Here is a 115,343-nt window from a genome sequence, read left to right on the forward strand (position 1 = left end):
TGCCGCGTCGCCGAAGAACTGGAGACGCTCTCCCGCTCGGTCGACATCCCGCAGATGGTAAGGCTGATGAAACAGACAGTCCCCGAGTTCATTTCCAAAAATTCCAGGTTTGAGCAGTACGACCGGGAAACCCCAAAAAATAAATAAACACTTGATATATGAACATAGCGATAGTAGGAACGGGTTACGTAGGCCTTGTTTCCGGAACCTGCTTTGCCGAAATGGGCATTGACGTGACGTGTGTCGATATCGACCGGCAGAAGATTGACCGATTGCAGAACGGTGAGATTCCCATCTATGAACCGGGCCTTGAAGATATGGTCAAACGCAACGTGGACGCGGGACGCCTGCATTTCACGACGGACTTGGCAACGTGCCTGGACAAGGTCGAAGTCGTTTTTTCGGCCGTAGGAACACCCCCGGACGAAGACGGTTCGGCAGACCTGAAATATGTGCTGGCCGTGGCGCGGACCTTCGGGCAGCATATCAAAAAGTATACGATCCTGGTCACGAAATCGACGGTTCCGGTAGGTACGGCGCAGAAGGTCAAGACGGCCATCCAGGAAGAGCTCGCCAAGCGTGGTGAAAAGATTGATTTCGATGTAGCCTCGAATCCGGAGTTTCTGAAAGAGGGTGCTGCGGTGAAAGATTTTATGACTCCGGACCGGGTTGTAGTAGGTACGGAAAGTATGCGGGCCCGTAAGATCATGACACGCCTTTACAAGCCCTTTATGTTGTCGGGCGAGCGCATGATCTTCACCGACATTCCTTCGGCCGAGATGATCAAGTATGCCGCCAACTCGATGCTGGCGACACGCATTTCGTTTATGAACGATATCGCCAACCTGTGTGAGAAGGTCGGCGCAGACGTGAACATGGTCCGCAAGGGGATCGGTTCGGACACGCGCATCGGCCGGAAATTCCTCTATGCAGGCTGTGGATACGGCGGTTCGTGCTTCCCCAAAGATGTGAAAGCGCTGATCAGGACTGCAGAGCAGAACGGCTATGAAATGAAGGTGCTGAAAGCGGTCGAAGAGGTCAACGAGAAACAGAAGTCGATTCTCTTCGAGAAGTTGCAGAAACATTATGATGGGAATCTGAAGGGCAAAACGATTGCCCTGTGGGGACTGGCGTTCAAACCCGAAACGGACGATATGCGCGAAGCTCCGGCGCTGGTGCTGATCGACAAACTGGTCACAGCCGGCTGCGCGGTGAAAGTCTACGACCCGATTTCGATGCCGGAGTGCAAACGCCGTATCGGGGATAAGGTGGTTTACTGCCGGGATATGTATGACGCTGCGGTCGATGCGGATGTGCTGCTGCTGGTAACCGAATGGAAGGAATTCCGGATGCCGAGTTTTGCGGTACTGAAGAAGACCATGGCGGACAAGATCATTATCGACGGACGCAACATCTACGACAAAGAAGAGGTCGCAGAGCACGGATTCACTTATTATAAAATCGGATAAGGGACGATGAAGATTCTGGTAACAGGCACAGCCGGGTTCATCGGATTCCATCTGGCGGAGAAACTACTGGAGCGCGGGGACGAAGTGGTCGGCATTGACTCGATAAACGATTACTACGACCCGAAATTGAAATATGCCCGTCTGGCAGAAAGCGGTATCGGAGCCGAAGCGGAAGTCTTCGGACAGGAGGTGCAGAGTACAAAGTATGCCGGTTACCGCTTTGTCCGGATGAAACTCGAAGACCGGGAGTCGCTTCAGAAACTGTTCGTCCGGGAGAAATTCGATGCGGTTGTCAACCTTGCAGCCCAGGCGGGAGTACGTTATTCGTTGGAAAACCCCTATGCTTATATCGAAAGTAATATCGTGGGTTTCCTGAACCAGCTGGAATGTGCACGCCATAACCCGGTGAACCATTTTGTCTATGCCTCGTCGAGTTCGGTTTACGGCGGGAATACCAAAACGCCGTTCTCGGAGGAAGACCGGGTGGACAATCCGGTTTCGTTGTACGCCGCGACGAAGAAATCAAATGAACTGATGGCGCACGTCTACTCGAAATTATACGGCATTCCGACGACGGGGCTCCGGTTTTTCACGGTATACGGACCCTGGGGACGGCCCGATATGGCGCCGATGCTGTTTACCAAAGCGATACTGGCCGGACTGCCCATCAAGGTATTCAACAATGGCAATTTAAGCCGTGATTTCACCTATATCGACGACATCGTCGAAGGAGTGATCCGGGTGGCGGACAAAGCGCCGGAGGTGTCCGAGAACCATCCTGTGCCGGCCGAGGTCTACAATATCGGCTGCGGGCATCCGATGCAACTGATGGATTTTATCCATACATTGGAGGAATACCTCGGCAGGAAGGCTGAAATGAAGATGATGCCAATGCAGAAAGGTGATGTGTATACCACCTATGCAGATACCTCCAAATTCGAACATAAATTCGCATACAAACCAAAAACAGAACTTGATAAAGGTATCAAGGAGTTTGTAGCGTGGTATAATCGTAGGATAATGGCTTGAATGACATAAAATTATATCAAGATGAATGAAATTTGTATCATTGGGGTTTATTTCGGCAAATTCAAAAACTATTTTAGCTTATGGCTAAAATCATGTGAATATAATTCTACGTTGGATTTCTATATTTTTACGGATGTATTGTACGAGGGGTACAGGCCAAACAATGTATATTTTGTCAATATGACCCTTACGCAACTTAAATCTGTTGCATCTAAAAAAATCGATCTTGACATATCATTAGAACGTCCATATAAGTGTTGTGATTTAAGACCATTATATGGAGTTATTTTTCAAGATTATATCAAATCCTATAAATATTGGGGACACTGTGACTTGGATTTGATATTTGGCGACATTCGATTTTTCTTGGGTAAATACAATTATTCAGAATACGATAAATTTTTGAATCTTGGGCATTTGTCGTTATACAAAAATACAGATAATGTGAATCATTATTATAAGATGTCTGGTAGTAAATGCGGAGATTACACCACTGTGTTGCTAAATGACAATAGTTATGCTTTTGATGAGAATGATGGAATCGTACAAATATATCTACAAAATGAATTACCATTATTCTATAAAAGAATTTTTGCTGATATATCACATATATATAGGCGATTTAAGTTATCGGAATATTGTTCTTTAGACGGAAAAGATAAGAATTATAAACGACAGATTTTTTATTGGGAAAAAGGAAAGGTGTATAGAGCTTATTACATTAAGCACCAGCTTTTTATTGAAGAGTATGCTTATATACACTTTAAATGTCGTCCCAATTTTAACGTAGATTTTAATATTGATGAGGTTGATTCATTTTATGTAACCCCTATTGGATTTGTACCGAAAGGTGGGGATGTAACGGAAGAGGATATAGACAAATATAATCCGTATCCATTAGTTCCATTTAAAGAATATCTTGAGTTTCTAAAATGGAAATCCGGGTTGCTTATGAGACGATTCCGTTGCCGCACGAAGCGATAACAATATGAAACATTATACGCTTTTTGACATAATAAGAGGTGTATCTGCAGTACTGATTGTTCTATATCACTACACAGCCCGTTATAATGAAAATCCTTTATTTGCCGGAGCACCAACCAATTGGGTGTTAAGTGTACCGTGGGGTTGTGCAGCTGTTACTACTTTTTTTTTATTGAGTGGTTATCTAGGTGCTAAAAATCTGGAATCAAACACGATTACACCCAGAAGAGCCCTATATAAACGCTTGTGGCGTCTGTATCCAACATTTTGGAGTGCAGTTATTCTGACTTCTGTATGGATGATCCTCTTTTTTAAGCCGGCGTTACTCAATTTTGGTGAAATATTATTGAATCTATCTATGATTCCCGCCATGCTACATGTTCGTTCGGTTGATGGAGCATATTGGACATTGCAATATGAGTTGATATTCGCATTATTCATGTTCATATTGATGTCTCTCAAAAATGCGAAATGGTGGGGATTGCTGTGGATTAGCCTTTCAATATTAGTCTCCTTTGTCGACAGAAATAATTTTGTTTTTTCGGCATTGTCAGTTTTATTAATGTCAAATTATTCGCATACATTTCTTGGGGGAATGATGCTTTATACTATACATAAAGATAGAAAAGATATATATGCATATATTATTTTGATTCTTTGTGTTGTAAATCAATTCTTATGGGGATTTTCTATAGTTCATAGTCTGTTTTTTGTTATTACTTTGGTGCTGATATGGTTAGTTGTTCCATGCGAAAAATATGTAAACCGAGAAAATTGGTTTATTCGAGTTATTATATGGATTGCCGCTATATCCTATCCTTTATATCTGATTCATCAAATGATAGGTTTTTCTATTATACATTATTTACAGTTGATCGGTTGTAATAGTGTATTATATATCACCATTCCAATAGGCATAAGTGTGTTGTTTGCATATCTTATGCACAAATATATTGAGTTGCCATTGGCTAAAAAATGATTTTGACCGGCAGCAAAGCTATTTGTGATTAGTAATGCAGAATCCTCAAGCATATTTTTGGAATCTCGTTGGGAAACTTATCCCGCAAGTTGTTTATTTGGCAACCACCATTGTCCTTGCAAGATTTCTAACCCCAGAAGATTTTGGAACAATTGGCGTTTTAGCCATATTCTTTGCAATTGCTAATACGTTGATGGAGGCTGGTTTAGGAGGAAGCCTTATTAAAGAAAAGCAGGTTGCATCAATAGATTACTCCACAATTTTTGTCTTTAATATTGTAGTTAGCCACATATTATACGTAATTATATTTGGGTGTGCGGGTTTTATCGAGAACTTTTTTGAAATAGCCAATCTTTCTAGTATCATCAAATTATTGTGTTTGGTTTTTATTATCAATGCGTGGGGACTAGTTCCGAATACGATATTATTTAAAGAGATTAAGTTTAAGGAGCTTACTATAGCTTCCATTTTAAGTGTAAGTGTGGCCGCGATTGTTGCCATAGTACTGGCTGTAATAAATTATGGGGTATATGCATTGGTTTGGTATCAATTGGTATTGGCTTTGGTGGGGGTGTTGTTGCGATATTATTACAGCCGCTATCATATTGATTTTAAATTCAGTGTCAGGAGTTTTAAAAGGCTATTTTCATTTGCATTTTTTTCAACAATATGTTCTATTATTGATACTCTCTATGAAAACATTCTGACTTTTTTGTTCGGCAAGTTTTTGAGTGTAAAGGCAGCTGGATTTCTAGATCAGGCAAAAAAACTTGAGCAATCTGCAACTCAATCTTTATCAGGACCAATAGCCAATGTCTCATTCCCGATACTTGCGAAATTGAAAGAGGATAAGACTCTATTTAATCTGGAGGCGGATTCAATTTTCAGGAATTTTACATTGATGGTATTTCCCCTGTTCTTTTTAGTTTCGGTATATTCTGAAGATATTATAAGATTAGTATATGGGACGAATTGGATTTTAGCAGCTCCGTATTTGTCGATATTAATGTTTGCTAGCGTTTTCCATATTATGGAAACTTTAAATCGGACATTCATTAAATCAATGGGGATAGTTGATCGTCTTTTATGGATAACTATATGGAAAAGGCTTGTGGGCTTGCTTATAATATTCCTAAGCTTACTTGTATCTCCCATGGCAATGATGTATGGGTATGTGGCAAGTACGCTAATCGGATTTATCTTCAATCTTTATCTGTACGGAAGTATATCGGAACAAAAATCTATGCGACTTATAAGGCAGGCTATATATGTATTGTTACCAGGAATATGTTTATATGGGATAACATTTGCGATTAACGGAGTGATAAAATGTCTTTTTTTTCAGTTATTTATTTCAGTCATATTGTTATTGATATACTATTTATTGATTCAGCCTCGATTAGGCGGAATGAATATACTTTCATTTGTTGGCCGATGGGTTAAGAGCCCTCAAAATAATAATCAATAATGCCGCTCTATCTTCTTTTTCTACTTTCCATTACTCTTCTGGGGTCAATTTTTATTGGACCTTTTTCAATTCGAGTATATATGGTTTTGCTGATGTTGGCTGTTTTAATTTTGTTCAAAACGAATCGAAGAAAATTGAAATTTGATTCATACGTCATCCAATATATTATGTTTATTATATTGATGGGCATCGCTTTGGTTTTCAATGGGGAGTTTGAACGGTTTATGTTCATAAAATACGCTTTGGCATATTATTTAGTTGCAATCATTGCCTATTGTGCAACAGGGGTATATGCTGATACGCCGGTTAAAATTAGAATGATAGAAAATACGCTCTTGATAATTATGGCGGCAACTTCAGTCATTACTATTATGCAATATTTTAATAATCCTACCGGCTGGCTTATCGGTAGTATGTTTGGAGACATCAATGAAGTGCATCAAGAATGGATAGACGAAGCGCAAAATATGGACAATTTGACAGGGCGTAGTTTGGCATATGGAATTATGAGTTTTTCATTTACCAATGCCATGTACATTTCGGCTGTCGGCATATTGGCTTTTGATGGTATTATAAATTCAAATACATTGTTCAAGAAAATATTCTATACGATATTAGCAGTATTGGGGTTGGTGGCTTGCTTTATGACACAACAACGGTCTGCTTTTTACTTTATGCTTGTAGCCTTTATCGTATTAACGTATATTCATTTCAAACATAAACTGATCTTATTTTTTGGATTGATTGTATTATTACTGATTTGTTCGCAACCGTTAGACTTGCTTTTGTCTGATGATTCTTTTATGGGAAGATTGTCTTTGCAAACAATGGGAGAGGATAACACAAGAGAGCGATTATTAAGGAATGGCCTAATCTTCATAGCTAATAATACGATGTGGGGAGGTCCATTGGCATATATGAATGCAAATGCGGACCTTCCGCCTCATAACTTTATACTAAATGCTTTGATTTATGGTGGATTGTTAGGGGGGATTCTATTAATTGTTTTGTTTATTAAAATATTTCTTAAGGCGATTCGGGTAGTATTTAATAAATACAAACGCAGTTCATCATCGTTTTTTTGTGCGATCGCTTTGATTTGTTTTCTATTGCAGGGGATGTTTCATAATGAGTCGTTGGTAACTGGGTCTACACTTCTTTTTGTGTTGTTGTCATTAATGCAAGCTTCCGATAAACTTGAGCGAAACCAGAATTCTGTTTAAGTGCTTTTGTCAGATTTGTATAAAATCACATGAATTTTTTGTTAACTCTTTATTGGAGATTTTTGGCTTCTCCTGAAAAATACGCCCGTCGTTTGGGGGTTACTATCGGTGAGAATTGTCTTATTTGTACTCGGTATTGGAGTTCCGAGCCATACCTCATTACTATTGGGAATAATGTGCAAATAACTGAAGATGTGCGTTTTTTTACACACGGGGGGGGGATATTGCACGGCGTAAATATCCCAAATTTGATACTTTCGGGAAAATAGTAATAGAGGATTGGGCATATATTGGTTCTGGATCATTGATAATGCCTGGTGTTACAATTGGTGCGGGAGCTTTAGTGGGAGCAGGATCGGTCGTAACAAAATCAGTTGCTGCCGGAACGGTAGTGGGAGGCAATCCTGCCCGCTATATTTGTTTGACAGGTGAGTATATTGAACGAAATCTTCGATATAATATTAATACCAAAGGTGTGACATCGCATGAAAAGCGTAAGATCCTGCAAGCGTTAGATTCTGATAAATTCATAAAAAAATAAGTAATAGCATTTATGCCATCTCTTTTTCAATATGATCTTTACCGCATATATGGGAGGGTAAGGGTTTCTGTGATTGACAGATTAAGATTCTCTGCAGAAATCAAGTATATCTATTATTTCCGCCAATGTCAATATTGGTATGGAAAAAGCAGATTGATTTGGGCTTATTATAGATTCCGCCTTGCCCGAAATTCCAATAAGTCTCATATTCAGATTCCTTGGATGACAAAGATTGGGCGAGGTTTCTATATCAGTCATACAGGACGGGTGATAATTAATCCCCGGGCGGTAATAGGAGAAAATTGCAACATTGCTACGGGTGTAACAATCGGGATGGAAAATCGGGGGAAGAGAAAAGGAAGTCCTATAATTGGAAATAAGGTGTGGATTGGAACCAATGCGGTGATTGTCGGGAATATAACTATCGGTGACGACGTACTTATTGCACCTAATGCATATGTTAATTTCGAAGTTCCATCTCATTCGATTGTAGTCGGGAATCCATCTCGAATTATACCTCGGAATAATGCCACGGACGGTTATATCAATCGAATTGTAGAGTAGTTGGCGATGATTATCATGTAAATGAAAAAAGTAATTTGCTTAATTGAGGATCTCAATTCGGGTGGAGCCGAACGCCAACTGACAGGTTTGGCTGTCCTGCTCAAAGAGGCTGGCTACGACGTGGAAGTATGGACTTATTACCCGGGAGATTTCTACCTTCCAACTTTGTTGGAAGCCGATGTGAAATACCGATATATTCGAGATGCCCAAAGCAAAGTAATGCGAATTCCGGTATTGTATAATGAATTGCGTAAAATATCTCCCGATACCGTTATTGCATATCTTGACACGGCTTGTTTAGTTGCCTGTGTAATTAAAGCCTTGAGGCTGAAATTCAATCTGATTGTATCGGAACGTAATACAACGCAACAATTATCTTTCAGAGAACGGATCAAATTCTTTTTATATAGATATGCAAATCATATAGTTCCGAACTCATATACGCAAGCGGAATTTATTAAAGAACATTATCCACGTTTGAGTGATAAACTCACCTGTATTACAAACTTTGTTGATATTGATAAATTCAAAACAGAGAGCGAATATATTAGTCCTGTTGGCAAGCCTTTACGTATATTGACTGTGGCTCGCGTAATGCCGCAAAAAAATGTACTCAATTATATCCATGCTATTAAGAAAGTGGTTGATAGGGGTGGCAAAATAAAGGTTGATTGGTATGGACAGGCGTTTGATGGCTCTTATTACGAACAGTGTCGTGATATGATCAAAGTATATAATATGGAGGATATTTTTCAATTCTATCCTCCGGAATCCGATATAATCACCAAATATCAAACCGCGGATCTTTTTTGTTTACCTTCATATTACGAGGGTTTTCCAAATGTTGTGTGTGAAGCGATGTGTTGTGGATTGCCGATTTTATGTAGCAATGTTTGTGATAATACCATGATTGTTTCCAATCGACAGAATGGCCTATTATGTGATCCCCATGATAGTAATGATATCGCCAATAAAATTATTGAGTTCATTGATATGGGAACGGTATCGAGACAAAAAATGAAGCTCTTAAGTCGTCAGAGAGCAGTTAAAATATTTTCTAAAGAAGCATTTGCCTGTAAATGGCGGTATATTATTTAGAGGCTAAATTCTAATGTGTCTAAAAATAAAATGTTGCGGATTGTTGAGCCCTTGATACTGGGCACATTAACCGCAAACTGAGTCATAATATAAAAATGCCTATCTGGAGAGAAGATGTTTTTGTTGATTTTTAGATTCATTATATTTTGATATCTGTATGTATTTTGGAGTGAGTAAGTTGATTCTGATCTGATATGAATAAGGTTGTTTTAATAGGTCCATGTGGAGGAGGGAAAATTCCTGCCAATGGAGCATCAGCAAAGAATTATCATCTTTTGAAATTTTTTGAACGAAAGCATTATAATGTTTGTGTTATAGATACTGAGTTTTGGAAAACGCGGCCTTGGGTGTTAATCAACTTGTTTTTTGCCATTTTATTAAATCGAAAAGCCAAGTTTGTTGTTGCTACGGATAATATGAGTGGTTACCGGGTTATGTCGGTATTCTCGTATTTTCCAAGGAAGCGATCTGTTTTATATTGGGTTATTGGCGGATCAGTAGGCAACTGGATCAAATCCGGGAAGGTAAAGGCAGAACCATATAAAATAGTTGAATGGTTCTTAGTGGAAGGCCCGAAAATGCAGCATACTCTTTCTGAATGTGGTTTTGAGAATGTCATATATGTCCCTAATTTTAAAAATATCGCTCATTTGCCTGAAAAACAGCCAAAAGTTCCCCTGCATGTTAAATTCGTATTTCTCTCAAGGATAATACCCGCCAAAGGTTGTGATTTGATTCTTGATGCTGTAAGACTTTTGAATCCCGATTATGAAAAAAAGTATTCGGTCGAATTTTATGGTCCGATAGAAGAGGCTTACCGAGAAGAGTTTTTGTCGAGAGTCAATGCGGTTGCAAATGTTTCGTATAAAGGATTTCTTGATCTAACGGATACGCGTAATTATAATATACTAGCCAAGTACGATATAATGCTTTTCCCAACTTTCTGGCATGGTGAAGGTTTCCCGGGAGTGCTTATCGATGCATATATTGCAGGACTTCCCGTGATAGCTAGTGATTGGAGCCTAAATGCAGATATTATAAAAGACGGATTTACAGGTCGTATTATTAAATCGAATGACCCCTGTTCTTTGAAAGAGGCGATGGAAATATGTCTAGCCAATCCTGAAACGATCCCAATATGGGTAAATAACTGCAGGCAAGAAGCTATGACTTATGACATCTCAAATGTTTTGACAGATACTTTGTTAAAAAAGATAGGAATATATCAGTCAATATGATTCATTTTGTAGGAGATATCAATCTGACTGATTGGGATTTCAATGTCGGATTTGGGATAGGTTCAAATATTGCAAAAGGCTTCGATCCATTTAAATACATAACAAGGTTACCTGATGACCTGTGGATTGGGAATTTTGAAGGAGTGGCGTCGTCGGTTTCGTCTAAAACCGGAATGGGTGCGAATGTATTTCGGATTGATCCTGTATTTTTAGACAAGCTTAACCATTTTGATTTTTATGGATTTGCGAACAATCATGCTATGCAACATGGAGATGATGCATATAGGGAGACTGTTAATGCTTTGGAGGGTTATGGTAGCAAAGTGTTCGGATCTGTTGAACGGAAATCCATTGTTACGGAGCATCAAGGTAAAATGGTTTCCTTGACTGGAATGTCGCTTCGTATAGATGAATTTTCTAAAAGACCTTTGTATTGGCATAATCCTGAATATGAGGGAATTATTGCGGAATTGGTGTCTTTGCCAAAAGATGCGTATAAAATATTATTCGTTCATTGGGGAAATGAGTATATCAATCGTCCGTCTTCTACCCAGAAAAAGTTTGCTCATTGGTTGATTGATTCTGGGTTTGATCTGATAATCGGAATGCATCCGCATATATTACAGGGTTATGAAATCTACAAAGACAAGCGTATCTATTATTCAGTAGGAAATTTTGTTTTTGATATGCCTTGGGTGCCCTGTAAAATCGGAGTTGTAATAGATGTGGATTTTGCGGAGGGCGAACCGATATTCCGAGAACGATATGTTAAGTTGGATTCTAAATGTTGTCCCAATTATATTCGGGAGAATGAGGTTCCGGAGAAACTTCGATTTAATTATCTGAATGCCGTTCTCTTGAAAGAAGATAATTCGGAGAAGTATCATTCTGAAATGCATACATATTACAAAATATATAGAAAGGCGAATCACAAGAATATTTTGTCGAAAATGATTTTCCATCCGTCAAATGCTTGGGGGTTAATTGTTGATTTTATAAAAAGAAGATTTAAGATTTATAATAATGTTTCATCCGACACTGAATAGATCGACGCGCATTTTATTTGCGCCGTTAATTAAATTGTGTGAATACATGGGTAATCACCATCCGGTTATCTTGTTAAAAATCCGTTATTACTATGTGTTTAGAAAAAAACTTAATCTGAGAAATCCGGTGGATTTAAATGAGAAGATTCTATGGGCTAAATTATTTTCGGATACATCGCAATGGACGGAACTTGCTGATAAATATAAAGTTCGCAAATATGTAGAGTCGCTTGGGCTAAAAGATATTCTCGTAAAACTCTATGCTGTTTGGACAAAAGTTGAAGATGTGTATTTTGATAGTCTTCCGGCGACATTCATTATAAAAGTAAATAATGGAGATGGGAAAGGAACTAATAAAATTATACGTAAAGAAGAACTTACGGAAGAGCGCAAAGCTGAACTTTTGAAAGTAATAAATGGATGGCTACGTCGAAAAAATATCGGGGCTCTTCACGCAGAACCCCAGTATAAGAAGATGGTCCCTTGTGTGATTGCCGAGGAAGTCCTTCCATTGGAACCCGGAACAACGACACTTACAGATTATAAAATTTGGTGTTTTAATGGAAAGGCATATTATGTTTGGATTTGTAATGACCGAAGTAAAGATGGGAACAGCGCTCATGTGATGACTTATGATCTGAACTGGATAGCTCATCCTGAATTTTCCGTATTCAATTCTGATTATCAGCAAGGTGAGATAATGCCAAAGCCGAAGAATTTTGAGAAAATGATTGAGATTGCAGAAAAATTATCTCAAGGATTCCCGGAACTTCGGGTCGATTTGTATAATGTGCAAGGCAAAATCTATTTTGGGGAGTTGACTTTTACGTCTCAAGGCGGATTCATGGATTATTTTACTCCTGAATTCTTGAGAGAATTAGGCGGCAAATTTCAAATCAGTAGTTTCCCCAATTAAGCAATAAAGTGTAGGTATTTGAAAATGCCAGTATATAGTTCTTTGTTTTTTTGTAAGCAGTTAGTTTTGATCTACGAGTGTTGATTTTAGGAGAATGCGATGATTTCATATGGAAGAAGACTTAGTATCTATAATTACCCCAACATATAATTGTGGTCAGTTCATAGGTGAAACGATCCGAAGTGTTAAAGCGCAATCTTATGCTAATTGGGAGTTAATTATTTATGATGATTGCTCGATGGATGCGACAGATAAGATTGTAACTTCTTTCCTCAAGGATGATCCGAGAATTAGGTATTTCCAAAACGAGAAAAATAGCGGTGCTGCTGTAACTAGAAATAATGCTCTTCGAAAAGCAAATGGTCATTGGATCGCTTTCTTGGACAGTGATGATCTTTGGACCTCCGATAAACTTGAGAAACAACTTAGATTTATGAAGGAACGAGGCTATCATTTTTCATATCATGAATATGTGGAGATAGATGAGAATTCGAAAGAACTAGGCGTTTATGTAAGTGGTATAAAGAGAGTTACTCGGTTGGATATGTATAGTTGTTGCTGGCCGGGATGTCTATCTGTGATATATGATGCGAATGAAATCGGTTTAGTTCAGATTGCAGACGTAAAGAAGAATAATGATACGGCGATATGGCTGAAAGTAGTGGAGAAGGCCGATTGTTATTTGTTAAAAGAATCTCTAGGCTTTTATAGGAGGAGGAAAGGCTCGATAACGCCACCTGGTATCAAGGCTAGAATCGGATGGCACTATATTCTCTTTCATGATGCGGCGGGAAAGAGCAGATTAGTTTCCATATTCTGGATGTGTATAAATATCTTGGGCAATATCTACAAGAAAATATTCTATGTGAAAAAATATGAAGTTAAGAGATGCGAATAGTATGAAACTGAAGTTACGCAATGTTCCATTTTCCCCGCCGGATATAACAGAGGCAGAGGTTGCTGAAGTGGGTGAATCTCTTCGTTCGGGATGGATTACGACTGGCCCACGTACCAAAGAATTCGAGCGTTTGATCGCTATGTGTTGTCAGACGGAAAAATCCGTATGTCTGAATTCGGCAACGGCTGCTATGGAATTGGTTCTTCGCGTTTTGGGCATTGGTCCTGGCGATGAGGTTATCACATCGGCATACACGTATACGGCAACAGCTAGTGTGGCATGCCATGTCGGTGCAAAAGTGGTTATGATCGATACGGCTTCGGGGTCTTTCGAGATGGATTATTCAAAACTTACGGAAGCCATTACCGAACGTACAAAAGTGGTGGTTCCGGTAGATTTAGGTGGTGTTATTTGTGATTATGATCGGATATTTTCTGCTATCGAAAGCAAAGCACATCTTTTCAGGCCCTCGAATGATATTCAAAAAGCTTTCGGTCGTGTAGTTGTAATGGCAGATGCTGCGCATGCTTTCGGAGCGCAGTGGCACGGCCGGATGTGTGGTGAAATTGCAGACTTTACTTCTTTTTCATTCCATGCTGTAAAGAATTTAACAACAGCCGAAGGTGGTGCTGTTACGTGGCGGAATATTCCGGGAATCGACAATGAATTGGTATACAGTAAATTTCAGCTTTTGTCACTGCATGGGCAGAATAAAGATGCCTTGGCCAAAACCCATTTAGGGGCATGGGAATACGATATTGTCGCACCCAATTTCAAGTGTAATATGACGGATATCATGGCGGGTATCGGGTTGGCCCAACTGAAACGTTATCCGGAGATGCTGCATCGTCGCCGTGAGATGATCGGTCGTTACGACGAAGCTTTAAAAAATTCCAATGTGCAGGTTCTTGATCATTATGGGCCCGATCATTCATCGAGCGGACATCTTTATTTGGTACGCCTGTTAGGTAGGGATGTTGCAGAACGCAACAAAGTCATTGTAAAAATGGCAGAGCGTGGGATTGCTTGCAATGTTCATTACAAGCCGCTTCCGATGATGACAGCTTACAAAGCACTCGGTTTTGATATCGTCGATTATCCGAATGCCTACGATCAATACCGCAACGAAGTGACACTTCCATTGCACACCCGCCTTACTGACGACGATGTAGAATACATCATTTCGAATTTCGTCGACATCATTTCTAAATAGCAATTTTTTGAAACGTCTTTTTGATTTAATGGCAAGTGGCTTTGGGCTACTTGTCTTAAGTCCATTATTCCTGCTGTTGGCCATCTGGATCAAATGCGATTCAAAGGGTCCTGTTTTCTACCGCCAGGTGCGTGTCGGACGCAATAACCGGGATTTCCGGTTGTATAAATTCCGCTCGATGCGTGTCGGTTCCGACAAAAAAGGCTTGATAACGATCGGAGGGCATGATCCTCGGGTTACGCGTTCCGGATATTTTATCCGCAAGTATAAGCTGGATGAACTTCCGCAGTTGATCAATGTCTTTGCGGGTGATATGAGCCTTGTCGGACCGCGGCCCGAAGTGCGTAAATATGTCGATATGTATACTCCGGAGCAGATGCATGTTCTCAATGTCCGCCCGGGCGTAACAGATATGGCGTCGATTCGTTACCGCAATGAGAATGAATTGTTGGAACAAGTAGATGATCCGGACCGTTATTATGTTGATGTGATTATGCAGGATAAATTGCGTCTGAACCTGGAATATGTGCGACGAAATTCGTTCTGGTTCGATCTCAAGCTTATTTTCGAAACATTCCGCGAAATAATCTCCAAATAGTTGGTATATTGTAAAAGAGAACCAGGGACCATTTCGGTCCCTGGTTTTTTATTATCGTCCTCCGGCAACGGGACGCAGGAGGAAGTTGAAAGCGTAGTCGCCGTAGGGCAGCAGGTATTGGGGGAGCGGAAGGCGGCCCCAACTGTTGACGCATCCCAGGCCCGACTGGACGCTTTCGATGTTGACGTGCGTACGGCCGTCGGGGACAAGGTCGCTCGGATGGCGGACATACTCCGGCGAGCCGTTGTCGAGCTGCGGGATGGAGTAGGGGATGGCCGAAGCCGAGAAGTGGCCGTCGGAGCAGATTTCGACGCCGAGGCCCGAGGCGTCGGTCAGTCGCCACCAGCGCAGGTCGCTGCGCGTTCCCGACTCCTGCGGGCTGACGTATTTCATGTGGAACTGGTCGGCAACGCGCTGTGCATAGTGTCCTACGAAGGCTGCGCTGGCGCGGTCGGCGTAGTTTTCCATCGGACCGCGGCCGTAGTATTCCACGGCGTCGAACATGCCCGGGGTTTCGAAGGCCATGCCGAAGCGCATCAGGTCGGCAACATCCTTGCGGGCGGGATCGGCGGTCATCGTTTCACTGACGCGGACCGAACCGTCGGCAGCGATCGAATACGTCAGATTCAGTTTCGCACCGACGTTCGGGAGCGTGTAGTCGGCGACGATCTTCACTTCGTTCTCGCGGGGCGTGAGGGTGAAGTTGACGAGTTCCGGCTCGGCTTTGGCCCACATGTGGCTGTCGGGGTATTTCCCGGTCTGGCGTACGCCGAGGTCGTTATCCGTGGCCGCGCGGTAGAAGTTGGGGCGGATAGGGCCTGCCAGCAGTTCCACGTTGCGGAGTTTGTAGGAGTTGATGAATCCGCTTGCCGGATCGAACGAGACTGAGAATCCTTCGCCCGAAACGGTTTTGTCCGCGACGCGGAGCGTTCCGGCGGGAGGCGTTGCGGCGAAGCGGGCCGCCGGGTCGTCCTCGCGCAGCGTCAACTGGTCGGCAGCCACTTCGTAGAGTGCGTCGAGCAGGCCCTGCTGTTCGCGAAGTTGGTAGCGGACCGTGAGCAGCAGCTCGCCGCCCAGGGCGTAGACCTGTTCGGGTTTGTAACCCAGCGTTACGGAGGCGGTAGCCTGCGGAGCTACGTCGAGGTGCTCGACGATGCCGCTCAGCACGGGGCGTCCGTCCGATGTGATCTCCCAAAGGAGTCGGTAGGGCGAAAGGTCCGTAAAGAAGTTTTCGTTATAAACGTTTACGATGCCCTTCTTCAGGTCGCGGGGCGTGGTGTGGATCGACTGGTGCTGCTGCTTCACTTCGTAGGCGTGGGGATGCCACGAACGGTCGGCGGCCAGCACGCCGTTGCAGCAGAAGGTGCTGTCCGAAGCGTCGACGGCATTGTAGTCGCCGCCGTAACGGTAGGTAAGTTTGCCTTCGGGGCTGCGCCAGGCGAGGGCCTGGTCGGCGAAGTCCCAGATAAATCCGCCCTGGTATTTGGGTTCGCGGCGGGTCATGTCCCAGTACTCCTTGAATCCACCCATCGAGTTGCCCATGGCATGGGCGTATTCGCACTGGATCAGCGGTTTCTGGGGATTCTCGGCGAGGTATTTCTCACACTGTTCGTAACTCCAGTACATCGGGCAGACGATGTCGGTGTTGTAGTCCTTGTGGTAGGAGGCCTGTTCGTATTGCACGGGGCGCGACGGGTCGAAAGCCTTGATCCAGTCGTAGCAGCGTTCGAAGTTGGGGCCGTTTCCGGCCTCGTTGCCCGTGCTCCAGACGATGATCGACGGGTGGTTGAAATCGCGGAACACCATACGCCGGTTGCGGTCGAGGTGTGCGGCGGCGAAGGCGGGATTTCCGGCGAGGTTTTTTGCCTTGTCGCGGTAGTAATAGCCGTGCGACTCGATGTTGGCCTCGTCCACGACGTAGAGTCCGTACTCGTCGCAGAGGTCGTACCACAGCGGCGTGTCGGGGTAGTGGCACGTGCGCACGGCATTCATGTTGAGGCGTTTCATCTCGCGGATGTCGCGGATCATCTCTTCGCGCGTCGTGTAGTAACCCGTGTTGGGTTCCATTTCGTGGCGGTTGACGCCTTTGATCAGGATCGGTTTGCCGTTGACGAGTAGTTGTCCGTCGCGGATTTCGACTTTGCGGAATCCGACGCGGAAAGCCGCGGCTTCGATCACGGAGCCGTCGGCGGCGAGGGCTTCGGCCGTGAGCGTGTAGAGGTTCGGGGCTTCGGCGCTCCATTGCTTCGGGGCGGCAACTTCGAACAGCGTTTCGGCGCTGTTCCGGCGGGGTTTGAGCGTGCGGGTGTCGAGCGCCTTGCCCGCATCGTCGCGCAGCGTCAGCCGTACACTGCCGACGCCCGGCGTCGTGGCGATTTCGGCGCGCAGCGTGCCGTCGCGGTAGTCGTTCTTAAGGTCGGGAGTAAGCCGTACATCGGCCAGCCGGCGTTTGTCGCGGGCGTAGAGGTAGCAGTCGCGCCCGATGCCCGAAAGACGCCAGAAATCCTGGTCTTCGAGGAACGAGCCGTCGCACCAGCGGTTGACGCGCATCACGATCAGGTTGTCGCTGCCCGGCGTCAGGAAGCGGGTGATGTCGAATTCGGCTTCGAGTTTGCTGTCTTCGCTGTAACCCACCTCGCGACCGTTGACCCAGAGTGTTACGTTCGAAGTGGCCGAGCCGATGTGGACGAATACGTCGCGGCCCTTCCAGTCGGCGGGAACAGCCACCGTGCGGCGGTAGAGTCCCGTGTAGTTCTGTTCGTAGGGAACCAGCGGGGCGCGCATTTCGAAGAACTTGTGCCACGGATAGGGTTTGTTGGTGTAGACCGGATCGCCGTAGCCGTTCACTTCCCAAATCCCCGGTACGGGCATTACGCCCCATGCCGAATCGTCGTGCCCGGTGCGGAAGAATCCTTCGGGTTCGGCTCCCGGGCGGTCTACGCGCAGGAAGGTCCATTCGCCGTTGAGCGTGCGGTAGAAAGGCGAACGGGTGTAATCGTTTTCGGGAATAGCATCGGCGGCCGTGGGAAAGGCGATGAAACTCGTGCGCATCGGGGCGCGGCCGACATCGAAGCATTCGGGGTCGAGCCAGCGTTCGGCGGGAGCTTTTGCCGAGGCCGCCGTGGCGGCGAAGAGTGCGAGCAACAGCAGTCTTTTCATTTTTCGGTTGTTTGGGGTTGGGCGAATAATGTATCGGTATCGGAGCAAAAATAATAAAAAATCGAAACTTTCGCAAGTTGCAGAACGAAACCGCCTTATTTTACCTGCAAAAAGAGGCTCCGGAGGTGTTTTGTGAAATTTTTACGGAATTTTGGTTAAAAGCGGAGGAATTTGCAGGGCGGGTCTTGAAAATCTTAAAAATTTTTACTATATTATCGCCCCGAATATAATTCGAGGGCCGGAACGTTCCGAAATTTGCCGGCCTGTTTTGAATGGTTACAACTCTTATACGATTATGCTTATGAAACAAAAGAAAATGCTTGCACTGACCCTTTCCCAGCTCGGACAGCTCTATCGCCAGGAGCTTCCCGGCCTTGCGGCTCTCGCCGACGCCAGCAGCGACGGCGGGCAGTTTCGCACGCGGCTCCGGGAGTTTCTTGAAGGACATCGGGCGGCGGATGGCGAAGCGGCGGAGCAGATTCGACTGTTGATCGATTACGATGGACGTGAGGTCCACGAATTATCCACCGACCGGCAGATGGAAGTGCAAACGCTTACGCTGTTGTGGCAGTTCCTTACAGGGAAACTCGAAGATCCCGAGATGCCCACTGATCTGTTCGTCGACCTGTATCACCTTTTCCGCCTGCTGGAAACTCCCGGGATTCCGCTCCCTTCGCCGCAGCGCGTGCGCAGCCGCACCGAACGCTGGCCCTCGGGACAGGACGAAGCGGTGCAGGCTATCCGCGCCGACAACCGCGAGCGGATGCTCCACCTGCTGATCCAGAAGATCGAGAACCGCAAGTCGAAAACTCCGTCGCGCTTCCTGTTTGCCGGCGGCATGACCTACGAAGAGAAATACCGGCAGGTTGCCGACTGGTGGGCCGATTTCCGCTTCCAACTGGCAATGGCCGTGAAAAGCCCCTCGGAGCTGAACCGCTTCCTGGGCAATTCGCTCTCGTCGGAGACGATGTACCTGCTCTCGAAAGCCCGCAAGAAGGGAATGCCCTTCTTTGCCACACCCTACTACCTTTCGCTGCTCGATGTGACGGGCGACGGCTACGACGATGCCGCCATCCGCAGCTACATCCTCTATTCGCCGCAGTTGGTCGAGACCTACGGACAGATCCGCGCCTGGGAACGCGAGGATGTCGTCGAGGCCGGAAAACCCAATGCCGCCGGGTGGCTGCTGCCCGACGGGCACAATATCCACCGCCGGTATCCGGAGGTGGCGATCCTGATTCCCGATACGATGGGCCGCGCCTGCGGCGGACTGTGCGCTTCGTGTCAGCGGATGTACGATTTCCAGAGCGAGCGCCTCAATTTCGAATTCGAGGCCCTGCGCCCGAAGGAGAGTTGGGACCACAAACTGCGCCGCCTGATGAACTATTTCGAGGAGGACACCCAGCTGCGCGACATCCTCATCACGGGAGGCGACGCCCTGATGAGCCAGAACAAAACGCTTCGCAACATCCTCGAAGCGGTTTACCGCATGGCCTGCCGCAAGCGCCGGGCCAACGCCGAACGTCCCGACGGCGAGAAATATGCCGAGTTGCAGCGCGTGAGACTCGGTTCGCGCCTGCCGGCTTACCTGCCGATGCGCGTGAACGACGAACTGGTCGAAATCCTGCGCGAGTTCCGCGAAAAGGCTTCGGCGGTCGGGGTGCAGCAGTTTATCATCCAGACCCATTTCCAGACGCCGCTCGAGGTGACCCCCGAAGCGGAGGAGGCCATCCGGAAAATCCTTTCGGCGGGGTGGCTTATCACCAATCAGTTGGTTTACACCGTGGCTGCGTCGCGCCGCGGGCACACTACGCGCCTGAGGCAGGTGCTCAATTCGCTCGGCGTTGTTTGTTATTATACCTTTTCGGTCAAGGGCTTTCAGGAGAATTACGCCGTCTTCACCCCCAACAGCCGTTCGATGCAGGAGCAGGTTGAGGAGAAAATTTACGGGCGGCTTACCCCGGAGCAGGCGGCTGAACTCGACGATCTGCTTGCCGACGGACAGGATACGGCCGGGAAAATCCGCCGCTTCATGCGCAAGCACCACCTTCCGTTCCTCGCCACGGACCGCAGCGTGCTGAACCTTCCGGCCATCGGCAAGAGCATGTCGTTCCGGCTGGTGGGCATTACGGCCGGGGGCAGGCGCCTGCTGCGTTTCGACCACGACCGGACGCGTCACCACAGCCCGATCATCGACAGTATGGGCGAGATATTCATCGTCGAGAACAAATCGCTGGCCGCCTACCTGCGCCAGTTGGACCGCATGGGCGAGGACCCGGAGGATTACGCCTCGATCTGGGCCTATACGCACGGTGAAACCGAGCCGCGTTTCGGGCTTTATGTCTACCCCGATTTCGGGTTTGCGACGACCGACCGCGTGAGCAACCTGGAGTTGGCATAGACACAATATCGGCACTGATTTTGCGTTTATTATATAGTGATTATTAAATAAATGCAATTATGAAAAAGACGATTCACAGAGCCGCGACCCGCGGGTACGCCGATCACGGCTGGCTCCGGACACACCATACCTTCAGCTTCGCCGGATATTACGATCCCGAGCGGATTCACTTCGGGGCCCTCAGGGTGCTCAACGACGATACGGTGGCCCCGGGCGAGGGCTTCGGGACGCATCCCCACGACAATATGGAGATCGTTTCGCTCGTTCTCTCGGGAGCCCTGAAGCACGGCGACAGCATGGGCAACATGCAGGTGCTCAAGCCGGGTGAGCTGCAGGTGATGAGCGCCGGTACGGGCATTACCCACAGCGAGATGAACGCCAGCCGCGAAGAACCGGTGAAGTTCCTGCAGATTTGGGTTATCACCGATGCCGAGGGCCACACGCCCCGCTACAACCAGATCGAACTCGCGCCCGCAAAGCGTAACCAGTTCCGGCTGATCGTTGCTCCGGAAGGCTGCGGCGGCGAAAACGTGGGCTGGATTCACCAGACGGCGTGGTTCCATACGCTTGACCTCGATGCCGGGCGGGAGGTACAGTACCGCATGAACCTTCACGGAAACGGGGCTTATATCTTTGTGATCGAAGGCTCGGCCGAGGTTGCCGGGGAGAAGCTCGGTCCCCGCGACGGAATGGGCGTATCGGATGCCGACGAGTTCCTGATCCGGGCTTCCGAGGACGCAAAGCTGCTGGTTATCGAAGTCCCGATGATCTGAGGTGTAACGGCCTGATACGAAAACCGCCGGAGTGCAGACTCCGGCGGTTTTTTGTGTTCTGGCGTGTGCTAAAACTCCGAGGTGAAGTGGAACCGAATCTCCTTGAAGTTGTCTTGTGCGAGAGCGAGGCCATAGCTCGTGTCGGCGAGGAAAACGTCGCGGCCGTGCTTGTCGACGGCCATATTGGTGTGTTTGCGGCGTTTGAAGTCGGTCAGTTGCGCAGCGTTGTCGCTTTCGATCCAGCAGGCTTTGTAGATCGAGATCGGCTCCCAGCGGCACGCGGCGTTGTACTCGTGCTCCAGGCGGTATTGGATGACCTCGAACTGGAGCGCGCCCACCGTGCCGATGATCTTGCGGCCGTTGAGCGAGCTTGTGAACAACTGCGCCACGCCTTCGTCCATCAATTGGTCGACGCCTTTGGCCAGCTGCTTGAATTTCAGCGGGTCGGCGTTTTCGATGTAGCGGAACTGCTCGGGAGCGAAGGAGGGGATTCCGGTGAAACGGAGTTTCTCACCTTCGGTGAAGGTGTCGCCGATCTTGAAGTTGCCCGTGTCGTGCAGGCCCACGATGTCGCCCGGGTAGGCGAAGTCGATGACCGATTTCTTCTCGGCCATGAAAGCCGTCGGCGACGAAAATTTCAACTGCTTGCCGCTGCGCACATGCAGGTAGTTCTTGTTGCGCTCGAACGTGCCGGAGCAGATTTTCAGGAACGCGATGCGGTCGCGGTGGTTGGGGTCCATGTTGGCGTGTATCTTGAAGATGAAGCCGGACATTTTCGGTTCCGCAGCCTCCACGAGCCGGGTTTCGGTCGGGGCCGGGCGCGGCGAAGGGGCGATGCGCACGAAGCAATCCAAAAGTTCGCGCACGCCGAAATTGTTCACCGCCGAGCCGAAGAAGACCGGGGCCAGTTCGCCGTTAAGGTAAGCCTCGCGGTCGAATTCGTCGTAGACGCCCTCGACCAGTTCGACATCGGAGCGCAGTTGTTCGGCGAATTTTGCACCGATGTAGCCTTCGAGCTCCTGCGACGCAAGGTCCGAAATTTCGGCCGTCGACGCGTCGGCGGTCAGTTTTTCGTCCGACGTGAAGAGCGAGAGGTTTTTCTCGTAAAGGTTGTAGACGCCCTTGAACGTGGGACCGTTCGAGATGGGGAAAGCCAGCGGCCGCACACGGATTCGGAGCTCCTTCTCCACTTCGTCCAGCAGGTCGAACGGCTCCTTCGAGGGGCGGTCCAGCTTGTTGATGAAGACGATCACCGGGGTTTTGCGCATGCGGCAGACCTCCATCAGTTTGCGCGTCTGGGCCTCGACGCCCTTGGCTCCGTCGATGACGATGATCACCGAATCGACGGCTGTCAGCGTTCGGTAGGTGTCCTCGGCGAAATCCTCGTGGCCCGGGGTGTCGAGGATGTTGATCTTGCAGCCCTGGTATTCGAATCCCATCACGGCGGTAGCGACCGAAATGCCTCGCTGGCGTTCGATCTCCATGAAGTCGGACGTGGCGCCTTTCTTGATCTTGTTGCTCTTGACGGCTCCGGCCACATGGATGGCGCCGCCGAACAGCAGCAGTTTTTCCGTAAGGGTGGTTTTACCCGCGTCGGGGTGGGCGATGACCGCAAATGTGCGGCGGCGTGTTATCTCTTCCTGTAATGTCATGTGTTATTCTTTCGGGTAATCGGCATTATAGTGGCAGCCCACGGACTCCTTGATCTCGCGCCCCTGTTTGATTACCAGGTAGGCGATGGCGATCATGTTCCTCAGTTCGCACAGTTCGCGGTTGGGCTTGGTTTTGTTGTAAAGCTCCTCGGTCTCCTGCCAGAGTATCTCCAGGCGGTGCATGGCGCGTTTGAGCGAGAGGTTCGAGCGGACGATGCCCACGTAGTTGGACATGATCGTCTGCATCTCGCGTTTCGACTGGATGATCATCAGCATCTCCTCGGTGTGCTGCGTGCCTTCGAAGTCCCAGTCGGGAATGCCTTCCTGGAAATCGGCCTTCGCCAGCAGCGACGCCGTGTGGCGTGCGGCCTGGTCGGCGTAGACCACCGCTTCGATCAGCGAGTTCGAGGCCAGCCGGTTGGCGCCGTGCAGGCCCGTGCAGGCGGTTTCGCCCAGGGCGTAGAGCCGCTTCACGGAGGTCTCGCCGTTGGTGTCGACCTTCACGCCGCCGCAGCAGTAGTGCGCCGCAGGGGTGACGGGAATCCAGTCCTTCGTGATGTCGATGCCGATCGAGAGGCACTTTTCGTAGATGTTCGGGAAATGGCTCTTCACGGCCTCGGGGTCCTTGTGCGTCACATCGAGGTAGACGAAGTCGGAACCCCGTTTGGTCATCTCGCGGTAGATGGCGCGGGCCACTACGTCGCGCGGGGCGAGCGACTTCATCGGATGGTATTTGTCCATGAATTCCTGGCCGTCGGGCAGCCGCAGGATGGCCCCGAAGCCGCGCATGGCCTCGGTTATCAGGAAATTGGGTTTCTCGCCGGGGTTGTAGAGCGTCGTGGGGTGGAACTGGATGAACTCCATGTTCTCGGTGATCGCCTTGGCGCGGTGGCACATGGCGATACCGTCGCCCGTGGCGACGTTGGGATTCGAAGTCGTGGAATAGACGTTGCCGCAGCCGCCTGTGGCAACGACGGTGAATTTCGAGAGCATGGTCTCGATTTCGTTGGTGTCGAGGTTCAGGACGTAGGCCCCGAAGCAGGCCAGTCCGCGTGTGTGGCGGGTGACGAATTCGCCCAGATGGTGCTGCGTCAGCAGGTCGATGGCGAAGTGGTGTTCCCGTACGGTGATGTTCGGATGGCTCTTTACCGACTGTACGAGCGCCCGCTCGATTTCGGCTCCGGTAAGGTCTTCGTGATGGAGGATGCGGTGTTCCGAGTGCCCGCCTTCGCGGTTGAGTTCGAACCGCCCGTCGGGAGTCTTGTCGAAGCGCGTCCCCCAGGCGATCAGGTCGGCGATGAGTTTCGGGGCCTGCCGGACGACCAGTTCCACGGCTTTCTCGTCACATTTGCCTGCGCCGCAGACCAACGTGTCGTGGATGTGTTTTTCGAACGTGTCGGGAGCATACGTTACCGAGCAGATGCCGCCTTGTGCGTAATTGGTGTTGCACTCCTCGATCTCGCCTTTGGTCACGATCGTCACGTGGCCGTGGGCTGCGGCTTTCAGCGCGAACGAAAGGCCCGCAGCGCCGGAACCGATAACCAGAAAGTCGGTTTTCATAGTTTTAACAAGGGCAGAGACGGCTTTCACGGCTTTGTGGGCCAATGGTGTTCCCGATGTGAAACCCGTCTCTGCTTTCGTTAAAAGGGGCCGTGCCCCCGGTTTCGTGTCGGGAATCCCGCTGAATCTCCCCGTTTAAAAGGGGAGATTTTGCTTTTCTTTGCAGGAAGAAGCGCCGCAAAGTTACAAAAAATAGTAACTTTGCCGCATAATTTCGGGCAAAATATGGAACGACATATCGACATCAACCGCTTCGATTACGACCTTCCCGACGAGCGGATCGCCAAATTCCCGCTCGCGGAGCGCAGCGCCTCGAAGCTGCTCGTCTGGCGGGGCGGTGAAATCGGGGAAAAGCAGTTCGCCGACATCGGCGACGTGTTGCCGGCGGGTGAACTGCTGGTTTTCAATAACACGAAGGTGATCCGGGCCCGGATCATCATGCACAAACCCTCCGGGGCGCGTATCGAGGTGTTCTGCCTCGAACCGCACGACCCGGCCGATTATGAGCGGGCGTTCGCTGTCACGGGGCAGTGCGCATGGTCGTGCATCGTGGGCAACCGCAAGAAGTGGAAGGAAGGGCACGTCGAGATCAATTTCGACTGCGAAGGCCGCGCCGAATCGCTCCGCGCGTGGCTCGTCGAGGACCACGGACGCGAGTGCGTCGTGCGTTTCGAGTGGACGGCCCCGATGACTTTCGGGCAGTTGCTGGAATATCTCGGGCGCATTCCGATTCCGCCCTACCTGAACCGCGAGAGCGAAGAGATCGACAACACGCGCTACCAGACCGTCTATTCGAAGTTCGAAGGTTCGGTGGCGGCGCCGACCGCCGGGCTGCATTTCACCCCGGAGCTGATCGAAGGGATGGAAGCCCGCGGATTCGGGTTCGAGGAGGTGACGCTCCATGTCGGAGCGGGAACGTTCCTGCCCGTGAAGGACGAGGACGCCGCGAAACACCCGATGCACACCGAGCATTTCGAGGTGCGCCGCGCGACGGCGGCCCGTCTGCTGGAACGCTGGGGACACATCACGGCCGTGGGCACGACTTCGGTACGTACGCTCGAATCGCTTGCGGCCCTTGCGTGGCGCATCCGCACGGCCGGGACGCCCGATGCCGGGCGGGTCGTGGGGCAGTGGGAGCTGTACGACATTCCCGCGGAGTTTTCGGGCCGCGAGGCGTTGGAGGTGTTGCTGCGGTATATGGATGAGCAGGGCCTCGACCGCCTGAAAGCCTCGACGCAGATCATGATCACGCCGCTGGGCTACGAGTTTCGCATCGTGCGCAATATCGTTACCAATTTCCACCAGCCCAAATCGACCCTGCTGCTGCTGGTTTCGGCTTTTGTGGGCGACGACTGGCAGCGGATTTACGACTATGCCCTCGGGCACGGTTTCCGTTTCCTGAGCTACGGCGATTCGTCGGTGCTGCTGCGTGAATAACCGTTTATGCGGAACGGAAAAGGGACGCCTCACGGGCGTCCCTTTTTTATTGGCGCAGGGCCGGATTAGAAATTGTATCCGACGCTGATCGTGAAGCAGTTGTTGCGCAGCGTGCCCTCGCCGTCGCTCTCCTTGACCAGATTCAGACAGCCGATGTCGTAACCCAGCCCGAAGTAGATGCGGTTCCAGACGACGCCTGCGCCCAGACGCACCCCCAGGTCGGAACGTTTCAGCCCGCCTTCGTCGCCGAAGATGTCAGCCTTCTCGCCGCCTGCTTTCATCTTGCCGCCGATGCCGAACCCGTAGTAAAGACCTGCGAACGGCTGGATCGTAACGATGTCCTTGATGTTGAAGTGATAGTTTACCAGCACGGGGATTTGCAGGTAGGAGGGACGGAAGCTCACGCCGTCGACCTTGCCGCCGCGGCTCGAGAAGGCGAGCCCGGTTTCGAGGTAGAAGGGCAGTTTGTTGCAGAGCAGGATCTGATCAGTCACGGCAACATGGAACGAGGCCCGCGAGTCGGTGCTGATGGACGCACCTCCGGCCGAAATCGAGTAGCTCGACAGGTTGAGGCCGGCGCGGACGCCGAGGATGTTTTTTTCGTAATTTTGCGCCGAGACCGCGCTCGCCAGCAGAACTGCCGTCAGAAGAAGGAGTGTTTTTTTCATACGTTTATAAAAAAGTGAGGTTAATTTTAGCCGTTTCTTGTCCAAAACGGTACGCTAAAGATAAAAAAAGTTTTTTGAATATACGTCCGAACCGAGCGGGTTTTCAACGAAATGTGCTATTTGTGAAACGAATCCGGCGGAATACATCGCCGAAACGAAACGAGACGGGACGCAACCCCGAAGGGTGCGTCCCGCTGTGTGGTGGCAACTTGCCGGTCAGAAATTGTAACCGATGCTTACCGTGAGGCTGTTGTTGCGGATTTCGGCGCTTTCGGGCCGGAGCGTGTAGTAGAAGAAATCCCCGCCCCGGAACTGGTCCCGGCAGCCGATGTCGTAGTTTATTCCCAGGTAGATGCGCCTTACGACGAATCCGACGCCTGCACGCACGCCGAAATCCATCCGGGAGAGAATCCCCCGGTCGCCGAACAAATCCTCGCTCCCGTATTGGGTTTTCATCATGCCCCGCACGCCCACGCCGCCGTAAACGCCTGCGAAGGGCTGGATCGTGACGAGGCCCCCGATGAGGAAATGGTAGTTGACGAGCAGGGGGACCTGGAGGTAGAACGGCCGCATGGTCATGGTCTCGATCTGGTCGTATATCGGGGCTGCGGCCCGGCTGCCGAGGCTCGAAAAACCGACGCCCGTTTCGATGTAGAGCGGCAGGCTGCGGTGGAGCAGGACCTGGTCCGTTACGGCGAAGTTGAATCCCGCGCGCGAACCGGTGCTGATCTGCATGTCTTCGGCCGAGATGTCGTATTTCGACACGTTGACGCCGGCGCGGATACCCAGGATATTTTTTTCGTATTTCTGCGCCCGGACGGCTCCTGCCAGCAGGACGGCGATTAGGATCAGTGCGTATTTTTTCATGGAGGCAAAAGGTTATTCTTCGGGGGTATAGCTTCTCAGGGCCAGTTTTTTGACCCAGACGACGAATCCGCCCGTCAGGATCAGGTTCAATACGAGCGTCAGTACCGAGATGATCAGCGCCGGGCCTCCGAGGTTGTAGCCCAGAGCGATGAAGATTACGCCTGCACCCACTTCGCCGCGGGTGAACATGCCGATCGAGAGAGCGAGCCGCTCGCTCAGTTTTCGGTCGCGGTAGAAGAAGACCGGGACCAGTTTACCCAGGTTGGAGAGTATCGAGACGGCTGCGACGTGCAGGATCAGCACGCCCCACGGCATCATCGGCTGCGATGCGGTGACCGACTCGGCTGCCTGAGCGGCGTGGGCTGCCGAGTCGCCCGTTACGAGGGGCATGCTCAGCCCTACCAGCAGCATGAACAGGAATGAAATGCCCGTTGCCGTACGGCGTTCGGTCGGGGTGTCTATGCCCTTGTGTTTCATTAGCATGCCGATCACGAACGCCGGGAGCAGGACTTCGATATGGATGCTGTTTTCGGGACCGTACCAGCGGGCGGTGACGATGTAGAGCAGTTGCGTCAGGCCGCAGACCACTACCGAAAGCCCCAGGATACGTTTCCAGTCCTGCCGGACGTTCCACGTTGCCTGCCACCGCCAGCCCACGACGAGTAACACGACGACCACGCCTACGATGGCGAACATCTGCCACTTGAGGCCGATCATCAGGATTTGCAGCGGAATCATCAGCAGGATGGTATCCAGGTCGTCGAAGATTGCCAGCACCTGTATTTTGCGGTAAATCCAGCTTTTTTTAAGGCTCAGCGCCGCGAGCATCGTAAAGAGGATACCTGCCGAAGTAGGGGCGGCAAAGCGGCTCAGCAGCAGGTTCTCCTTCCAGGCCTCGGAGTCGGTCCAGAGATCGGAGGGCAGCAGCACGAAAATGTAGTAGAGGACGATCAGCAGCCACGGCAGCGCGGCTGTAGCCATGGCGATGAAGTAATCGGCGGTGTAGGAGCGCCAGCGCGATTTGTCGATCTCGAACTCCCGTCCGACGTTGATCATGATGAATCCCAGGCAGACGTAGAGCAGGGTGTCGGTCGTTGCCTTGAAGCCCGGAAACGCCGTGCCGAGGGCGCCGGGAAGCAATTGCGAGGCAACGAGGCCCAGCATCAGAAAGAGCGAGAACGAAAGGACTTTTCGCATTGATAGAATGTCGTTTACAGATTATGCGCCAGTGCCGCGGCACAAAGATAGCACATTTCTTGCAGAATCAGAAAAACACGTGCCGGAGCCGTGAAAAAAATAACAATAAACAATCCGCAATTCACAATTATTTTGTACCTTTGCGGAGCCGTTTAGGAAGTTAGTATTCAAACACCATAAAATTCAAACTATTACAACTATGCAGATTGTAGAGATTCACGCAAGGGAGATCCTCGACTCGCGAGGCAATCCGACCATCGAGGTCGAAGTTCGTACCGTATCGGGCGCATTTGGTCGCGCTGCCGTTCCGAGCGGCGCATCGACGGGCGAGAACGAGGCTCTGGAGCTTCGTGACGGCGACAAGAACCGTTACCTGGGCAAAGGCGTACTGAACGCTGTGAAGAACGTCAACGAGGTGATCGCCCCGGCCATCATCGGTATGAACGTTGCTGACCAGGTAGGTATCGACAAGGCCATGATCGCCCTCGACGGAACCGCTACCAAGTCGAAGCTCGGCGCCAACGCCATCCTCGGCGTATCGCTGGCCGTTGCACGCGCCGCTGCCGACTATTTCGGCATGCCGCTCTATCGCTATATCGGTGGTTCGAACGCTAAGACGCTGCCCGTTCCGATGATGAACATCATCAACGGCGGTTCGCACTCGGACGCTCCCATCGCATTCCAGGAGTTCATGATCCGTCCCGTAGGCGCCGCTTCGTTCAAGGAGGGTATCCGCATGGGCGCTGAGGTGTTCCACAACCTGAAAAAAGTACTCCACAACCGTAACCTCTCGACGGCCGTAGGCGACGAGGGTGGTTTCGCTCCCGCGCTCAACGGCACGGAGGACGCCATCGAGTCGATCATCGAGGCTATCAAGATGGCAGGTTACAAGCCCGGCCGCAAGTGCGAGGGCGGCGATGTGTCGATCGGTATGGACTGCGCTTCGTCGGAGTTCTTCAAGGACGGCGTTTACGACTACACGAAGTTCGAGGGCGCCAAGGGAGCCAAGCGTACGTCGAAGGAGCAGGTCGAGTTCCTGAAGGGACTCGTTGCCAAATACCCCATCGACTCGATCGAGGACGGTATGTCGGAGAACGACTGGGAAGGCTGGCAGATGCTGACCGCCGAACTGGGCGACAAGTGCCAGCTCGTAGGTGACGACCTGTTCGTTACGAACGTGGACTTCCTGAAGAAGGGTATCGAAATGGGCTGCGCCAACTCGATCCTGATCAAGGTAAACCAGATCGGTACGCTGACCGAGACGCTCGATGCTATCGAGATGGCTCACCGTGCAGGTTATACGTCGGTAACGTCGCACCGTTCGGGCGAGACCGAGGATTCGACCATTGCCGATATCGCCGTGGCTACGAACTCGGGCCAGATCAAGACTGGTTCGGCTTCGCGTTCGGACCGTATGGCCAAGTACAACCAGCTGCTCCGCATCGAGGAGGAGCTCGGCGACGAGGCTATCTATGGCTACACGAAAATCTACCGCAAGTAATTTGCAGCAGGACAAGAGAAAACCGGATGCCGCAAGGCGTCCGGTTTTTTGTCTGATATAGCCCCGGGAACCGACGGTTCCCGGGGCTATTGCGTTGTCCGTCCGGTTACTTTTCAGCCATGCGGTAGGACAGCGCTCCCGAAGGGCATTTTTCGATTTGTGCAATGAGCTGGGCCGTCGTCGCGTTTTCCGGCTTTACCCAGGGCCTCTCTTTGGGGTTGTAAACCTTGGGCAGCATCTTTACGCAGACGCCTGCGTGGACGCAGAGTTTCGGCTGCCAGATTATCACGATCTCACCGTTTGTGTACTCTTTGCGATTGTCTTCTGGTTTCATGGCAATGGACACGTTTGTATTGATTGGTAAAAAGGTTTGTCGGATAGTTATTTACAAATATAGAAAATTATATCAATAGCTGTTCTTGTAACTTTGTCTTTTCAGTTCTAAACGGTTTTATCCTCCTTCGGTAATACCTTTGTGAATTCTCATTAAGGAGTTATAACCAAAAGAGATGTTATTTGACTGTTTTTATGCAAAACCATGAATCCAAATAGCTACATATATCAATGTGATGAAAAGCAGTATCCATAAGGTAATTCGTAGAAGACGTAAAGTAGAATGATTTGTTTTGTCAAAAAGTTCATGCAACAAAATGGTCATAAAATATATAGCCCAAACGATTATGACAACATAACCAAAAAAAATTAGACCTTCAAATGCACCACCTCCGCTTCCATTATAAATAATGCGATATAATAGTAAGATGAATGCTATTGTATAAATTACATTTATACCGATTAGCGATGTTTGTGTAATTATTTTGATAAATTTGTTAGCCATACTTAATCTTTTTTATATATGTAATAATCACAAATATTATGATAAAGATATAGCCTGATGAGCATATAATGCGTTTTACAAATCATCCACATATAATATTATTGATTTGTCTAATTTTTCAATAAGATGTTTTCTATGACAAAAAAAGTTGTTGTCCTACTTCACTATCTGCATTAGAATACATGAATAAGATAGTAGCTTCATTCACATCTAAGGCTTCACCACAAAAGCAGCAAACCACATCAAGTTTATTATCAATTAGTGCCATCCATAATTTTTTCCTAATCTAGTAAGTGATTTTTGTGATATGCTCTTAAATGTTGTAATAATGCCTCGACTTCCTTCAATTACTACATCGAACCTCCCAGCCATATTTCATGTAAATATACGATTGCTCCATCCGTTTGGATTAATCGTTTCTCTGCCAATACATCCGCTCCACCTCAACTGAGCCGGCATTTCGGGTCATACATCCGGGCCCCGTAATCCGTATAGGGAACATTTACAAATGACTGCTCTTCTTTGTCGTTGTAACGATAGCGGTTGCCGGATATCTGCGAATCGGGATTGTCCCAACGAAGGCCGAAGGTGTAGTAATCGTTGTATTCGTCAACTTCGCCATTGGTATCGACCACGGCGCGGCCGCTGCCCAGATGATCGGTCAGGAAATAATGCGGCTCCATGCCGTTGTCTGTCGTCGCGAACCGGCCGCTGCTGAATGCGGCGCTCTCCAGCGAAAGGTTGCTGTCCTGTTTGCGATATACCAAAGAACCTAAATAATCCGTTGCCTTCAGCATCCGTCGCCGAGAGTTTCGTACCATCCGAAAGATAGGCATAGTTTGCCAATGTTGTTCCTTCGCGCAAAACTTTTTCGGTCAGATTCAGATAATTATAGGTCAGGTCGAGGTTGTTCGGACCGTCGTGGGTCATGCTGCCATTGCGGTCGTACGCAAGCCCCCGTTCGACAAACTGGTTGGCAGCCGCACCATTAACATATTGCTTTGTGTCGGTTAGGCGCGAAAGGTCGTCGTAGGTAGAGGAATAAGTATTCGTATTGGCGTCAGAACCGTTTCACAGTTCATACCCATGTACCACGATTAAGCACTTTAGTGACCTGCTTTCGTGTGATAGCCTTTGCTATGATCTGAAAGGAATAATCCCGCATATCGTTGATATACAGGATTATTTGCGCTGTTTTGCGGCTGTTTGCCAACAAAAAAGGTCTTCGAAAGAAGACCATTTTGGGTGGAAGATGGGGCTCGAACCCACGACCTTCGGAACCACAATCCGACGCTCTAACCGACTGAGCTACATCCACCATTTCGATACATGGTTATCGTATCGGGATGCAAATGTAATACACTTTTTCGGTCCGTGCAAAAAAAACGACTGAAAAATCGTCCGGAAATGCCGGAAATGACAAAATGGCAGTCCGCACTGCTCGTTTGTCACGCCAAATCTGCCAAAAAACGGTTGGCACACCTATTGTTGGAAAAATGGTTGCAAAAGCTAAAGAGCTAATAAAACTATTATACAGTAAAACAAAACTAAAAAAACACAAAGCTATGAATGTAAAACCATTATCGGATCGCGTGCTGGTTCTCCCGAACCCCGCGGAAGAAAAGACGGCCGGTGGATTGATTATTCCCGACACGGCAAAGGAAAAACCCCTGGCAGGTAAAGTCGTTGCGGTAGGCCCCGGTACGTCGGAGGTCAAAATGGAGGTCAAGGCGGGCGACCAGGTGCTCTACGGCAAGTATGCCGGCCAGGAAATCCAGGTCGACGGCGTGGATTACCTCATTATGAAGCAGAACGATATTTTGGCAATCATCTAATTCGATAAATAGTCATGGCAAAGGATATTAAATACAACGTAGAAGCGCGCGAACTGCTCAAGGAGGGTGTCGACGCGCTGTCGAACGCCGTTAAGGTAACGCTTGGCCCCAAAGGCCGCAATGTGATCATCGACAAGAAGTTCGGTGCTCCCCAGATCACCAAGGACGGTGTGACCGTAGCCAAGGAAGTGGAGCTGGAAGACGCTTTCGCCAACATGGGCGCCCAGATGGTTCGTGAGGTCGCTTCGAAGACCAACGACGATGCGGGCGACGGAACGACGACCGCAACGGTGCTGGCCCAGTCGATTATCAGCGTCGGCCTGAAGAACGTGACGGCCGGAGCCAATCCGATGGACCTGAAGCGCGGTATCGACAAGGCCGTTACGACGGTCGTGGAGTCGCTCAAGAAGCAGAGCCAGGAGGTAGGTTCGGATTTCGCCAAGATCGAGCAGGTGGCCACCATTTCGGCCAACAACGACGAGACGATCGGCAAGCTGATCGCCGAGGCGATGGCTAAGGTCAACAACGAGGGTGTTATCACCGTTGAGGAGGCCAAGGGTACGGAGACTCATGTCGAAGTGGTCGAGGGTATGCAGTTCGACCGCGGTTATATTTCGGCTTACTTCATCACCGACACCGAGAAGATGGAGGCGCAGCTCGAAAAGCCCTATATCCTGATCACGGATAAGAAGGTTTCGACGATGAAGGAGCTGATGGGCGTTCTGGAGCCGGTGGCCCAGAGCGGCCGTGCGCTGCTGATCATCGCCGAGGATGTCGACGGCGAGGCCCTTTCGGCGCTGGTTGTCAACAAACTCCGCGGAACGCTGAAAATCGCGGCCTGCAAGGCTCCGGGCTTCGGCGACCGCCGCAAGGAGATGCTCGAAGATATCGCCGTGCTGACGGGCGGAACCGTGATCTCGGCCGACAAGGGCATGAAGATCGAGGATACGACGCTGGACATGCTGGGCTCGGCCGACAAGGTTACGCTCAACAAGGAGAACACCACCATCGTCGACGGAGCCGGCAAGAAGGAGGAGATCTCGGCTCGTGTAGCCCAGATCCGCGCCGGTATCGACAAGGCTACGTCGGACTATGACAAGGAGAAGTTGCAGGAGCGTCTGGCCAAGCTGGCCGGCGGTGTTGCCGTGCTCTACGTCGGAGCCGCTACCGAGGTCGAGATGAAAGAGAAGAAGGACCGCGTCGACGATGCGCTGGCTGCAACCCGCGCAGCAGTCGAAGAGGGTATCGTTCCGGGCGGCGGTGTGGCTTACATCCGCGCGACGGTGGCTCTCGAAGGCCTGAAGGGTCAGAACGAGGACCAGACGACGGGTATCCAGATCGTGAAACGCGCCATCGAAGAGCCGCTTCGCCAGATCGTCGAGAACGCCGGCGGCGAGGGTTCGGTCGTTGTCAACAAGGTGAAGGAGGGCAAGGATGCCTTCGGTTACAATGCCCGCGACGACAAGTACGAGGACCTTTTGAAGGCCGGTATCATCGACCCGACGAAGGTGTCGCGCGTAGCGCTTGAGAATGCCGCTTCGATCGCTTCGATGTTCCTTACCACCGAGTGCGTGCTGGCTGAGAAGAAGTCGGACGCTCCTGCCATGCCGGCGATGCCCGGAGGCGGTATGGGCGGCATGATGTAGCCGACCGATCAATCGTAAATTCGGATGTCCTCATGGGAGGGCATCCGAATTTTTTTTGCCGTTTTTTGTTACCTTTGCGGCGGAAAACAGACATTATGAAAAAAGGTATTCTCTATGCTGTGCTGGCTTCGGTGCTGTGGGCGATTGTCAATCCGTTCATCAAGCAGGGGCTGAGTTACGACTTCTCGCCGATGAATTTCGCAGGCCTGCGCTTTACGATCGTCGGAATCATTCTTTTTGCCTACACCTGGCATCGCGGGATGTGGCGCGAGATCGTGCAGCACCGCAGGCTCTTCGGCAACCTGATCCTGATCAATATGTTCATGGGCTATACGGCCTTTTATTTCGGTGTCGATTTCGTCAGCGGGGCTATCAGTTCGATCGTCATGGGCCTCACGCCGCTGATCAACGTCCTGCTGGCCCACCTCGTGGCCAGCAACGATCGCCTGAATCGCTACAAGGCCGTGAGTCTTTTGGTCAGCCTTGCGGGGCTGCTGCTGATCGTCGGCACGGGCAGTGACGGAGAGCCGCTCGACTGGCGCGGCGTCGGGGGCATCGTCCTGCTGCTGGCCTGCATCCTGTTTCAGGGTTATTCCGCAATTTCGGTTTCGGAGGACAAAGGCAAGGTCGATCCGGTTTTCCTGAATGCCGTACAGATGTTTTTCGGCGGCCTGCTGATTTACGGTGTGGGTATTGCCGCGGAGGGCTTCCATCCTTTCTGGGACAAACCCGCCGGGTTCTACGGAAGCCTCGGCGTGCTGATTTTTATTTCGGTCTTCGCCTTCAGTTTCTGGTTCATGGCCCTGCGCACGGAAGGTACGAAGGTCAGCGATATCAATATGTGCCGCCTGATCAACCCCGTCCTGGGGGCGGTATTGAGTTGGATCATGCTGCCCGGCGAACATCCCCATTTCAGTACCGTGGCGGGCATGGCGATCATTGTCAGTTCGCTGGTCATCTATTTCAAGGGCGAGACGATCGTCCGGCGATGGCAATTGCGCCGGCATTGATGCAAAGCGGACCGCCCCTTTTTGGAACGGTCCGTTTTTTGTATACCGGAGGGTTATTTCCCTTTGCAGCAGGTGCAGTTCAGCGCTTTCCAGACGCCGGCCGACAGGGCCGCACCGACGAACGGTGCGACGATGAACAGCCACAGTTGGCTGAGGGCCGTGCCGCCGGCGAAAATCGCCGGACCGAAACTGCGGGCCGGATTCACGGAGGTTCCCGTGATCGGGATGCAGACGATGTGTACGAGCACCAGCGTCAGGCCGATGGCCAGTCCGGCGAAGTTGCCCGCGCCCTTCTCACTGTCGGTCGCACCGAGCACTACGAGTACGAAAATGAAGGTGAAGACCACCTCGGCGATCAGTGCCTGCCACATTTGGCCGTCGGCGAAACCGTTGGCGCCCGTTGCCGTGGTTGCGCCGTAGCTGCCTGTCGAGGTGAGCAGCCAGATGATTGCCGAACCGATCAGCGCGCCGACGAACTGTCCGGCCATGTAACCTGCGGCATCCTTGCCGCTCATGCGCTTCGAGAGCCATACGCCGAGCGTGATGGCCGGATTGATGTGGCAGCCCGAAATGCCGCCGATGCAGTAGGCCATCGCCACGACCGAGAGGCCGAATGCGAAAGCTACCGCCAGGATCTCGGCCGGTGCGTCGCAGCCTAAGAATACGGCACTTCCGCAGCCCATCAGGACGAGAACCATGGTTCCCACCATTTCTGCAAAATATTTCTTCATAATCACTTGAGTTTAGGGGACCGAAGTCCTGTTTTCAGAACAAATATAGCAAAAATGAAATAAAAGGGCCGCATCGTGCGGATAAAAGACACTGTGGCGCAGGGTTGTGTTGTTTTTCAGTGTTTATGGCATCCACTCCAGAATGCCGGTCACGGGGTTGGCTGCCCGCCATGCCTCGAATTCGGCGTAGGTGCGGACTCCGTCGCGGAGTACCGCCTGGTAGTATTCGATACCCATGATCTTCACCGTTCCCGGCGTGTCGTACTTGATTTGCAGGATGGCACGCCGCGTATCGTCGGTCAGTACGGCGGCGATGCGGTCGGCGACGCGTTCGAAATAACCGTCGTAAGCCGATCCCTTGGGCATGTGGATCATGTCGATTTGCCAGAGTTCATCGTCTTTGTCGGCATACCAGGCATGCCATTCGAGACACTGGTCCTGCGCATCGAGCAGGTTGCCGTATTCGATGCGGCGGATGCGGGGATTCTCCGCGAGCCGGGCCATCGCCGCAAAGCTGTCGGCTACCCGCAGGGGCGAGGAGTAGATGTGAAAGTCGATGTCGCGGTGCGTCATCAGCAGGCCCGTGCGGAGCGATCCGACGAGGTTGGGTTCGGCCCCGACCGAGCGCCAGATGGCCTCCAGGTCAGTGTCGCGGATGATATTGCGGGCGCGCTGCTGATTGGCGGCCGCAATTTCGAGGATGTCGTTCATGTTGCGTTTTTTTAGGGGTTATCGTAGCGGACGGAGCGATCGAGGCGTTCCGTCTTGTGGTAAAGCATCTTATGGCGATTATTTGCCCAGCAGGATGCGGGCCTGTGCCACGGCGGCGTCGGTGATCTCCGAACCGGAGAGCATCTTTGCGATCTCGGTCACGCGCTCCTCGTCGCCGAGGCGGGTGATGTCGGTGCGTCCGTCGCGCTTGTAGACTACGAAATGCGCTGCGCCCTTCGAGGCGACCTGCGGCAGGTGGGTGATGTCCACCACCTGCATCGAGGCCGCGAGCGACTCGATAATCTCGCCCATGGCGTCGGCGATACGGCCTGAAACGCCGGTGTCGATCTCGTCGAAAATGATCGTCGGCAGTTGCATCCGTTCGGCCAGCAGGGCTTTCAGGGCCAGCATCACGCGCGAAAGTTCACCGCCCGACGCGATTCGCTCGACAGGCTGCGGGCTCATCCGCGGATTGGCCGTGAAAAGGAACTGCACGCTGTCGCGGCCCGTGCGGCACAACTCTGCGAGCGGCGTCAGGGCGATGCGGAAGACGGTTTCGGCCATGCCCAGCTTGGTGAGGGTGGCGAGGATGTGTTTTTCGAATCCCGCTGCGGCCTTTTCGCGGGTCTTGTGCAGGCGGTCGGCCAGTGCCGCGGCCTTTTCAGCAGCCTCCGAGAGGGCCGCTTCCGCCTGGGCGATCTCTTCGTCGCTGTGGACGATGGCGGAGAGTTGCGCCACGCATCGGTCGCGCACGGCGATCAGTTCGGCTTCGTCCGCCGCACGGTGTTTCTGTTGCAGGGCGATCAGCATGTCGAGCCGCGCCGAAAGTTTCGCCAGCCGCTCGGGGTCGGCGTCCAGCCGTTCGCAGGCCGCGGCGGCCGAGCCGTTGATGTCCTTCAATTCTTCCAATACGGAGCGCAGCCGCGCGGCATACTCCCCGGCGGCGGGGTAGTGCCCGCGGATATGGTTGAGTTCGTTTTCCGAATTTTTGAGCTGTGCCAGCACCCCGGTCTCGTCGCCGTCGAAGGCGTTGCGCAGGGCGGTCAGCACTTCGCCGATGCGGTCGGCATTTTCGAGCACTGCCAACTCTTCCTCCAGTTCGGCCTGTTCGCCCGGGCGCAGGTTGGCGGCCGTGAACTCTTCGGTCTGGAAACGAAGCCACTCCTCGTCGCGGCGGCCGCTTGCGGCGGCTTCGCGCAGGGCTATGAGACGGCGGCGCAGTTCGGTCAGCCGGGCATACTGCGCGGTGTATTGTGCCAGCAGTTCCCCGTTCGCAGCTACGGTGTCGAGTGCCGAAGTCCGGAACTCCTCCGACGAGAGGATCAGGTTCTGGTGTTGCGAGTGGATGTCCAGCAGGCGCGTGCCCAGGTCGCGCAGTTGTGCCAACTGCACGGGTATGTCGTTGATGAATGCACGGCTCTTGCCCGCCGGGGTGATCATGCGCGTCAGCGTCGTCTCGGGGGCGTAGTCGAGGTCGTTTTCGTCGAAAAACGCTTCGAGGTTGCTTCCCGTGAGGTCGAAGATTCCTTCCACCGTGCAGTTCCGGGCCGCATCCTTCATTGCCGAACCGTCGTTTTTGGCTCCGAGCAGCAGGCCCAGGGCTCCGAGCAGGATGGATTTCCCGGCTCCCGTTTCACCTGTGATGATGTTCAGGTGCGGGTCCAGTTCCATTTCGAGCTTGTCGATAAGCGCGTAGTTTTCGACCGACAGACGGCGTAGCATGCGAAATCAGGAATTAGAAATTCAAAATTAAGAATTAAAAATGAGAAAACCGAGAATCGGGAGCGAGACCGCGGACTATCCGGCGAAAAACTTTTCGATCCGTTCGGCAATCCGTTCGGCGACCCGGGGTTTCGACAGCAGGGGGAGTTCCTCGCGGCCCGCACGGTCGATGAAGGTCACCTTGTTCGTGTCGCCGCGGAATCCGGCCCCGGCGTCGCGGAGCGAGTTGAGCACGATGAAGTCGAAATTCTTCTTCGCGAGTTTGGCTTCGGCGTGCGCCTGCTCGTCGTGGGTTTCCAGGGCGAAGCCCACCAGCAGGCGGCCGCCTTTGTGAGCGCCCAGTTCGGCGGCTATGTCCTGCGTACGGCGCAGGGTGATGCACATATCGCCGTCGCATTTCTTGATCTTGGTTTCCGATACCCGGTCGGGGGTGTAATCGGCTACGGCGGCGCACATCACGGCGCCGTCCGCCCTGTCGAAGGCCCGGACCGTCGCATCGTACATCTCGGCGGCCGAAAGCACGTCTATCCGCTCGACTCCCGGAGGTGTCGGCAGCGACGTGCGGCCCGTTACGAGCGTCACCTGCGCGCCCCTGTGGGCCAGTTCTCCGGCAATGGCATAGCCCATCTTGCCCGAGGAGTGGTTCGAGATGAACCGCACGGGGTCGATGGCTTCGATCGTGGCTCCTGCCGTGACGATCAGCCGTTTACCTTGCAGGCTCTTTTTTTTTTCGCGGAGGAGGCCGCCGACGAATGCGGCGATGGTTTCGGGTTCGGCCATGCGGCCTTTGCCCGTCAGTCCGCTGGCCAGTTCGCCTTCGCCCGGTTCTACGACGTGTACGCCGCGCCGGACGAGTGTCTGGAGGTTCTGCTGCGTGGCCTCGTGGGCATACATGTCCAGGTCCATGGCGGGAGCCACGGCTACCGGGCAGCGGGCCGAAAGATAGGTCGTCAGCAGCAGGTTGTCGGCGATGCCGGAGGCCATTTTGGCCAGCGTGTTGGCCGTGGCGGGGGCGATCAGGTAGCAGTCGGCCCACTCGCCGAGCGACACATGGGAGTTCCACGCGCCGTTTTCGGGGTCGAAGAACTCCACCAGGATGGGATTCTTCGAGAGCGTGGCCATCGTCAGCGGCGTGATGAACTGCTTCGCCAGGGGGGTCATCACCACGCGTACGTCGGCGCCTGCTGTCTTCAATAAACGACAAAGCACGGCAGCCTTGTAGGCTGCTATGCTACCTGTGATGCCCAATAGTATGTGGCGCCCCGCCAGCGGGGAACACGCGCTTTCGGATGCCATTGCGTGCGGATTTTAGATCTCCTTCATCACGCCGTCCTTGCCCTCCTTGAAGACCAGTTCGTGGTCGAGGAACTCCTCGGTGGCGATGATCACCGGTTTGGGCAGGCGCTCGTAGTAACGCGAAATCTCGATCTGCTCGCGGTTCTCGAAGGTCTCCTCCATGGTGTCGGTGGGCGACGAGAAATCGGCGAGCTTGCGGTTGAGTTCCGTTTTGAGTTCGGTCGAGATCTGGTTGGCGCGGCGGGCGATGATGTTGATGCTTTCGTAGACGTTGCCCGTCTCCTGGTCCAGATCCACCAGCTTGCGCGTGATGGTGTTGTTGGGAATGTTCTTCTTGATTTCCATCTTATATGTTGTTGTCTTTGTTATTGCGGTCGAGGTAGTCGCGGGCGTGCTGGGCCATGCGGTCGAGGGCCTTGACGTGCGTCGATTCGGGATACTCCTCCTTGAACGAAAGGTAGGAGTCGAGCATCGACAGGTAGCGGTCGGTCTGTTTTTCGAAGATCGAGTTGCTGGCCAGTTTGTAGCCGGAGTCGACGATCAGGTACATGATCTCTTCGCGGCGCTTGCTCTCGGGGTATTGTTTCAGTGCGTTCTTGAACGCCACGATCGCCGATTTGTACTTGCCGGTTTTATAATAGGTGTAGGCGTTCAGGTAGGCCTTCTCGTGCAGGCGTTCCGTCAGCTCGGTGTTGATCTTTTTGAAATCCTCGACGCGGTCGCTGTGCGGATAGCGTGACATGAATTCGTTGATGGCGATCAGCGCATGCCCGGTCATCGTCTGGTCGCGCGAGGGGCCCGGCGAGAGGTAGTAGAAGCAGAGTGCGTACATGCCTTCGGCGTCCTCGATGAAGGCGCTGCGGCCGAATTTGCGGCGGAAGTCGTCGAGCAGGGTCGAGGCCGTGTCGAAATCACGGTTCTTGTACTTGCAGCGGGCGTTGAAGAACGAGACGCTGTCTTCGCGCGACGTGCCCGTGTAGTAGTGCTGCACGCCCTCGAAAAGGGTCGAGGCGCGCTGCCATTTCTCTTTCTGGTAGTACTCCAGCGCCTTGCTGTAAATCAGTTCGGGCTGCCCGCTTTTCAGAAGGGCGTTCATTCCGGAGCATCCTCCGAGGATGATCGCAACCGCCACTCCGCAAAGGGCGTATAAAAAAGTCTGCTTCATTTATGAATCTTTTACGGCGCTTTATCGCGCAAAGTTACGCATAAATTAACGATTTGCAAAAAAAATTATTGCACGCCGGAGGCTCGAAGATGCGATGCGGGATGTTTTTTCCGGCCACAAGTGAAAATGCCTCCGCCGGGGCGGAGGCTCGGGGGTGAGGTCCGGTCGTTGCCATGGCAACTTTTTCATGCGGTAACGGGTTGATTTGCAGCCTGTCGTGGCGGATGGTGTTTTCTGCTCTGCATTGTCAGAAGAAAAATCCCAGGGAACCGCCGTAAACGATGTCGCGGGGAACTTTGACGCGTTGGGTCACTCCGTCGGAGGTGAAATTGTGCCAGACGCGCGAGCGCGGGTAGCCTGAAATGCGGAAGTCGATGAAGAATTTGCGGACGTTGAAGCCCAAACCGCCCATGACGCCTACGTCGCCGTTGTTGAACCGGACCTTGAGCACCTGCGGGACACTGCTTCGTTCGGAGCCTGTGACGCGGAACTGTGCGCCGCCGAACAGGCGCAGCACACCGAACTGGAAGCCGAGTTGGACGGGAATTTCGAACCGTTCGGTGCGCAGCGTGATGCGGCGGCTTCCGCTGTTTTCGGCCAGTACGTTGTAGTTTACGAAGGCGTAGTCGAGTTCCGACTGCAGGTGGAGGTGTTTCGACAGGTTGAGCCGCAGGACGAAGCCCACGTTGTAACCGGCCCGGACGGAACCGGGGGAAAAGCGGGTGTCGCCGATGCGGGTCGGGACGAACGAGTAGTCGGCGAAGCTGACGCCGCCGCGCACGCCGACCATCAGGCGCTGGGCGGAGGCCGCACCCGAGAGGACGAGGGCGAGGAGGAGGAAGAACAAGTGTTTCATAGACATTGATGTTTAGGACGGGATCACATCAGGGGTGACACGAGCCGGAGCACGTCGCCCAGTGTTCGCCGCCACAGCTGCGGACGCCACTCCGCGCGCGTGATGCGCCGGCACGAGGCGAGGTCGTCGTCGAAGGTTGCCGCCAACTGCCGGACAACCTCCCGGCCGCGGATGAAGGCCGTGACTTCGAGGTTGTCCGCCAGACTGCGGTAGTCCATGTTCGCGGTTCCGACCGACGCCAGCGTGTCGTCGACGATCACCAGTTTGGCGTGCAGGAATCCGTTGTCGTAGCGGTAGAGTTCGACCCCGGCGTCGAGCAGGTCCCCGACGTAGGAGTCGGACACGAGGTCCGAGAACGGCGAGTCGCTGCACGTCGGGATCATCACCTCGACCCGAATCCCGCCCCGTGCCGCCAGCCGCAGCGCGTCGAGGATCAGCGTCGGGGGCAGGAAGTAGGGCGAGCAGATGCGCACCCGCTCCCGGGCCCGGACGATGGCCGCTGCAAAGGCTTCGGCGATAGTCAGCCGCGAAGGGCCCTCTTCGGACCAGGCCAGCTGGATCGGCAGCCGCTGCCGGATACCGTGCGGGGCGACGTAACGGCGCGGGTCGAGACATTCGTCCGTGACACGCGCCCAGTCGGCGATGAAGAGCCGCTGCAAGTCCTTCACGGCGTCGCCCTCAATGCGAAGGTGCTCGTCGCGCCACTTGCCCATGTAATCTCCGTCGAGGTAGTATTTGGCAATATTTATGCCACCCAGAAAGGCGACGCGGCCGTCCGTAACGACTATTTTGCGGTGGTTGCGGCGCGAGACGCGCGTTGTGAACCACGGGAAGCGTACCGGTTCGAAAGCGGCTGTGCACACCCCGGCTTCGTGCATGCGGCGAAGCGTCGTGCGGCTGAGCCGCCACGAGCCTACGGCGTCGTAGATGACCCGTACTTCGAGCCCCGCGCGGGCCTTGCGGATCAGGATTTCGGCGATGGTGCGGCCGATGCGGTCGTCGCGGATGATGTAATACTCCATGTGGATCGAACGGACGGCGTGTTGCAGGGCTGCGATCAGCGCCGTGAAAGCGTTGTTGCCGTTGTGCAGCAGTTCGACGCTGTTGCGGGGCGCGGGGCGCGTCCCGCAGCCGCGGGCGACGATCTGTTCCACGGCGTCGCCCCGGTAGTCGCCCGGCTCGGGCGGCGGGGTTGCACGGCGGTATCCGGCCAGCACGTAAAGCAGCGTGCCGGCGACGGGCAGCAGGAAGACAAGTGCCAGCCATACGGCGGCTGAAGCGGGGATTCGCTGCTGGCGCGTGATGACGAGGGCTGCGCCGAGCGTCCACAGCAGATGAAGCGTAAGGGCGATGTACATAACCCCTGCGCCGGGCATGATTCGTGCCATGCGGAATGAAAAAAGATTTGGAAATATGGATTTTACTTCCTATCTTTGTCTATGCAATAGCAACAGGGTTCTGGCCTTTACGGGCCAGGATTCTTATTTTTACGATTTAAGTTTTTGGGGATTTTCTGCTTTTGACGGGAGATCCCGGAAAGTTATTGATTATGGCACAAGAGATTATTTACCTGACAGCGGAGGGCTACAAGAAAATCAAGGACGAACTCGACCACATGCGTTCCGTCGAACGTCCGGCGATTTCGGCGGCAATCGCCGAGGCGCGTGACAAGGGCGACCTTTCGGAGAACGCAGAGTATGACGCTGCCCGCGAGGCGCAGGGCCTGCTGGAAATGCGTATCGCCAAGCTGGAGGATACGATGGCCAATGCGCGCGTGATCGACGAGTCGAAGATCGACAAGAGCAAGGTGCAGATCCTGAGCAAGGTGACGCTCCTGAACCACAACAACCAGAAGCAGATGACCTACACGATCGTCGCCGAGCACGAGGCGAACCTGCGCGAGGGCAAGCTGGCGATCGGTACGCCTATCGCAAAGGCGCTGCTGGGCCGCAAGAAAGGCGACCGTGTGGACGTGGAGGTTCCGGCCGGTACGATCCATTTCGAGATTCTCGACATCAGCATCTGAGCCGCCCGGTTTTCCGGGGGCGTCCGCTTTCCCCGGGGATTGCCGGACAGGACATACATCCTCATTAATAGGTATTTTTGCAGGGACCGCTTGTCGCGGTCCCTTTTTTTCGTATCTTCGCCGCTGTGAAGAAGACGCAACAGTTCCTCAAACAATGTTATGCGGCATTTCTGCTGGCTGTCCTGCTCGCGGCCTACGCGGGCCAGAAGGTGCATATCTACCTGGAGGACCACGCTCACTTCGCGGCTTTCAGCGGCGATCTCGTCCCCGATAACGGCGCTGTCGAGCAGGTCGTCGAATTCTGTATCGTCGACGATTTCTATTTCTTCCCCTACCTGGCCGAAGTCCGGCCTCCGCATGAATTCTATTCCGAGATACTGGCCGTGCTGCTGCCCGAAGCCACGCGCTGCAAATGCGCGGCCGAGATTTTGTGTTTCTCCCTGCGGGCTCCTCCTGCGGCGTAATCTTGCTTTTTCGGTGATCCGCCTGTTTGTGTAAGTCTCTATCCGGAAGTGGCTTATGGCTGGGTCGAATTTGTAAACGCGGCTGAAGGCCGCGGCTATCCGCATGCCGGAGCGGGATTACTTACCTCATTATTCGATATTTTCATATGAAACGACATATCCTGTCGGGGCTCCTTGCGGTGTGCCTGACTGTCTCCGGCGTGATGGGCGCCGATGCGCCGCGCAAGGGCACGGACGCGAATCTTTTCGGCCACGTTGTGGACCGTGAAACCCATGAACACATTCCCTATGCCTCGGTAGCTGTCGTCGGTACGGCTTTCGGCACGACGACCGATGCCTCGGGGCACTATTTCCTGAAAAACCTTCCTGTCGGCGAACTGACGCTCGAAGTCCGTGCGTTGGGCTATGCTGCAGCGCAGATGGCCGTCACGCTGAAACAGGGCCAGACGCTGGAACTCAATTTCGAGGTGGCGCAGAGCGGCATTTCGATGGACGAAGTGGTCGTCTCGGCCAGCCGTTCGGCGACGCTGCGGCGCGAAGCTCCTGCGCTGGTAAGCGTGCTGGACGCAGGGTTGTTCGAACGGGCCAATGCCTCGTGCCTGGCGCAGGGGCTCGCCTTCCAGCCCGGCGTGCGCGTCGAGGACGACTGTCAGAACTGTGGCTTTACGCAGGTTCGCATCAACGGTCTCGACGGCCATTATTCCCAGATCCTGGTCGACTCGCACCCGGTCTTTTCGGCCCTGACGGGCGTTTACGGGCTGGAACAGATTCCGGCCAACATGATCGAGCGGGTCGAGGTGCTGCGCGGCGGCGGATCGGCGCTCTACGGTTCGTCGGCCATTGGCGGGACGATCAACATTATCACGAAGGAACCGACGCGCAGTTCGGCCCAGTTGTCGCATACGCTGACTTCGCTCGGGGGCAGCAACTCCTACGACAACAACACGATGCTCAACGCCTCGATCGTCTCCGAAAGCGGCCGTGCCGGCATCAGCGTCTTCGGCCAGAGCCGCCACCGGTCGGGCTACGACCACGACGGCGACGGATTCACCGAACTGCCTGTCATCAACAGCCAGTCGGTCGGCATGCGTTCGTTTTTCCGTACGGGGGCCTATTCGCGCATTACGGCCCAGTTTCACCACATCGACGAGTACCGCCGGGGCGGCGACCTGCTGAAGCAACCTCCCCACGAAGCCTTTGTCGCCGAGCAGACCGACCATGCGATCGATGGCGGAAGCCTCTCGTTCGACATCTCGTCGGCCGATCGCAGCAACCGCTTCAACGCCTACGCTTCGTTCCAGAATACGGCCCGCAAGAGCTACTACGGTAGTAACCAGGATCTCGACGCCTACGGCACGACGCACGATTTGACCGTCGCCGCGGGCATGCAGTATATTCGCGCTTTCCGGAAACTGCTGTTCATGCCTTCGGAGCTGACGCTCGGCACGGAGTACAGCTACGACGACCTTTCGGACCGTTCGATCGGTTACGATATCCATACCGACCAGACGGTGCACATCGTCGGGGCCTATCTCCAGAACGAATGGAAGACCAAAAAGTGGTCGCTGCTCATCGGCGGCCGTCTCGACAAGCACAACCTCGTGGACCATGCGATCTTCAGCCCCCGCGCCAATATCCGCTTCAACCCCTCGGAATCGGTGAACCTGCGCGTGAGTTACGCCGGGGGCTACCGCGCCCCGCAGGCCTTCGACGAGGATATGCACATCGCCATCGTGGGCGGCGAGCGGGTCCGCATCCGGCTGGCCGACGACCTGAAGGAGGAGCGTTCGCACAGTGTGAGCCTTTCGGCCGACCTCTACCATTCGTTCGGCAGCGTACAGACCAACCTGCTCGTCGAGGGATTTTATACGAAACTCGACGACGTGTTTGCCCTGCGCGACATCGAGGATACGGCCGACGGCGGCAAGGTCAAAGAGCGTTACAACGGCTCGGGCGCTACGGTGCGGGGGCTGAATGCCGAAGGCCGGGCGATTTTCACCCGCTGGTTCGAGTTGCAGGCCGGCGTGACGTGGCAGCGGAGCCGCTATGCCGAACCCGAATACTGGAGTGAGGACAAGACGGTCCCGCCCGTGCGCCGGATGTTCCGCACGCCCGACCTTTACGGTTATTTCACCGCATCGTTCAAGCCCCTGCGCAACTTTACGGCCGACGTGACCGGAACCTGCACGGGCGAGATGCTCGTGCAGCACATGGCCGGTTCGGGTGTGGAGCAGGACGTGGCCGTTACGACGCCCTCGTTCTGCGACGTGAACCTGCGCCTTGCATACGACCTGCGGATTTATAAAGAGATCACCCTCCAACTTTACGGCGGGGTGCAGAACCTGTTCAACGCCTACCAGAAGGATTTCGACAAGGGCGTGGACCGCGACTCGGGTTATATCTACGGTCCTTCGCTTCCGCGCAGTTGGTTTATCGGCGCAAAGGTCAGTTTCTGATACCGCGCTTCCGGGTACGAAAAAGCCGCTCCGACAATTCGGAGCGGCTTTTTGGATATATCGGGTTTCGGCGCGGCGAATGCCTTGCCCTTCCCGGCTGTGAATTAGAGCGCCTTGATCTCGTGCAGGACGTTGTTGGTCTTGCGAACGGCGTCAGCCGAAGCGGCGAACTTCTCGGCCTCTTCCTTCGTGAGGTCGATCTTCACGATCTTCTCGATGCCCTTGCGGCCGATGATCGCGGGAACGCCGATGCAGATGTCCTTCTGGCCGTATTCGCCGTCGAGGTAGCAGCAGCAGGGAACCATCTTCTTCTGGTCGTTGAGGATAGCCTCTACCATCATTGCTGCGCCGGCTCCGGGAGCATACCAGGCCGAAGTGCCGATGAGTTTGGTCAGCGTAGCGCCGCCTACCATCGTGTTGGCAACGACCTCCTCGAGTTTCTTCTTCGAAGCGAACTGCGAAACGGGAACGCCGTTTACGGTAGCCTTCGATACGAGCGGAATCATCGTCGTGTCGCCGTGGCCGCCGATGACCATGCCGTCGACGTTGTTGATGTTAGCGCCCGTAGCCTTGGCCAGGTAGCACTTGAAACGAGCCGAGTCCAGTGCGCCGCCCATGCCGATGATACGGTTCTTCGGGAGTCCCGAAGCCTTCAGGGCCAGGTAGGTCAGCGTGTCCATCGGGTTGGCGACCACGATGATGATGGCGCGGGGCGAGTATTTGATGACGTTCTCGATAACGCCCTTCATGATGCCGGCGTTCGTGCCGATCAGTTCCTCGCGGGTCATGCCCGGTTTGCGGGGAATACCCGAGGTGATGACTACAACGTCCGAATTGGCCGTCATCTTGTAATCGTTGGTTGCGCCGACGAGCTTCGTGTCGAAGTCCATCAGTGTCGAGCACTGGTACATGTCCAGCATCTTGCCTTCCGAGAGGCCTTCTTTGATGTCGATGAGGACAACTTCGCTCGCCACTTCGCGGCAAGCCATTACGTTTGCACAGGTTGCACCTACGGCGCCTGCACCTACGACAGTAACTTTTGACATAACAGTAAGTATTTGTGTTAATTGTTCGTTTCGTTTCTTCCGGGCCTGCCCGTTCGCGTTTTTCGGCCGCGTTTGCGAATCTGACCCTCCCTTGAATCCCCTCCTCGGAGGGGACTTTATCCGAAGGTTTTACAAGGTAACTCGTTGCAACGCGAAACTCCCGAATGTATAATTCGGTTCCGCCTGTCGCCCCTAAAGACCGCTTCTTAAGCGGACTATCCGATCAGCTTCTCGTAGTCGGCGGCGCTCAGCAGGGCGTCGTACTCGCTCTTGTCGGCGATTTTGACCTTGATGAGCCAGCCTTCGCCGTATGCGTCCTTGTTGACGACGGCGGGATCGGCGTCTACGGCTTCGTTGAACTCCAGGATTTCACCGCCCACGGGCAGGAATGCGTCGCTTACGGTTTTCACAGCTTCGATCGAGCCGAAAACTTCGCCTGCCGAGAGCGTCTCGCCGACGGTCGGAACGTCTACGAAGACGATGTCGCCCAACTGGCTCTGTGCAAAGTCGGTGATACCGATAACGGCTACGTCGCCCTCGATGCGACACCACTCGTGGTCGCTGGAGTATTTCAGATTTGCAGGTACGTTCATATTATTCTTAATATTTGATTTAAAATTAGCGGTTTTACGATGCAAATATAACTGTTATTTCTGTAACAGCAAAAGACTTTTACACTATTTTAGCATATATTTTTTCTGCGATATATTTTGGTTTATTGCCGGAAATTGACTAATTTTAAAATAGATATATTCCTTGGTTTAAAATCGTCATTTGCTTGCTTATGAAGAGGAGTTTTTTACTCAATGCATCCTTGCTGACCTTGGTCGTTCTGTCCGCCTTGTTTTCCTGTTCGAAAAGTCCGCAGGTTTCTGAAAAAATCCTGCCGGACAGTCCGTCGGGGTTCTCTTTTGTCGAGATAAAGCGATCGTTCGAATCGGATTATGCGGCTGTACCGCAGACTCGGGCGGATGGAGAATTCGATGAATCCGAAATCCTGTCGCCAGGCTGGATAACTCCCTTATGGGATTCCGTTTCGGTTTATTACGACGAACATCTTTTTCAGGCCGGTGTTGTGTTCGAAGCCCGGTATGGATACCGTTTGCTGCGCCGGGACGATACTGGTCTGCCGGAACTTTTTCCGATGCCGAGCCGTTTGATTGTGCTGAAAGATTCCGATACCGATGAAACGGCATCTTATCTGCGCTTCTTTATTCCGGATGCCGGTTGCGGCGAGTCGGATGCCGGGAACGGCTTTTCAGGACTGGTTCTCTATACGATGCTTTCGGGTTGTCCGGTCAGTGTCGGTAAATTCAGCGGCGGAGTTCTGTCCGAGTCGGCATCGCTTTGGGACGATTCGCGGACTATAGAGGAAAATGTCGATAAAATAATCGGACTCCTTCAGGATATATGTGTTGCAAGAGTGCGGCCGAGGTCGGTTACGCGGGGGATTGACGGCAACAATCTGATAGAAGACGTGGTAATTGTAGGCCATGCGCCGATCAATGTCTTCGACGACTTGATATCAATGGGTCCGGCGATTCCGCCGATTGAGCCTCCTTTTGGTGGTATTGACTTCGGGGGCAACAGCGGGGGCGGAGGTGGAAATTCCGATTCGGGAGGATCATCCGGTGCTTCTTATCCGAAGAATCCCAAGATAACGATGGATAAGCCGACCGTTAGAGCGGTGCTCGATTCCTTATACAACGATTGTATGGGGCAGTTGTTGATCAATGCCATCGGGAAATCGGTTACAATAACGTCCGGATACTTTGGCGGATCTCGTGTAATGCCGGTCGTCTATGATCTTCCTACCGGGCCGTTGATTACCGGTTATAACGTAGAGATAGGCTTCAGATGCGATCCCGTATCGGTTATGGAAGAACTGATGCATGTTTATCAATACCAGCGGCTGGGCATCGTTGACTTCCAGGACGCAAAGATGAACAACGAGGTCGAAGCCAAACTTGCATGGTACATGTATCTGGAGAGAGTCGGCAGTAAAGTAAAATTTGATAACGCACTTGGTGGACATGAGGGTGAAAGGCATTTCAGCAGTATGAGGAATTATGTTCTGCAAAACGATCTGGCAAGTCCTGTATTTACCGATGCCTATGAAAATGCCGTCGGAGAGTTGCGGAACATCAAGGCCTATAAGAATGAAGATCGCTATCCGTTCGATCCGGGAAAAATGAATGTGGAAAACTTATTGGAATTGTTGAAAGATTGTATAAATAAATAGAATGATGAAAAATTATATCTTGCTGTTGGCATTGACCTTTGCGACCGGAGCTTATTGCGAAAACCCGTATCAGAATGGCTCCACTGTTACTGCGGATGGAATTACCTTTAAAGTTGAGAATGATAAATTTGGCTTTGCTTTGTCGAATACAGCCAATATTTATGTTGACGAAGCCAACTGGCGTTATAAAGATGGCCGTGAATTGGAGACATTGGACGAATATGCGGTTATAGACGGCAGTATGAAGCCGGGCGTCGAAAACCTGGCGCTCCGCAAGTCTCTTCCGGATTCGGTTATTCTCTCGCTACGGTCCTATAAACATAGCCGTATGACGATCTTCTACGTGGTCGGTCCCGACGGCGATACGTTGGAGGTCACATTTATTATGAGTCCTGTTCCGGAGTTGCTGTCCCTGCCTCCGGAAACCTTTGCGCTGTTGGAGCATAATCTGAAAAAGTATGTGAAATGGGAGGTTAACAAGTACGGTCAACAACTTGAATTTATGCAAACCCGAAGTTTTGTACATTTTCAAAAAGTTCCGCTCAACAGTGAGGCTATTCAAGTAAATCCGAATATTGGCGGGGGCCTTGACAGTAACTTTGATACGGATCTTGGCGGGGATTATGAGGGCGTGAGGTGATTGTATCCCAAGAAACGACCCTGTTTGAGAAAACAGAACCGGAATCTGTCAGATTCCGGTTCTGTGCCTATTGCGTTTTTTCGATCACGAACTCGATCTCCTTGAACAGGTATTCGCGGAGCGAGCCGTCGGCGTGCCGCAAGAGGAGTTCGCCCGTGGGGCGCACCCCTTCGATGGCAGCCTCGGTCGGCGTGCCGTCGGGGTAGCGGTAGGTGTGGCGTTCGCCCAGCCGGTACATCCGTTCGCGGTAGTCGCGCTGGAGGGTTTCCCGCTCGCCCCGCTCGAGTTGCGCATAGCGGGTTTCGATGTGTTTCCCGAAGGCTTCGAGCACCTCGCTGCGGTCGAACGTGCGGCCTGCATCCACGGCCATCGAAACGGGGTTGGGAAGCGCCGGGTCGAACTCCGTCTGGTTGACGTTGATGCCGATGCCGACGATCGTACGCATGAGCATCGAGCCGGAATAGCTGTGTTCGATCAGGATGCCGACGAGTTTCCGATCCCCGGCGTAGATGTCGTTGGTCCACTTGATGCGCGTCGCGATGCCGAATTGGGCGAACGTGTCCGTCAGGGCGAGGGCCACGGCTTCATTGAGCAGGAACTGCTCGCCGGCGGGCATGAACGTCGGTTCGAGCACCAGCGAGAAGGTGAGATTCAGTCCCTCGGCGCTCAGCCACGCATGGCCCCGCTGGCCGCGTCCGGCGGTCTGCCGCTCGGCCCAGATGATGTCGCCGTGGCGGTATTTCGGCCCGCGCGCGTCGTCGTTGGTCGAGGTCGTTTCCGAAATGCGGTAAAGCATGGCTTATACCGATACGCCGAAATCGCGCAGGGCGTCGTTCAGCGAGGTTTTCTTGTCGGTGGACTCCTTGCGCTGGCCGATGATCAGGGCGCACGTGACGCTGTATTCGCCGGCCGGGAACTGTTTGCGGTAGCTGCCCGGGACGACCACCGAACGCGGCGGCACATACCCTTTGTAGGTGACGGGTTCGGGGCCTGTTACGTCGATGATGTGTGTCGAACCGGTGATTACGGTGTTCGAGCCGAGCACCGCCTCGCGGCAGATGTGTGCGCCTTCGACCACGATGCAGCGTGAGCCGATAAAACAACTGTCTTCGATAATTACGGGTGCGGCCTGCACGGGTTCCAGTACGCCGCCGATGCCTACGCCGCCCGAGAGGTGGACGTGCTTGCCGATCTGGGCGCACGAACCTACCGTGGCCCATGTGTCGACCATCGTGCCGGTGTCGACATAGGCGCCTATGTTCACGTACGAAGGCATCAGGATGGCTCCCGGGGCGATATAAGCGCCGTAGCGCGCCACGGCGTGGGGCACGACGCGCACCCCCAACTGCTCGTAGCCGTGCTTGAGTTCCATCTTGTCGTACCACTCCAGTTCGCCCGCCTCCATCTTGCGCATGGGCTGGATCGGGAAGTAGAGGATCACGGCTTTTTTGACCCACTCGTTGACTTTCCATTCGCTTTTGGCGAGGTCTACGGGTTCTGCGGTGCGGAGTTCGCCTTTGTCCACCATTTCGACGACCTGCCGCACGGCCTGCTGCGTGGCGGGGTCCTGGAGCAGTGCGCGGTTGTCCCACGCCTGCTCGATTATCGTTTTGAGTTCGTTATTCATGGTCTGTTGTTGTTTTCGAAAGCCAAAGTTACTGAAAATATCGAATTTTTCATAACTTTGCCCCGATCATCACCCAAACGGTTCAATATATGAAGTATTTATCCATCAAAACCGCCCTCCTGCTCGGTGCGGCGGCGATAGCGGCGAGTTGCGGCAATATGAAACAGATAAAACACCAGCCTTACCCCGTGGCGGAACGCGGCGAGGTGGCGGACAACTATTTCGGTACGGAGGTTCCCGACCCTTATCGTTGGCTCGAAGACGACAATTCCGAGGCCACGGCCGCATGGGTTGCCGCCGAGAATGCCGTGACGCAGGACTATCTTTCGCAAATCCCCTTCCGCGGGGCTATCCGCGAGCGGCTGACCCAATTGTGGAACTATGCCAAGGAGAGCGCCCCGCGCAAGCACGGCGACTGGTATTATTATACGTATAACGACGGTTTGCAGAACCAGGCGGTGATCTGCCGTACGAAGGAGCCGGGTGCGCCGGGCGAGGTATTCCTCGATCCCAATACACTCTCCGACGACGGTACGGTGGCCCTGGCCGCCACGTCGTTCTCGAAAGACGGACGCTATTTCGCCTATTCGGCGGCCGCCTCGGGCTCGGACTGGGTCGTAATCCGCGTGATCGACACCGAAACCGGATCGCTCGCCGCCGACCGGATCGAGTGGGTGAAGTTCTCGGGCGCACAGTGGGCTCCCGATTCGAAGGGATTTTATTACAGCGCCTACGACGCCCCCGAATCGGGCGTCTATTCGGCGCAGAACCAGTTCCAGAAGGTTTATTACCACAAACTGGGGACGCCCCAGTCGGCCGATGTGCTCGTTTACGAGGATCGGGAGCATCCGCTGCGTTACTTCTCGGCATGGCCCTCGGAGGACGGCAAATGGCTTTTCGTCGTGGGTTCGGAGGGCACGTCGGGAACCGAAGTGCTTTACAGGAAGATGTCGGAACCGAAATTCCGCACCCTGCTGCCGGGCTTCGACGCCGATTACATGCCTGTCGACTGCAAGGACGACCAGCTTTACTACGTGACCAACCGCAATGCGTCGAACTATGCGCTGATGAAGGTCGACCTGAACCGTCCGGCGGAGATCGTGACAGTGATTCCCGAAAGCGAGACGAACCTGCTCGAAGGCGTCGGAACGGCGGGCGGTTACCTGTTTGCCAGCTACCTGCAGGATGCGCAGAGCAAGGTTTGCCAGTATGACTACTCCGGCAAGCTGGTCCGCGAAGTGGCGCTTCCGGCCATCGGTTCGGTCGGCGGTTTCGACGGGAAAGAGAAAGATACGGAACTTTACTATACGCTGGTCAATTATACGGCGCCCGCGACGATCTACAAATACGACATCGCTTCGGGCGAAACGTCGCTTTACAAGGCTCCGGAGGTGAATTTCGACCCTGCGCTGTTCGTAACCGAGCAGGTATTCTACACCTCGAAGGACGGTACGAAGGTCCCGATGTTCGTTACTCATCGCAAGGACATGAAGCGCAACGGCAAGAATCCCTGCCTGCTCTATGCCTACGGCGGTTTCCAGATCAACCAGACCCCGACGTTCAAACCCTCGGAGCTGATGTTCGTCGAGCAGGGCGGCATCTACTGTGTGGCCAACCTGCGCGGTGGTTCGGAGTACGGCGAAGCGTGGCACAAGGCCGGCATGCTCGAAAACAAACAGAATGTCTTCGACGATTTCATCGCCGCCGCCGAGTACCTCGTGGCTGAAAAATACACGTCGTCGTCGAAACTGGCCATCCACGGCGGTTCGAACGGCGGCCTGCTGGTCGGCGCCTGCGAGGTGCAGCGCCCGGACCTCTACGCCGTCTGCTTCCCGGCGGTAGGTGTGCTGGATATGCTCCGCTACCACAAGTTCACCATCGGCTGGGGCTGGGCTGTGGAGTACGGCTCGTCGGACAACGAAGAGCAGTTTGCCTATATTTACAAGTATTCGCCCCTGCATAATATCAGGGAGGGTGTGAGCTATCCCGCGACGCTGGTGATGACTGCCGACCACGACGACCGCGTCGTTCCGGCCCACTCGTTCAAGTTCGCAGCCACGATGCAGCATGCCCAGGCGGGCGACGCTCCGGTGCTTATCCGCATCGACTCGAAAGCGGGGCACGGTGCAGGCAAACCCACTTCGAAACGCATCGACGAGGCGGCCGACATGTACGCATTCCTGTTCCAGAACATCGGTGTGCCGTACAAAGAAGTGAAAAAGTAGAACTATTCCGGGCGAAGTCCCGGTCGCGCTGCGACAAGCCCCTCCCGAGGGAAGAGCTTGGGGTGGGGTAGATTTGTAAACGCGGCGTTCCGCCGCGGGAGTCCGGCGGTCGGTTGCCTCTGGACGGGTAAAGAAGCTACGTTAGGTTAAAAAGAGAGATAACATGAAAGTTTACAAATTCGGAGGCGCGTCGGTGCGGAATGCCGACGGCGTAAGGAATCTGCGCAAGATCATCGACGACGAGCAGAATCTGTTCATCATCGTTTCAGCGATGGGCAAGACGACCAATGCCCTGGAAAAGGTGTTCGAAGGGCTTCAGAAAGGCGATAAACAGCTCTCCATGGAGCACGTTGAATCCCTGCGCAAGTACCATGCGGAGATCGTCGACGATTTGTGGCACGAGCCCAAACGGCTGCCGACAGTCGACACGCTGTTCGACGAACTGGAGAAAGTCGCGACTCAGACCGTCTATAAACCCGCCGATGCGGAGTTGTGGTACGATACGATCGTAGCCTTCGGGGAGTTGGTGTCGACGACGATCATCTCCGAATACCTGAACTACGCCGGGGTGTCGAACCATTGGATCGACATGCGCCGCTGTTTCCTCACCGAGCAGCGCCACAAGGATGCGGGCGTCGACATCGAAGCCTCGACGGCGCTGCTGAAAAATGCGCTGGGCAGCTGTGTCGAAAATATCTTCATCGGACAGGGATTCATCGGCGGTGCGCCCGACGGCACGACCACGACCCTCGGCCGCGAAGGATCGGACTACTCGGCGGCCGTGGTGGCCAACATCCTCGATGCGGAGTCGATGTCCGTGTGGAAGGATGTGGACGGCGTGATGAACGCCGACCCGAAGGCGTTTCCCGACGCCGTGCAGATCGCCGAACTGAACTACCTCGATACCATCGAACTGGCTTACAGCGGTGCGCAGATCATCCACCCCAAGACGATCAAACCGCTCCAGAACAAGAATATCCCGCTCTACGTGCGTCCCTTCGGCGACAAGCGCAAGCCCGGTACGGTGATCCGCGGCATGTCGGCCCCGGTCGACGTACCCATCCTGATCCTCAAGAAAGACCAGGTGCTGCTGACGATCCGTTCGCGTGACTTCTCGTTCGTACTGGAGGAGAAATTCGCCACGATCTTCTCGCTGCTGGAGCGTTTCCGCATCAAGGCCAACCTGATCCACAATTCGGCCGTGAACCTGAGCCTGTGTGTCGATAATTCGTGGCATATCGACGAGGCGATCGAGGCGCTGCGCGAAGCGGGCTTCGACGTGATGAAGGCCGAGAACATGGAACTGCTCACGGTGCGCGGCTATACCGACGAACTGTGGCGCAAATACGCCCGCGGTCCGCAGGTTTTTGTCCGGCAGGCTACGCAGTCGACCGTACGTGTGGTGCGCAAGCGCGAGTAAACGCTCTGCCGGAAAAAGAAAACGGCGGCCTCCTGCAAGGAGACTGCCGTTTTTCGTACCCGGACGCGGCGGTTACTGTTGTCCCGAGCGCAGCTTGTGGAGAATGCCGATCATCGATGTGTCCTTGATTTCGCCGCTGCGTTTCATGTTCCAGATCGTGCGGGCGATGTAACGCTCGATGTCGCGTTGCAGGCGTTTGTAAAGCGGGCATCTGGTATAGTTCTCGTTGTCGAGCAGCACGTCGCGGATCGAGCGCAGCGAGTTGGTGTAGTTCGACATTTCGTTCTTGAGCGCTACGCCCTGTTTCTTCGAGGCGGTGATCTTGGCGATCGACATGGCCCGCAGTTTTTCGCACACGGTGTTGAGCATGATCAGCACCACGTTGTCCATCAGCGTATGGCCGTGCATGAACAGGTAGGCGTTTTCGGGCGTCAGTCCGCGTTCTTTGAGTTGCTCTTCGAACTCCTTCATCGGTTCGGTCATCCGCGGATTGCGCTGGCGGAGCAGGTTTTCGCGTTTCGAGACGTTGCGCCGGAGCCACTCGATCGTCTTGGCCCCGTTGTCTTCGATGTCGAGGTAGCCGATGCGCACCGACTGTTTGAAGTCGATCAGCGGAAAGACGTTCTCCGAGGCCAGTTGCGCCGAGTAGGCGTACCAGAGGAACAGCGGATAAATCGTGCACGAATATGCGTGCATGAACTTCACGAAATCGAAGATGCGCGTGTCGTTCTTGGTGGCCTTGACGCAGACGTTGTGCAGCGAAGGGGCGTAGCAGAGGTAGTTTTCGGTGGCGTAGGCGTAGGTGTGGAACATGAAGCGGGCCCCTGCGACCTCTTTCGACTGGGGCGTGCGTCCGGCGAAGAGGTAGTCGAAGTCCGAGTCGACGCAGAGGATCATCTCCTCCGACGAACGGGGGATCATTCCCATGAGCACCTTCTTGCCTTTGGGCAGGTCGCCGCGGTCGGGAACCGAGATTTCGAAATGCAGGTAGGGATTTTGGAAGTGGTCGAAGATACCGCGCCAGAAGGCTACGTCTTCGTAGCCTTCGACATAGACCTTCACCAGGCGCTGGTCGGGGTTTGCCGGCAGCGGTTTGGGCAGCTCGTCGAGCGTCATCGGACGCGTGAAGGGGTTGAGCTTGCGCAGTTTTTCGCGGAACTTCTTAGCCATGCGTCAACAAAGATAAATATTTTACTAATTTTGCGCAATATATTACGCCGCTTTCAGCGTTTAATTTCAACCATTCGAACAACTATGGCCGACAACGATTGGAAATCGCGGCTCGGGATGGTCTACTCGACCGATCCGGGCTTCAACTACGAAACGGACGACGAATCCGAAGCCGAAACCCTGCCGCCCGGGCGGCAGAACCTGCGCGTGTGGCTCGACCGCAAGCAGCGGGCGGGCAAGGTTGTGACCCTCGTCAAGGGTTTCGTGGGCCGCGATGCCGACCTTCAGGAACTGGCGCGCCTGCTGAAATCCAAATGCGGTGTCGGCGGCTCCGCCAAGGAGGGCGAAATCATCATTCAGGGCGACCACCGCGACCGCGTGGTCGAACTGCTCACCCGCAGCGGCTACCGCTGCAAAAAAGCCGGATCGTAACGTGCGCCGGCTGCTGTTCCTCTTCGCACTTCTGTGCGCGGTGTGCGGCACGGAGCGCGCCGCCGCCCAGTATTACACCTGGGGTTCCGATCCTCCGCTGAAATGGTCGACGATCCGTACGCCCGACGTGCGGATGATCTATCCCGATACGGTCTCCGACATTGCCCGCCGCACGCTGTTCTACATCCGCACCGTGAGGCCCGACATCGGTTACGGCTTCCGCCACGGTCCGATGCGCATTCCCTTCGTCATGCACCCCGAGAATTTCCAGTCGAACGGGCTGGTGATGTATCTTCCCAAACGTGTGGAGTTCCTCACCTCGCCTGCTGTCGACAGCTATTCGATGCCGTGGTACAAACAACTCGTGGCCCACGAATACCGCCATGCCGTGCAGTACAACAACCTCGACCGGGGCGTTATCCGCGCCCTGAGCTATGTGCTCGGGCAGCAGGGTTCGACCATCGGCCTGCTGTGCATGCCGATCTGGGCCATGGAGGGCGACGCCGTGATGTCCGAGACGATGATGTCGTCGTTCGGCCGCGGCCTGCAACCTTCCTTCTCGCTGGCTTACCGCGCCATAGGGAGTGTCGGCCGCGACCGCCGCAACATCGACCGCTGGTTCTGCGGTTCCTACCGCGACTACATTCCCGACCACTACGAGCTGGGTTACCAGATCTGCTCTTATGCCTACGAACGTTACGGCGAGAACGTCTGGGACAAGGTCGCATGGTACGGCTCGCGCAATCCCTATGTGCTGGCCACGACGCGTGTCGCGTTGGGCAAGTTCTACAAGACTAACGTCATGAAACTCTTCCGCGAGACCTTCGACGAACTGGAACACTACTGGGATTCGCTGCCGAAGGTCGAAGACAGTGCGAAGACGCTCACTCCGCTTCCGGAGAAGAACTACACGACTTACCAGTGGCCCCTGCCGCTGGGCGATACGGCTGTGCTGGTGCTGAAAACCGACCTCGACCGCGTGTCGCGGTTCGTCGAGGTCGACCGTCGCACGGGCAAGGAACGCACGATCTGCCGTACGGGGCAGGTTTCGACGCGTCCGTCGCTGTCGGGCGGCCGCGTCTGGTGGACCGAGTACCGCCGCTCGGCGCTTTTCGAACAGCGCGTCAACTCGCAACTGTGCTACATGGACCTTGCCGACGGTGTGCCCCGTTCGGTTGCCCGGCAGCGACGGGTGCTCTATCCCACGGCTTCGGGGGAGGAGTTCGGATGGGTGGAATACAATCCCGATGGCCGCTATACGGTTTTCGTGCGTCACGGCGATGCTGCCCAGCGGCAGTTCGAGACGCCCGAACGCTCCGAGATTCACGGACTGGCATGGGACGACCTGACGGTGGCGTGGTATGTACTGGTCACGGACGACAGCGGCATGTGGATCGGTCGTATCGACTCCGACGGTATGCACCCGATCACCGAGGGGGCCTATATCACCCTCTCGAACCTCCGGGCCGGAGACGGCAAACTCTACTACGGTTCGATCGCTTCGGGTAAGGACGAAGCCCATTGCTACGACCTGATGGCCCGCCGCGAATACCGCATCACCACTTCGGCTTACGGCTCCTTCGCACCCGTCCCGACGGAGGACGGCGTGCTGCTGACGACCTACGACCGCCTCGGTTACCGGGTGACGGAGCAGGCGGCGGACCCTTCGGACAGTCTGCTGATTCCCGTTACGCCTTCGCAACTGCCTGTCAACCTCGTGAATCCGCCCCGCAAGCGCTGGGATGTGGTGAACCTCGATACGGTGAACTATACGCGTCTCGATTCCGTCGAACAGTGCGGCACGTTCCGCGCGAAGCGTTACCGCAAGGTTCCCAACCTGGTGAACGTCCATAGCTGGATGCCCGTGGCGTTCAATCCCTTCGCCGCGGTCGACGAACATGTAATCGACCTCAATGTGGGCCTCACGCTGATGTCGCAGAACCTGCTGTCGAACACCGAGGCGTACGCCTCCTACGGCTGGAACCGCCACGAAGGGTCGCTCGTGAACCTCGGCGTGCGCTATTTCGGGCTGGGGATGCGTTTTGACCTGGACGCCTCCTACGGCGGCAACCAGCTCTTCTACTCGCTGGCCGGGCGTGACGAGGAGGGCAATCCGGTCTACCAGACCCGCCCTGCACCCGACAAATACTACTCCGTGGGGTTGTCGACGACCCTTCCGCTCTATTTCCAGCGGGGTTACCATACGCGCCAGTTATCCGTTTCGGCGGGCTGGAACTATTCGAACGGCATGGTCGCCGACCTCGACAAGATCGAGTGGAGCAACGGCGGTATCCACAACATCCAGCGTATCGGCTTCAACAAGGGTTTGCACAAGGTTTCGTTCGGCGTCGGATTTTCCGACCAGGTGCGCATGGCCCACCGTGACATCGCACCCCGCTGGGGCTATACCCTCAGCACGAATTACACGTTCAATCCGGCAAACGCCCATTTCAGCGACCTGATGTCGTTCTACGGGCAGGCTTACCTGCCGGGATTCGCACCCCACAACTCGGTGCTCGTCGCCGCGACTTACCAGACTTCGGTCGGCGGTTACAAGTTCCCGGCGGGCTATGCGCCGCTGAGTTACAAATCCTCGCGGCTGATTCCCCGGGGCTTCACCTCGGCGGACATCGTTTCGAACAACTACACCGCCGCTGCGGTCAACTACCAGTTGCCGGTGTGGTATCCCGAAGGCGGTATCGGTTCGGTCGTCTACCTCAAACGCATCCGGCTCAACGTCGGAGGCGACTACGCGCAGTTCCGGCGTCCCGCAGGCGCAGGCATGGAGTGGCGGCGGATCTGGTCGGTGGGCGGGGACATCGTCGTCGACTTCAACGCCTTCCGGCAGCCGGCGTCGGCTACGTCGACCTTCAAACTGTCGTGTTACCATCCGTCGAACGGCGGCGTCTATGTCGCCGCATCGGTGGGGCTGCCTTTTTAAAGGATTTGCAATATATTTCGTATCTTTGTCGCAAATAGAGTCGTATGGCACAAAAGAAAAAGACGGGCGTCAGCCCGAAAACGATAAAATGGATCTGGTATGTGGCGTTCGCGCCCTTCGCGCTCCTGGCCCTGCTGTTGCTGCTCACAGCCTTCGGGGTATTCGGCCGCATGCCCTCGTTCGAAGAGTTGGAAAATCCCCGCAGCAACCTCGCCACGGAGGTTTACTCCGAGGACGGCAAGGTGATCGGAACCTTCTTCGTGCAGAACCGCTCTTACGTGCAGTACGCCGACCTCTATCCGTCGGACTCGACGCTCCACATTCGGCTGGCCGGGCACGAAGTCCCGCCCATCGTTGCGGCGCTCATTTCGACCGAAGACGCCCGTTTCCGTACCCATTCGGGTATCGACATCCCTTCGCTGGCGCGTGTGGCCGTGAAAACGCTGCTTTTGCAGAACACGTCGCAGGGCGGCGGATCGACGATTACGCAGCAGTTGGCCAAAAACCTCTTTCCGCGTGACACGGCCCGCAACCGCGGCGCCGTCGTGCGCAAAGCCAAACTCGTGACCTCGAAACTGAAGGAGTGGATCACGGCCCTTAAACTCGAATACAACTACACGAAGGAGGAGATTGCCGCCATGTACCTCAATACGGTGGAGTTCGGCTCGAATGCCTTCGGCATCAAGTCGGCTTCGCACACCTTCTTCAACAAGGAACCCGATGAACTCAACGTGCAGGAGGCTGCCGTGCTGGTGGGCGTGGTGAACGCCCCGACGCGCTATTCGCCGATCCTGAATCCCAAGAACGCCCTCGCGCGCCGCAACCTCGTGCTTTCGCGTATGGAGGAGTCCGGGGCGCTGACGCGCAAACAGCGCGATTCGCTTTCGGCGCTGCCGATCGTGACGAATTACAAGCCCGTATCCCACAACGAAGGCGCGGCGACCTATTTCCGCGAAATGCTGCGACTGGTGATGAACGCCCAGCCGCCCAAGCGCAGCCAGTTCTACAATGAGTGGGACTACGACCAGGCGCTCAAAGAGTATAACGAGAATCCGCTTTACGGCTGGTGTCACAAGAACCGCAAGGCCGACGGCACGCCCTACAACATCTACCGCGACGGACTGAAAATCTATACCACGATCAACTCCGTGATGCAGACCTACGCCGAGCAGGCCGTACAGCAGCAGATGGAGAAGGAGATTCAGCCCAAGATGGATGCGCAGTTCCGGGCGACGAAGACGCTCTTCGTCGACGCCGACAAGGAGGAGCGCGACCGCATCATGCGCCATGCCGTGCGCTATTCCGACCGTTACCGCGAGATGAAGAACGCCGGGGCGAGCGAGAAGGAGATCACCGCGGCGTTCGACAAACCCTGCAACATGCGGGTATTCACCTACAAGGGCGAGCGCGACACGCTGATGTCGCCGCGCGACTCGATCCTCCACCACAAACGCATCATGCGTGCAGCGATGGTGTCGCTCGATCCCCGTACGGGTTTCGTAAAGGCCTATGTCGGAGGACCTAACTTCCGTTACTTCAAGTACGACATGGCCAAGCAGGGCAAACGCCAGATCGGTTCGACGATCAAGCCCTTCGTCTACACGTTCGCCATCGACCACCTGGGCCTGACGCCCTGCACGATGGTCCCGAACCTGCCGACGACCATCGAGACCGCCAACGGCACGGCATGGTCGCCCAAGGAGGCCGGCAATGTCGAGTACGACGGCGTGCTGCATCCCCTGAAATGGGGCCTTGCGCGTAGCCGCAACAACTATTCGGCGTGGATCATGAAACAGGCCAAACAGCCTGCCGCCGTGGCCGACTTCATCCATAACATGGGTATCCGCAGTTACATCGATCCCGTTCCGGCGCTGGCCCTCGGCTCCTCGGAGTCGAACGTTTACGAACTGGTGAGCGCTTTTTCGACCTTCGCCAATCAGGGCGTGCACACCGATCCGATCTTTGTGACGCGGATCGAAGATCGTCAGGGCAACCTGATTGCCAGTTTCATTCCCCAGTCGCAGGACGCTGTCAGCGAACGTACGGCTTATACGATGCTTACGATGCTGCAGGATGTGGTCAACTCGGGAACGGCGGGCCGCCTGAGATGGCAGTTCGGACTGACCAACATGGAGATCGGCGGTAAGACCGGAACCTCGAACAAGAACCGCGACGCGTGGTTCATGAGCGTGGCTCCGAAACTCGTGACAGGAGCCTGGGTCGGCGGTGAGGACCAGTCGGTGCATTTCATCCGGGGCGGAGAGGGCAGTGTGATGGCCCTGCCGATCGTGGGCGCATACCTGAAAAAAATCTACGACGACGGGCGTTTCGGCATCAGCCGTTCGGACCAGTTCGTACGTCCGGCGATGATGCCCCGCTATGACTGCGAGGACGAAGCGGACTCCGAAGGCCCGAACAACGCCGAGGACGAAAACTTCTTCGATTAACCCGCCCCGAGAGCGAACCTCGGGGACGATGGCCGGGCCGTGACGTTCCCGGCTCCGGGGCTGTGTATCCGCCGGGGAGTTATTGGGGGATTATCGGACTGATTTTTTTGCAGTTCACCCTGAATTCGTTATATTTGCCACCGAACTCCTGTGTACGGTTCGTCCGAGCGGGAGCGATGATCACATTCTAATTTTATCAAAAATGAAGATTGCTATTGTGGGCGTCAGCGGTGCTGTAGGCCAAGAATTTTTGCGGATTTTGGAGGAGCGCAATCTCCCGATCGACGAACTCGTGCTGTTCGGTTCGCAGCGCAGTGCGGGCCGTACTTATAAATTCCGCGGAAAAGAGCTTACCGTCAAACTGCTGCAACACAACGACGATTTCAAGGGAATCGATTTTGCCCTGACATCGGCCGGGGCCGGTACGTCGAAGGAGTTTGCCGAGACGATCACCAGGCACGGTACGATCATGATCGACAATTCGAGCGCTTTCCGCATGGACGCCGACGTGCCCCTCGTCGTTCCGGAGGTCAATCCCGAAGACGCGAAGAACGCACCCCGCCGCATTATCGCCAATCCCAACTGCACGACTATCCAGATGGTCGTGGCGCTGAAGGCGATCGAAGACCTGTCGCACATCCGCCGCGTTCACGTGTCGACCTACCAGTCGGCCAGCGGCGCCGGGGCTGCCGGCATGATGGAATTGGAGGCGCAGCATGCCGAGTTGTGCGGCGGCAAAGAGCCTACCGTGGCGAAATTTGCTTTCCAGTTGGCTTACAATGTCATTCCGCATATCGACGTTTTCACCGACAACGACTATACGAAGGAAGAGATGAAGATGTTCCACGAGACGCGCAAGATCATGCACTCGGACATTGCCGTGTCGGCGACCTGCGTGCGCGTCCCGGTGATGCGCGCCCATTCGGAGAGCGTGTGGCTCGAAACCGAACGTCCCGTGTCGGTTCCCGAAGCCCGCGAAGCCTTCTCGAAGGCCAAGGGCGTGGTGCTGATGGACGATCCCGCCGGCAAGGTCTATCCGATGCCGCTCTTCATCGCCGGACAGGATCCCGTTTACGTGGGGCGTATCCGCAAGGATTTGACTTCGGACAACGGTCTGACCTTCTGGTGCGTGAGCGACCAGATCAAGAAGGGTGCGGCGCTCAATGCCGTGCAGATACTCGAAACGCTGATTTAGTTTCTGCGGCCTGATATGGAGATTGCCGCCCGTTGCTCGATTCGGAATATGAAAAAACTTCTTGCAGAACTCAATGCGATGCCCGGACCCGTATGGGTTTTCGGCGCTTACGGCGTTTTCCGGATGTGGTCGTGGCTGATCGGACGGGTTATCTCCGGGAGCCTGCCGGCGACGTGGTTGACCGCCTCTGTTGAACTTGGCGTATTTCTCGCTGCGTTGCTGCCGCTGCTGTTGTTTTGGCTGCTGCTGAAACGGAGCCCCTATGCTGTGCAGCAGGTCAGCCTGTACGTGGGATTGAAGGCCGCCGCACATTTCGTCGCTCTGATTCTTCCGCTCTTTAACGATTCCTGGGGACACTCGGATATCGTACGCTTGGTATTGACCAATGTGGTGACGTGTGTTTTGTGGTTCGGGGCGCTGCGTTATTTCGAACGTTCGGAGGACATTGCCCGGCTGTTTCCTGCCGAGGAACGGCGGCGTTCGTGGTGGTCCGTTGTACCGATGGTCGCATTGATTTTGATTTGCGGCGAATAGCGGCACTTTGTTGACAAATGGAGTCCGGTTCGGAAGGACCGGGCTCCGTTTGTGTTTCCGGATTCCGGCCTGGAATGAAGGTCTTACTCGGTTAAGTGGGCTGGGTATACGCGCGAAATAGAGGATAATTGCGACCTTTCGGAACAAACTTCTCTTATTATGATTACTTCCGTAAAGGTAAAATTCCGCGCATCGCGCGTATCCGGCAAGGCCGGAACCATCTGTTATCAGTTAACCCATCTTCGCCGGACCTGTTTTATTAAAACTGACATCCGGCTGCTGCCCGGCGAGTGGGACGCTTCGGCGCAGCGAACCGTTCCGTCCGCGTCGGGGCAACTTCCGGTTTGCCAGTGCCGGATAGACGGCGATGTGGGCTTGATGCACCGGATCATTCGCGACCTGATTCGCGAGGGGCGTCCGTATACGGTGGACGATGTTGCCAATCGCTTCCGTATATTGTCGCAGGGCGTTGGCATTTTGTCGTTTATGCATGAGCAGATTGCGCAGTTGACAGCCGACGGCCGGCTGGGTACGGCGCGTAACTATTCGCGGACGCTCAACAGTTTTTCGGGCTTTCTCGGGGGTGCGAATCTTCCTTTCTCGGCATTTACCGAACGGCTGGTCGAAGAGTACAATGCCTATCTGCTGCGTCGCGGAGTTGTCCGCAATACCGTGTCGTTCTACATGCGCATCCTGCGCTCGGTTTACAACAAGGCGGTCCGGAAGCACCTCGCCGAGCCGGCGACGCCTTTCGGCGGCGTTTATACGGGGGTGGACCGTACGCGCAAACGGGCCATCGACGAACGGCTCATCGCCCGTCTGAGGAATCTCGACCTGCAGGCCGAGGCCCCGTTGTCGCTGGCCCGCGACCTGTTTATCTTCAGCTATTGTACGCGCGGCATGGCCTTCGTAGACATGGCTTATCTCCGCAAACGGGATGTGAAGGACGGGGCGATCCACTACGTGCGCCGCAAAACAGGCCAGCGGATGGCTGTTCACCTGGAGGCGTGTATGCGCGAAATCATCAGCCGTTATGAACCGCGTACACGCGATACGCCCTATCTTTTTCCGGTGCTGACCGCAGTGGAACCGGCCAGGGCTTATAAGCAATATCAGGTTGCCCTGAACTATTACAACCGCCTGCTGAAAAAACTAGCTTCGATGCTGGGGCTGGATTCCGGCCTGTCGTCCTATACCTCGCGGCACAGTTGGGCGACGGCAGCCCGCAATCATAACGTTCCCTTGCCGGTCATCAGCGCAGGAATGGGGCATACATCCGAGCGCACGACCCAGATTTATCTGTCGGCGCTGGAAACATCGGTAATAGATTGTGCAAATCGGAAAATCCTGGCCTCGTTGAACCGGAGTGTTTCTTTGTAAGAGATCATATTAGTGCTAACATTTTGATATTATGATTATTATATTGACTGTTCCTGTTCTTTCATCAAACATTTTTATGATATTGCTTTTTCAAATGGCTGGTGACGTTTTTTAAGAATACTACAAAAAGGGTATTTTATTTTCCATCCGGGTTGTAATAATAAATTGCAAATAGTGTAAATACCTTATTTATAGGTGTTTTTTACGATGGGAGGGGATTTTTCGGAACGAGAAATAAACTGAAATATTTGTTTATTCAACCAATTTTCCATACTTTTGTGTAGTAAGATATGGTCTCTTACAAAGAAATCATACTTTGAGAATAGCGGAATGTTCTTGTGGATCGGATCTAATTGATTGAAAGCCTTTGTTTTATAAGGTTTTCAATGTCCCCAAGGTGTGTCGTGTTGCGAAAAAATCACCCTTTAGCTTTAAAAAATATGACCCGTCAGGAGACCGACGCCGCGTGGTATGTTCTGCGAGTGACCTATCAACGCGAACTGCCTACGAAGGAGTATCTTGACAATTTGAATATTGAGAATTTCGTGCCGTTTCGAATGGTCCGCCGCCGTCATTCCAACGGGCGGTTTTACAGGGCCCGGGAAGCGGCCGTACATAACTATATTTTTGTTCATTCGACCAAACGGGTCATCGATGATTTGAAAAAGTTCCGGCTTCCCATTTTGCGTTACGTGATGTTTCCCGATAATGGCGAAACCCGGATCATGACGGTTCCCGAAGATCAGATGCAGCACTTTATTGCGGTTGCAGGTTCGCTCGACGAGCAGGTTCTCTACCTTTCTCCTTTGGATGTCGACTTGTCGAAGGGTGACCGCGTCCGGATTACGGGCGGAGTGTTTGAAGGGGTCGAAGGGGTGTTCATGCGGGTGAAAAATGCCCGGGAAAAGCGTGTCGTCGTGAAAATCGACGGGGTGGTGGCGGTGGCCACAGCATCCGTGCCGTACATGCTGATTGAAAAGATATGACACCTGATCAACTGAAAGAATTGTTTCCCCGATTGCGGGACGAATCGTTTGCTGATGCATCGAACGGACAGTTGCTATCATGGGCGAGAATTTACATTTCGCTTTACAATCTGGTGGCATTCAACTCTCTGAATGCGGTGTACGGAGATCGTAAAATCTACCGACGGAAGATTGACACGTTGTTCCGGATGTTGCAAAACCGTTGTGGCAGCGAACACGATGCCGTGCTGCGTGCCCGTATGATACAGGCGATGTTCTCTCTTGTCTGCGGGATCGTTGATCCCGTCGATTTCAAAAAGAAAGCCGCTTACTGTACGGCTGCCGACGCACTTGTCCGGGATCATTTGCAAACCGGCAGCAGAAACCTGTTGGAAGAGACTGTTGTTTGCCAATGCATAACCGACCTGCTCTATCCGGGGCCGGATTCCGGCGATGAATATTTCCAGTATCATCAAGCTTGTATCGCAGCATGGGTGGGATCGATGGCTTCCGACGGCAGTTGGCAGGACGTGCCTGTGGACATCGCCTTGGAACGTATCGGAGCCATGAACCGGAATTCGTATATGTTTTTGGTCAAATCCTGCGACCGGCAAATCCGGCAGGCCTTCGAGTACTATCGGAAATTGTTCCCGATTCCGTCAGATCCAGGAAATTTCGATGCGAACAGCCTGCCTGTCTTAGGCAGATTGTACGATGTAGCCATGCAGGGCAATGCCTACCCGATCGACCGGGATCTGACGCTGCGAATCGTACTGTTTATGCAGGAATACGGAGCGTTGTTGCCGTGCTGTGCCGACACCTGGTATTTCTGTACTTCGTATACTGTCAAGGCTGCTTGCCAACAAATCACCGATCTACTTCAGTCCGAGATTATGCAGCATATTGCTTGATCGGCTCCTGAAGAATTGAATCCTTGTGAAATAGAATAACAAAGAAAGGTTTGTCGGTAACGGCAGACCGGTTCTTTTCCGTGCCATTTGTTGATAGGACCTCCACTCTTTAACAACAAATACACTACATGCTTATGTCTCTTCTTTACGCTGTTTTCATTCCTTTCTGCATTTCTTTGTTTTTGGTAGGTTGGATTCACCCTCGTTTGGTGAAGATCGCTCTGCTGAAAAATATCGTCGACAATCCGGATGCGCGTAAGTTGCAGCGCACCCCTGTGCCTGTATTGGGCGGTGTTGCCGTCTTTTTCGGTATCGTGATCGGTATCGCCAGTATGAGTGCTCTGGTGAATTGCTCCGGACTGCTGATCGTGATCATGTCCATGATGGCGATGCTCTATACCGGTACGATGGACGATATTCTGAATCTGAGTCCGGCGTTACGTTTCTTGATCGAAATCATCGTCGTCGTGCTGCTGATTTTCGTGGGTGACTACTGCATCAATGATTTCCACGGACTGTGGGGCGTAGGTGAGATTTCCTGCTGGTTGGCGGTTCCTCTGACAATTTTTGCCTCGGTGGGCATTATCAATGCGATTAACCTGATGGATGGTGTTAACGGGCTGTCATCGGGTTTTTGCATTATGGCCAGTATCATGTTCGGTACTTTGTTCTACTTGTCGGGGTGTATAACGATGACGATTCTGGCCGCGGTCTCGGTCGGAGCCTTAATCCCGTTCTTTTTCCACAATGTTTTCGGAAAAACCTCGAAAATGTTCATCGGTGATGGCGGTACGCTGGTGATGGGTACTATTATGTCTATTTTCGTAATCGAGGTGTTGCGCGGTGACTCTCCGTGTGTGGCGTATGTAAATCCCAATGTAGGGTTGGTTCCTTTTACGCTGGCGGTATTAGGCATTCCGGTTTTTGACACGCTGCGTGTCATGTCTACACGCATCCTGAAGGGCGTCTCTCCGTTCAATCCCGATAAAACGCATCTGCATCATATGTTTATCGAACTGGGGGCTTCGCATGTTGCTACGACACTGGCTATTTTGTCTCTCGATATGTTGGTTGTGCTCTGTTGGTGGCTGTTGGAAACACAGGGAGCATCGATCGCTGTCCAGTTGTATGTAGTCGTCGGGATGAGTCTGCTTGCGACTTTCGGCCTGTATCATTTCATGCTGTGGCATATTCGTCATGATACGAAGTTTCTGCGCTTGATTCGCCGGTTGGGATATAGAACGCATGTAAGCCGCACCGGAATTTTCTTCTGGTTGCAGAAAGTAGTGGATAAAATATAAAATAAATGCAAACAAAGGTATTAGTAACGGGCGGTGCCGGATTTATCGGCTCCAACCTGTGCGAAGCATTGCTGCAAAGGGGTGACCAGGTGGTTTGCCTGGACAATTTCGCCACAGGGCACATGGAAAATCTCATTCCGCTGATCGAAAACTACCCCGACCGTTTCAAATTGATCGTTGGGGATATCCGTAATATCGAAGATTGCCGCCAAGCAGTCGACGGAGTGGATTATGTGCTTCATGAAGCGGCTCTGGGTTCGGTCCCCCGGTCAATCAAAGATCCTGCAACAACCAACGATGTCAATATCGGCGGCTTTTTGAATATGATTATTGCGGCGCGTGATGCGAAAGTCAAACGTTTTATTTTTGCCGCCTCTTCCTCGACATACGGAGATTCGCAAAGTCTACCCAAAGTGGAGGAAGTGATCGGGAAACCGCTTTCGCCCTATGCTATAACGAAATATGTGGACGAACTTTATGCTGACGTATTCGCCCGCACATATGAAGGCTTTGAATATATCGGACTTCGTTATTTTAATGTCTTTGGTCGCCGTCAGGACCCCAACGGCGCTTACGCAGCCGTCATTCCGCTGTTCGTGAAGAAATTCATGAACCATGAAGCGCCCAACATCAATGGTGACGGGGAATATTCCCGGGATTTCACTTATGTGGATAATGTGATTCAGATGAATATCCGGGCCATGGAGGCCACAAATCCCGAAGCTGTAAATCAGATTTATAATACGGCATTCGGAGAACGCACAACGTTGAATCAGTTGGTCGGCTATCTGAAAGAGTTTCTTGCGGAATATGATCCCGCGATCGGAAAGATTGAGCCTATGCATGGTCCGAATCGTACCGGAGATATTCCGCATTCACTGGCGTCTATCGATAAAGCCCGAAGTCTGCTGGGATATGATCCGCAGTTCTCGATGCGTGAGGGGCTTAAAGAAGCGGTAAAATGGTATCGCGAAAACCTGGTAAATTAAAAATCCGACATAAAATAATGAAAGATGTAAAGATTTGCGTAATCGGTCTGGGTTACGTAGGCTTGCCGTTAGCACGACTTTTTTCCACGAAGTATAAAACCGTAGGTTTCGATATGAGCCAAAAACGTGTCGAAGCGCTGATGGCTGGTCATGACGCAACGCTGGAGGTTTCGGACGAACTGTTGCAATCGGCGATTAGAAATGGATTTATCTGTACCTCGAATATTGAAGATATCCGCGATTGCAATTTTTATGTGGTTGCGGTTCCCACGCCTGTCGACGGGAATAACAATCCGGACCTGACGCCCCTTTATGGAGCGAGCACAACGGTTGGAAAGGTTATTTCAAAAGGGGATATTGTCGTTTATGAGTCGACCGTTTATCCGGGTGTTACTGAAGACGAATGTATTCCGGTTGTAGAAAAAGTTTCAGGCTTGAAGTTCAACAAAGATTTCTTTGCCGGCTACTCTCCTGAACGTATCAACCCTGGAGATAAAGAACATACAGTTGAGAAAATCAAGAAGGTAACATCGGGTTCTACTCCCGAGATCGGCCGATTCGTAAATGAGGTTTATGCCTCGGTGATTACGGCCGGAACGCACCTGGCTCCGACAATCAAGGTTGCAGAGGCGGCGAAAGTGATTGAAAATTCACAGCGCGATATCAATATCGCTTTCGTGAACGAGTTGTCGAAGATATTCACCCGTATGGGTATCGACACGCAGGATGTACTGGAGGCGGCCTCGACGAAATGGAATTTCCTGCCTTTCAAGCCGGGACTGGTAGGCGGCCACTGTATTGGCGTAGATCCTTATTATCTGGCCCAGTGTGCACAACGCTACGGCTATAATCCGGAGATCATTTTGGCCGGACGTCGCATGAACGATGGAATGGGGGAGTATATAGCCCAACAGGTGATTAGACTGATGATCAAGAAGGGTATTCAGATTTTGGGTTCGGAAATTTTGATTTTAGGATTTACATTTAAAGAAAATTGCCCGGATGTAAGAAACACGAAGGTAATCGACATCTACAAAGCGCTCAAGGAATACAACGTAAACATTACGGTCTACGACCCGTGGGCGGATCCGCGGATCGTGAAGAAAGAATACGGGATAGAGTTGACCAACGAACTGCCGGAGGATAAAAAATTCGACACGACAATCGTCGCTGTCGCACATTCGAAGTTCTTCGATTTGGATATTCCGGATTTGCTGAAAAACAGACACATAATCTATGATGTAAAAGCTTTCTACAACAGAAATATTATTGATAGTAGATTATAAAACTGTATATTAGTTATTCTTGAATTAGTTTTAAGCGGGGTCTTTTGTTTGAATTTAATCATCATATTTTTGATGCAATTTTTATTGTCACCGATTCTTGCAATCATCCATCGGATATTTAAACAAGGGGATGCTCGATCTGTTAAAGCTCGTCGAGACTCTCTCAAAATGTTGAGAAATAAGGGCGTGAGCGTCATTTTGAGTTTTTGCTTCCTTCCGTTGTTTTTATCTTGTTTCGAGCGGGTCGAATACGGAATATGGGTCACGATTCTCTCTCTGATTAATTGGGTAGGCTTTTTTGATATCGGATTGGGACAAGGGTTAAGAAACAAGTTGGCAGAATCAATGGCCATGAAGAATTATCGACTGGCCAAAGAGTATGTCAGTACTACATATGTAGTAGTATCTTTAATCTTTTTGTCCATTATATGTTTATTTCTCATTCTATATCCGTTTCTTGATTGGTATAAGATTGTAAATGCACCGAACTATCTCAGTCAGGAAATTAATGTTGTAATTCTAATCGTATTCGTCGCTACGATATTCACGTTTATTTTGCGCTTGTTGGTATTTGTTCTGTACGGGTTACAACAACCGAATGTCGTGTCGAATATTGGACTGGTGACTCAAATTGTAACATTAGGAAGTGTCTTTATCGCGATCAAATGGTTTCAGATATCTTCTTTGGTCGTGTTTTCTTTGATCATGACGTTGATTCCGATCGTTATTTATATGATCTATACGGCATATCTTTATATCGTTCGATATCCGTTTCTGATGCCTAAGTTGAACTATGTGCGGAAAAAGCATATGCATGCGTTGGTCGGAATCGGGCTTTTTTTCTTTCTTATACAGTTAGCCAATATCATACTGACTCAAAGTAACAATCTCATAATATCGAAAGTTTTAGGGCCTGAATATGTTGGCGAATTTCATGTTGCTTTTCAGTATCTATCTGTGTTGACTATGTTTTTTTATATTGTTACAACGCCCTATTGGTCGGCCGTAACGGATGCCTACACACAAAAAAATTACGATTGGATACGAAAGTCGGTAAAAGATTTAAAGATTGTATTCAGGGTTGTATTGGTCGTTGCTGTTATTATGAATTTATTAAGCCAGTTCGTGTTTCGAATATGGATTGGCGATAAAATTCATATTCGGAATATTACTGTTATTCTTATGTCGCTTTATGTATTGTTGCAAGCTTATGGCAATATCTATATAAGTATTATTAACGGTATGAGCAAAATTCGTTTCCAGTTTTGCGTGGTATTGTTCTCTTCCATTCTGTATTTGCCGTTAGCCTTGTTTTTGACTCATAAATATGAATTGATAGGATTGTTGATCGCTATGATCATCATTGCTTTAGGTACAAATCTTTGGGCTCCGATTCAATATCGGATGTTAATAAAGGGAAAGGCGTTTGGAATATTCGACAGGTAATCACATCAATTGTTCCTATTACCATATAACTGTATATGTATATTAGACTTTTATGAAAAGCAATTATATAGAAACGATTGTATTGTTATTGTTGATTCTTTTCATCTCAGCAGCTTCAGCCCTCTGTTATAATATTTTTTTTACAATAGGGGTGTTATCGTTGTTCTCTTATATCGCCTTTTTCAAACGGAAAATAAAAGACAATGGAATAATTATAGGTGTTATTTGTTTTTTTCTTATTGTTGATTTAATTCATTCTCTTTATGCTGGAGAGTCGTTCCGAATCACCCGAATTTTTCCCTATCTGTATCCGATTATCCTCAGTTATTTATGTCTGAAGATATGCGGGCGGGATACATTCTTTAAATTGGAACGGATCATTTATTTCTTGACCGTTTTATCATTGGGACTGTTCGTATTACAGTTGTTGTTGCCTGCTTTATTTGAGCGAATGGCTGGTATTTTCAGCTCTTTTTTGGCAGAACCGTATTTGAAAAGAGATCCGACTGCTTGGTATGCCTTCATTTATCGGTATATTCCGCCCGATCGTTTTGTTACTCTAATACGTAACTCGGGATATATGTGGGAACCGGGAGCTTTTGCATGGATATCGTTGACTATGTTATTCTTTCGTTGGATGACATCGGGAATACGTCTGAAAGATAAACATGTCCTTGTATATTTATTGGCGATCGTTTCTACATTCTCTACGGCCGGTTATTTGGCGCTGCTTGGAGTCGGTATTATATATATCTTGCATTTGAAATCTTTGACTTGTAAATACATATTGCTGTCGATTTTTCTGATTGGACTTCCTGCTTTTTTTAGTCTGGATTTCATCGGAGAAAAAATCGATTCATACCTCGTGGATACCGATGAGGGTATGTATGGGTATCATGAAGAGACCGATGTGGTGGAATATAATCGATACATGTACTTTCTATATGTTTTAGCGGAAATCGGGAAGTATCCGTTAGGTTATGGTACTCATGCCATAACAGATCCGACAGGTCTTCCGCTGATCGCACCGAATGGTTTGGCGAATATTCTGTATCATTGGGGCGTGATCGGACTTTGTTTCTTCTTGTATGCGCTCAATCGCTTTTATCGAAATTTGAATAGCAATAACAAATGGTTCGATGGAATAATAGCGACTGTTGCGACCTGCATATTGCTGTTTTCCAATCCGGCTCATGCTAACCCATTAGTGTTCCTGCTGGTTTTGTATCCGTTCATGTTTAAAAACAAGACCTATGCGAATAGCGGTTCTTTGTAAATATCCTTTCCCGGAGGGACTGGCTGCGACGACTCGAATACGGGCTTATCTGAAAGGGCTTGCTGCGGCCGGTGTTGAGACGGATGTCTTCGTATATAATCCGACTACGGCATACAATGCCGATCCGAAATACCCCGATTACGGATCGACGGAAGAGGGAATTAGATACCATTATCCGAACGGACGAAAATTCAGCAGGAACAAAATTGTTCGAGTCCTGGGAGTTCGCTTTTATAACCCAATAAAGGCCTGCTATTCGATATATAAGGAGTCGAAAAGATCGAAAATCGATTTTCTGTTTATAGCGAACGATGAGTTATGGCTATTATATCTGGCAATTCCGTTTTGTCGATGGGCCCGTATCGCCCCGGTCTTTATTACCGACGAATATCCGGAACCTATTCGTATATACTTGAAAGATCGGATTCCTGTATGGAAAAAATGGGCGTATGATTTTATTCTGTCATTTGTGAAGGGAGCCATTTTCATGACGGAAAATCTGGAACGGTATTTCAATCCAAAAGGAAAAATCCGTTCTCATATAATGCCGACGATTACGGATACGTCCCGATTTATGAATTGCCGAAAACTGTCTGTCGAGCGAAAATACTTGTGTTACATGGGGAACATGGAATTGGCGAAAGACAATGTCGATAATATCATCGAGGCCTTTGCCCGAATATGCGATCGTTATCCGGACGTTGATTTACATTTGTACGGGAGCCCTGATACTGCCGATCAGACAAAACTTGAAGCGGTTATTGTGCGACATAAACTCTCAGGACGAGTTTTTTTGAAAGGCCGTGTCAATTGTTCGGAGGTTCCTCATATTCTCTATAGTGCTCACGTGCTGGTTTCGTCTCAGCCAGACACTAAACGGGCGGAGGGTGGTTTTCCGACAAAACTGGGTGAATATCTGGCTGTTGGAAAACCGGTCCTTTTGACGGATGTCGGCGAAATATCCCGGTATGTGCAGGATGGAGTTCATCTATACATCGTTCCCGCCGAAGATCCGGAAGCCTATGCTGTTGCATTGTGTCGGATATTAGACGATTATATTTCTGCGCAGGTTGTAGGAAAGACGGGCCGAGCGTATATATACGCGACGTTCGACTATCGTATCATTAGCAAAAATTTGTTGAATTTTCTAAAAGAGCTTCAACGTGAGAACTAAACGAATCGTCGTATTAGCCGGTTATCCTTTTCCGATTGGAATGGCTGCTACGACTCGCATCATTGCATACGCCTCTGGATTGCAGGCTCATGGGGTTAGTGTCGAAGTGGTGAATTTCAGCCATGTTGCGCCGGATGCCGAAGTTTATCCGGATTCCGGAACAGTGGATGGAGTCCGTTACACGTATGCTTATCATCGAATCGGGAGTAAAAATAAGTTCAAACGAAGAGTTTGTGACAACATAATCTCCGTGTATCGGTCAATTCGGCTGATTGCAAAAATGAACCGGGAGCAACCGGTCGATTATGTTTTCCTGAGTTTCGATTCTGTTCTTAATATAATGGAATTTGTCGTTCCTCTGTATTTGATGCGATTGCGTCTCGTATTTATCGGGGATGAGTATCCGATTCCGATTCGAGAACAATTGAAAGAATCGATCCCTCGGTGGAAATATCAGTTTTATCGTTTCATGTCCCGATTTTTAACAGCTCGAGTGTTGATGACGGAGAATTTGAAAAAATATTATGACGAAATCTATCCGTTGCCTACTTATTTACTATCCAATATTGTAAACGAACAGCGCTTTCCAGAGAACTCAGCCAAGAGAAAATCGTCGAGTTATCTCTGTTATATGGGGAATTTGGAACTGGCTAAAGACAACGTCGATAATATAATTCGGGCATTCGCATTGGTACAAGGGCGATTTCCGGATTTAGTTCTCCGAATATATGGTTTGCGAACTCCTAAAAACAAATCACTTACAGGTTTAGTCGAAGAATTGGATCTTCAGGATCGTGTCGAATTCATGGGGCGAATTTCCAGTGACGAAGTGCCCGCAATATTGCAGTCGGCAACTTTGTTAGTATCTTCTCAACCCTTGACGAAGCGAGCACAAGGAGGTTTCCCAACAAAATTAGGAGAGTATTTATTGTCCGGTACCCCGGCGCTTTTCGTCGATGTGGGTGAAATTTCCCAGTATGTTCGCCATGGGAAAGAGATTTGGTTGGCACAACCATGCGACCCAATCGATTTTGCTGAAAAAATGGCATACATTCTTGAGCATTATCCGGAGGCCGAAACAGTCGCTCGAAATGGCCGAGAATTCGTTTTGGCCCATTTTACAGCAGACAAGGCGACAGCAGGACTTGTTAGTTTTTTTGAATCATTTGAAACATAAATAAATTAATTAATCGAGCATGAGTATTTTTCAAGACAAAGTCCTGTTGATTACAGGTGGTACGGGGAGTTTCGGGAACGCCGTTCTTCGGAGGTTTTTGGACTCCGATATCAAGGAGATCCGGATTTTCAGCCGAGATGAGAAGAAGCAGGACGACATGCGTCATTCTCTTCAGAATCCGAAAGTGAAGTTTTACATCGGTAATGTCCGCGATAAATCGTCGGTGGATATTGCGATGCGTGGCGTAGACTATGTTTTTGCCGCTGCGGCATTGAAACAGGTTCCGTCGTGCGAGTTCTTCCCGATGGAAGCAACGCGCACGAATGTAATCGGTACGGGCAACGTTTTGGAATCAGCGATCGAACACGGGGTCAAGAACGTTGTAGTTCTTTCGACCGACAAAGCGGCTTATCCGATCAATGCTATGGGTATCTCGAAGGCCCTGATGGAAAAGGTCGCCATCGCCAAAGGGCGCGAGCTGGGCGAAGGGGCCCCGACAACGATTTGCTGCACGCGCTATGGGAACGTGATGGCAAGCCGCGGTTCGGTCATTCCGTTGTGGGTGGAACAAATGATGGAGGGTAAACCGATCACGATCACGGATCCTGCGATGACGCGTTTCATGATGACGCTGGACGACGCCGTTGATCTGGTAATCTACGCTTTCCAGCACGGGCACAACGGGGATCTTTTCGTCCAGAAAGCCCCTGCCGCCACGCTCGAAACTTTGGCTAAGGCCTTGAAAGAGACCTATGCGAAGGTGGACCCGAAATACGGGGAAACGGAAGTCAAGGTCATCGGCACGCGGCACGGTGAGAAGCTCTACGAGACGCTCGTCACGCGGGAGGAGATGTCCAAGGCGATCGACATGGGCGACTACTACCGCATTCCGTGCGACACACGTGACCTGAATTACGACAAGTTCTTTACGGAAGGCAGCGAGGATGTCTCGAAGATCGAGGATTACCATTCGCACAATACGCGGCGGCTGGATGTCGAGGGCATGAAGGAGCAGTTGCTGCGGCTTCGTTTCGTTCGCGAGGACCTGGGGTTGATCGCCCGCGCCAAACCGCGGGATATCCGCTCGGAATAGCCCCCCCCCTTCTGGGAATCCAAGCCTTGCGTCCGGGCGTAAAACGGATTGCAATCCTTACACCTCATTTTTTGCGGCTCCTCTTTCTGACGACAGCCGCCCCATACAACGATGAACATATTGGTTACGGGAGCCTCGGGCTTCGTAGGAAAGAACCTTCTTTCCCAACTGCGTAATATCCGTGACGGCAAGGCCAAGAACTATGCCGTCGGCGAAGACATTACACTTTATGAATACGATCTGGAGAGTACGCCGGAAGAACTCGATGCGTACTGCCGGGACGCAGACTTCGTCTTCAATCTCGCGGGCGTAAACCGTCCGCAGGACCCTGCGGAGTTTATGAAAGGTAACTTCGGCTTTGCTTCGACGCTGCTCAATACATTGAAAAAACATGGCAATACGTGCCCTGTGATGATCTCGTCGTCGATCCAGGCCGCACAGGACAACCCCTACGGGGAGTCGAAGCGCGCCGGTGAGCAACTGCTGTTCGACTATGCGAAGGAGACCGGAGCGAAAGTGCTGGTCTATCGTTTTCCGAACCTCTTCGGCAAGTGGTGCCGGCCGAACTACAACTCGGTCGTAGCGACGTTCTGCCACAACATCGCCAACGACCTGCCGATTACGGTGAACGATGCGTCGGTGGAGCTGCACCTGGTCTATATCGACGACGTGGTGGATGAACTGATCGGAGCACTTACGGGCGACGAACATCGGGAGGGTAATTTCTGTTACGTTCCCACATCGCACCGGATTACGCTGGGCGGCATCGTCGATCTGCTGCATTCATTCCGGCGAATGTCCGAAACGCTGGAGGTTCCCGACACGACCGGGGACGGCTTTGCGAAGAAACTCTACGCGACGTACCTGTCCTACCTCCCTGCGGACCGGTTCGCCTATGACCTGAAGATGAATACCGATCCGCGTGGGAGCTTCACGGAAATCCTCCGCACGGCCGACCGGGGACAGTTTTCGGTGAATGTTTCCAAACCGGGCATCACCAAGGGCCAGCACTGGCATCACACGAAAAACGAGAAGTTCGTGGTGGTGCATGGCCACGGACTGATCCAACTTCGGAAAGTGGGCACGGATGAAAACGGGCAACTGTATCCCGTTGTCAACTACGAGGTAAGCGGTGAAAAGATACAGGTCGTGGAGATGATTCCGGGTTATACGCACAATATCGTCAACCTCTCCCAGACGGAGGACCTGGTGACTTTTATCTGGTGTAACGAGTGCTTCGATCCGAAGAAGCCCGACACCTATTTCGAACCCGTGGAATAATAAGGAGTATATGATTTTCACATCCATAGAATTCGCAATCTTTTGTCCAATAATATTTTTGTTTTATTGGCTTGTATTTAATCGATTCAGTATCAAAATATCGAATATATTTCTCATTGTAGCAGGTTATGTATTTTATGGATGGTGGAATTGGCGTATATGTTTTCTCCTGTTCGGAGTAACCGTTGTCACATGGTTATGCGGATATGGCATGGATTATTGCAGAAGAACTAAACCGCAATGTGAAGAAGACTCCCAATGTAAGAATCCTGTATTCGGACTTAATTTACTCGCTATTCTATTTTGTATAGGGATACTCGGAGTTTTCAAATATTACGATTTTTTTACAAGTTCATTCGCCGCTTTATTTACTCTATTCGGACAAAATATTGCAGTAACAAGACTCGGATTGATCCTGCCTGTCGGCATCAGTTTTTACATATTCCAGTCATTAACATACACTATTGATATATACAAGCGCAAACTCGAACCGACAGATGACATAATAGCCTATTTTGCTTTTATGAGTTTCTTTCCGCAGTTGCTATCTGGACCTATCGGTCGGGCATCCCGACTCATTCCTCAATTTGAAACCAGGAGAAAATTTAATTACGATTATGTCGTCGGAGGGTTTCGATTGATTCTGTGGGGGTTATTTATGAAAGTATGCGTTGCAGACCGTCTGGCCATATATGTAGATACCATATATGGAAATCTGGCTATGCATAACGGAACTTCGGTGGCGCTAGCCGCAATTTTCTATTCTATCCTGATATATTGTGATTTTGCCGGATATTCTTATATGGCAATCGGGTGTGGCCGATTATTCGGTATAGGTTTGGATGAAAACTTTCATCGACCTTATTTTGCTGGTTCAGTGGGTGATTTTTGGCGCCGTTGGCACATCTCATTATCCACTTGGTTCAGGGACTACGTTTACATTCCGCTCGGCGGCAATCGCGTGAGCCGGTTGCGAAACTATTTTAATTTGTTTGTAACATTCCTTATCAGCGGATTATGGCATGGAGCCGCTTGGACATTTGTTTTTTGGGGCGGGCTGCATGGCATTTATCAAATATCGGATAAAATACGCAAAATATTTTTGCCGTCATTGGGTATTAATCAATATTTGAAACAGATATTCAGTATTCTGATAACTTTTGTTTTAGTTACTGTTGCCTGGGTCTTCTTTAGACTTCCCGATATTGATTTGGCATTTCATGCTATTGGAAAAATCGTTGCCGAAGTCGGGATGCCGTTTATCGACAAAGCCACATTAGGATTCGGTCTTCTGTCTCTGATGGGACTCGTCGTCGTTGAAATTATATCCGAATATGGATTATTCCAGCGAGCCGGTTTTGGTGTTTTCGGGGGGGGGGGGGTACAAACGTCTTATTATTAATTATATAGGCCCTATTGTGTTAATTCTGTGGATTGTGGCTGCAGGGGTATTTGACGGAGGACAATTCATTTATTTCCAGTTTTAGTTATGGATAAGGATTTTACTCGATTTGTCTTATATATTTTAGTATTGATTCTATCGCTTTTTGTTTGCGATAGAATCGTGGGTAAAGTTGAGGATATCCTTTACTCAAAAAGAAATACCAAACTTACATATGCTGCATATTCTTCCAGACAGGACGATATTGTTATTCTGGGGTCTTCCCGGGCCAGTCATCACTATATTCCAGCTATAATCAGTGATACGACAAATCTGAGTTGCGTCAACCTCGGAGTTGACGGACAAAATATATATTACCATTTTGCTCTATTAAACTTGCTTTTGGAACATAGAAAACCAAAAATGGTTATCTATGAACTCTTTGATATCGACTTTTTGCATACGACTGATAAATATTCCGTAGGGCAATTGGATCAGTTAGCCCCGATGTTTGGAGTTAATCCTAAGGTAGACAGTCTTATTGGGTTGAAAGGCCGAAAGTACATGGCTGCTATCAGGCTGTTCGACTCATACCGGTATAATTCCAAACTTTTTAGTGTTATTATAGATTCCCGTCACATAGATGACAGGAGCGGTTATATTCCAATATATGGAGAATGGACAGGGGAAAAAGAGAGTAAAGTGAATGGCACGAACAAACTTGATCCCGGGAAGTTAAGATGTCTCTATGATATGATTGATATGTGCAAAGCTCATGATATTAAGATTATTATTGTCGTTTCACCTCAGTATCTGGCTCCCTATGCAGATAGACAGGAATATCTGGAAGTTGGACGCATGTGTGCTGACCGTGGGGCTTGTTTCCTCTATTACCAGAAATTACTACAAAATGCCTCAATGTTTAAAGATATTGCGCATATGAATGACAAAGGCGCACGATGGTATTCTTCAATAATTGCGCAAGAAATCAAGCAATATATGAACGAATGAAAAACACAATAAATATATGAATATCAAATTCGACTATTCGGACGTGAAATTTGCCGACAATGGTAAGCTCAAACTGTTGATCATTGTAGGCACACGTCCGGAGATCATCCGCCTGGCGGCTGTGATTACAAAATGCCGCAAATACTTCGACTGCGTGCTGGCGCATACGGGCCAGAACTACGACTATAACCTGAATGGGGTCTTTTTCAGGGATCTGAAACTGAAAGACCCGGAAGTATATATGAATGCCGTGGGCGATGACCTGGGCGCCACGGTGGGTAATATCGTCAACTGCTCCTACAAACTGATGGCGCAGGTCAATCCCGACGCCCTGCTGATTTTGGGCGATACGAACTCATGCCTGAGTGCCATTGCTGCCAAACGGCTCCATATCCCGATCTTCCACATGGAGGCCGGGAACCGCTGCAAGGACGAATGCCTGCCGGAGGAGACCAACCGACGGATCGTGGACATCATCTCGGATGTGAACATGTGCTACTCGGAACATGCGCGACGCTATCTTGCCGAAAACGGCCTTCCGAAGGAGCGGACCTACGTGACGGGCTCCCCGATGGCGGAGGTGCTGCATGCGAATCTGAAAGAGATCGAAGCCAGCGATATTCACAAACGTCTCGGACTGGAGAAAGGAAAGTACCTGCTGCTGTCGGCACACCGGGAAGAGAATATCGACACGGAGAAGAACTTTCTGAGTCTGTTTAACGCGATCAATGCGCTGGCCGCGAAATACGATATGCCGATCCTCTACTCGTGCCACCCGCGAAGCAAAAAGCGACTGGAGCAGTCGGGTTTCGAACTGGACAGACGGGTGATTCGCCACGAGCCGCTGGGCTTCCACGACTACAACTGTTTGCAGATGAACGCAGCGGCCGTGATCTCGGATTCGGGAACGCTGCCCGAGGAGTCGTCGTTCTTCCTCTCGGTAGGACATCCCTTCCCGGCGGTCTGCATCCGGACCAGTACGGAACGTCCCGAAGCGTTGGACAAAGGTGATTTCATCCTGGCGGGCATCGACACCAGATCGCTCCTGCAGGCGGTGGAAACGGCTATCGGGATGGACAAAACGGGCGATTACGGAATCCCCGTCCCGAACTACACCGATGAAAACGTCTCGACGAAAGTCGTGAAGATCATTCAGTCCTACACCGCTGTCGTAAATAAAATGGTCTGGAGAAAAGAGGAATGCTTGGACTAAAAGAATCGAGAACTTGTTCGTGATATCTTTTCTGTCAGTCGGAAGAGGGGTTCTTTCGTTGCTGTTTAGTAATAAAGCTTCGGTGTAACCTTATAGCAACTATCGTTAAAGAGTCTATGCACGTTTATATTCTAACTTCGTACAAGTTTCCTTTGGGATTTTCTTCAGCACAACGGATTCTTTGTTATGCAAAGGGTTTGCAGGCTAATGGAGTGCCTTGTTGTGTTGTAACTACTTCCTGTTCGTCCCCGGAAAAAGAAGGATCATATGAAGGAGTGACTTACCGCTCGTTTATTCGTTCAGAATGCAATAATCCGTCTGTTTTTCGTAAATTGATTTATAAAGGATGGACGACCGTTCGATCCTACGGATATTGTTTGTCGAAAATAGGTCAAGGAGATACATTGATTCTCTATTCTTCCGATATTTTTTCTTTGTTGGTGTATCGGATGATTGCGTATGTGAAGCGTTTTCGCATATACCTCGAATTATGCGAGTATCCCTATTTCCAAAATACGTTTGCTAACCGGATTCGCAGAAAAATCACATTTTCTGTATTGTTTCCCCGATATGACGGATTTATTGCGATTTCCGAGGATCTGTATAAACTGGCAGAGTCGCATAAATCCCGGTTGGCGAAGGTGGTGAAAATTCCGATTCTGATCGATCTTTCCCGGAACAGAGAGAGAGAGACGATCCATGAAGTTTCATTTCCTTATAAATCCCTGCGCTATATTTTCTATGCCGGTGTAATCTCAGAATATAAAGATGGGGTAATTGGGAGCATAAAAGCATTTATAGAAGCTTCCCGTCGATTGAAAGATCCAGTATATTACATATTTGCAGGACCAGAGTCTGGCGACTTGCATGAAATCTATCGTTTGATGGATGCCGAAGGATTGAGAGACAAGGTTATTTATGCCGGGACTCTTTTGCCAGAAGAGGTGATGGTTTATTTTCGGCATGCGACACTTTTCATCTCTAATAAATACGACAATATACAAAACCGTAACGGATTCTCTACGAAACTGGGGGAAGCGTTGCTTGCCGGTATTCCGGTGCTCACCACAACGGTCGGCGAACCGAAGTATTATTTACAGAACAATGTTTCGGGCTATATCGTAGAGCCATGTTGTCAGGAAGCGCTTCGAGATAAAATAGTGGAGGCTTTTTCTGACGAAGATAAGCGTCTGAAAATTGCGAAAACAGGGAAAGAAGTCGCGGAAAAACAGTTTGATTGTATTTTGCAAGGGAAGAATTTGGCATTGTATTTAACAGGAAAAAATGAAGATATTGCTTATTGAAATCTGTAATTATATTGACTATCCGACAGGTGGACATTTGTCTTTTGCCCGCAATATGTTGAAGGCATTCGGAAATGATTTGGTCCTGGTCGGAAGCAGCACGGATGATACACCGGTAGGAACTTGGACCCAACGAAAAATTGACGATGTTAGGTTTGATTATTTTTCCGTGGGAAATCGGGCGAAAAGTTCGAAACAGCCCCTTATTCCGGCCAGATTGAGAAGTTTTTTTTCTGTTCGAAAATATCGTCGGCTGATTTTGCAACATGAATACGATTTTATTTTTATTCAAACGCCGGAGGTTCTATTTGCGTTGCCGAAGCGCGTTTTATCTCGGTGCATTTTGCGGATGCCGGGAGTGGAGAATCCGCTGAAGTTGTCCCGATATCGGATGATACGATTTTTTCAGGGTTGGTATGATCGGATTTTTTTTCGGGTGCTTCGAAATGTTCCTGCGATTTTGGCTACAGCCGATGAGCGAGAGATTGATTGGTTTGTTGAAAGAAGTAACGGGATGATAAGCCGGGAAAACCTAATACAATATCCTACTCGTTACGATAGCCACACATATTATGTCAGAGAGCGCGCGGAATCTAAACGAAAACTGGAAATCCCCGATTCTTTGATTGTTGTAACAACCGTAGGTCGATTGGCCCAATTTAAGGGATGGCAACTGATGCTGGATGCCTTTGAGGTCTTTCGTCGAACCCATACGAATGCTGTATTCTACTATATAGGAGACGGAGAGGAGCAATCGAAAATCGAAGAATACATATGTAAGAAAAAACTGAGCGACACGGTGCGACTGATAGGGCGTCAGTTACCTTTCACGATTTCCGATTATTTGAATGCTTCGGATTTATTTGTTATGGGGTCTTTTAAGGAAGGGTGGGCAACTACTTTAGTCGAAGCCTGTGCTTGTGGAGTACCTTGTGTCGTAACGGATTTCAGCAGTTCGGAAATGATTGTCGATGGAAAAAACGGTTACGTCGTTAAATCGCGAAACGCAGAGTTGTTTGCTCGAAAAATGGGAGATGCATTGCAGATTCCCCGGCAGGAAGTGATCGTATTCAATAAAAAATATGCAGACTTGTCAGTACAAAACATGCGACGTTCGTTGGCGGTTTGCTTTCAGCAGAAAGTGTATTGATTGAAAATTTTGTGTATGCGGACAATTCTACAAATAAACTCATATGCCAATTGGGGCTCTACCGGGAAAATAATGGAGCAAATCGGGGAAAGAATCCTCGACCATGGATGGAAGAGCTACATCTCTTACGGACGTAAACGGATGATTACGCCCAGTAAGTCTCATGCCATACGCATAGGTAATTATTTCAGCGTGCGAGTTCATGGAGGCATCTCCTTGTTTGATTGCCATGGGCTAGGCTCTGAATGGGAAACAAAGCGGTTTGTGAAGAGGATTCAAGAACTTTCTCCGGATTTGATCCATCTCCATAACATTCACGGCTATTATCTAAATTACCGCGTGTTGTTCGAATATCTGGCTCGGACGGACATTCCGGTTGTTTGGACCTTACATGACTGCTGGAGTTTTACCGGTCATTGTTCCTACTTCGCATTTGCGGAATGTGACAAATACAAGAATCGATGCGATTATTGTCCTCAAATTGGCTCCTATCCCCGAGCATTATTCTGGGATAATTCCCGAAATAATTTTCTCTTGAAAAAAGAATTATTCACTTCATTAGGGTCCAAACTTACGTTGGTGCCTGTATCTCAATGGCTGGCATCAGCCGTCCGTGAGTCTTTCTTTTCGGATACAGCTATCCAAGTTATCTATAATGGGGTTGATACAGGCGTTTTTTATCCACATGATGCCGAAGACATACGCAGAAAGTATTGTATAGAGGATAAAAAAGTGATTCTCGGAGTTGCTTCCCCATGGAGTCCCAGAAAAGGATACGATGATTTTGTCGAGCTAAGGTCGCATTTGCCCGATAATTATGTTATAGTACTTATTGGGTTGTCGCAAAAGCAAATTAAGAAACTTCCTCATGGCATGATTGGGATAACGCGATTGCAGAATCAACATCTTCTTGCTGATTTTTATGCGACAGCTGATATTGTAATGAGTTTGTCGAGAGAAGAAACTTTCGGGATGACGATTGCCGAGGGTTTTGCCTGCGGTATTCCCGCTATTGTATATAATTGTACTGCAACTCCCGAACTTGTCACTCCTTCCACGGGTTTAATCGTTGAACCTGGAGATATCAGACAATTAGTGAATGCTGTGGAGAAAATAATTTCAGATGGGAAAGATTACTATAAAAATGCATGTCTAAAACGTGCATATGACCATTTCGACAAGCATTTGTGCTTTCAAACATATATTGATTTGTATCGGAAATTATTGCACGAAGATTAGAGAAAACCGGAATGGACATAGATGGAGTGCTCTTTTTCGTGGGCTATTTCAAGTGGTACGGCTGAATAAAAGATAATAATTTATGAAGACGATATATGTTTGGGGAATAAAATTCAATCCGTTACGAAAAACGGAAATTGTTGCCCAGGTACAGCAGTGGCTGGAGGAAGGGCGAAAGGGAATTCACTTAACAGGTGTAAATGTCGCGTTGTCCGGTCGATTGGAACAATATCCGACAATTAAAACCGCCATCAATGATTCAGATATCGTCAATATCGATGGATTAGGGGTTGTTCTTGCATTGAGGTTTTATGGATATAAAGTACCTGAAAGGGCCGCTTGTCCGGACATTTTCGAACTATTATTACAAACTGCGAACAAGAAACGTCAGCGTGTTTATTTTTTGGGGGCAGAAGAAACGGTAATAACGAAAATGGTCGAAAATATTGGCCGCCAGTATCCGGGAATCGATATTTGCGGATATCATAATGGTTTTTATGAGGACGAAGCCCGAATTGTGCGAGAAATAAAAGAAATAGCTCCGACCTATCTTTTTTTGGGAATGTCTTCTCCTAAAAAGGAAGAGTTTATATTAAAGTATAAATATTTGTTGAATGTCGGGGTTTGTTATGGAGTCGGGGGTGTATTTGATATAAAAGGCGGTAAAATGTATCGGGCGCCACTCTTTATGCAGCGGCTCGGGCTTGAATGGTTTTGCCGCATTGTGCAAAATCCGGCACTCTACGGTCGCCGGGCATTAAAAAACTATCCCAAGTTCGGTCGGATATTTCTGAAAGGGCTATTCGAAAAGAAGCAGAGGATATAGCTAAATATCAAGATGATGAGAGTTCTTTTGCTGGATGGGCATACAATACAGGTGCTCCCATTTTTAGACGCTTTTGATAAGTTGAAAGTTGAAGTTACGATTTTCTGTGAAACAAGATTGTCTTACGGCTATTTTTCCAGATATAGAAAAAAAAGGGTGCTTTGTCCCGTAATGCGTGGTGACGTCCGAAGATATCATGATTTTTTGATGAATTATTTGGGGCAAAATCCGCAAGATTTGATAATTCCGTTATTTAACGATACCGCGGAGTTTGCAAGCAAATATAAGACGGAAATCGAAGCAACCGGATGTAAAGTGGAAATTCCTTCGTGGGATGTTTTCATTCGAGGGCATAACAAAGAGTCTCTGATGGAAATTTGTCGGGATTTACGGATTCCGCACCCGCATACGGCTAATCCGTCTACGGTCGGTTATGAGACGGCGATTGCATATGTCGGGTATCCTTGTTTGATAAAACCGAATTTGGGCGCAGGGGCGAAAGGAATCAAATTTGTTCGCAATAGAGAGGATTTTGTTAAGCATTACGACGAAATCGTATCTCGTTTTGGAGAATCGACGATACAGGAGTTTATTCCACAGACAGGTATCCAACTGAAAGTGCAGATTTATCGCGGGGAAAATGGGGAGATCGTTGCGTCTAGTTGTTATGAAAAATGTAGATATTATCCAGTCGATGGAGGAACAAGTACTTGCAATAAGGTCATTTCTCGGCCTGATCTAGTCGACCGGTATTCTAAAATTTTGGATGTGCTGGGTTGGGTTGGAATTGCTGATTTTGATTGTATAGAAGACCCGCGTACTGGGGAAATTTTATTGATGGAAATGAATCCGCGGGTGCCAGGTACGATTAAGGCAACTTTTCTCAGCGGGATTAATTTGGCAGAAATCATGTTGTGCCATGCTTTAAAGAAACCATTTCATAAATATGATTATAAAGAGGGATTTTATATGCGGAATCTGGCCACTGAAATAATATGGTTTTGGACATCTGAAGATCGATTTTCAAGCAAACCGTCTTGGTTCCGATTTATTGGGAAAAATACTTTTTACGTGGATGGGTCTTGGCGTGATCCGCTGCCATTTTTGGGAGGATTCTTGAATGGGCTGAATAAATTCTTGAATCCGGAATTCAGAAAGGCTAAAAAGAAATGAGTGTTATGGATAGGGCCAATCGTATCTTGACTGTATGCCACTTTGTCGTTGTAACTATTTTGTGGCGCGACCGTCTATGTGCCCGTATTTTCGTTTAAGTCGGATTTTTCTATCGTTTAAATAGGTTCCGTAATTTTTTGTAATCCAATTCTGCTTTATGTATATTCTTACGTTTGATGTAGAGGAATGGTTTCATTTGTTGGATAACGATTCAACTAAAACAGAAAAAGAATGGAGAAATTACGAAGTCCGGATATACGATAATATGGAGCGTATATTTCGAATTCTTGAAGATACGCATACGTCAGCTACTTTTTTCGTCATAGGCTGGATTGCTAAAACCTATCCCGATATAGTGAAGCGTATTGCTGAAAAATATGAGATTGGGAGTCATACGATGAATCACCAACTTGTTTGGCAGCAGAAACAAGCAGAGTTTAAAAAAGATGTCTATGCATCGGTTAATCTCTTGGAAGATATTACAGGTAAACCTGTTAAATATTTTCGAGCACCGGGCTTTTCAATAAGAGAAAGTGAGCCTTGGGCTTTTGAGACGATTCAGGAGTGTGGGATCGAATACGATTGTTCTGTATTTCCTGCGCACCATGCTCATGGGGGATTTCCTTCGTACGGGAAATCGAAACCCAGCATTCTCGTTTATGGAGGTAAAGAGATTAAAGAATTTCCGATCAATACGAAATCAATATTTGGCAAACCCGTTATTTTCTCTGGGGGCGGATATTTCAGACTGTTGCCGTATCGCATATTAAAACAATGGACACAAGAGTCGAATGATTATTTGATTAGTTATATCCATCCACGAGATTTGGATGCCGGACAGCCTATTATTCGAGATTTGCCATTGATTCGGAAATTCAAATCATACGTGGGATTACATACGGCAGAAACAAAAATGCGCCGTTGGCTTTCTGATTTCCAGTTTGTCGATTTATCAACAGCTGCGAAGGAAATCTCATGGGAATCGGTTCCTAAAATTCATTTGAAATAAATTATTGTCTTGACTGGTTTTCCAAGCCTTAAAGTTATCGAGACAGACAGTCGTTCTGGTTCAACTCAAATAGCTCCATTTTAGTCGTGCACCTTATTTATCAGCGATTTTGTTCATTATTAGCTGCATCTATCAATGCAACCGGCAGTATTTTGCCATCCCCTTTATCCGGAGGGGAATGGGAAAATATATATCGCATTTCGATCCAGCAGGGGGTGCTGGCTGTTGTATATGATGCGGTAAAACGATTACCCGGCAACCTTCAACCGGACCGGGATGTTCGGATGGCGTGGGCTTTCAACGTGGATCGCATAGAGAAGCGCTATGATATGCAGTTTTTGCGGGCCGATGAACTTGCCCGCATATATGCGCAGCACGGAATAAAGACTGTTGTATTGAAGGGCATCGGAATCGGGATGTACTATCCGGTTCCCCGACACCGGGAATGCGGCGATTTCGATTGTTTTTTATGCGGCGATTACGAACGAGGGAATGCCCTGGCTGCGAAATATGGAGCAAAAGTCTCCGATTGTGGGTACAAGCACTCTCATATTGAGTATAAGGGGCTCACGGTCGAAAATCACAGGTACTGCATTGGTATCAGAGGCAGTAAAGTATTGCAGGAAATGGAAACATACCTTCAAAGCCAGTTCTCTGCTCCGGAGAAATGCCGAATAGTCCCGGATAGCGAATTGCTGTTACCTCCGGCCGATTTCAATGCTTTGTTTTTAATTCAGCATGCTTCGCAACATTTTTTAATCGAGGGTATTACTATTCGGCATGTCTGTGACTGGGCTTTTTTCCTGAAGCATGAACAAAATTCCGTGGACTGGCCCCAATTCTATCGTCTTTGTCGAAAATGCAATCTCAAGAAATTCGCCGATGCATTAACGGCTATATGTGTCGAGAAGTTGGGCTTGGAGCTTACCAACCCGGCGATTCAAACGGATAGTTCGGTGGCGAAGAAGGTTTTTGAAAATGTCATGTATGGGCAGGAGCGGGTATATTCCAGCGGGAAAGGGCTTTGGGGAAGTCGGATAATCATTGTGAAAAACTTTTTCAACTATCGTTGGAAATATAAAGAGGTATATAATAAGAATTGGCTTTGGGAACTATTGCGCACCAGTTTTTTCACCGTGTTCAATCCGATGTAACCCGAAGCCGAACATCTCCCCGCCCTCCTAAAGTCATCCCGAAATCTAAATATATCCCCGGCTGAAAAAATTGGCCGGGGATATATCGTTGATGGGTGTAGTTATTTCACTTCCCAGTCGTCCGTACGGAACGACGAGGCCGGGATGCCGGAGCCGTTGAAAAGGGAGGCTTCCGGAGCGTTTTTGAAGGCGTAGCGGACAGCGACGGGTTCGGCAACGGCGTCGCTCGTGACGATCAGGCGGCCTCTGCCTTTTTCGATCCAGGCCGTGGCGGGATGGAATACACGGTCGGCGCCGGCGACTTCGAAGCCTGCGAGTTTGTCGCCGTAAGGGGCGAGGCCTTCGCGGCCGGCGCGGAACGTCAGGTAGGCTTTGCCGTCGGCTATTTCCATCTTTTCGTAGACCGGCGTATCGGCGTTGATGCCTTTCATGCCGTAGGTCTTCGACAGGGCCAGCCATGCGAGGCGCGTTCCGACCTGCTGTTTCTTTGCCGGGTGGATGCAGTTCGCGTTGCCGATGTCGAGCGTGACGGCCATGCCGCTCGATGGAATGTCCTCCAGATTGCGCAGTTGCGCCTCGCGCAGCAGCGCCGAACCGACTTCGTCGGGGTTCTCATAGCGATAGGGTGCGATCTGCACATAGTAGAACGGCAATTCTCCCTGTGCCCAGCGGCTGCGCAGCATCCCGACGAAGGAACTCATCAGCGCCCGGTACTGGGTGGGCCTCAGCCGGTTCGATTCGCCCTGATACCAGAGGAATCCCTTGACGGTGAAGGGTACGAGCGGCGCGATCATGCCGTTGTAAAGTCCGCAGGGCTTGTTTTCCGGGCCTTTGATTTTTGCGGAATCGTCGAGGAACGAGAGGTCGAATTCTTTGAATCCGGACATCGTTTCGCGGTCCATCCATGCTTCTACGGGCGTGCCGCCCCAGCAGGTGACGATGACACCCACGGGAACGTCCAGCACGTTTTGCAGGTATTGCGCGAAGTAATAGGCCGTGGCGCTCGTTCCGGCCACCGCCTCGGGGGTGTTTTCCTGCCATTGCGCCGTGCACTCCTCCTGCGGGCTACGCGCCGTGCTGCGGTTTACGGTGCAGAGGCGGATCGGCGTCGAGGCCTTCGCCCGGATAATCACGTCGGCTGAGCCTTCTACGGGCTGGTTGTTGAATCCGCGCATCGGCATCTCCATGTTCGACTGCCCGGAGCAGAGCCACACTTCGCCGATCAAGACGTTGCGGAGCGTCAGCCGTTCGCCGTCGCTCAGTTCGATCGTGTAGGGACCTCCGGCTTCGGGGGTCGGTACGGCGGCCTTCCAACGGCCGTCTTTGTCCGCATTGGCCGTAATGGCTTTTGTACTCCACGAGGGGTGGATCGTGACTTTCTTTCCGGGCGCGGCTTTGCCCCAGAACTGTGCTTCCGTTTGCTGTTGGAGCACCATGTTGTCGCCGAAAATACCGGGCAGGACGATTTTCGCCTGCACGCCGAGGGCCGCACCCAGGGCGGCCAGTGAGAGAAGGATTTTTTTCATGGATGTATCTCAGATTTTTTCGAGTTCTACGGTGAAGTGACGCAGGATTGGCGCCTCGAATGAAATGCGGTAGCCGGTGGTGATCTCCGAACGGCGGGCGTAGATGTTGCGGCATGCGGCGGCGATCACGCGGATGTGGTTGTCGGTGTAGACACGGCGCGGAATAGCCAGACGCAGCAGTTCGAGCGCGGGGTAGCGGTTCTCGTGCGTCTCGGGGGCGCGGTCGGCGAGTATCGAGCCGATCTCCACGCCGCGGATGCCCGCTTCGAGGTAGAGTTCGACGGCCAGCGTCTGGGCGATGAACTGCTCTTTCGGGAGGTTCGGAAGCACCTTTTTCGCATCGACGAAGATCGCATGGCCGCCTGCCGGGCGCTGGTAAGGAACGCCGTATTCGTCCAGGAGGTCGCCCAACAGTTTCACCTGTCGGATGCGGGCGTCGAGTTGCCCGAACTCCGTGTTCTCGTCCAATCCCACGGCCAGCGCATCCATGTCGCGCCCCGACATGCCGCCGTAGGTGACATAACCTTCGAAGAGGATGCTGAACGACATGGCTTGTTTATAGAGTTCTTCGCAGCGCATTGCCACGAAGCCGCCCATGTTCACTACGCCGTCCTTCTTGGCCGAGATGGTCATGATGTCGGCGTAGGTATACATTTCGCGGACGATCTGTTTGATTGTCTTCGAAGCATAGCCCTCCTCACGGGTCTTGATGAAATAGGCGTTCTCGGCGAAGCGCGCCGAGTCCATCAAAAGGGGCACGCCGTAACGGCGGCACAGTTCGGCCGTCTCGCGGATGTTGCGCATCGACACGGGCTGGCCTCCGGCCGTGTTGTTGGTGACGGTGAGCACTACGCACGGGACCTTTTCGCGGGGATTGTCGCGGAGCACCGTTTCGAGCTTGCGGAGGTCCATCTCGCCCTTGAACGGCAGTTCCAGCTGCGTGTCGGCTGCGGCGTCGATCGTGCAGTCCACGGCGTGGCAGCGGCGGAACTCGATGTGGCCCTTCGTGGTGTCGAAATGCGAGTTGCCGGGGACGATGTCGCCTTCTTTGAGCAGCACCGAGAAGATCACGTTCTCGGCGGCGCGTCCCTGGTGCGTGGGCAGCAGCCACGGCATGCCGAACAGGTCGGCGACCGTTGTTTTGAGCCGGAAGTAGGACGACGCACCGGCGTAACTCTCGTCGCCGGTCATCATCGCGGCCCATTGGCGGTCGGACATCGACCCCGTGCCCGAATCGGTCAAAAGGTCGATCGTCACCTGGTCTGCACGCAGTTTGAAGAGGTTGTAACGGGCTTCTCGAATCCACTCCTCCCGCTCGGCGCGCGAGGAGGTGCGGATGGCCTCGGTCATCTTGATTTTGTAGGGCTCGGCATATGGAAGTGTCATCGCGTATGGCAGGTTTTAGATTATGGGTTGTCTGTATTCTTAACCAAATTTACGAATTTTTTTCTATATTTGTAAAACGGGCATCCTATTTGTTCGGAGTTGTGCTGAATTTAATTCCCCGGATACGATGCGAAAATACCGCTGCACTTACTGCGAATACATCTACGATCCCGTGCTGGGCGACCCCGAACACAACGTAGGGCGGAACACACCCTTCGACGCCCTTCCCGACGATTGGGTGTGCCCCGTCTGCGGCAAGGGCAAGTGGGCGTTCGAAGCGATGGAAGACCAAAAAACCGATGATATATGATTCCGTTTATCCACTTTTTAATACCCCTGATTATGGCAACGACCGATGCCGCTCCCGGGGCGCGTTTCACGCCGCAGGACCTGCCTTATGCGTACAATGCGCTCGCACCCGCGATCTCCGAGGAGACGATGCGCTACCACCACGACAAGCACTATGTGGGCTATGTCAACAAACTCAACGAACTGATCGTCGACACGCCCTTTGCCGGGCAACCGCTCGAAGACATCATCCTTTCGGCCGACGGGGCGATCTACAACAACGCCGCGCAGGCCTGGAACCACGAGTTTCTCTTCGAGGAATTCTCGCCCAACCCCCAGGCGAAGCCTTCGGGCGAACTGCTGGAGGCCATCAACCGGGATTTCGGGTCGTTCGACGAACTGAAGGTCCAGATGAACCGCGCTGCCGCGGGCCTTTTCGGTTCGGGCTGGGTGTGGCTCGCCGAGGACCCGTCGGGACGGCTGGTTATCGTCAGCGAGCAGAACGCCGGCAACCCGATGCGCCACGGCATGAAACCGCTGTTGACTTTCGACGTGTGGGAGCATGCATACTACATCGATTACCGGAATCGCCGCGCCGATGCCGTCGATGCCCTCTGGGGTATCGTCGACTGGAAGGTCGTGGGCGACCGCTACGCTAAAAAATAGGCGGTTCCGCCGATGTTCGATGCCGTTCCCGGAAAGGAACGGCATTTTTGTATTTCGGGGGCAGGCTGCATTCGCGCTTATGTAATCAATATTCGCCATTTTGTTATCTTTTTGGTTCGCCAACGCGTTTTTCCATAATAAAAAATGTATCTTCGCAACGCAGAAAATTTCAATCGGACCAAATGCAGGGGAGAATTCAGCTTATTTTGATCCTGTCGCTCTTCGTACTGGCGGGGAGTCTGGAGGGTACGTCGTTCCGCAGCGATGCGGGAAAAGTACACCCGGCCCTGAAGGTGTCGATGCTCTCCGATTCGCACACCGCGGTCCACAATTACTTTTCCGTAGCGATCTGCCCCAGTGCAACTTCCATCGAAACATCCATAGCTCCTTCGGATCATAAAGCCGTCGTGCGGCAGTTGGCCGGCGCCCGTGCCGCCGCATCGGCCGCCTACGACGTGCATACGGTGATGCGGACCTGTTTCAGGGCCCTGCATGCCGACGCCGTGGATTACTACGTCTTTTCCCTGGGACGCATCCGGATTTAGTCCTTTTTCGTCTGTTGCCTGTCGCCTGTTTCCCGGACCTCTGTCGTCCGCGGAGTAGGTACGTGTTTCGACGTGTCGGAGTTAAAATCGTAAAACAACTATATATTATGTATTTCACGCTATTGGTGGTCGTCATCCTTACGGCCATTGCGCTGGTCGCAGTCGCGCTGGGTATCGCCCGCGCCGTGTCGCCGCGTTCGTACAATCCCCAGAAAGGCGAGGCTTACGAGTGCGGCATCCCGACGCGGGGACGTTCGTGGATGCAGTTCAAGGTGGGTTACTACCTCTTCGCCATTCTCTTCCTGATGTTCGATGTTGAGACGGTGTTCCTCTTTTCATGGGCCGTCGTCGTGCAGGAACTGGGTGTCTACGGACTGGTCAGCATCCTTTTCTTTTTGGTAGTACTGATTCTGGGCCTTGCCTATGCATGGCGGAAAGGAGCTTTGGAATGGAAATAAAGAGACCGAAAATCAAGTCGATGAAGTATGAAGACTTCAACGACAACGAATATCTCGAACAGATGACGCACGAACTGCGCGAAAACGGAACCAACGTGATCGTGGGGTGTCTCGACGAGGTGATCAACTGGGGCCGCAGCAACAGCCTCTGGCCCCTGACGTTTGCCACGAGCTGTTGCGGCATCGAGTTCATGTCCGTAGGCGCCGCGCGCTACGACTTTGCCCGGTTCGGGTTCGAAGTGGCCCGCGCCTCCCCGCGGCAGGCCGACTTCATCATGGTGGCCGGAACCATCACCCACAAGATGGCTCCGGTGCTCAAACGTCTCTACGACCAGATGGCCGACCCCAAGTACGTGATCGCCGTGGGCGGCTGCGCCATCAGCGGCGGGCCGTTCAAGAAGTCGTACCACGTGGTCAACGGCGTGGACAAGATTCTGCCCGTCGATGTCTATATCCCGGGATGTCCGCCGCGCCCCGAGGCGATGCTCTACGGCCTGATGCAGCTTCAGCGCAAGGTGAAGCTGCAGCGTTTCTTCGGCGGCGTGAACCGCCAGATCGACCAGCGGGAGTATGAAGAACTCCTCCGGCGCGACCTGACGGCGGGACAGGACGATTTGAATGTGGACGAAGAAGAAAAAAGAGAATTATGACCCTGACAGATAAAATAAAGACCTGGGAGCCTGCCGCCGTATGGTCCAAGGCCGGCGAAGGGATGTTCACCGTGCCTGCGGAGGCTTTTCGCGGCCTGGCCGAGCGCCTGAAGGCCGAAGGTTTCGATTTCCTGCGCAGCCTGACCGGCATGGACTGGGGCGAAGAGGGCTTCGGCGTGGTTTACCACATGGAAGCGACCTCGACGGGAGAGAATGTCGTGCTGCGAACGCTGACCCCCGAGCGGGAACGCCCCGTCTTGCCTTCGGTATGCGACCTGTGGAAAACCGCCGAACTGAACGAGCGCGAAGTGTTCGACTTTTTCGGCGTCCGCTTCCTGAACCATCCCGACATGCGCCGCCTCTATCTGCGCGACGACTGGGTGGGATACCCCCTGCGCAAGGATTACGATCCGGCGTCGAATCCGCTTCGTATGAGTAACGAAGTGTCGAAGGATTCCGCCCCGACCATCGAACTGCAACCCGACGGCAGCTTCATCCGCGGCCGCAACGTGCTTTTCGAGGAGGAGGAGTACGTCATCAACGTAGGCCCCCAGCACCCGGCGACGCACGGTGTGCTGCGTTTCCGTGTGTCGCTCGAAGGCGAGATCATCCGAAAACTCGACGTGCACTGCGGCTACATCCACCGCGGCATCGAGAAGATGTGCGAGGCGCTGACCTATCCCCAGACGCTGGCCCTGACCGACCGTCTCGACTACCTCGGGGCTTCGCAGAACCGCCATGCGCTCTGCATGTGTATCGAGAAGGGGCTGGGCGTCGAGGTTTCGGAGCGTGTCCAGTACATCCGTACGATCATGGACGAATTGCAGCGCATCGACTCGCACCTGCTGTTCTTCGCCTGCCTCTGCATGGACATGGGCGCGCTGACAGCCTTTTTCTACGGTTTTCGCGACCGCGAGAAGGTGCTCGACATCCTGGAGCAGACGACCGGAGGCCGCCTGATCCAGACCTACAACACCATCGGCGGCGTCGAGGCCGACATCCATCCCGACTTTGTGCGTAAGGTCAAGGAGTTTATTGCCTACATGCGCCCGATGCTGCGCGAGTACCACGAGATTTTCACCGGCAACGTCATTGCGCAGGAGCGCCTGAAAGGTACGGGCGTGCTGACGCGCGAAGACGCCGTTTCGTTCGGCGCCACGGGCGGTACGGGCCGCGCTGCGGGCTGGGCCTGCGACGTGCGCAAACGCCACCCCTACGCCGTTTACGGCAAAGTGGATTTCGAGGAGGTGCTTTTCACCGAAGGCGACTGTTTCGCCCGCTACATGGTCCGCATGAAGGAGATCGAACAGAGCATGCGCATCATCGAGCAGTTGATCGACAATATTCCCGAAGGCGACTTCCGGCAGAAGATGAAACCGGTGATCCGCATTCCCGAGGGCAGTTACTACGCCGCCGTTGAGGGGAGCCGCGGTGAGTTCGGCGTCTTCATCGAGAGCCGGGGCGACAAGTTCCCCTACCGGGTGAAATTCCGCTCGACGGGACTGCCTCTGGTCGCCTGCCTGGAAACCATCGCCCGTGGAACGAAGATCGCCGACCTGATCGCCATCGGCGGTACGCTCGATTACGTGGTTCCGGATATTGACAGATAAAAAAGAGTTAATATGTTCGATTTCTCAATAATTACGAGCTGGGTCCACGGGTTGCTGACCTCTTTCATGCCCCTCGGACTGGCTGTTTTCATCGAATGCGTGATCGTCGGCGGCTGCCTGCTGCTGATGTACACGGTGATCGCCATCCTGATGATCTTCATGGAGCGCAAGGTCTGTGCGGCCTTCCAGTGCCGCCTGGGCCCCATGCGCGTGGGTCCGTGGGGTACGGTGCAGGTTATCTGCGACGTGTTCAAGATGCTCACCAAGGAGATCATCACCATCCGCCGTTCGGACAAGTTCCTCTATAACCTCGCCCCTTACATCGTTATCCTGGCATCGGTGCTGGCCTTCGCCTGCCTGCCGGTGAACAAAGGGCTGGAGGTGCTGGACTTCAACGTGGGCGTCTTCTTCATGATGGCCGCCTCGTCGATCGGCGTGGTCGGCATCCTGCTTGCCGGGTGGAGCTCCAACAACAAGTATTCGCTCATCGGCGCCATGCGAAGCGGCGCACAGATGATTTCGTATGAACTTTCCATCGGTATTTCGATCCTCACGATCATTGTGCTGACCGACACCATGCAGTTCTCCGAAATCGTGGCCCGGCAGGCCGACGGGTGGTTCCTCTTCAAGGGACATATCCCGGCGCTCATCGCCTTTGTCATCTACCTGATCGCGGGCAACGCCGAGGTCAACCGCGGACCGTTCGACCTCCCGGAGGCCGAGTCGGAACTCACGGCCGGCTACCATACCGAGTATTCGGGCATGCACTTCGGCCTGTTCTACGTCGCCGAGTTCGTCAACCTGTTCATCGTCGCGGGCGTCGCCGCCACCATCTTCCTCGGAGGCTGGATGCCGCTGCACATTGCGGGCTGGGAGGGCTTCAACACCGTGATGGACTACATTCCGGGTTTCGTGTGGTTCTTCGGCAAGGCCTTCTTCGTGGTGTGGCTGCTCATGTGGATCAAGTGGACCTTCCCCCGCCTGAGGATCGACCAGATCCTGACGCTCGAATGGAAATACCTGGTTCCCATCGGCCTCGCCAACCTGCTGCTGATGGTTATCGTCGTCGTCTTTAAACTGCATTTCTGATTATGATGAATTATATCAAAGGTCTTTTCCACGGACTGGGAAGCCTTATGACGGGACTTAAAGTGACGGGACGCGAGTTTTTCACCCCCAAGATCACCGAGCAATACCCCGAGAACCGGGCCACGCTGAAGATGTTCGACCGTTTCTGCGGCGAGTTGACGATGCCCCACGATGCCGGGGGCAACAACAAGTGCATCGCCTGCGGGCTCTGCCAGTCGGCCTGTCCCAACGAAACCATCCGCATCACGACCGAGACGGTCACCGACCCCGAGACGGGCAAGAGCAAAAAACGGCTGGCGCTCTACGAATACGACCTGGGGGCGTGCATGTTCTGCCACCTGTGCGTCAACGCCTGCCCGACGGGTGCGATCCGCTTCTCGACCGATTTCGAACACGCCGTCTACACGCGTGAAAAACTGGTTAAACAACTCAATAAACAGTAGGTCATGGAAATTACACTCGAACTCATTGTTTTCGTCATTCTCGCGCTGTTTATCGGCGTGAGCGCGATACTCGCCGTGACGACCAAACGCATCCTGCGCGCCGCGACCTACCTGTTGTTCGTCCTGTTCGGCACGGCGGGCATCTACTTCCAGCTCAACTATTCGTTCCTCGGAGCGGTGCAACTGCTGATCTACGCCGGCGGTATCACCGTGTTGTACGTCTTCTCGATCCTGCTGACATCGAGCCAGGGCGACAAGACCGAGGACCTGAAAGGCTATAAACTCTTCGTGGGACTGGCCGCCACGCTGGCCAGCCTCGGCATCTGCCTCTGGATCACGCTCGGCCACAACTTCCTGCCTTCGCATTTCGAGCACGGCGAACTGGATGTGCGGACCATCGGGCATGCGCTGATGAGCAGCGAAAAATTCGGTTACATACTGCCCTTCGAGGTTATCAGCCTGCTGCTGCTGGCCTGCATCGTCGGCGGTATCCTCATTGCCCGCAAACGCTAAAAAAGTACGACTATGATACACATGGAATACTACCTCGTTGTCTCCACGATCATGATGTTCGTGGGCATCTACGGATTCGTCACGCGCCGCAACCTGCTGGCGATGCTGATCTCTGTCGAACTGATCCTCAATTCGGTGGACATCAACTTCGTGGTCTTCAACCGCTTCCTCTTCCCCGAGCAGCTCGAAGGGTTCTTCTTCACCCTTTTCGCCATCGGAATCAGCGCCGCGGAGACTGCCGTGGCTATCGCCATCATCATCAATATCTACCGCAACATCCGCAACATCGGAGCCAAGAGCCTGCGGGAAATGAAGTGGTAACGGCCCGAAAAAACGACATTCTATGGAATATACGATTCTGATTTTGTTGCTGCCGCTGTTGAGCTTCCTTTTCCTGGGGCTTGCGGGCATGAAACTCCGGCCTGTGGCGGCGGGCGTCGTCGGTACGGCGGTGCTGGCCGTCGTGGCGCTGCTGAGCTATTACACGGCTTTCGAATACTTCACCGCCGGGCGCGACGCCGCGGGCGTGTTCCCGACCCTCGTGCCGTGGAATACGGTGTGGCTGCCCATCGGCGGAGAGTTGCACATCGACCTGGGCATCCTGCTGGACCCGATTTCGGTGATGATGCTCGTGGTGATCTCCACGGTTTCGCTGATGGTCCACATCTACTCTTTCGGTTATATGAAGGGCGAACGGGGTTTCCAGCGTTATTACGCGTTCCTGTCGCTCTTTACGATGAGCATGATCGGGCTGGTCGTCGCTACGAACATTTTCCAGATGTACCTCTTCTGGGAGCTGGTGGGCGTCAGCTCTTACCTGCTGATCGGTTTCTACTATACAAAGAAGGAGGCTGTGGCCGCGTCAAAGAAGGCCTTTATCGTGACACGTTTCGCCGACCTGGGTTTTCTCGTCGGCATCCTCGTCTACGGTTATTACGCCGGAACGTTCTCCTTTACGCCCGAAGCGAACCTGCTGGTGGCCGCCGGGACGATGATTCCGCTGGCGCTGGGGCTGATGTTCATCGGCGGTGCGGGCAAGAGTGCCATGTTCCCGCTGCATATCTGGCTGCCCGATGCGATGGAGGGTCCGACCCCCGTGTCGGCCCTGATCCATGCCGCGACGATGGTCGTGGCGGGCGTCTACCTCGTAGCGCGGATGTTCCCGCTCTTCATCGGTTATGCGCCCGAAGTGCTGCACTGGACAGCCTATATCGGGGCCTTTACGGCACTGTATGCGGCCGTTGTAGCCTGCGTGCAGAGCGACATCAAGCGCGTCCTGGCGTTCAGCACCATTTCGCAGATCGGCTTCATGATCGTGGCGCTGGGCGTCTGCACTTCGACCGACCCGCACACCGGCGGACTGGGTTACATGGCATCGATGTTCCACCTCTTCACCCACGCCATGTTCAAGGCCCTGCTGTTCCTCGGCGCGGGGTGTATCATTCATGCGGTACACTCCAACGAGATGTCGGCCATGGGCGGCCTGCGGCGTTATATGCCGCTGACCCATGCGACGTTCCTCGTGGCGTGCCTCGCCATTGCGGGCATCTGGCCCCTGAGCGGCTTTTTCTCGAAGGACGAGATTCTCACGGCCTGCTTCTCTTTCAGCCCCGTGATGGGGTGGCTGATGACCGCTATTGCGGGACTTACGGCCTTCTACATGTTCCGGCTCTATTACGGCATTTTCTGGGGTAAGGAGAACCGCGAACTGCATGCGCGCCACGCGCCGCACGAAGCGCCGCTGACGATGACCCTGCCGCTCGTGTTCCTGGCAGCCGTGACCTGCGTGGCGGGATTCATCCCCTTCGGGGAGTTAGTGTCGAGCGACGGCGCGGCCTATGCGATCCATATCGACCGGAGCGTCGCCGCCGTGAGCCTCTGCGTTGCCGCGGCGGCCATCGCGTTGGCGACGTGGATGTACGCCCGCGACCGGCAGCCCGTGGCTGACAAACTGGCCGCGACGTTCAGCGGTCTGCACCGGGCGGCTTACCACCGGTTCTACATCGACGAAATCTACCAGTTCATTACCCACCGGGTGATTTTCGCCTGCATCTCGACCCCTATTGCGTGGTTTGACCGCCATGTGGTCGACGGGTTCATGAATTTCCTGGCCTGGGGCACGAACGGCGTCGCCTATGCGATTCGCGACATGCAGAGCGGCAGCGTGCAGCGTTACTGCATCTGGTTCCTCGGCGGTGCGCTGGGCCTTACGATCCTGATTCTTCTAATCTGTTAATCCGAACGAGTTATGAATATACTATCTCTGTTTCCAGCTGTTCCGCTCGTGATGATGCTGGGTCTGTGGCTCTCGAAGTCGACGCGGCAGATTCACGCCGTGATGGTTGCGGGTTCTTCGCTGCTCGTGGCGCTGGCTGTCGTGCTCGTGGTGCAATACCTCGGCCTGCGCGGCGCCGGCGAGACGGCTGCAATGCTCTTCACCGAAAGTCATGTCTGGTATGCGCCGCTCAACATCCACTATGCCGTGGGCGTCGACGGAATCTCGGTGGCGATGCTGCTGCTGTCGGCCATCATCGTCTTCACGGGCACGTTCGCATCGTGGCAGATGAAGAGCGACATCAAGGCCTATTTCCTCTGGTTCTGCCTGCTGAGCGTAGGTGTGTTCGGGTTCTTTATTTCGGTCGACCTCTTCACGATGTTCATGTTCTACGAGGTGGCGCTGATTCCGATGTACCTCTTGATCGGCGTCTGGGGCAGCGGGCGCAAGGAATACGCCGCCATGAAGCTGACGCTGATGCTCATGGGCGGTTCGGCGCTGCTGCTGATCGGTATCCTGGGCATCTACTTCGGTGCGGGGGCGACGACGATGAACATTCAGGAGATCGCCGCGCTGCACAACATCCCCGTCGCGTTGCAGCGTATCTGGTTCCCGCTGGTGTTCGTCGGTTTCGGGGTGCTGGGCGCGCTGTTCCCGTTTCATACGTGGAGCCCCGACGGCCATGCTTCGGCGCCGACCGCCGTGTCGATGCTTCATGCCGGCGTGCTGATGAAACTGGGCGGATACGGCTGTTTCAGAGTCGCTATGTACCTTTTGCCCGAAGCGGCGCAGGAACTGAGCTGGATATTTATCATCCTGACAACCATTTCCGTCGTCTACGGCGCTTTCTCGGCCTGCGTGCAGACCGACCTCAAGTACATCAACGCCTACTCCTCGGTGTCGCACTGCGGACTGGTGCTGTTCGCCGTGTTGATGATGAACACCACGGCCGGTACGGGCGCCGTGCTCCAGATGCTGAGCCACGGATTGATGACGGCCCTGTTCTTCGCCCTGATCGGCATGATTTACGGCCGTACGCATACGCGGGACATCCGCCAGTTGAGCGGGCTGATGAAGGTGATGCCGTTCCTCGCCGTCGGGTATGTGATTGCGGGTCTTGCCAACCTCGGATTGCCGGGCCTGAGCGGCTTTGTCGCCGAGATGACCATCTTCAACGGCGCGTTCATGAATGCCGACACGTTCCATCGCGTGGTGACCATCATCGCCTGCACGTCGATCGTCATTACGGCGGTCTACATCCTGCGGGTGGTCGGAAAAATTCTCTACGGGACGTGTGAAAACCCGGAACACCTGAAGCTCTCCGACGCCACGTGGGACGAGCGGCTGTCGGTCGTCTGCCTCGTCGTCGCCATTGCCGGCATGGGCCTCGCGCCGCTGTGGGTGAGCGACATGATCCGCGGCAGCGTTTCGGAGGTTATTACGCACATAATGAACTAAGCGAACTATGGATTACACCTCGATATTTACGCTGATGCGGGCCGAAGTGACCCTCACGGCGATTCTCGTCCTGCTGTTTCTCTACGACCTCATGGCCGGGGAGCGCGGACGCCGCTATTTCTCGGCCGTGGCCTGCTCCCTGATGGTGGTGCAGGTCGTCGTGAATCTCGTTCCGGCTGCGGCGGGCGAAGCCTTCGGCGGCATGTTCCAGTATACGCCGATAGACGGTATCGTCAAGAGCATGCTCTCCGTCGGGGCGCTCATCGTTTTCCTGCAGTCCGACACGTGGCTGCGCCGCGAGGACACGCGCCACAAGCAGGGCGAATTTTACATTCTGACGCTCTCGACGCTGCTGGGCATGTACTTCATGATCGGTGCGGGCAATTTCCTGCTGTTCTTCATCGGGCTGGAGCTGGCTTCCGTGCCGATGGCCTGCCTGGTGGCTTTCGACAAATACAAACGCTATTCGGCCGAGGCCGGGGCGAAATACATCCTCTGCGCCCTGTTTTCGAGCGGTTTGATGCTTTACGGCATTTCGTTCCTCTACGGGACCACCGGAACGCTCTATTTCGACGATATGGCCGCGCGCATAACCGGTTCGCCGTTGCAGGTGATGGCCCTGGTTTTCTTCTTCTCGGGCCTCGGGTTCAAGATTTCGCTCGTGCCCTTCCACCTCTGGACGGCGGATGCTTACCAGGGTGCGCCGACGAACGTGACTTCCTACCTTTCGGTAGTTTCGAAGGGCGCTGCGGCGTTTGTCCTGCTGACGGTGCTTATCAAGGTTTTCGCCCCGATGGTCCGGGAGTGGCAGACGCTGCTCTATGTCGTGACGGTGCTGAGCATTACCGTCGCTAACCTCTTCGCCATCCGCCAGAAGGACCTCAAGCGTTTCATGGCCTTCTCGTCGATTTCCCAGGCCGGATACATCATGCTGGCCGTTATCGGCGGCAGCGCCATCGGCATGACCTCGCTGGTCTTCTATGTGCTGGTTTACATGGCTGCGAACCTTGCTGTATTCGGCGTGCTGTCGGTCGTCGAGCAGCACAGTGACGGCAAAGTCGGACTGGAGGATTATAACGGATTTTCCCGCACCAATCCCCGCCTGGCCGTGCTGATGACCCTTGCGCTGTTCTCGCTGGCGGGAATTCCGCCTTTCGCCGGGTTCTTCTCGAAATTCTTCGTCTTCGCCGCGGCTTTCAAGGACGGGTTCCACCTGCTGGTTTTCATCGCCCTGATCAATACGGTGATTTCGCTCTATTACTACCTGCTGATCGTCAAGGCGATGTATATTACGCCCAACGATACGCCGATCGCAACGTTCCGCAGCGACCGCTATACGCGTATCAGCCTTGTGCTCTGCATGGCCGGCGTGTTGCTGCTGGGCCTCGTCAGTGCGGTTTACGACGGTATCAATGCCTTTGCATTCGGGCTCTGACCGGATGCGGGAATATGCAATGCGAGGCACGGTTTTTCCGTGCCTCGCATTTTTTTGTGGCGTTGTGCCGGGCGGAAAGGCTGTGCCGGTCGCCGGGATGTTATTTCCGTTTCTCGATGTTGAGCAGTTGCCCTTTGATGTCGAGACCCCCGGCATAGCCCGTGAGTTTGCCGTCGTAACCCAGCACGCGGTGGCAGGGGACGACTATGACGATGGGGTTGCGGTTGTTGGCCATGCCGACGGCGCGGAACGATTTGTTGTGGCCGATCTGTACGGCGATCTGTCCGTAGGTGCGCGTCTCGCCGTAGGGGATTGTCAGCAGCGCCTGCCATACGGTTTTCTGGAACGGGGTCCCGTCGGGCTCGAGCGGCAGCGTGAAATCGCGGCGCGTGCCGGAAAAGTATTCCCGGAGTTGCCGGGCTGCCTCCTGCAACAGGGGTGCAGAGGCGGGGTCGGCTGTGGATGTGGAGTTTTCGGGCGTTTCCGTGCCGAAACGGATGGAAGTGATGGCTTTGTCGGTTGCCGTGATCATCACCGGACCGACAGGCGTTTCGATCTGTAATGTGCGTGTCATAGTTTTTCAGCGTTATTTGTCAACTTCTTCAGGTAGTTCTTTCCGTTTCTGCGACCGGTCCCAATCCGGGGCAGGGCTGCGGGGCCGTTTTGGTGTCGCAGCAGCCGGGCAATCCGCATGCGACATGTCTCCGCCTGTTGTTTGCAGGCGGGGCGGTCGTATGCGCAAACACGGCCAGGGGCGTGACAGCACCCGTCGGGTGTTGAAAAACCAGGCCGGACCGTTACAGGTTCCTCAGCGTATAGTCGATCATTTTCTGTCGGATGTGCGCCGTGGCGTCGGGCATCATCGAGTGGTTCTGATCGGGGTAAACCATCATGTCGTACTGCTTGCCGGCGCGGTTGAGCGCGCGGGTCATCTCGACGGTGTTTTGGAAATGGACGTTGTCGTCGGCAGTGCCGTGGATGATCAGCAGGCGGGTTTGCTTGTCGTCGAGCATCCGCGCGAAGTTGATCGGCGAATTGTCGTCGTAGCCCGCGGCGTTGTACTGCGGGAGGTTGTTGTAGATCTCGGTGTAGATCGTGTCGTAGTAGCGCCACGAGGAGACGGGAGCCACGGCGATCGCCATCTTGAACAGCCCGAGGCCCTTCATGGCGCAACTCAGGGCCATGAATCCGCCGTAGGACCAGCCGTAGATGCCGATGCGCGCCGGATCGACATAAGGCTGTGCCGCCATGTAGCGGGCCGTCGAAAGCTGGTCTTCGACCTCCAGCGCACCCAGGCGGCCGTAGGTCTGTTTCTTGAATTTCTCGCCCCGGAATCCCGTGCCGCGGCCGTCGGCGCAGACCACGATGTAGCCTTTGTCGGCGAGGGCGTCCTCCCAGTCCATCGACCAGCGGTCGCGTACGGACTGCGAGCCGGGGCCCGAATACTGGGTCAGCAGCACGGGGTAGCGCTGCGAGGGGTCGAAGCCGCGGGGTTTGACGATATAGGCGTTCAGGCAGTCGCCGCGCTCGGTGGTGAAGGTGAAGAACTCCTTGACGGGGCGGTTTGCGGCGGCCAGCTCTTCGCGCAGTTCTCGGCTGTCGGCCAGCGTGCGGATCGGTTTGCCCTGGGCGTCGCAGATCTCCGTCAGGTTGGGCGTCGAGGCGTTGGAGAAGGTGGTGATGAAGTATTTCATCCCGGCGCTCGGGGCTGCGGTGTAGAAGCCCTCGCCCGTGGTGAGGCGTTGTTTATCCTTGCCGTCGAGGCGCACGCTGTAAAGGTTGCGGCGCAACGGCGAAGTCTCGGTCGAGAGGAACCACACGCGTTTGCCGTCGGTTCCCACGACATCGGTCACCTCCCAGTCGCCTTTGGTTACCTGCTCGAGGATTCCCCGGCGGAGACTGTACAGGTAGAGGTGCATGTAGCCCGTGTGGCTCTCCTGCCGTACGAGGAAGCGATCCTTGTCGACGAAGGTCACGGTTTTGTCGTCCACGCGCTCGACGTATTGCTGTGCACGTTCGTCATAGACCGTACGCTGTGCCCCGTGGGGTTCGCAGACGAGCATCTCGAAGGTGTTCTGGCGGCGGTTGAGGCGGTAGTACCACGGCCGTCCGTCGGGCGTCCAGCCGATGCGGGGGATATATTGATCGGTTTCGGAACCCGTGTCGATGCGTTCTTTGGCGCCGGTTTCGAGGTCGGCGATCCAGAGTTGGACCACGGAGTTGCGTTCCCCGGCTTTGGGGTATTTGAACGAATAGGCGTGGTTGTAGAGTTTGCCGTCGAAGCGCATCATCTCCATCAGCGGCACTTCGCTCTCGTCGAAGCGCAGGTAGGCGATGCGGCGGCTGTCGGGCGAGAAGGCATATGCCTTCGTGATGCCGAACTCTTCTTCGTAGACCCAGTCGGTCGTGCCGTTGATGACCGTGTTCCAGGCTCCGTCGTCGGTGATGCGGCGTGTAGCCTGCGTGGCGATGTCGTAGACATAGAGGTCGTTGCGGTCGGAGTAGGCGATTTTCTGGCCGTCGGGCGAGAAGGAGGCGTCGCGCGGCGATTCGGCATCGCGCAGTACGGGCCGTACGGCGTTGTCGCGCACGAGCGAATAGGTGGTCGTATAGGAGTGGCGGTAGATCGGCTTGCGGCCCGAGGCGATCAGGATGGCCCGTTCGTCGGGTGAAAAAGCGTAGTCCGTAATGACGAGGTTCGGCGCGGGCACGGGGAGCATGCTTTCGCCGGGGGCGGCGGAGGCGTAGCTGTAACGGAGGATGTTGTTGGCTTCGAGGGTGGTGTAATGCTCGCCGTCGGTCATCGAGCGGATGCCGTGCACCGATTCGTTGAGGCCCCGCAGGCGGGCGATTTCGGCGTATTCGTTCTGGGCGAGAACTGCTCCGGCGGTTACCGCGAGCAGTCCCGTAAGGATGGTTTGCTTGATTGTCACGATTGTGTTGTCTTTATTTGTATCGCTCGGTAAGCCCCGCCGGAACGGAGCCTGCGGAGAATTGGCCCCGTTTCGGCTTTGGCGTCCGGCAGCCTCAAACGATTGCCCCTGTTTGTCGTCACGGTGAAATGACCGGACTTATCGGGGTTGTTACGGGCGGACCGGAACCGGCGGGTCGGAGACGTGCGGGGGTCTCCGACTGCCTATATGTCTTCTACGTCGAAATCGTAGCCGAGGCGTTTTCCGGTAACGAATTTCGAATTGTCCATCTTGGTGTTGAACTGGTCTACCGTCACGCGCTTGTTCTCCTCGTAGGGCGGCATCAGCAGGTCGAAATTCAGTGCGAAGGAGATCGCCGCTTCGAGAATGTTCACCAGCGCCTCCTGCTCGATCTCCGCTTTGCCGAAATCCGTCGCCCGCATCGAGCCCTGCTGCTTGCCTTCGACAAAATAGCGGTGTTCGCGGTTGATGAAGATGCGCCCGATCAGGTAGCCTTCGTCGGCGTTGCGGTTGAATTTGAACGAGTCGGAAAGGAAGTTGTAGATGTTGATGAGCCCGCAGTAGGAGTTGTCGCAGTCGCTTTGTACGTAGGGGTTTTGCCAGATGAGGTGGTTGGTGTCGAATTCGAAAACGTCGGTGTGCATCTGGAAAATCAGGATGTCGTTGGCCACCTGCAACTGGGCTTCGAATTTGCCGCGGTCGCGGTATTCGAGCCGCACGCGGCGGTCGAGTTTGCCGTCCAGTTCGTCGTCCATCTCCGAAGCCATCTCCAGCAGCGTTTCCTTCAGCAGGTTGAACGCTCCGAAGGTGTTGTCGAAAACCTTCTGCTTCAGCGTCGATTTGCGGATGATCGTATCGAGGATCTTTGCTCTCAGCGGGGTTGTATCCATGGTATGTAGGTTTATTTTATGCGTATTTCGCGCCCTGCGGCGATCTCTTCGTCGGGCCGGAGTTTATTGAGCTTTTCGATCGACCGCGTACGGATGGCGTAGGACTGGCCTACGGAGTAAGCCGTTTCGCCCCGGCGGCTGATGTGGTGCTTGGCGTTGCCCGTCCAGCGCTTCTGCTTGCGCTCGATATAGACCACCTCGCCCGTCACCGGCTGGGCCTTTTTGTCCTTCAGGTCGTTGAACTTGCGCAGGTTGCGCGGCGAGAGGCGGAATTTCTGCCCGATGTTCTCGAACGTGTCGTTCTCCTTGGCCAGCACGTAGTGCACGCCGTTGGTGGCATAGACGTTGTAGCCTTGGTGGGCGTTGATCGTCACACGGTAGTTGTCGGGGTCGATGGCGCCTTCGGTCCGGGCGAGCTCTTCGACGCTGCTCTGCGACGAGAACCACTCTTCGGGATCGCGTTTCAGGCCGTAGCGCGAGGCGTAGAGTTGCGCGCCGTCGGGCCGGTCGAGCAGGAAAAGCTGGTTCTCTTCGATGATGCGGACGAGCCGCTGCGCATAGTCGGGGGCCGTAGCGTAGCCTGCGGCCTTCAGGCCCCGCGCCCAGCTTTTATAGTCGTTGGAAGGGTAGGCGAAGAGCGAATCGTAGCGCGGCTGCGAGTCGAGGAACTCGGCGTGGTCGCGGTACGACTCTTCGACCGAAGAGTAGGAGCGGAAGCATTCGCCCTTCGCATCGTCGTCGTGGTAGACCTTGTCGCCCGTCCAGTTGCGCTTGCACTTGATGCCGAAGTGGTTGTTGGACTTCATCGACAGCAGGCTGTTGCCGCAGTCGGATTCGAGGATTCCCTGCGCCATGGTGATACTGGCGGGGATTCCGTAGCGTTCCATATGGGCAATGGCGATGGGCATGTAGCGGCTGATATACTCTTCGCGCGTCTGGCGCACCTGCGCCCCGAGCTGTGCGAAACAGCAGAGGAGGATTCCCGAAAGGAGTATTGCTTTTTTGGAAAAAGTCATTATCTTTGTTTAATCGTTACCGACAAAGGTATAACTTTCCGGCGAAAATTACAATAATACTATAAAGCTATGTTTACCGAAAACGCGAACCGTATTTTCAACCAGTCTATCGAAGAGTATCATCGCTGGGACGATGTGGATCATCCGATCGACAACCCGTATGCACCGGGTTCGATCGATCATCTGCTCTACCACAAGAACTGGATAGATACGGTACAGTGGCACTTGGAGGACATTATCCGCGATCCGGCCATTGACCCTGCGGAGGCGCTGAAGATCAAACGCCGCATCGACAAGTCGAACCAGGACCGTACGGACATGGTGGAATACGTGGATTCCTACCTGTTGGACAAATACAAGGACGTGAAGCCCGTGGAGGGCGCACGGCTCAACACCGAAACCCCGGCCTGGGCCATCGACCGCCTGTCGATCCTCGCGCTGAAAATCTACCACATGGCGCGCGAGGCGGAGCGTACGGACGTGGACGAGGCGCACCGCGCAGCCTGCCGCAAGAAACTGGACGTGCTGCTTGCGCAGCAGGTCGACCTTTCGGGGGCCATCGAAGAACTGATCGAGGATATCGAGGCGGGACGCAAGTACATGAAGACGTATAAACAGATGAAGATGTACAACGACCCTGCGCTGAATCCGGTGCTCTATGGTCAGAAAAAATAGAGGTGTAACGACGAATGGCAGGACGGACAACGACCGGGCGGGCGGCGCAGCGAGCGGCGTAACAGCCCGGCCGGATGTGCTTCCGCGTCATTTGCTGGTGATCCGGACTTCGGCGATGGGCGATGTGGCGATGCTGCCGCATGCGCTCCGGGCGCTGATGGCCGCTTATCCCGGCCTGCGGGTCACGGTGGCGACGCGGGCGATGTTCAGGCCCTTCTTCGAGGGGTTGGATGTCGGGTTTCTCGATGTCGATACCCAGGGCGCCCACCGTTCCCTCGTGGGGATGTGGCGGCTGGCCGCCCAGGCCCGGCGGCTGGGCGTGGATGCCGTGGCCGACGTGCACGACGTGCTGCGTTCGAAGACGTTCCGTTTGCTGATGCGGCTGCACGGCGTTCCCGAGGCTTCGATTTACAAGGGGCGCGCCGAAAAGCGGGAGTTCATCCGCTGCGGAGGCCGCGGCATGGAGCCGTTGCGCCACACGGTGCTGCGCTATTGCGACGTTTTCCGGAAGTTGGGTTTCATGCTGGACGATCCTGCGCCCGCCGTGCATCGGGAACGTCCCAATCTTTTCGGGGAGAAACACGGTGTGTGGGTCGGGTTCGCACCCTTCTCGGCACACCGGGGCAAGACTTATCCCGACGGGCAGAGCCGCGAACTGGTGCGGATGCTCTCGGAGCGTTACGACCGGGTTTTCATCCACGGGGGCGGAGGCGGCGAGCAGGTGTTCGCCGAAGAGATGGAACGCGCATATCCCAACGTTACGGCCTTGTACGGCAAAGTCCGTTTTGCCGGGGAGATGGACCTCATCGCCAACCTGGATTGCGTGGTATCGATGGATTCGCTGGTCATGCATCTGGCGTCGCTTGTGGCGACGCCCGTGGTGTCGGTATGGGGCGCGACGCACCCCGGACTGGGATTCCTCGGCTACGGGGTGTCGCAGGAGGGAATTTTGCAGGCCGACATGGCTTGCCGGCCCTGTTCGGTTTTCGGCAACAAGCCCTGCCGTTATGGGGACTATCGCTGCCTGAAGGCCGTGACCCCGGAAATGGTCGCCGAACGGGTGGCGAAGATTGTGGCAACTGTCCGGACTGTTCCGGAAACAGATAAATAAACTAAAACGTAACCAGGTTCCGGGACGATTTCCCGGAGCGATACCGGACGGGAAACGGGGCTGAGAATCAGTTCCCGGTTTCTGTTTTGGATTTGATTCCTCTTATTTTGGCTCCCCGGTTCCGGGGCATCGTATTTCATTTTCGTGAAATCGTATTTTTTGGTTACGTACAGGGCTTGTCCCATTCGTACTTATTATAACCGACCTGATGAACTTATGAAGAAACTTTATCGCTATCTCCTGATTTTAGCCGCGTTTGCGGCAGCCGGCGGCTGTTCGTCCGATAAGGAAGAGACCGGAAATCCCGATGTTCGATTTTATGCAACGCCGGCTTCGCTGAACTTCGAAGCCGGAAAAAACGCATTGCAACTGAATATCTCGACGACGGCGCATTGGAAAATAACGTGTGACGACACGTGGCTGAGCGCCGCCCCGTCGGAAGGCACGGGCTCGGCGAAGGTCGAAATTACGGCACAGGCGAATCCGCTGACCCAGCCGCGCACGTCGTCGCTGACGATCGCATACGGCGGCGCGGAGCCGGCGGTGATTCCCGTTTCCCAGAAAGTGGACGGGGAGGAGCAGGTCGACCTGTTCGGCTCGACCGGGGAGATGAAAACTTTCCTGAAAGCGCGTGTCGACGCCTGCAATTATGCCGAGTCGGTGACGACGACTGCCGGAGGCGTGCTGAAATTCGGGTTCAAGGGCGCTGCGACGCGCGGCCTGAAGAAAGAGTCGATTCCCGTCTTTGCGGTAAATAATAACGGTTACTGGGCTGCGGACGGCGCCGCGACATCGGTGAAGGCCGATGCGGAGGCTCTGCGGGGCGGGGCGTCGCCTGAGGTGACCATGACCCCGGGCGGCAAGATCGCCCTGGACGGAGCCGATACGGGTATTGCCGCTCCTGCGGGCGGGACCGTCGACCTGCGCTGTGTGCTCAATACGGGGAAATACATCTGTTTCGTCTTCGCCGACGGCGAGGTTATCCGGATCGGCAGCGAGCTCGACGGAACCTTCAATCCGCCGCTTCCCGCGGGAGGCAAATCACTCAAGATACTTTTTATCGGCAACAGCTTTACGGTCGACGCCACGGAGCACCTGCCGGGAATGCTCGAAAGCGCCGGGATTACCCATATCCGGATGGTGAGGGCCTACCACGGCGGTTACAAACTGCCCGAATTTTTCGAGAATTACGCTGCACCGGACATCTGCACCTATTATTACTGCGAGCCGGGCGCGACGAAGTGGACCAACGACGGAACGTTGAACCGGTCGCTCAAGAGCATTGTCGAATCGGATACGTGGGACATCGTGACGTTGCAGGAGCACACCGGTTCGTACTATGCGTGGGAGTGGGACGAGACCGAGCGGGGCGCGATATCGGGACTTTGCGACTACATCCAGCAGGCACAGCCCCTCGACCGGCCCACGATCGGTTACATCATGGCACAGGCGTACGGAGCTTCGTCTGATTATTATCCGAAGTATTTCCCCAATCAGCAGGCGATGTTCGGGGCGATCGTGGCGCAGGTGCGGAAGATCACCGCGCAGACGTGCATCGACATCGTGGTCCCCTCGGGAACGTCGTTGCAGAACCTGCGGACCTCGTCGCTGAACAAGGACAACGGGATGGATCTCACGCGCGACTCCTACCACATGGATTACGGAATCAGCCGTTATGCTGCGGCAGCGACGGTGTTCCGGACGCTCGTCACACCCTGTACGGGTGTCAGCGTCGAAGGAAACGGTTACCGCTATTCGGCCGGCAGCACTTCGCCGACCGGCTATTCGACACCGGTTACCGATGCCAACGCCCCGGTGGCGATCCGGGCGGGGCTGGAAGCCTGCCGTGAGCCGTATGCGGTTACGGATATGAGTAAATTCTGACGGACATGCAGAATTGTTTACGGGATTCGGAACTCGTCGTGATGATGCAGAACGGCGACAAAGCAGCGTTCGGAGTGCTTTTCGACCGCTACTACGACCTGCTGCATACGTTTGCCAAACATATTATCAAGGATTCTGCCGTGGCGGAGGACATTATCCAGAACGTCTTCGTCAAGATGTGGATGCGCAAGGAGCAGGTCAACTCGAAGCTCTCGGTGCGCAACTACCTGCTGGTGGCTACGCGCAACGAGTTGTTCGACTACATGCGGCTGCGGTATAATCTGCTGCGCAGCGACATCAACGATGCGATGCTCAACGTCGCCGACACGGATACGGATGTTTACGACTATGTGGATGTCCGCGAACGGGTCGGGTTCATCGACTCGGTGATGCGCTCGATGCCGGACAAGCGCCGCGAGATATTCGCCATGCGTTACGACCGCAACATGACCAACGCCGAGATCGCCCGGGCGCTGAATCTCTCGATCCGCACGGTCGAAAAACACGTCGACCTGGCGATCAAGCAGATTCGAAAGACAATCTCCGTCGTGATGCTGTTCTTCGTGATGTTCTCCTGAAAAAAGACGAAACCCTATGGATACCAAGAAAAATATATCGCGTGAATTGCTGCTGAGTTACATGCAGGATAAATGTACGGAAGCCGAGGCGCAGCAGGTACGCATGTGGTTGCGGGAGCGGCTGAAAGACCCCGGAATGGACCAGATGTTCAGCGACCTGCTGGATGCCACCGAGATCGAATACGACCCCGAGGGAAAGGAGCGCGTGCGCCGCAAACTGGATTCGATCCTTTCCGCCTGCCCCGCTCCGAATTCCCCCCCCCCGCAGGAGTAGCGCCCGGTGGTGGCGGACACCCTTGCGTATAGCCGAATACGCAGCCGTCGTCGTTTCCGTAGCCCTGGCTTTTCATTACAGGCATCAGGCCGCTACCCCGCGCGAATGGGTGGAGGTCTATGCCGATATGGGCGAGCGGCGCGAGATCGTATTGCCCGACAGTTCCCACGTGTGGCTCAACGCGGGAACCAAACTCATCTATCCCAAAGAATTTAACCGGACGATCAGGCAGGTCTACCTGTCGGGTGAAATGTTCGCCGATGTCCGGCACGACGAGGACCGTCCGTTCATCGTCTCGGCCGACCGGCTGGAGGTGAAGGTCCTCGGCACGCAGTTCAACTTCAAATCGTATCAGGAGGACGTGAAGTCGGAGGTGAGCCTCGTGCACGGAAAGGTGTCGGTCAGCCTCAAGGCGTCGAAAATGAACGGGAAACTCACCCTCGAGCCCGGAGATATTCTCCGCTTCAACAAGACCAACAATCACATCGATTTTCTGAATTTCGATCCCGATTCCTACGCGAACTGGATCGACAACGACAATTTCTTCTTCGTGGAGCAGACCCTGGGCGACATCGTCGCCGACCTGCGCCGCCACTTCGCCGTCGATATCATCGTCACGGACAAGTCGCTGTGCGGGGAGACCTACTATGCGTCGTTCATCAACAACGAGTCGCTCGACGAAATCCTCGCTGCACTCAACAAGGACCTCCTGTTCTCGGTCCGCAAGGAGGCCGAGGTCTATTACAT

At 52.9% G+C, this 115,343-nt stretch carries 103 protein-coding genes, 1 tRNA gene and 1 pseudogene (1 of these 105 running past the window's edge); 75 read left to right on the top strand and 30 right to left on the bottom strand.

The window, feature by feature from the left end; translation table 11 throughout:
• The first annotated feature begins 158 nt into the window (after positions 1-158).
• The 15 genes and pseudogenes from I2E69_RS09280 (at position 159) to I2E69_RS09350 (ending at position 15,264) form a co-directional block, all read left to right on the top strand.
• Positions 159-1,469: a UDP-glucose dehydrogenase family protein gene (locus I2E69_RS09280; RefSeq protein ID WP_195460945.1), complete on the top strand. Its 1,311-nt coding sequence runs from the start codon at positions 159-161 to the stop codon at positions 1,467-1,469.
• Positions 1,470-1,475: 6 nt separating this feature from the next.
• Positions 1,476-2,498 (top strand): NAD-dependent epimerase, encoded by a 1,023-nt coding sequence (locus I2E69_RS09285; protein ID WP_195460946.1) that lies wholly within the window; start codon positions 1,476-1,478, stop codon positions 2,496-2,498.
• A gap of 21 nt (positions 2,499-2,519) precedes the next feature.
• Positions 2,520-3,482, top strand: coding sequence for a DUF6625 family protein (locus I2E69_RS09290; RefSeq protein WP_317191092.1), 963 nt, complete (start codon positions 2,520-2,522; stop codon positions 3,480-3,482).
• 4 nt (positions 3,483-3,486) lie between these two features.
• Positions 3,487-4,461 carry an acyltransferase family protein gene (locus I2E69_RS09295; protein ID WP_195460948.1) on the top strand — a complete coding sequence of 325 codons (975 nt, stop codon included), beginning with the start codon at positions 3,487-3,489 and terminating at the stop codon, positions 4,459-4,461.
• A 34-nt stretch (positions 4,462-4,495) separates the two neighbouring features.
• Positions 4,496-5,929 carry a lipopolysaccharide biosynthesis protein gene (locus I2E69_RS09300; RefSeq protein WP_195460949.1) on the top strand — a complete coding sequence of 478 codons (1,434 nt, stop codon included), beginning with the start codon at positions 4,496-4,498 and terminating at the stop codon, positions 5,927-5,929.
• A gap of 80 nt (positions 5,930-6,009) precedes the next feature.
• Positions 6,010-7,152 (top strand): O-antigen ligase family protein, encoded by a 1,143-nt coding sequence (locus I2E69_RS09305; protein WP_195460950.1) that lies wholly within the window; start codon positions 6,010-6,012, stop codon positions 7,150-7,152.
• Between the two features lie 286 nt (positions 7,153-7,438).
• Positions 7,439-7,570, top strand: a pseudogene (locus tag I2E69_RS15445) (capsule biosynthesis protein CapG); the annotation flags it as partial.
• Positions 7,571-8,026: 456 nt separating this feature from the next.
• Positions 8,027-8,257 carry a hypothetical protein gene (locus I2E69_RS15450; protein WP_353885385.1) on the top strand — a complete coding sequence of 77 codons (231 nt, stop codon included), beginning with the start codon at positions 8,027-8,029 and terminating at the stop codon, positions 8,255-8,257.
• A 21-nt stretch (positions 8,258-8,278) separates the two neighbouring features.
• On the top strand, positions 8,279-9,355 hold the full coding sequence (locus I2E69_RS09320; RefSeq protein ID WP_195460952.1) for a glycosyltransferase family 4 protein: 1,077 nt from the start codon (positions 8,279-8,281) through the stop codon (positions 9,353-9,355).
• Positions 9,356-9,549: 194 nt separating this feature from the next.
• A complete protein-coding gene (locus I2E69_RS09325; protein WP_195460953.1) occupies positions 9,550-10,593 on the top strand; it encodes a glycosyltransferase family 4 protein in 1,044 nt (347 codons plus the stop codon).
• Positions 10,590-11,639 (top strand): CapA family protein, encoded by a 1,050-nt coding sequence (locus tag I2E69_RS09330; protein ID WP_195460954.1) that lies wholly within the window; start codon positions 10,590-10,592, stop codon positions 11,637-11,639. The genes I2E69_RS09325 and I2E69_RS09330 overlap by 4 nt, the downstream gene beginning before the upstream one ends.
• A 46-nt stretch (positions 11,640-11,685) precedes the next feature.
• Complete coding sequence (locus tag I2E69_RS09335) at positions 11,686-12,555, top strand: ATP-grasp fold amidoligase family protein (protein WP_229095441.1); 870 nt, start codon at positions 11,686-11,688, stop codon at positions 12,553-12,555.
• Between the two features lie 109 nt (positions 12,556-12,664).
• Complete coding sequence (locus I2E69_RS09340; protein WP_195460956.1) at positions 12,665-13,453, top strand: glycosyltransferase family 2 protein; 789 nt, start codon at positions 12,665-12,667, stop codon at positions 13,451-13,453.
• 1 nt (position 13,454) lies between these two features.
• Entirely contained in the window at positions 13,455-14,666 is a 1,212-nt protein-coding gene (locus tag I2E69_RS09345) for a DegT/DnrJ/EryC1/StrS family aminotransferase (protein ID WP_195460957.1), read from the top strand.
• Between the two features lie 7 nt (positions 14,667-14,673).
• On the top strand, positions 14,674-15,264 hold the full coding sequence (locus I2E69_RS09350) for a sugar transferase (RefSeq protein WP_195460958.1): 591 nt from the start codon (positions 14,674-14,676) through the stop codon (positions 15,262-15,264).
• Positions 15,265-15,315: 51 nt separating this feature from the next.
• Here the strand turns inward: I2E69_RS09350 and I2E69_RS09355 are convergent, their stop codons facing one another.
• The gene (locus tag I2E69_RS09355; protein ID WP_195460959.1) at positions 15,316-18,423 is read right to left on the bottom strand and encodes a glycoside hydrolase family 2 TIM barrel-domain containing protein; all 3,108 of its coding nucleotides are present in this window, start codon (positions 18,421-18,423) and stop codon (positions 15,316-15,318) included.
• Between the two features lie 301 nt (positions 18,424-18,724).
• On the opposite strand from I2E69_RS09355, the gene I2E69_RS09360 reads away from it, so the two are divergent.
• The gene (locus I2E69_RS09360) at positions 18,725-20,824 is read left to right on the top strand and encodes a KamA family radical SAM protein (RefSeq protein WP_195460960.1); all 2,100 of its coding nucleotides are present in this window, start codon (positions 18,725-18,727) and stop codon (positions 20,822-20,824) included.
• A gap of 59 nt (positions 20,825-20,883) precedes the next feature.
• Entirely contained in the window at positions 20,884-21,597 is a 714-nt protein-coding gene (locus I2E69_RS09365; protein WP_195460961.1) for a pirin family protein, read from the top strand.
• Between the two features lie 68 nt (positions 21,598-21,665).
• Here the strand turns inward: I2E69_RS09365 and I2E69_RS09370 are convergent, their stop codons facing one another.
• On the bottom strand, positions 21,666-23,249 hold the full coding sequence (locus I2E69_RS09370; protein ID WP_195460962.1) for a peptide chain release factor 3: 1,584 nt from the start codon (positions 23,247-23,249) through the stop codon (positions 21,666-21,668).
• A 3-nt stretch (positions 23,250-23,252) separates the two neighbouring features.
• Positions 23,253-24,809, bottom strand: coding sequence for an L-aspartate oxidase (gene nadB / locus I2E69_RS09375; RefSeq protein WP_195460963.1), 1,557 nt, complete (start codon positions 24,807-24,809; stop codon positions 23,253-23,255).
• 225 nt (positions 24,810-25,034) lie between these two features.
• Here nadB and I2E69_RS09380 point away from each other — a divergent pair, with 225 nt between their 5' ends.
• Positions 25,035-26,246: an S-adenosylmethionine:tRNA ribosyltransferase-isomerase gene (locus tag I2E69_RS09380; protein WP_195460964.1), complete on the top strand. Its 1,212-nt coding sequence runs from the start codon at positions 25,035-25,037 to the stop codon at positions 26,244-26,246.
• A gap of 65 nt (positions 26,247-26,311) precedes the next feature.
• On the opposite strand, the gene I2E69_RS09385 is transcribed toward I2E69_RS09380, so the two are convergent.
• From I2E69_RS09385 to I2E69_RS09395, 3 genes are all read right to left on the bottom strand, one after another.
• Positions 26,312-26,914 (bottom strand): porin family protein, encoded by a 603-nt coding sequence (locus I2E69_RS09385; protein ID WP_195460965.1) that lies wholly within the window; start codon positions 26,912-26,914, stop codon positions 26,312-26,314.
• Positions 26,915-27,130: 216 nt separating this feature from the next.
• Complete coding sequence (locus I2E69_RS09390) at positions 27,131-27,781, bottom strand: outer membrane beta-barrel protein (protein ID WP_195460966.1); 651 nt, start codon at positions 27,779-27,781, stop codon at positions 27,131-27,133.
• Between the two features lie 12 nt (positions 27,782-27,793).
• Positions 27,794-28,978 (bottom strand): sodium:proton antiporter, encoded by a 1,185-nt coding sequence (locus I2E69_RS09395; protein ID WP_195460967.1) that lies wholly within the window; start codon positions 28,976-28,978, stop codon positions 27,794-27,796.
• 199 nt (positions 28,979-29,177) lie between these two features.
• Between I2E69_RS09395 and eno the strand changes: the two genes are divergently transcribed.
• Entirely contained in the window at positions 29,178-30,479 is a 1,302-nt protein-coding gene (gene eno / locus I2E69_RS09400; RefSeq protein ID WP_195460968.1) for a phosphopyruvate hydratase, read from the top strand.
• Positions 30,480-30,585: 106 nt separating this feature from the next.
• Here the strand turns inward: eno and I2E69_RS09405 are convergent, their stop codons facing one another.
• The 5 genes from I2E69_RS09405 to I2E69_RS09420 all read right to left on the bottom strand — a co-directional run bounded on the left by I2E69_RS09405 (position 30,586) and on the right by I2E69_RS09420 (position 32,636).
• On the bottom strand, positions 30,586-30,813 hold the full coding sequence (locus I2E69_RS09405; protein ID WP_195460969.1) for a (4Fe-4S)-binding protein: 228 nt from the start codon (positions 30,811-30,813) through the stop codon (positions 30,586-30,588).
• 192 nt (positions 30,814-31,005) lie between these two features.
• Complete coding sequence (locus I2E69_RS09410; RefSeq protein ID WP_195460970.1) at positions 31,006-31,317, bottom strand: hypothetical protein; 312 nt, start codon at positions 31,315-31,317, stop codon at positions 31,006-31,008.
• Between the two features lie 133 nt (positions 31,318-31,450).
• Positions 31,451-31,585, bottom strand: a complete 135-nt coding sequence (locus I2E69_RS15360; RefSeq protein WP_262894108.1) for a hypothetical protein — start codon at positions 31,583-31,585, stop codon at positions 31,451-31,453.
• A gap of 175 nt (positions 31,586-31,760) precedes the next feature.
• On the bottom strand, positions 31,761-32,084 hold the full coding sequence (locus I2E69_RS09415) for a hypothetical protein (RefSeq protein ID WP_195460971.1): 324 nt from the start codon (positions 32,082-32,084) through the stop codon (positions 31,761-31,763).
• 476 nt (positions 32,085-32,560) lie between these two features.
• Positions 32,561-32,636 (bottom strand) — tRNA-His (locus tag I2E69_RS09420).
• A 246-nt stretch (positions 32,637-32,882) separates the two neighbouring features.
• On the opposite strand from I2E69_RS09420, the gene groES reads away from it, so the two are divergent.
• From groES to I2E69_RS09435, 3 genes are all read left to right on the top strand, one after another.
• A complete protein-coding gene (groES, locus tag I2E69_RS09425; protein ID WP_195460972.1) occupies positions 32,883-33,152 on the top strand; it encodes a co-chaperone GroES in 270 nt (89 codons plus the stop codon).
• A gap of 14 nt (positions 33,153-33,166) precedes the next feature.
• Positions 33,167-34,798 (top strand): chaperonin GroEL, encoded by a 1,632-nt coding sequence (gene groL, locus I2E69_RS09430; protein ID WP_195460973.1) that lies wholly within the window; start codon positions 33,167-33,169, stop codon positions 34,796-34,798.
• A gap of 95 nt (positions 34,799-34,893) precedes the next feature.
• On the top strand, positions 34,894-35,808 hold the full coding sequence (locus I2E69_RS09435; protein WP_195460974.1) for a DMT family transporter: 915 nt from the start codon (positions 34,894-34,896) through the stop codon (positions 35,806-35,808).
• Between the two features lie 53 nt (positions 35,809-35,861).
• Here I2E69_RS09435 and I2E69_RS09440 read toward each other — a convergent pair whose 3' ends face one another.
• The 8 genes from I2E69_RS09440 to cls form a co-directional block, all read right to left on the bottom strand.
• Positions 35,862-36,539 (bottom strand): MIP/aquaporin family protein, encoded by a 678-nt coding sequence (locus I2E69_RS09440; protein WP_195460975.1) that lies wholly within the window; start codon positions 36,537-36,539, stop codon positions 35,862-35,864.
• A 123-nt stretch (positions 36,540-36,662) separates the two neighbouring features.
• Positions 36,663-37,250 carry a phosphoglycerate mutase family protein gene (locus I2E69_RS09445; RefSeq protein ID WP_195460976.1) on the bottom strand — a complete coding sequence of 196 codons (588 nt, stop codon included), beginning with the start codon at positions 37,248-37,250 and terminating at the stop codon, positions 36,663-36,665.
• Positions 37,251-37,328: 78 nt separating this feature from the next.
• Positions 37,329-38,972, bottom strand: a complete 1,644-nt coding sequence (gene recN / locus I2E69_RS09450; RefSeq protein ID WP_195460977.1) for a DNA repair protein RecN — start codon at positions 38,970-38,972, stop codon at positions 37,329-37,331.
• A gap of 75 nt (positions 38,973-39,047) precedes the next feature.
• A complete protein-coding gene (gene coaBC, locus I2E69_RS09455) occupies positions 39,048-40,268 on the bottom strand; it encodes a bifunctional phosphopantothenoylcysteine decarboxylase/phosphopantothenate--cysteine ligase CoaBC (protein ID WP_195460978.1) in 1,221 nt (406 codons plus the stop codon).
• 12 nt (positions 40,269-40,280) lie between these two features.
• Positions 40,281-40,613 carry a DNA-directed RNA polymerase subunit omega gene (locus I2E69_RS09460; protein WP_195460979.1) on the bottom strand — a complete coding sequence of 111 codons (333 nt, stop codon included), beginning with the start codon at positions 40,611-40,613 and terminating at the stop codon, positions 40,281-40,283.
• A gap of 1 nt (position 40,614) precedes the next feature.
• The gene (locus tag I2E69_RS09465) at positions 40,615-41,433 is read right to left on the bottom strand and encodes an outer membrane protein assembly factor BamD (protein ID WP_195460980.1); all 819 of its coding nucleotides are present in this window, start codon (positions 41,431-41,433) and stop codon (positions 40,615-40,617) included.
• Positions 41,434-41,680: 247 nt separating this feature from the next.
• A complete protein-coding gene (locus tag I2E69_RS09470) occupies positions 41,681-42,289 on the bottom strand; it encodes a porin family protein (protein ID WP_195460981.1) in 609 nt (202 codons plus the stop codon).
• 23 nt (positions 42,290-42,312) lie between these two features.
• Positions 42,313-43,677 (bottom strand): cardiolipin synthase, encoded by a 1,365-nt coding sequence (gene cls, locus I2E69_RS09475; protein ID WP_229095442.1) that lies wholly within the window; start codon positions 43,675-43,677, stop codon positions 42,313-42,315.
• A 161-nt stretch (positions 43,678-43,838) separates the two neighbouring features.
• On the opposite strand from cls, the gene greA reads away from it, so the two are divergent.
• From greA to I2E69_RS09490, 3 genes are all read left to right on the top strand, one after another.
• On the top strand, positions 43,839-44,315 hold the full coding sequence (greA, locus tag I2E69_RS09480) for a transcription elongation factor GreA (RefSeq protein ID WP_195460982.1): 477 nt from the start codon (positions 43,839-43,841) through the stop codon (positions 44,313-44,315).
• A 125-nt stretch (positions 44,316-44,440) separates the two neighbouring features.
• A complete protein-coding gene (locus I2E69_RS09485; RefSeq protein WP_317191093.1) occupies positions 44,441-44,779 on the top strand; it encodes a hypothetical protein in 339 nt (112 codons plus the stop codon).
• Between the two features lie 146 nt (positions 44,780-44,925).
• Positions 44,926-47,235 carry a TonB-dependent receptor gene (locus tag I2E69_RS09490; RefSeq protein ID WP_195460983.1) on the top strand — a complete coding sequence of 770 codons (2,310 nt, stop codon included), beginning with the start codon at positions 44,926-44,928 and terminating at the stop codon, positions 47,233-47,235.
• 104 nt (positions 47,236-47,339) lie between these two features.
• Here the strand turns inward: I2E69_RS09490 and mdh are convergent, their stop codons facing one another.
• Together mdh and gcvH are read right to left on the bottom strand one after the other, a co-directional pair.
• Positions 47,340-48,281, bottom strand: a complete 942-nt coding sequence (mdh, locus tag I2E69_RS09495; protein WP_195460984.1) for a malate dehydrogenase — start codon at positions 48,279-48,281, stop codon at positions 47,340-47,342.
• Positions 48,282-48,496: 215 nt separating this feature from the next.
• Positions 48,497-48,874, bottom strand: coding sequence for a glycine cleavage system protein GcvH (gene gcvH / locus I2E69_RS09500; protein WP_195460985.1), 378 nt, complete (start codon positions 48,872-48,874; stop codon positions 48,497-48,499).
• A gap of 191 nt (positions 48,875-49,065) precedes the next feature.
• Here gcvH and I2E69_RS09505 point away from each other — a divergent pair, with 191 nt between their 5' ends.
• On the top strand, positions 49,066-50,523 hold the full coding sequence (locus tag I2E69_RS09505; protein WP_195460986.1) for a hypothetical protein: 1,458 nt from the start codon (positions 49,066-49,068) through the stop codon (positions 50,521-50,523).
• Between the two features lies 1 nt (position 50,524).
• Positions 50,525-51,163, top strand: a complete 639-nt coding sequence (locus tag I2E69_RS09510; RefSeq protein ID WP_195460987.1) for a hypothetical protein — start codon at positions 50,525-50,527, stop codon at positions 51,161-51,163.
• 67 nt (positions 51,164-51,230) lie between these two features.
• On the opposite strand, the gene I2E69_RS09515 is transcribed toward I2E69_RS09510, so the two are convergent.
• Both I2E69_RS09515 and I2E69_RS09520 read right to left on the bottom strand, forming a co-directional pair.
• The gene (locus I2E69_RS09515) at positions 51,231-51,959 is read right to left on the bottom strand and encodes a biotin--[acetyl-CoA-carboxylase] ligase (protein ID WP_195460988.1); all 729 of its coding nucleotides are present in this window, start codon (positions 51,957-51,959) and stop codon (positions 51,231-51,233) included.
• Between the two features lie 3 nt (positions 51,960-51,962).
• A complete protein-coding gene (locus I2E69_RS09520) occupies positions 51,963-52,790 on the bottom strand; it encodes a 2,3,4,5-tetrahydropyridine-2,6-dicarboxylate N-succinyltransferase (RefSeq protein WP_195460989.1) in 828 nt (275 codons plus the stop codon).
• An 89-nt stretch (positions 52,791-52,879) separates the two neighbouring features.
• Here I2E69_RS09520 and I2E69_RS09525 point away from each other — a divergent pair, with 89 nt between their 5' ends.
• Positions 52,880-55,015, top strand: coding sequence for a prolyl oligopeptidase family serine peptidase (locus I2E69_RS09525; RefSeq protein ID WP_195460990.1), 2,136 nt, complete (start codon positions 52,880-52,882; stop codon positions 55,013-55,015).
• Positions 55,016-55,178: 163 nt separating this feature from the next.
• The gene (locus I2E69_RS09530) at positions 55,179-56,435 is read left to right on the top strand and encodes an aspartate kinase (RefSeq protein WP_195460991.1); all 1,257 of its coding nucleotides are present in this window, start codon (positions 55,179-55,181) and stop codon (positions 56,433-56,435) included.
• 72 nt (positions 56,436-56,507) lie between these two features.
• Here I2E69_RS09530 and I2E69_RS09535 read toward each other — a convergent pair whose 3' ends face one another.
• Positions 56,508-57,605 carry a DUF4435 domain-containing protein gene (locus tag I2E69_RS09535; protein WP_195460992.1) on the bottom strand — a complete coding sequence of 366 codons (1,098 nt, stop codon included), beginning with the start codon at positions 57,603-57,605 and terminating at the stop codon, positions 56,508-56,510.
• An 84-nt stretch (positions 57,606-57,689) separates the two neighbouring features.
• Between I2E69_RS09535 and I2E69_RS09540 the strand changes: the two genes are divergently transcribed.
• From I2E69_RS09540 to I2E69_RS09670, 27 genes are all read left to right on the top strand, one after another.
• Positions 57,690-58,037 (top strand): translation initiation factor, encoded by a 348-nt coding sequence (locus I2E69_RS09540; protein WP_195460993.1) that lies wholly within the window; start codon positions 57,690-57,692, stop codon positions 58,035-58,037.
• 1 nt (position 58,038) lies between these two features.
• Positions 58,039-60,978 (top strand): hypothetical protein, encoded by a 2,940-nt coding sequence (locus tag I2E69_RS09545; RefSeq protein ID WP_195460994.1) that lies wholly within the window; start codon positions 58,039-58,041, stop codon positions 60,976-60,978.
• A gap of 44 nt (positions 60,979-61,022) precedes the next feature.
• Positions 61,023-63,425: a transglycosylase domain-containing protein gene (locus tag I2E69_RS09550; protein ID WP_195460995.1), complete on the top strand. Its 2,403-nt coding sequence runs from the start codon at positions 61,023-61,025 to the stop codon at positions 63,423-63,425.
• Positions 63,426-63,627: 202 nt separating this feature from the next.
• On the top strand, positions 63,628-64,620 hold the full coding sequence (locus I2E69_RS09555) for an aspartate-semialdehyde dehydrogenase (protein ID WP_195460996.1): 993 nt from the start codon (positions 63,628-63,630) through the stop codon (positions 64,618-64,620).
• 48 nt (positions 64,621-64,668) lie between these two features.
• Positions 64,669-65,154, top strand: coding sequence for a hypothetical protein (locus tag I2E69_RS09560; protein WP_195460997.1), 486 nt, complete (start codon positions 64,669-64,671; stop codon positions 65,152-65,154).
• A 159-nt stretch (positions 65,155-65,313) separates the two neighbouring features.
• Positions 65,314-66,534: a site-specific integrase gene (locus tag I2E69_RS09565; RefSeq protein WP_195460998.1), complete on the top strand. Its 1,221-nt coding sequence runs from the start codon at positions 65,314-65,316 to the stop codon at positions 66,532-66,534.
• Positions 66,535-66,974: 440 nt separating this feature from the next.
• Positions 66,975-67,520, top strand: a complete 546-nt coding sequence (locus tag I2E69_RS09570; protein ID WP_195460999.1) for a UpxY family transcription antiterminator — start codon at positions 66,975-66,977, stop codon at positions 67,518-67,520.
• Positions 67,517-68,410: a hypothetical protein gene (locus I2E69_RS09575; protein WP_195461000.1), complete on the top strand. Its 894-nt coding sequence runs from the start codon at positions 67,517-67,519 to the stop codon at positions 68,408-68,410. Before I2E69_RS09570 ends, I2E69_RS09575 begins: the two co-directional genes overlap by 4 nt.
• Positions 68,411-68,538: 128 nt before the next feature.
• Complete coding sequence (locus I2E69_RS09580) at positions 68,539-69,711, top strand: glycosyltransferase family 4 protein (RefSeq protein WP_195461001.1); 1,173 nt, start codon at positions 68,539-68,541, stop codon at positions 69,709-69,711.
• Positions 69,712-69,716: 5 nt separating this feature from the next.
• Positions 69,717-70,700 (top strand): SDR family oxidoreductase, encoded by a 984-nt coding sequence (locus I2E69_RS09585; protein WP_195461002.1) that lies wholly within the window; start codon positions 69,717-69,719, stop codon positions 70,698-70,700.
• A gap of 17 nt (positions 70,701-70,717) precedes the next feature.
• A complete protein-coding gene (locus tag I2E69_RS09590) occupies positions 70,718-71,986 on the top strand; it encodes a nucleotide sugar dehydrogenase (protein ID WP_195461003.1) in 1,269 nt (422 codons plus the stop codon).
• A gap of 72 nt (positions 71,987-72,058) precedes the next feature.
• The gene (locus tag I2E69_RS09595; RefSeq protein ID WP_229095470.1) at positions 72,059-73,432 is read left to right on the top strand and encodes a lipopolysaccharide biosynthesis protein; all 1,374 of its coding nucleotides are present in this window, start codon (positions 72,059-72,061) and stop codon (positions 73,430-73,432) included.
• Positions 73,433-73,484: 52 nt separating this feature from the next.
• Positions 73,485-74,708, top strand: coding sequence for a hypothetical protein (locus I2E69_RS09600; protein WP_195461005.1), 1,224 nt, complete (start codon positions 73,485-73,487; stop codon positions 74,706-74,708).
• Entirely contained in the window at positions 74,686-75,882 is a 1,197-nt protein-coding gene (locus tag I2E69_RS09605) for a glycosyltransferase (RefSeq protein WP_195461006.1), read from the top strand. The genes I2E69_RS09600 and I2E69_RS09605 overlap by 23 nt, the downstream gene beginning before the upstream one ends.
• Positions 75,872-77,059, top strand: coding sequence for a glycosyltransferase family 4 protein (locus tag I2E69_RS15400; RefSeq protein WP_195461007.1), 1,188 nt, complete (start codon positions 75,872-75,874; stop codon positions 77,057-77,059). The genes I2E69_RS09605 and I2E69_RS15400 overlap by 11 nt, the downstream gene beginning before the upstream one ends.
• Positions 77,060-77,078: 19 nt before the next feature.
• Complete coding sequence (locus tag I2E69_RS09615; RefSeq protein ID WP_195461008.1) at positions 77,079-78,152, top strand: polysaccharide biosynthesis protein; 1,074 nt, start codon at positions 77,079-77,081, stop codon at positions 78,150-78,152.
• Between the two features lie 111 nt (positions 78,153-78,263).
• Positions 78,264-79,433 (top strand): capsular polysaccharide biosynthesis protein CapF, encoded by a 1,170-nt coding sequence (locus tag I2E69_RS09620; RefSeq protein WP_195461009.1) that lies wholly within the window; start codon positions 78,264-78,266, stop codon positions 79,431-79,433.
• Positions 79,434-79,644: 211 nt separating this feature from the next.
• Positions 79,645-80,835 carry an MBOAT family O-acyltransferase gene (locus I2E69_RS09625; protein WP_195461010.1) on the top strand — a complete coding sequence of 397 codons (1,191 nt, stop codon included), beginning with the start codon at positions 79,645-79,647 and terminating at the stop codon, positions 80,833-80,835.
• Positions 80,836-80,922: 87 nt separating this feature from the next.
• Positions 80,923-81,825 (top strand): hypothetical protein, encoded by a 903-nt coding sequence (locus I2E69_RS09630; protein WP_195461011.1) that lies wholly within the window; start codon positions 80,923-80,925, stop codon positions 81,823-81,825.
• A gap of 16 nt (positions 81,826-81,841) precedes the next feature.
• A complete protein-coding gene (gene wecB / locus I2E69_RS09635) occupies positions 81,842-83,038 on the top strand; it encodes a non-hydrolyzing UDP-N-acetylglucosamine 2-epimerase (RefSeq protein WP_195461012.1) in 1,197 nt (398 codons plus the stop codon).
• 116 nt (positions 83,039-83,154) lie between these two features.
• On the top strand, positions 83,155-84,342 hold the full coding sequence (locus I2E69_RS09640; RefSeq protein ID WP_229095444.1) for a glycosyltransferase family 4 protein: 1,188 nt from the start codon (positions 83,155-83,157) through the stop codon (positions 84,340-84,342).
• Complete coding sequence (locus I2E69_RS09645; RefSeq protein WP_195461014.1) at positions 84,323-85,492, top strand: glycosyltransferase; 1,170 nt, start codon at positions 84,323-84,325, stop codon at positions 85,490-85,492. The genes I2E69_RS09640 and I2E69_RS09645 overlap by 20 nt, the downstream gene beginning before the upstream one ends.
• A 72-nt stretch (positions 85,493-85,564) precedes the next feature.
• Entirely contained in the window at positions 85,565-86,731 is a 1,167-nt protein-coding gene (locus tag I2E69_RS09650; RefSeq protein WP_195461015.1) for a glycosyltransferase, read from the top strand.
• Positions 86,732-86,813: 82 nt separating this feature from the next.
• Positions 86,814-87,557 (top strand): WecB/TagA/CpsF family glycosyltransferase, encoded by a 744-nt coding sequence (locus I2E69_RS09655; protein WP_195461016.1) that lies wholly within the window; start codon positions 86,814-86,816, stop codon positions 87,555-87,557.
• 12 nt (positions 87,558-87,569) lie between these two features.
• On the top strand, positions 87,570-88,730 hold the full coding sequence (locus I2E69_RS09660) for an ATP-grasp domain-containing protein (RefSeq protein WP_229095445.1): 1,161 nt from the start codon (positions 87,570-87,572) through the stop codon (positions 88,728-88,730).
• A gap of 157 nt (positions 88,731-88,887) precedes the next feature.
• Positions 88,888-89,739: a polysaccharide deacetylase family protein gene (locus tag I2E69_RS09665; protein WP_195461017.1), complete on the top strand. Its 852-nt coding sequence runs from the start codon at positions 88,888-88,890 to the stop codon at positions 89,737-89,739.
• Positions 89,740-89,825: 86 nt separating this feature from the next.
• Entirely contained in the window at positions 89,826-90,893 is a 1,068-nt protein-coding gene (locus I2E69_RS09670) for a nucleotidyltransferase family protein (RefSeq protein ID WP_195461018.1), read from the top strand.
• Positions 90,894-90,994: 101 nt separating this feature from the next.
• Here the strand turns inward: I2E69_RS09670 and I2E69_RS09675 are convergent, their stop codons facing one another.
• Together I2E69_RS09675 and I2E69_RS09680 are read right to left on the bottom strand one after the other, a co-directional pair.
• Positions 90,995-92,419, bottom strand: coding sequence for a sialate O-acetylesterase (locus I2E69_RS09675; RefSeq protein ID WP_195461019.1), 1,425 nt, complete (start codon positions 92,417-92,419; stop codon positions 90,995-90,997).
• Between the two features lie 9 nt (positions 92,420-92,428).
• Positions 92,429-93,805 (bottom strand): tryptophanase, encoded by a 1,377-nt coding sequence (locus I2E69_RS09680; RefSeq protein ID WP_195461020.1) that lies wholly within the window; start codon positions 93,803-93,805, stop codon positions 92,429-92,431.
• Between the two features lie 127 nt (positions 93,806-93,932).
• Between I2E69_RS09680 and I2E69_RS09685 the strand changes: the two genes are divergently transcribed.
• The 13 genes from I2E69_RS09685 (at position 93,933) to I2E69_RS09745 (ending at position 105,235) form a co-directional block, all read left to right on the top strand.
• Entirely contained in the window at positions 93,933-94,115 is a 183-nt protein-coding gene (locus I2E69_RS09685) for a rubredoxin (RefSeq protein ID WP_195461021.1), read from the top strand.
• A 32-nt stretch (positions 94,116-94,147) separates the two neighbouring features.
• Entirely contained in the window at positions 94,148-94,759 is a 612-nt protein-coding gene (locus tag I2E69_RS09690; RefSeq protein ID WP_195461022.1) for a superoxide dismutase, read from the top strand.
• A gap of 182 nt (positions 94,760-94,941) precedes the next feature.
• Positions 94,942-95,304 (top strand): hypothetical protein, encoded by a 363-nt coding sequence (locus tag I2E69_RS09695; RefSeq protein ID WP_229095446.1) that lies wholly within the window; start codon positions 94,942-94,944, stop codon positions 95,302-95,304.
• Between the two features lie 107 nt (positions 95,305-95,411).
• Positions 95,412-95,762, top strand: a complete 351-nt coding sequence (locus tag I2E69_RS09700; protein WP_009599057.1) for an NADH-quinone oxidoreductase subunit A — start codon at positions 95,412-95,414, stop codon at positions 95,760-95,762.
• Complete coding sequence (locus tag I2E69_RS09705; protein ID WP_195461023.1) at positions 95,753-96,412, top strand: NADH-quinone oxidoreductase subunit B; 660 nt, start codon at positions 95,753-95,755, stop codon at positions 96,410-96,412. The genes I2E69_RS09700 and I2E69_RS09705 overlap by 10 nt, the downstream gene beginning before the upstream one ends.
• Positions 96,413-96,474: 62 nt before the next feature.
• Complete coding sequence (locus I2E69_RS09710; RefSeq protein WP_195461319.1) at positions 96,475-98,022, top strand: NADH-quinone oxidoreductase subunit C; 1,548 nt, start codon at positions 96,475-96,477, stop codon at positions 98,020-98,022.
• Positions 98,023-98,034: 12 nt separating this feature from the next.
• Positions 98,035-99,111, top strand: a complete 1,077-nt coding sequence (gene nuoH, locus I2E69_RS09715; protein WP_195461024.1) for an NADH-quinone oxidoreductase subunit NuoH — start codon at positions 98,035-98,037, stop codon at positions 99,109-99,111.
• 2 nt (positions 99,112-99,113) lie between these two features.
• Positions 99,114-99,554 carry a NuoI/complex I 23 kDa subunit family protein gene (locus tag I2E69_RS09720; RefSeq protein WP_195461025.1) on the top strand — a complete coding sequence of 147 codons (441 nt, stop codon included), beginning with the start codon at positions 99,114-99,116 and terminating at the stop codon, positions 99,552-99,554.
• A gap of 3 nt (positions 99,555-99,557) precedes the next feature.
• Positions 99,558-100,067 (top strand): NADH-quinone oxidoreductase subunit J, encoded by a 510-nt coding sequence (locus tag I2E69_RS09725; RefSeq protein WP_195461026.1) that lies wholly within the window; start codon positions 99,558-99,560, stop codon positions 100,065-100,067.
• A 12-nt stretch (positions 100,068-100,079) separates the two neighbouring features.
• Positions 100,080-100,388, top strand: coding sequence for an NADH-quinone oxidoreductase subunit NuoK (nuoK, locus tag I2E69_RS09730; protein WP_195461027.1), 309 nt, complete (start codon positions 100,080-100,082; stop codon positions 100,386-100,388).
• Positions 100,389-100,410: 22 nt separating this feature from the next.
• A complete protein-coding gene (nuoL, locus tag I2E69_RS09735; RefSeq protein WP_195461028.1) occupies positions 100,411-102,303 on the top strand; it encodes an NADH-quinone oxidoreductase subunit L in 1,893 nt (630 codons plus the stop codon).
• Between the two features lie 12 nt (positions 102,304-102,315).
• On the top strand, positions 102,316-103,800 hold the full coding sequence (locus I2E69_RS09740; protein ID WP_195461029.1) for a NuoM family protein: 1,485 nt from the start codon (positions 102,316-102,318) through the stop codon (positions 103,798-103,800).
• A gap of 7 nt (positions 103,801-103,807) precedes the next feature.
• On the top strand, positions 103,808-105,235 hold the full coding sequence (locus tag I2E69_RS09745; protein WP_195461030.1) for an NADH-quinone oxidoreductase subunit N: 1,428 nt from the start codon (positions 103,808-103,810) through the stop codon (positions 105,233-105,235).
• Between the two features lie 100 nt (positions 105,236-105,335).
• Here I2E69_RS09745 and I2E69_RS09750 read toward each other — a convergent pair whose 3' ends face one another.
• The 4 genes from I2E69_RS09750 to I2E69_RS09765 form a co-directional block, all read right to left on the bottom strand.
• Complete coding sequence (locus I2E69_RS09750; RefSeq protein WP_195461031.1) at positions 105,336-105,809, bottom strand: methylated-DNA--[protein]-cysteine S-methyltransferase; 474 nt, start codon at positions 105,807-105,809, stop codon at positions 105,336-105,338.
• Between the two features lie 223 nt (positions 105,810-106,032).
• Positions 106,033-108,168 carry a S9 family peptidase gene (locus I2E69_RS09755; protein WP_410489108.1) on the bottom strand — a complete coding sequence of 712 codons (2,136 nt, stop codon included), beginning with the start codon at positions 108,166-108,168 and terminating at the stop codon, positions 106,033-106,035.
• A 203-nt stretch (positions 108,169-108,371) separates the two neighbouring features.
• Positions 108,372-109,058: a hypothetical protein gene (locus tag I2E69_RS09760; protein ID WP_195461032.1), complete on the bottom strand. Its 687-nt coding sequence runs from the start codon at positions 109,056-109,058 to the stop codon at positions 108,372-108,374.
• Between the two features lie 11 nt (positions 109,059-109,069).
• Entirely contained in the window at positions 109,070-110,074 is a 1,005-nt protein-coding gene (locus I2E69_RS09765; protein WP_195461033.1) for a glucosaminidase domain-containing protein, read from the bottom strand.
• A 69-nt stretch (positions 110,075-110,143) separates the two neighbouring features.
• On the opposite strand from I2E69_RS09765, the gene I2E69_RS09770 reads away from it, so the two are divergent.
• The 6 genes from I2E69_RS09770 to I2E69_RS09795 form a co-directional block, all read left to right on the top strand.
• Positions 110,144-110,749, top strand: a complete 606-nt coding sequence (locus tag I2E69_RS09770) for a DUF4254 domain-containing protein (protein ID WP_195461034.1) — start codon at positions 110,144-110,146, stop codon at positions 110,747-110,749.
• Positions 110,733-111,860 (top strand): glycosyltransferase family 9 protein, encoded by a 1,128-nt coding sequence (locus I2E69_RS09775; protein WP_229095447.1) that lies wholly within the window; start codon positions 110,733-110,735, stop codon positions 111,858-111,860. The genes I2E69_RS09770 and I2E69_RS09775 overlap by 17 nt, the downstream gene beginning before the upstream one ends.
• Before the next feature lie 216 nt (positions 111,861-112,076).
• Positions 112,077-113,744, top strand: a complete 1,668-nt coding sequence (locus tag I2E69_RS09780; RefSeq protein ID WP_195461035.1) for a DUF4886 domain-containing protein — start codon at positions 112,077-112,079, stop codon at positions 113,742-113,744.
• A 5-nt stretch (positions 113,745-113,749) separates the two neighbouring features.
• Entirely contained in the window at positions 113,750-114,322 is a 573-nt protein-coding gene (locus tag I2E69_RS09785) for an RNA polymerase sigma-70 factor (RefSeq protein WP_195461036.1), read from the top strand.
• Between the two features lie 16 nt (positions 114,323-114,338).
• On the top strand, positions 114,339-114,596 hold the full coding sequence (locus I2E69_RS09790) for a hypothetical protein (protein WP_195461037.1): 258 nt from the start codon (positions 114,339-114,341) through the stop codon (positions 114,594-114,596).
• A gap of 22 nt (positions 114,597-114,618) precedes the next feature.
• Positions 114,619-115,343 carry the 5' portion of a FecR family protein gene (locus I2E69_RS09795; protein WP_195461038.1) on the top strand. Its footprint extends 19 nt past the window's final position, so the window shows 725 of its 744 coding nt (coding positions 1-725); it begins with the start codon at positions 114,619-114,621; the stop codon falls past the right edge of the window.

The sequence above is a fragment of the Alistipes sp. D31t1_170403_E11 genome (genome assembly GCF_015553985.1).
In the GTDB taxonomy this organism is placed as follows: Bacteria; Bacteroidota; Bacteroidia; order Bacteroidales; family Rikenellaceae; genus Alistipes; species Alistipes montrealensis.

What these genes read in the sequence shown, in the direction of transcription:
- I2E69_RS09280 (WP_195460945.1), top strand. Translation starts at nt 159, where the DNA reads ATGAACATAGCGATAGTAGGAACGGGTTACGTAGGCCTTGTTTCCGGA.
- I2E69_RS09285 (WP_195460946.1), top strand. Translation starts at nt 1,476, where the DNA reads ATGAAGATTCTGGTAACAGGCACAGCCGGGTTCATCGGATTCCATCTG.
- I2E69_RS09290 (WP_317191092.1), top strand. Translation starts at nt 2,520, where the DNA reads ATGAATGAAATTTGTATCATTGGGGTTTATTTCGGCAAATTCAAAAAC.
- I2E69_RS09295 (WP_195460948.1), top strand. Translation starts at nt 3,487, where the DNA reads ATGAAACATTATACGCTTTTTGACATAATAAGAGGTGTATCTGCAGTA.
- I2E69_RS09300 (WP_195460949.1), top strand. Translation starts at nt 4,496, where the DNA reads ATGCAGAATCCTCAAGCATATTTTTGGAATCTCGTTGGGAAACTTATC.
- I2E69_RS09305 (WP_195460950.1), top strand. Translation starts at nt 6,010, where the DNA reads ATGGTTTTGCTGATGTTGGCTGTTTTAATTTTGTTCAAAACGAATCGA.
- I2E69_RS15450 (WP_353885385.1), top strand. Translation starts at nt 8,027, where the DNA reads ATGGAAAATCGGGGGAAGAGAAAAGGAAGTCCTATAATTGGAAATAAG.
- I2E69_RS09320 (WP_195460952.1), top strand. Translation starts at nt 8,279, where the DNA reads ATGAAAAAAGTAATTTGCTTAATTGAGGATCTCAATTCGGGTGGAGCC.
- I2E69_RS09325 (WP_195460953.1), top strand. Translation starts at nt 9,550, where the DNA reads ATGAATAAGGTTGTTTTAATAGGTCCATGTGGAGGAGGGAAAATTCCT.
- I2E69_RS09330 (WP_195460954.1), top strand. Translation starts at nt 10,590, where the DNA reads ATGATTCATTTTGTAGGAGATATCAATCTGACTGATTGGGATTTCAAT.
- I2E69_RS09335 (WP_229095441.1), top strand. Translation starts at nt 11,686, where the DNA reads ATGGGTAATCACCATCCGGTTATCTTGTTAAAAATCCGTTATTACTAT.
- I2E69_RS09340 (WP_195460956.1), top strand. Translation starts at nt 12,665, where the DNA reads ATGGAAGAAGACTTAGTATCTATAATTACCCCAACATATAATTGTGGT.
- I2E69_RS09345 (WP_195460957.1), top strand. Translation starts at nt 13,455, where the DNA reads ATGAAACTGAAGTTACGCAATGTTCCATTTTCCCCGCCGGATATAACA.
- I2E69_RS09355 (WP_195460959.1), bottom strand. Translation starts at nt 18,423, where the DNA reads ATGAAAAGACTGCTGTTGCTCGCACTCTTCGCCGCCACGGCGGCCTCG.
- I2E69_RS09360 (WP_195460960.1), top strand. Translation starts at nt 18,725, where the DNA reads ATGAAACAAAAGAAAATGCTTGCACTGACCCTTTCCCAGCTCGGACAG.
- I2E69_RS09365 (WP_195460961.1), top strand. Translation starts at nt 20,884, where the DNA reads ATGAAAAAGACGATTCACAGAGCCGCGACCCGCGGGTACGCCGATCAC.
- I2E69_RS09370 (WP_195460962.1), bottom strand. Translation starts at nt 23,249, where the DNA reads ATGACATTACAGGAAGAGATAACACGCCGCCGCACATTTGCGGTCATC.
- nadB (WP_195460963.1), bottom strand. Translation starts at nt 24,809, where the DNA reads ATGAAAACCGACTTTCTGGTTATCGGTTCCGGCGCTGCGGGCCTTTCG.
- I2E69_RS09380 (WP_195460964.1), top strand. Translation starts at nt 25,035, where the DNA reads ATGGAACGACATATCGACATCAACCGCTTCGATTACGACCTTCCCGAC.
- I2E69_RS09385 (WP_195460965.1), bottom strand. Translation starts at nt 26,914, where the DNA reads ATGAAAAAAACACTCCTTCTTCTGACGGCAGTTCTGCTGGCGAGCGCG.
- I2E69_RS09390 (WP_195460966.1), bottom strand. Translation starts at nt 27,781, where the DNA reads ATGAAAAAATACGCACTGATCCTAATCGCCGTCCTGCTGGCAGGAGCC.
- I2E69_RS09395 (WP_195460967.1), bottom strand. Translation starts at nt 28,978, where the DNA reads ATGCGAAAAGTCCTTTCGTTCTCGCTCTTTCTGATGCTGGGCCTCGTT.
- eno (WP_195460968.1), top strand. Translation starts at nt 29,178, where the DNA reads ATGCAGATTGTAGAGATTCACGCAAGGGAGATCCTCGACTCGCGAGGC.
- I2E69_RS09405 (WP_195460969.1), bottom strand. Translation starts at nt 30,813, where the DNA reads ATGAAACCAGAAGACAATCGCAAAGAGTACACAAACGGTGAGATCGTG.
- I2E69_RS09410 (WP_195460970.1), bottom strand. Translation starts at nt 31,317, where the DNA reads ATGGCTAACAAATTTATCAAAATAATTACACAAACATCGCTAATCGGT.
- I2E69_RS15360 (WP_262894108.1), bottom strand. Translation starts at nt 31,585, where the DNA reads ATGGCACTAATTGATAATAAACTTGATGTGGTTTGCTGCTTTTGTGGT.
- groES (WP_195460972.1), top strand. Translation starts at nt 32,883, where the DNA reads ATGAATGTAAAACCATTATCGGATCGCGTGCTGGTTCTCCCGAACCCC.
- groL (WP_195460973.1), top strand. Translation starts at nt 33,167, where the DNA reads ATGGCAAAGGATATTAAATACAACGTAGAAGCGCGCGAACTGCTCAAG.
- I2E69_RS09435 (WP_195460974.1), top strand. Translation starts at nt 34,894, where the DNA reads ATGAAAAAAGGTATTCTCTATGCTGTGCTGGCTTCGGTGCTGTGGGCG.
- I2E69_RS09440 (WP_195460975.1), bottom strand. Translation starts at nt 36,539, where the DNA reads ATGAAGAAATATTTTGCAGAAATGGTGGGAACCATGGTTCTCGTCCTG.
- I2E69_RS09445 (WP_195460976.1), bottom strand. Translation starts at nt 37,250, where the DNA reads ATGAACGACATCCTCGAAATTGCGGCCGCCAATCAGCAGCGCGCCCGC.
- recN (WP_195460977.1), bottom strand. Translation starts at nt 38,972, where the DNA reads ATGCTACGCCGTCTGTCGGTCGAAAACTACGCGCTTATCGACAAGCTC.
- coaBC (WP_195460978.1), bottom strand. Translation starts at nt 40,268, where the DNA reads ATGGCATCCGAAAGCGCGTGTTCCCCGCTGGCGGGGCGCCACATACTA.
- I2E69_RS09460 (WP_195460979.1), bottom strand. Translation starts at nt 40,613, where the DNA reads ATGGAAATCAAGAAGAACATTCCCAACAACACCATCACGCGCAAGCTG.
- I2E69_RS09465 (WP_195460980.1), bottom strand. Translation starts at nt 41,433, where the DNA reads ATGAAGCAGACTTTTTTATACGCCCTTTGCGGAGTGGCGGTTGCGATC.
- I2E69_RS09470 (WP_195460981.1), bottom strand. Translation starts at nt 42,289, where the DNA reads ATGAAACACTTGTTCTTCCTCCTCCTCGCCCTCGTCCTCTCGGGTGCG.
- cls (WP_229095442.1), bottom strand. Translation starts at nt 43,677, where the DNA reads ATGGCACGAATCATGCCCGGCGCAGGGGTTATGTACATCGCCCTTACG.
- greA (WP_195460982.1), top strand. Translation starts at nt 43,839, where the DNA reads ATGGCACAAGAGATTATTTACCTGACAGCGGAGGGCTACAAGAAAATC.
- I2E69_RS09490 (WP_195460983.1), top strand. Translation starts at nt 44,926, where the DNA reads ATGAAACGACATATCCTGTCGGGGCTCCTTGCGGTGTGCCTGACTGTC.
- mdh (WP_195460984.1), bottom strand. Translation starts at nt 48,281, where the DNA reads ATGTCAAAAGTTACTGTCGTAGGTGCAGGCGCCGTAGGTGCAACCTGT.
- gcvH (WP_195460985.1), bottom strand. Translation starts at nt 48,874, where the DNA reads ATGAACGTACCTGCAAATCTGAAATACTCCAGCGACCACGAGTGGTGT.
- I2E69_RS09505 (WP_195460986.1), top strand. Translation starts at nt 49,066, where the DNA reads ATGAAGAGGAGTTTTTTACTCAATGCATCCTTGCTGACCTTGGTCGTT.
- I2E69_RS09510 (WP_195460987.1), top strand. Translation starts at nt 50,525, where the DNA reads ATGATGAAAAATTATATCTTGCTGTTGGCATTGACCTTTGCGACCGGA.
- I2E69_RS09515 (WP_195460988.1), bottom strand. Translation starts at nt 51,959, where the DNA reads ATGCTTTACCGCATTTCGGAAACGACCTCGACCAACGACGACGCGCGC.
- I2E69_RS09520 (WP_195460989.1), bottom strand. Translation starts at nt 52,790, where the DNA reads ATGAATAACGAACTCAAAACGATAATCGAGCAGGCGTGGGACAACCGC.
- I2E69_RS09525 (WP_195460990.1), top strand. Translation starts at nt 52,880, where the DNA reads ATGAAGTATTTATCCATCAAAACCGCCCTCCTGCTCGGTGCGGCGGCG.
- I2E69_RS09530 (WP_195460991.1), top strand. Translation starts at nt 55,179, where the DNA reads ATGAAAGTTTACAAATTCGGAGGCGCGTCGGTGCGGAATGCCGACGGC.
- I2E69_RS09535 (WP_195460992.1), bottom strand. Translation starts at nt 57,605, where the DNA reads ATGGCTAAGAAGTTCCGCGAAAAACTGCGCAAGCTCAACCCCTTCACG.
- I2E69_RS09540 (WP_195460993.1), top strand. Translation starts at nt 57,690, where the DNA reads ATGGCCGACAACGATTGGAAATCGCGGCTCGGGATGGTCTACTCGACC.
- I2E69_RS09550 (WP_195460995.1), top strand. Translation starts at nt 61,023, where the DNA reads ATGGCACAAAAGAAAAAGACGGGCGTCAGCCCGAAAACGATAAAATGG.
- I2E69_RS09555 (WP_195460996.1), top strand. Translation starts at nt 63,628, where the DNA reads ATGAAGATTGCTATTGTGGGCGTCAGCGGTGCTGTAGGCCAAGAATTT.
- I2E69_RS09560 (WP_195460997.1), top strand. Translation starts at nt 64,669, where the DNA reads ATGAAAAAACTTCTTGCAGAACTCAATGCGATGCCCGGACCCGTATGG.
- I2E69_RS09565 (WP_195460998.1), top strand. Translation starts at nt 65,314, where the DNA reads ATGATTACTTCCGTAAAGGTAAAATTCCGCGCATCGCGCGTATCCGGC.
- I2E69_RS09570 (WP_195460999.1), top strand. Translation starts at nt 66,975, where the DNA reads ATGACCCGTCAGGAGACCGACGCCGCGTGGTATGTTCTGCGAGTGACC.
- I2E69_RS09575 (WP_195461000.1), top strand. Translation starts at nt 67,517, where the DNA reads ATGACACCTGATCAACTGAAAGAATTGTTTCCCCGATTGCGGGACGAA.
- I2E69_RS09580 (WP_195461001.1), top strand. Translation starts at nt 68,539, where the DNA reads ATGCTTATGTCTCTTCTTTACGCTGTTTTCATTCCTTTCTGCATTTCT.
- I2E69_RS09585 (WP_195461002.1), top strand. Translation starts at nt 69,717, where the DNA reads ATGCAAACAAAGGTATTAGTAACGGGCGGTGCCGGATTTATCGGCTCC.
- I2E69_RS09590 (WP_195461003.1), top strand. Translation starts at nt 70,718, where the DNA reads ATGAAAGATGTAAAGATTTGCGTAATCGGTCTGGGTTACGTAGGCTTG.
- I2E69_RS09595 (WP_229095470.1), top strand. Translation starts at nt 72,059, where the DNA reads ATGCAATTTTTATTGTCACCGATTCTTGCAATCATCCATCGGATATTT.
- I2E69_RS09600 (WP_195461005.1), top strand. Translation starts at nt 73,485, where the DNA reads ATGAAAAGCAATTATATAGAAACGATTGTATTGTTATTGTTGATTCTT.
- I2E69_RS09605 (WP_195461006.1), top strand. Translation starts at nt 74,686, where the DNA reads ATGCGAATAGCGGTTCTTTGTAAATATCCTTTCCCGGAGGGACTGGCT.
- I2E69_RS09615 (WP_195461008.1), top strand. Translation starts at nt 77,079, where the DNA reads ATGAGTATTTTTCAAGACAAAGTCCTGTTGATTACAGGTGGTACGGGG.
- I2E69_RS09620 (WP_195461009.1), top strand. Translation starts at nt 78,264, where the DNA reads ATGAACATATTGGTTACGGGAGCCTCGGGCTTCGTAGGAAAGAACCTT.
- I2E69_RS09625 (WP_195461010.1), top strand. Translation starts at nt 79,645, where the DNA reads ATGGATTATTGCAGAAGAACTAAACCGCAATGTGAAGAAGACTCCCAA.
- I2E69_RS09630 (WP_195461011.1), top strand. Translation starts at nt 80,923, where the DNA reads ATGGATAAGGATTTTACTCGATTTGTCTTATATATTTTAGTATTGATT.
- wecB (WP_195461012.1), top strand. Translation starts at nt 81,842, where the DNA reads ATGAATATCAAATTCGACTATTCGGACGTGAAATTTGCCGACAATGGT.
- I2E69_RS09640 (WP_229095444.1), top strand. Translation starts at nt 83,155, where the DNA reads ATGCACGTTTATATTCTAACTTCGTACAAGTTTCCTTTGGGATTTTCT.
- I2E69_RS09645 (WP_195461014.1), top strand. Translation starts at nt 84,323, where the DNA reads ATGAAGATATTGCTTATTGAAATCTGTAATTATATTGACTATCCGACA.
- I2E69_RS09650 (WP_195461015.1), top strand. Translation starts at nt 85,565, where the DNA reads ATGGAGCAAATCGGGGAAAGAATCCTCGACCATGGATGGAAGAGCTAC.
- I2E69_RS09655 (WP_195461016.1), top strand. Translation starts at nt 86,814, where the DNA reads ATGAAGACGATATATGTTTGGGGAATAAAATTCAATCCGTTACGAAAA.
- I2E69_RS09660 (WP_229095445.1), top strand. Translation starts at nt 87,570, where the DNA reads ATGATGAGAGTTCTTTTGCTGGATGGGCATACAATACAGGTGCTCCCA.
- I2E69_RS09665 (WP_195461017.1), top strand. Translation starts at nt 88,888, where the DNA reads ATGTATATTCTTACGTTTGATGTAGAGGAATGGTTTCATTTGTTGGAT.
- I2E69_RS09675 (WP_195461019.1), bottom strand. Translation starts at nt 92,419, where the DNA reads ATGAAAAAAATCCTTCTCTCACTGGCCGCCCTGGGTGCGGCCCTCGGC.
- I2E69_RS09680 (WP_195461020.1), bottom strand. Translation starts at nt 93,805, where the DNA reads ATGACACTTCCATATGCCGAGCCCTACAAAATCAAGATGACCGAGGCC.
- I2E69_RS09685 (WP_195461021.1), top strand. Translation starts at nt 93,933, where the DNA reads ATGCGAAAATACCGCTGCACTTACTGCGAATACATCTACGATCCCGTG.
- I2E69_RS09690 (WP_195461022.1), top strand. Translation starts at nt 94,148, where the DNA reads ATGGCAACGACCGATGCCGCTCCCGGGGCGCGTTTCACGCCGCAGGAC.
- I2E69_RS09695 (WP_229095446.1), top strand. Translation starts at nt 94,942, where the DNA reads ATGCAGGGGAGAATTCAGCTTATTTTGATCCTGTCGCTCTTCGTACTG.
- I2E69_RS09700 (WP_009599057.1), top strand. Translation starts at nt 95,412, where the DNA reads ATGTATTTCACGCTATTGGTGGTCGTCATCCTTACGGCCATTGCGCTG.
- I2E69_RS09705 (WP_195461023.1), top strand. Translation starts at nt 95,753, where the DNA reads ATGGAAATAAAGAGACCGAAAATCAAGTCGATGAAGTATGAAGACTTC.
- I2E69_RS09710 (WP_195461319.1), top strand. Translation starts at nt 96,475, where the DNA reads ATGTTCACCGTGCCTGCGGAGGCTTTTCGCGGCCTGGCCGAGCGCCTG.
- nuoH (WP_195461024.1), top strand. Translation starts at nt 98,035, where the DNA reads ATGTTCGATTTCTCAATAATTACGAGCTGGGTCCACGGGTTGCTGACC.
- I2E69_RS09720 (WP_195461025.1), top strand. Translation starts at nt 99,114, where the DNA reads ATGATGAATTATATCAAAGGTCTTTTCCACGGACTGGGAAGCCTTATG.
- I2E69_RS09725 (WP_195461026.1), top strand. Translation starts at nt 99,558, where the DNA reads ATGGAAATTACACTCGAACTCATTGTTTTCGTCATTCTCGCGCTGTTT.
- nuoK (WP_195461027.1), top strand. Translation starts at nt 100,080, where the DNA reads ATGATACACATGGAATACTACCTCGTTGTCTCCACGATCATGATGTTC.
- nuoL (WP_195461028.1), top strand. Translation starts at nt 100,411, where the DNA reads ATGGAATATACGATTCTGATTTTGTTGCTGCCGCTGTTGAGCTTCCTT.
- I2E69_RS09740 (WP_195461029.1), top strand. Translation starts at nt 102,316, where the DNA reads ATGAATATACTATCTCTGTTTCCAGCTGTTCCGCTCGTGATGATGCTG.
- I2E69_RS09745 (WP_195461030.1), top strand. Translation starts at nt 103,808, where the DNA reads ATGGATTACACCTCGATATTTACGCTGATGCGGGCCGAAGTGACCCTC.
- I2E69_RS09750 (WP_195461031.1), bottom strand. Translation starts at nt 105,809, where the DNA reads ATGACACGCACATTACAGATCGAAACGCCTGTCGGTCCGGTGATGATC.
- I2E69_RS09760 (WP_195461032.1), bottom strand. Translation starts at nt 109,058, where the DNA reads ATGGATACAACCCCGCTGAGAGCAAAGATCCTCGATACGATCATCCGC.
- I2E69_RS09765 (WP_195461033.1), bottom strand. Translation starts at nt 110,074, where the DNA reads ATGACTTTTTCCAAAAAAGCAATACTCCTTTCGGGAATCCTCCTCTGC.
- I2E69_RS09770 (WP_195461034.1), top strand. Translation starts at nt 110,144, where the DNA reads ATGTTTACCGAAAACGCGAACCGTATTTTCAACCAGTCTATCGAAGAG.
- I2E69_RS09775 (WP_229095447.1), top strand. Translation starts at nt 110,733, where the DNA reads ATGGTCAGAAAAAATAGAGGTGTAACGACGAATGGCAGGACGGACAAC.
- I2E69_RS09780 (WP_195461035.1), top strand. Translation starts at nt 112,077, where the DNA reads ATGAAGAAACTTTATCGCTATCTCCTGATTTTAGCCGCGTTTGCGGCA.
- I2E69_RS09785 (WP_195461036.1), top strand. Translation starts at nt 113,750, where the DNA reads ATGCAGAATTGTTTACGGGATTCGGAACTCGTCGTGATGATGCAGAAC.
- I2E69_RS09790 (WP_195461037.1), top strand. Translation starts at nt 114,339, where the DNA reads ATGGATACCAAGAAAAATATATCGCGTGAATTGCTGCTGAGTTACATG.